Genomic DNA, 94,754 nt, shown 5'->3' with positions numbered 1-94,754 from the left:
GGCGTTGCCCGCGCGCCCGTGCCTGTACGCCCGCAGTGGGTTGGTGCCGGTCAGACGGGGATGGTGGGGTGGTGGGTGCTGAGGAGGTGCCAGAAGCGGGGGGTGAGGGGTGGGGTGGGGGTGGTGGGGTGGGTGGTGGTGCCCCAGTGGGAGGGGATGTGGTGTTCCTGGTGGAGGACGGGGAGGACGGCGGCGAGGTCGGGTTCGGGGACGGGGACGAGGCGGGCGATCGGGCGGAGGTGGGGTTGCCAGCGGCCGGCCACGCACTGGCGGAGCAGGGCGTCGAGGGCCTCGCGGCGGCCGGTGGCCTCGACGAGTTCGGTGAGGCGCAGGCCGAGGACCTGGGCGAGGGCGTGGGTCTGGTCCGGGTCGCCGTCCCAGTCGCCGGTCAGTTCGGCCTGGCGGTAGGTGGGCAGGGGGATGCCGACCCGTTCGGCGACGGTTTCCGGGGGGAGTTCCCGGGCGAGGCGGTGGTCGCGCAGGCTGACGGGGTGGCCGGGCATCAGGGCGGCGGCCGGGCACCAGAGGGCGCGGGCCAGGGCGATGAACTCGGTCTCGCCGGGGCGCAGCACGCCGTCCTCCCAGGCGAGGACGTGGCCGGGCAGCAGTCGGACGCCGTGTGCGGCCATGCCCTCGGCGACCTGCTCGGGGGTCAGCCCGAGGCCGGTTCGGTGGGCCCGGGCGGCCTCCGGCGAGAACGGCACCGGGGCGGGGGCGGCGACGGGGGGCTTTCTGCGGCGCATGGCCGAACCGTAGGCGTGGCCTGCGGCGCGGCCCCAGCCGCCGAACGCACGAAGCGGGGGCGCCGGGCTCTTGGTGGTACTGGGCGATCGCACAGGGCGGGGGCGGGTGCGTCGTGTGACCAACCCCTCCGTGACCTCGGTTGACTCCCGGTTCGGGCGCGTGATGGGATCCTGGGGCCAAACGGAGGCATGGAGAGGAAGCCGGTGCGAGTCCGGCGCGGTCCCGCCACTGTCACCGGGGAGCACGCTCGGAAAGTGCCACGGCGGACCGTCAGGGGCCGTTGGAAGGCCCGGGGGTGCGTCGGACCCGGAAGCCAGGAGACTCTCGCCCCCGGTACGTCGATCCAGGGCGCGGACCCTGAGTGAGGACACCCACGCGATGCAGGCTGCCCCGCCCGGTTGGATCCCCGGCTTTTCGATGTTGTGCGCCCGCTGACCCGGGCCGCGGCCTTCGCGGTGGGCGCCGTCGTGGGCTACGCCGCCGACGCCCGGTACGCCGACCCGCGCCGCGGCCACCCCGTCGCCCTGTTCGGCACGGCCGCGGGGCGGCTGGAGCGGCGGCTGTGGCGCGACGACCGGGCGGCCGGTGCCGGGTACACCGCGGTGTGCGTGGGTGCGGTCGCGGTCGGCGCGCTCGCCCTGGACCGTACGGTCGGGCGCCGTCCGCTGGGCCGGGCCGCGTTGGCGGCGGCGGCGACCTGGACGGTGCTCGGCGGCACCTCGCTGACCCGGGAGGCCCGCACCGTCGGACGCTCGCTGGCCGCGGGCGACCTGACGGCGGCCCGGGAGCGGCTGCCGCACCTGTGCGGGCGGGATCCGAGTGCCCTGGACGGGCAGCAGATCGCCCGGGCGGTGGTCGAGTCGGTGGCCGAGAACACGGCGGATGCCGTGGTGAACGCACTGGCCTGGGGTGCCCTGGCGGGCACGCCGGGGCTGCTGGCGTTCCGCGCGGTGAACACCCTGGACGCCATGGTGGGCCACCGCTCGCCCCGCTACGCCCGCTTCGGCTGGGCCTCGGCCCGGCTGGACGACGTGGCGGGCTGGCCGGGCGCCCGGCTGACGGCCCTGCTGACGGTGGCCGCCGCGCCCGAGCCCCGGACCGCCTGGCGGGTCTGGCGCCGGGACGGCTCCGCGCACCCGAGCCCGAACGCGGGCCAGGCCGAGTCGGCCTTCGCGGGGGCGGTCGGGGTCCGGCTGGGCGGGACGTTGCGGTACGGGGAGCGGGTGGAGCACCGGCCCGTCCTGGGTGCGGAGTTGCGGCCGGTGACGGTGGACGACATCGAGCGGGCCTGCACGCTGTCCCGGCGGGTGGGCGCGCTGGCGCTGGGTACGACGGTCGCGGGGCACGTCCTGCTGCGCATGCTGATGAGGAAGAGGGGTGGGGCATGACCAACGCACTGCTGGTCGCGGGGACGACCTCGGACGCGGGCAAGAGCGTGGTGACGGCCGGGATCTGCCGGTGGCTGGCCCGCCAGGGCGTGCGGGTGGCGCCGTTCAAGGCGCAGAACATGTCGCTGAACTCCTTCGTCACCGCCGACGGGGCCGAGATCGGCCGCGCCCAGGCGATGCAGGCGCAGGCCGCCCGGGTGGAGCCGGAGGCGGCGATGAACCCGGTGCTGCTCAAGCCGGGCGCGGACGGCCGCAGCCAGGTGGTGCTGCTGGGCAGGCCGGTGGCCGAGGTGGGCGCGCTGGACTACCGGGAGCGCAAGCCCGTCCTGCTGGAGCGCGCGCTGGAGTGCCTGGCCGATCTGCGCGCCCGCTACGACGTGGTGGTGTGCGAGGGCGCCGGCTCCCCCGCCGAGATCAACCTGCGCGACCGGGACATCGCCAACATGGGCCTGGCCACGGCCGCCGCGCTGCCGGTGGTGGTGGTCGGGGACATCGACCGCGGCGGGGTGTTCGCGGCGATGTACGGGACGCTGGCGCTGCTGTCGGCGGAGGACCAGCGGCACGTGGCCGGCTGGTTCGTCAACAAGTTCCGCGGTGACGCCCGGCTGCTGGCGCCCGGGCTGGAGATGCTGCACGAGCTGACCGGCCGTCCGGTGCTGGGCACGCTGCCGATGCTGCCGGGCCTGTGGCTGGACGCCGAGGACTCGCTGGACCTGTCCACCGTGGTGGACCGGGTGGACGGGCGCGGGCCGCTGGGGGCGGACGTGCTGCGGGTCGCCGTGGTGCGCTTCCCGCGCTTGTCGAACTTCACCGACCTGGACGCGCTGGCCCAGGAGCCGGGCGTGCTGGTGCGCTGGGCGACCCGGCCGGAGGAGCTGGCCGACGCCGACCTGGTGGTGCTGCCCGGCACCCGGGCGACCGTGGCGGACCTCGCCTGGCTGCGCGAGCGCGGCCTGGAGCCGGCGTTGAAGGCGCGGGCGGCGGCCGGGCGGCCGGTGCTCGGGGTGTGCGGCGGCTACCAGATGCTGGCGCACTCGATCGAGGACGAGGTCGAGTCGAAGGCCGGTGTGGTCGACGGACTCGGGCTGCTGCCGACCCGGGTGCGCTTCGGCGTCGAGAAGGTGCTGGCGCGGCCGGTCGGCGAGGCGTACGGGCAGCGGGTGGAGGGGTACGAGATCCACCACGGGGTGGTGGCCGTCGAGGGGGGCGTTCCCTTCCTGGACGGTTGCCGGGTCGGCTCGGTCTGGGGCACCACCTGGCACGGCGCGCTGGAGAACGACGGCTTCCGCCGTGAACTCCTGCGCGAGGTCGCCGACTTGGCGGGCCGGGCGTTCGTACCGGCGCCGGACACCTCGTTCGCCGTGGCGCGCGAGTCCCGGTTGGACCGGCTGGGCGACCTGATCGAGGAGCACGCGGACACCGACGCGTTGTGGAAGCTGATCGAGGGCGGGGTGCCGGCGGCCGGATCGCTGCCGTTCCTCCTGCCCGGAGCACCTGGGAGTGACGCATGAGTGAGGTCCGCTATCCGTTCACCGCGATCGTCGGGATGGCCGACCTGCGGCTCGGGCTGCTGCTGAACGCGGTCTCCCCGGCCGTGGGCGGCGTGCTGGTGCGCGGCGAGAAGGGCACCGCCAAGTCGACCATGGTGCGCGCGCTGGCCGGGCTGCTGCCCGCCATCGCCGTCGTGGACGGCTGCCGGTTCGCCTGCGACCCGGCCGGGCCGGACCCGCAGTGCCCGGACGGCCCGCACGCCACCTTCGGGAGCCACCAACGGCCTTCCCAGCTGGTCGAGTTGCCGGTCGGCGTGGCCGAGGACCGGATCGTCGGCTCGCTCGACCTGGAGCGCGCGCTGGCCGAGGGCGTCAAGGCGTACGAGCCCGGCCTGCTCGCCAAGGCGCACCGCGGCGTGCTGTACATCGACGAGGTGAACCTGCTCCAGGACCACGTGGTGGACCTGCTGCTGGACGCCGCCGCGATGGGCCGCTCCTACGTCGAGCGCGAGGGCGTGTCGGTACGGCACGCGGCGCGGTTCCTGCTGGTCGGCACCATGAACCCGGAGGAGGGCGAGCTGCGGCCGCAGCTGCTCGACCGCTTCGGCCTGACCGTCGAGATCGCCGCCACCCGGGAGCCGGCCGAGCGCGCCGAGGTGGTCCGGCGCCGGCTCGCCTACGACGCCGATCCGGCCGGGTTCGCCGACCGGTTCGCGGCGGAGGAGCGGGAGCTGGCCGAACACATCACCGCGGCCCGGGAGTTGCTCCCGAAGGTCGAGCTGACGGATGTGGCGCTGCGTCAGATCACGGCGGTGTGCGCGGCGTTCGAGGTGGACGGGCTGCGCGCGGACATCGTGATGGCCCGCACCGCGGTCGCGCTGGCCGCCTGGGCCGGGCGGACGGAGGTGCTGGAGGAGGACGTCCGCAAGGCCGCCCAGCTGGCCCTGCCGCACCGGCGCCGCCGCAACCCCTTCGACGCCCCGGGGTTGGACGAGGAGCAGCTGGACCGCACGCTGGAGGAGCACGCCCAGCCGGAGGAGCCGGAGGTCGAGCCGGATCCGGAGCCGGAGGGTGACGGGCCGGAGCCCGACGGGGACGGTCCGGACGGGGGCGGTGACGGCGGCCCGGGTGACGGCGGCCCCGACGGCGGCGGCGCGCCCGAGCCGGCCGACGGCGCGGCCCCGGAGCCCGCGGCCACGGACACCGAGGCGCCCGAGCCGCAGCCCGTACCGGCCCAGCACCCCTCCCCCGCCCGGGAGTCGGCACCGGTCGCGGCCGGGGACCCGTACCGGACGCGGCTGTTCACCGTGCAGGGCACCGGCCACGGCGCCCAGGGCCGGCGCTCCCCCGCCGAGACCACCGGCGGGCACACCGTCCGGGCCCGCCGCCCGCAGGGTGCGCTCAGCCGGCTGCACCTGACCGCGACCCTCCAGGCCGCCGCGCCGCACCAGGTGGCGCGTGGGCGGGCCGGCCGGGCGCTGGTGCTGCACAAGGACGACTTCCGCGAGCAGGTGCGCCAGGGACGGGAGTCCAACCTGGTGCTGTTCGTGGTGGACGCCTCCGGCTCGATGGCCGCCCGGCAGCGGATGACCGCCGTCAAGGGCGCGGTGCTGTCGCTGCTGATGGACGCCTACCAGCGCCGGGACAAGATCGGCATGATCACCTTCCGCGGCGCGGACGCCGAACTGGCGCTGCCGCCCACCTCCTCGGTGGAGGTCGGCGCCGCCCGGCTGGAGACCCTGCCCACCGGCGGGCGCACCCCGCTGGCGGCCGGCCTGCTGCGCGCCCACGAGGTGCTGCGGGTCGAGCGGCTGCGCGACCCGAACCGGCGCCCGCTGCTGGTCGTGGTGACCGACGGCCGGGCCACCGGCGGGCGGGACGCGCTGGCCCGCTCCCAGCGGGCGGCCACCCTGTTCGCCGCCCAGGGCACCGCGAGCGTGGTGCTGGACTGCGAGTCCGGGCCGGTCCGGCTGGGCCTGGCCCGCACCCTGGCCGGGCTGCTCGGCGGCAGCGCCGTCAGCCTGGACGAGCTGCGCGCGGAGGGCGTGGCCTCGCTCGTCCGCGCCAACCGACCCGTCTCCACCCCGATCCGAAAGGCGGCCTGAGCCGACATGCCCAAGGGTGTCCCCGAGAGCGTTCCCGACGACGGCCTGACGACCCGTCAGCGCCGTACCCAGCCGATCACCGCCGTGCACACCGGCCCCGGGAAGGGCAAGTCCACGGCCGCCTTCGGCATGGCGCTGCGGGCCTGGAACCAGGGCTGGTCGGTCGGGGTGTTCCAGTTCGTGAAGTCCGCCAAGTGGAAGGTCGGCGAGGAGAACGCGCTGCGCGTGCTCGGCGCCTCCGGCGAGGGCGGCACCGTCGACTGGCACAAGATGGGCTCCGGCTGGTCCTGGATCCAGCGCTCCGCCGAGCAGGAGATGACCAGCGAGGAGGCGGCCAAGGAGGGCTGGGAGCAGGTCAAGCGCGACTTCGCCGCCGAGACCTACCGCTTCTACGTGCTGGACGAGTTCACCTACCCGATGCACTGGGGGTGGATCGACCCGGAGGAGGTCGTCGCGGTGCTCCAGGACCGCCCCGGCAGCCAGCACGTCGTCATCACCGGCCGGTACGCGCCCGAGGCGCTGACCGGGGTCGCCGACCTGGTCACCGAGATGACCAAGGTCAAGCACCCCATGGACGCCGGCCGCAAGGGCCAGCGCGGTATCGAGTGGTGACCTCTTGAACAACGTCCCCCGCCTCGTCGTCGCGGCGCCCTCCTCGGGCGCCGGCAAGACCACCGTCGCCACCGGCCTGATCGCGGCGCTCGCCGCGCGCGGGCTGGCGGTGTCGCCGCACAAGGTCGGCCCCGACTACATCGACCCGGGCTACCACGCGCTCGCCGCCGGGCGCCCGGGCCGCAACCTGGACGCCTTCATGTGCGGGCCGGAGCGGATCGCGCCGCTGTTCCTGCACGGCGCGGCGGGGGCGGACGTCGCCGTGGTCGAGGGCGTCATGGGCCTGTTCGACGGGGCCTCCGGGCGCGGGGAGCTGGCCTCCACCGCGCACGTCGCCAAGCTGCTGCGGGCCCCCGTGGTGCTGGTGGTGGACGGCTCCTCGCAGTCCCGCTCGGTGGCCGCGCTGGTGCACGGCTTCGCCTCCTGGGACCCGCAGGTGCGGCTCGCCGGGGTGATCCTCAACCGGGTCGCCTCCGACCGGCACGAGCACCTGCTGCGCGAGGCCCTGGAGGAGGGCTCCGGGGTGCCCGTGCTGGGCGCCCTGCGCCGCTCGGCGGCCGTGGCCACGCCGTCCCGGCACCTCGGGCTGATCCCGGCGGTGGAGCGCTCGGCGGAGGCCTTGCAGGCCGTTGCCGACATGGGCTCCCTGGTGGCGGCTTCGGTCGATCTGGACGCCGTACTGGAACTCGCCCGTACCGCACCGGAGTTGGACGCCGAAGCGTGGGATGCCTCGGCGGAGGTCACGCCGGTCGGCGGGCGGCCGCGGATCGCGGTGGCCGGCGGTGCGGCCTTCTCGTTCTCGTACGCCGAGAACGCCGAGCTGCTCGGCGCGGCGGGCGCCGAGGTCGTCCCCTTCGACCCGCTGCACGCCTCGATGCTGCCCGAGGGCACCGCCGGACTGGTCATCGGCGGCGGCTTCCCCGAGCTGTACGTCCGGGAGTTGAGCCGGAACGCCGAACTGCGGCGGGCCATCGCCGACTTCGCGGCGGCGGGCGGCCCGATCGCCGCCGAGTGCGCCGGACTGCTCTACCTGGGGCGGGAGTTGGACGGCCTGCCGATGTGCGGGGTGCTGGACACCGACGCCCGGATGACCGAGCGGCTCACCCTCGGCTACCGGGAGGCCGTCGCCCTGCACGACTCCCCGCTCGCCCCGGCGGGCACCCGGCTGCGCGGGCACGAGTTCCACCGGACGGTCTGCGAACCGGGCGCCGGCGAACACCCCGCCTGGGGCTGGCGCCTGCCGACCGGGCCGCGGACGGAGGGGTTCGCGGGCGGCAACGTCCACGCCTCGTACCTGCACCTGCACTGGGCCGGGGCCCCCGGGGTGGCGGAGTCGTTCGCGGGAGCGGCGGCGGTGTTCAATTCGCGGGCGTCCTGAGGGCTTTCCTCCCTAGGGCGTGTCAGACGCGCCCTAGGATGCGCGCATGGATGTGATCGTTCTCAACGGCGGCTCCAGTTCCGGGAAGTCGAGCATCGCCCGGCGCTTGCAGGAGCTGCTCCCGGAGCCGTGGCTGCACCTCGGCGCGGACACCATGGTGGAGGCGCTGCCGCCGTGGCTGCTCGGCGGCGAGGAGGGCATCGGCGGCCTGACGGACGGGGACGGCACGGTCGAGGTCGGGCCGGCCTTCGCCCGGCTGGACGCCGCCTGGACGCTCGGCGTGGCCGCGACGGCCCGGGCCGGGGCCCCGGTCCTGGTCGACGAGGTGTTCCTCGGCGGCGCCGCCTCCCAGCAGCGGTGGCGCGCGGCGCTGGACGGCCTGGAGGTGCTCTGGGTCGGCGTGCGCTGTGACCCGGCGGTGGCCGCGGCCCGCGAGGCCGCGCGGGGCGACCGCGTCGCCGGGATGGCCGCCGCCCAGGCGTCGGCGGTGCACGAGGGCGTCACGTACGACCTGGTGGTCGACAGTTCGCGGGCCTCGGTGGAGGACTGCGCCGGGCTGATCGTCGAGCGCGTCCTGGCGGGCGGCTGACGCCCGCACACGACGCACCCCCCGGCCCCGGAGTGGGGTCGAGGGGTGCGAGGCGCGGTCCGGGCGGTCAGCTGAAGGAGACGTCGTAGACCCCGACGGAACGCGGGGTGAAGCGGGCGACGCCGGTGATGCCCTCGTACTTGAGGGTGCCGCCGGTGACGATGACGTCGAAGTCCTTGGGCTCGGCCCCCGAACGTGGGACCGGGATCACCCCGTCGGCGGCGATCTGGGCTCCGTCGCTGAACTTGAAGACGCTCGTGCACAGCACCTCGTCCGCGGTCGTACCGGTCGCGTCCTTGGTGCAGTTGGCGTAGGCGGTGCCGATGATCCCGCCGTCGACGTCCTTCATCGCGGCCCGGCCGCCGAAGGCCTTGCCGAGCCCCTGCGGGGCGCTGCCGAGGTCGGCGGTGCCCGTGCTGTCGAAGGTCATGTCCGGCACCTGCGCCGCCCTGGTCGAGCGGTGGCTTCCGGTCTGGGGCTGGGTGTCGGCCACGGCCGGCATGCTCAGCGCGGTGACCACGCCGACGGTGAGCGCTGCGGAGGCGAGGGCGAGGGAGCGCTTGACGGTGATGGGTCGCTGCAACGGAGTCTCCGAGGTCGGTTCCGGGGTGGCCTCCTGGCCGGGGCGCATCCCATCACGCCGACGGGCGGATGGCGACGATCCGTGATCGCGCGTGTCGATCCTCGTGAAACCGCCTGCTTCCCTGGTGGGGCACGGGGAAGTCGTTCGTGAGCGGATGTTCTGTGCCGCCCGACCGGTCGAACGGCCACCCGGACGGGCGACCGGAGGTCACCCGGTCGGCGGCGTCGACCGGGCACGCATGGCCCATGGCCCGGCGACGTCCGCCGCATGGGAGGCCGCGCGCGGGCGGCCCGTTGCGGTTGACTGTCCGGGGACACCCCCTTCCCACGGAGGCACCCCCATGGCCAGGCAGTACGAGTACAGCGCCGAGCTTCACTGGACCGGCAACCGGGGCACCGGCACCAGCGACTACCGGGCCTACTCCCGCGACGTCGAGGTCTCGGTCGAGGGCCTGCCGGGCATCCTCGGCTCCGCCGACCCCGCCTTCCACGGCGACCCTGCCCGTTGGAACCCGGAGCAACTGCTGCTGGTCTCGCTCGCCCAGTGCCACCTGCTGTCGTACCTGCACCAGTGCGCGGTGAACGGGGTCGTGGTGACCTCGTACGCGGACCGGCCGGCGGGCACCATGACCGTGACCCAGGAGGGCGTGCGCTTCACCTCGGTGGTGCTGCACCCGCGGGTCGAGGTCGCCGAGCCGGGGATGGTGGAGCGGGCCCTCGGTCTGCACGGGGCGGCGAACCGGGGCTGCTTCATCGCCAACTCGGTGAACTTCCCGGTGCGGCACGAGGCTGAGGTGACGGTGGGGGTCCCGGGCTAGCCGCGGGTCAGAGCGTGAGGGTCTGCCAGCCGCGGGTGATCTGCTCGTGGACGGCCGCCTGGTCCGGCGTGGTCGACCGGGCCACCGCGAGCGCCGCCAGCAGCGCCGTGCCGTCCGCCGGGCGGGCGGCCGGGTCGATGGCCAGGGCACGGGCGACGACGGCCGCGAGCCTCGGGTCGAGGGCCTGGACCGCTGCCAGGGCGGCGGGCTCGGGCCCGCTCTCCACGATCCGGCGGATCACCGCGCCCGTGTTGGTCGCCGCGAACGGGCTGACGCCGTACGCGGCGCAGACCACGCAGCACGCCCAGGCCCACACGTCGGCCGCCGGGCCGGGCCGCTCGTCGCCGAACTGCTCCGGCGCCATGTACGTCAGGGTGCCCGGGCCGCCGCCGGTGGCGGTCAGCCGGGTGCCGTCCACGATCGCCGCGATGCCGAAGTCCAGCAGGCGCGGGCCGGCCGTGGTCAGCATGATGTTGGCGGGCTTGAGGTCCCGGTGCACCAGGCCGAGCCGGTGCACCCCGGAGAGCGCCACGGCCAGCGCCAGGGCCAGGGCGTTCAGCGCCTCGGCGGAGCGGATCGGGCCCTGTTCGCGCAGATGGGCGTCGAGCGGGCGCCCGTCCAGCAACTCCATGGCCAGGTACGGGCGACCGGCGTCGACACCGGTGTCGAGCACCCGGGCGGTGTAGGCGCCGGGGACCATCGCCAGCACCTCGGCCTCGCGCTGGAAGCGGCGCAACAGGTCGCCCTCGGCGAGGAGTTCGGGGTTGATGGTCTTGAGCGCGACCTGGGTCGCGGAGCCCTGGCGCTGGGCGAGGTAAACCGTGCCCATGCCGCCGGAGCCGATCCGGCCGAGCAGCTGGTAGCCGCCGATCGTCCGGGGCTCGTGCGCGCCCAGCGGACTGCCGACGGGCGGGGCGGACGCCACCGGCGGCACCACGGGCGGCATCGGCGGGGCCGGCGGGGCCGGCGGGGTGAACTGCGGGGGGACGTAGGGGCCCTGCGGCGGCTGGGCGGTGGGCGCGTACGGGTTCTGCGCGTCCAGGTACGCCTGGAACGCCTGGGCGGCACCGGCCTCCGGGGCACTCCCCGGCTGCGCACCGACCGCCTTGGGCCGGCCGCTCACGAAGAAGGCGACGAGCTGGAACACCAGGGCCGGGAGGACCAGACCGGCCGGCAGGACGAACACCGCGAGCGCCGCGCGGAGGACCAGCAGGCCGACGACCCGGGCCTGGGTCGCGCCCGCCGACCAGATCTGCGGAGGCAGGTCCGCGGTCAGCAGCCTGCGCTGGGTCAGGTAGCACAGCAGCAGGCAGAGCAGCAGGCAGACAACGAACACGGCGATGTACACGGTCTGCGCCGTGTCGAAGTGCAGACCCACCGAGTAGCCGAGGTACCTCGAGTTGACGGGGTCGAACGGCTCGCCCAGCCCGATGTGCGTCATGTTGCCCACGACGTTGTAGGACAGCAACACCACCACCCCGGCGATGCCCAGCAGGCCCAGCACCAGCTCGCCGACGGTCGCGCCGATCCCGCCCGGCGCACCCCCGCCCGCGTCCGCGCCGGTGGCGGCCAACGCCCTTCGGCGCGCGGCCGTTTGGGCACGCACCAGCACCGGCAGCGTCGCCAGCCGTAGCAGCAGCGCCGCACCGATCATGAGCAGTGCGACGACTTCGAGCACACTCAGCATGCTTCCCCCTGGCTGATCGAGCACACGGAGTATAGGGCCGATGCGGCCCGCAGGCGGAGCTACCGGTCCAGCAGGGCGGTGAGGTAGCGGTCGATCTCCGCGCGCAGCTCCTCCGGCATCGGCACGTGCCAGTGCCCGCTGCCCGCGGTCGCGTTGAACAGCACTCCGTCGCACCAGCGGATCAGCCGGCGGGCGTCGCCCTCGGGGTCGGTGGAGCCGGCGGCGGCGAGCAGGACGGCGCCGAGTTCGGCGAAGCGGGCGCCCAACCGGTCGTAGACGACGCGCAGTTCGGGCCGGCGGGTGGCCTCCAGGGCGAGTTCCAGGCGGGCCAGGGTGAGCCTGCGGCCGCTGGTGAGCGCCTGGAACAGCACCTCGGCGCCGACCTCGGCCAGCATCGCGCGGGCCGGTGCGGCCGCTCGGGGGCGCTCGCCCTCGGTGAAGACCGGGTGGTCGACGGTCTCCCGCTCGACGATCCGGGTGAGCACGAGTTCCAGCAGGGCGGCCCTGGTCCGGGCGAGGTTGGAGGTCGAGCCGGCGGGCAGGCCGGCGGCGTCGTCCACGGCGCGGTGGGTGAGTCCGCGCAGGCCGGCCTCGGCGATCAGGTCGATGGCGGCGTCGGCGATCAGGGTCGGGCGCGGGGGCGTCATGGGTCCGATCATGGCCTTTCCTCGGGGGCTACCCAACTCACTACAGCCGTAGTTTACGGCCCACTACATGTGTAGTACGGTGCCGAGCAGTGGCCACTACAGCTGTAGTGGCCGAGAGCGTGGGAGAACAGGAGCCCCCATGGGCCAGCACCAGGCGATCGTCATCGGCGGCGGCATCGGCGGCCTCACCGCCGCCCTCGCCCTCCACCGGCAGGGCGTCCCCGTCACCGTCCACGAACGCGCCGCGAACCTGGAACCCGTCGGCGCCGGACTCGCCCTCGCCCCCAACGCCCTGCGCGCCCTCGACCTCCTCGGCGTCGGCCCCCGGCTGCGCGCCCGCGCCACCGACCACCCCGCCGTCGGCATCCGCCACCCCTCCGGCCGCTGGCTCGTCCGCACCACCGGCGCCGCCGTCCGGGCCCGCTTCGGCGACTCCGTCGCCGCCGTCGCCCGTGCCGAGGTCATCGCCGCCCTGGTCGACGCGCTGCCCGAAGGCACCGTCCGCACCGACTCCCCCGCCACCGTCACCGACCCCGGCGACCACCACCGGCCCGCCGTCGTCCGCACCCGCGAGGGCGACCGGGCGGCCGCCCTGGTCGTCGCCGCCGACGGCATCCACTCCGCCACCCGCAGCCTGCTCTTCCCCCACCACCCCGGCCCGCGCTACAGCGGCTTCACCACCTGGCGCGCCGTCGTCACGCCCGGGGCCCGTCTTCGACCGGCCGCCGCCGGCGAGGTCTGGGGCCCCGGCCGCCTCGCCGGGATCGTCCCGCTCGCCGAGGACCGGGTCTACGTCTACGGCGCCGCCCTCGCCCCGGCCGGCGCCCGCGCCGCCGACGAAGCGGCCGAACTCCGGCGGCTCTTCGGCGACTGGTGCGCCCCCGCCCCCCAGCTGTTCGCCCTCGCCGAACCGGACCGGCTGCTCCGCAACGACGTCCGGGAACTCGCCGACCCCCTGCCCGCCCACCACCACGGCCGGGTCGCCCTCCTCGGCGACGCCGCCCACGCGATGTGCCCCTTCCTCGGCCAGGGCGCCTGCCAGGCCATCGAGGACGCCGTCGTCCTCGCCTCGCTGCTCACCCCCGTCGGCGACCCCGCCACCGCCCTCCCCGCCTACACCGCCGCACGCCTCCCCCGCACCACCGCCGTCGTCACCGCCTCCCGCCGCACCGGCAGCCTGGTCGCCCTCCGCACCCCCGCCGCCACCCTCCTGCGCACCACCGCCCTCACCCTGGCCGGCCTCCTCCCCACCCGCACCCTCCTCGGCCGCACCGGCACCCTCTACGACTGGCAGCCCCCCGCCCTCCACCCGGCGGCCTGAGGGTCGGAGCCCGAGTTCACCCGACCACCGGCAGTCGCCCTCGTACTCCCACTGCGGCAACCCGACACCTTTTAGCCGAAGCGCACCCGCCACTCGTCGCCGACCGGCGGCGGCGCGACCTCATCGCCACGCTCGGGGCTCACGGGGCGACCACCTCACCGTGATCGTCGCCGGGCAGCGGCCTCGTCAGCTCCGCGGTCAACTCCGGGTCGGCGAGGATTCTGGCGGTGGCACGCCATTCCGCTGTCACGCGGTGCAGGTTGGCGTGTACGTCGAGCTCCACGACATCACGCGTCGCCTCGACGAGGTCGACGACGAACTCCCGCACCTCCTCGGCGGAGAGGTGCCTGACCCAGGGGAACACGGCGGGAAGCGCCAGCAGTACGGCGCGCGCCCTCGTCGCTGCCGATCAGCGCCGTGAAGAGGCGCGCGGTGACATCGGCGGTGTCCTCTCGCTGTCGGTCATGGCGCTCCGTCGTCAGGTAGAGGTCCTCGCCGTCCCGCCGCGTGACGTGCACCCGCTGGGCGCGCTCCACGGTGTCCGCGACGCGCTTGGAGTTCTTCGACAGGTCGGAGAAGGACACGGTGGGAGTCGACATGCTTCGACGCTAGTTCGGAATACGTTCCGACCGTCAATCGCGATCGCCCCATCCGGATGGACGGCCGGGCCCGGCGACGCCCGGCCGGGGTGTCGGTGAGAGCCGGGAGGATGGGCGGCATGACGGACTCAGGGCAATCCATCGCCGACTACTGGGACGCGGCCGCGGCGGCCTTCGACGAGGAGCCGGACCACGGGTTGCGGGCGCCGGTGGTGCGGGAGGCGTGGGCGCGACGGGTGCGGGGGTGGTTGCCGGGCGGGGCGGTGGAGGTGCTGGATGTCGGGTGCGGGACGGGGTCGTTGGCCGAGTTGGTGGCGGCGGACGGGCACCGGGTGACGGGGGTGGACCTGGCGCCGCGGATGGTCGCGCGGGCCCGGGCGAAGCTGGCGGCGGCCGGGCTGGCCGGGCGCTTCCTGGTGGGGGACGCGGGCGCGCCGCCGCTGCGGGAGGGCGGCTTCGACGTGCTGCTGTCGCGGCACCTGGTCTGGACCCTGCCCGACCCGGAACGGGCGCTGCGCGCCTGGGTGCGGCTGCTGCGCCCGGGCGGGCGGCTGGTGCTGGTCGAGGGGCGCTGGCGCGAGGCGGGCGAGCAGGCGGCCCCGTACGTCGCCGGGGCGGAGCGGCTGCCCTGGGGCGGCGGCGTGGGCGCCGGCGAACTGGCTGCGGCGGTCCGCCCGTTGGTCGCGGAGCTGCGTGTCGAGCCGCTCGGCGGGGACGCGGCCCTGTGGGGCGGTCCGGTGCACGACGAGCGCTACGCACTGGTCGCAACCACCTGACGGATCTTCACCAGCCGCTCCCGAAGGTCCCGTTGATCGGGTCGCTGCGGTGGCAGGCGGGGCAGCGGAGGCGGGTGTAGATCGCCACCGTGCCCATGCAGACGTCCTCGCGGCCGTCGAGCGGGGAGGCCGACCGGGCCGGCTCGCCGCAGTCCGCGCAGCGGCGGTGGGGGCGGGCGGTGATCGAGCAGGCACGGCAGACCAGGTGGGTGGGGTGCTCGGCGTGGACGACGACGGGCTGCGGGCCGCCGTGCAGCAGGTGGTCGCACCAGGTGCAGGACTCGTCCTCCTGCGCGGCGAGCATCCGCTCCCTGGTCTCCCGCTGCCACTTGGCCGCGTTCTGCAGCGGCACCTGCACCGGCGGCCCCCACCCGGCGGCGGCGAGCCACTGGGCGCCCTCCGCCCCGGCGGCCCGCAGCTGGTCGTCGACGGCGATGTCCCTGGGGGTCCTGTGCTTCATCGGGTCTCTCCTCCGGCGCGTCGTCCCGATGGGTTAACGCGGCCGGGAGGTGGTGGTCACGCGAACGACCCGGCGGTCAGCCCAGCGGCTCGGTGTCGCCGTGGGCGACGAGGAGCTTGCGGAGCAGGGTGTCGAGCTGGGCGCGCTCGTCGGCGTCGAGGGCGGTGAGGAGGCTCTCCTCGTTGCTGATGTGGCCGGGGAGGGCGGCGTCGATGAGGTCCTTGCCGGCCGGGGTGAGGCGGACCAGGACGGCGCGGCGGTCGGTGGGGCAGGGGTTGCGCTCGACCAGGCCCTTGGCGGAGAGCTTGTCGACCCGGTTGGTGATGGCGCCGGAGGTGACCATGGCGGACTTGAGCAGGGCGCGGGCGTTGAGTTCGTAGGGCTCGCCGGAGCGGCGGAGGGTGGCGAGGACGTCGAACTCGGAGGGGTCCAGCCCGCAGGTGAGGAAGTACTCGCGCAGGGCGTTGTCGACCCGGACGTTGAGCCGCCGCAGCCGGCCGATCAGGGCCATCGCCTCCAGCGGCAGGTCGGGGCGGTTCCTGGCCCACTGCTCGGCGATGTCGTCGACGGTGTCGCGCTGCTGCATGCTCTGTCATCTCCCTCGGACGGCCGGGCTGCTGCCGGTGCAGATATCTTAACATTCACATACTTGACGTTCGCCGATCCCGGGCGTAGAAATATCTCAACGTTCAGATAGTCAACGTTGAGGGGATTGGGAACCGCCATGGACCGCAAGCGCGCAGGGATCGCCGTCACCGCCGCACTCGCCCCGGCCGCCTGGGGGACCACCTACCTGGTCACCACCCAGCTGCTGCCCGAGGGCCGCCCGCTGCTGCTCGCCGCGCTGCGGGCGCTGCCCGCCGGGCTGCTCCTGCTGCTGATCGGCCGCAAGCTGCCCAAGGGGCGTTGGTGGGGGCGCGCGGCGGTGCTCGGGATGCTCAACATCGGACTGTTCTTCCCGCTCACCTTCGTCGGCGCCTACCGCCTGCCCGGCGGCGTGGCGGCCACCATCGGGGCGATCCAGCCGCTGCTGGTCGCCGGGCTCTCGGTCGGGGTGCTCCGGGTCCGGCCCGGGCGGCGGGCGCTGCTCGCCGGACTGGTCGGGGTCGCCGGGGTGGCGCTGCTGGTGCTCAAGAGCGGCGCGAAGCTGGACGGCATCGGCATCGCCGCGATGGTCACCGCGATCGGCCTGATGGCCACGGGCACCGTGCTGACCCGCCGCTGGGGCCGCCCGGAGGGCGCCACCATGATCGACCTCACCGCCTGGCAGCTGCTGGCCGGCTCGGTCTTCCTCGTCCCGCTGGCGGCCCTGGTCGAGGGCGCGCCGCCGGCCCTGAGCACCGCCAACCTGGCGGGCTTCGCCTACCTCGGGCTGCTCAGCACCGCGCTCGGCTACGTGCTGTGGTTCCGCGGCATCGAGCGGCTCGGCGCCGGTCCGGTGTCCTTCCTGGGGCTGGTCAACCCGGTGGTGGCCACCGTCGGCGGCCTGGTGGTGCTCGGCCAGACGCTCACCCCGTGGCAGGTGCTGGGGCTGGTGCTGGCGCTCGGCGCGATGCTGATCGGCCAGGCCCCGGCCCGGCGGGCCACACCGGTCACCGCGCCGGCCCCCACCTCGGCCCCTGCCACCGCCACCGCCACCGCCACCGCCACCGCCACCGAGCGCCGGGCACCGGCGGTCGCCCGCTGAGGGCCCGCACCCTGCGCTCCCGTCCCCGCCCCGTCGGCCACCGGCCGGCGGGGCACGGACGTACCCGGGCTCAGCCCGTGGCGCGGATGTAGATGTCGGCGGCGCCCGGCAGCCCGCCCGGGACGGCGGCCACGTAGATCCGGCGGGCCGACGGGGCCCGGGTGGGGACGGCGGACGGGCTGGTGGTGGGCGTCCAGGTCGGGGTGGGGACCGGGTCGGGGGTGCTGTCCTCGGGGACGTGCGCGGTACCGCCCGCGCCGCCGGTGCCTCCGGAGCCGTCCGGGTCGGGATCGGCCGGGGCGGGATCCGCCGCGACGGCCATCGGCGCGACGCCCGCCCCGGGGGCCACCACGGCAGCGGGGGCGGAGGCCGACGCGGACCCCGACGGCACGGGCGAGGGCGCTCCCGACTCCCCCAGCGACCCCGCCACCCCCACCGACCCCGCCGACTCCGCCGACTCCGCCGCAGGCTCCGGCAGCTCCGGCGCCTCGGACGGCTCGTCGCCCCCGAGGGCGGCCGCGAGGTCCGGCGGCAGCGGGGCGGCGGGTCCGGGCGCCGGGAGGTCGTAGGCGCGCAGGAAGTCGCCGAGCCCGGGCTCCTTGCCGCCGCCGAGGCGGTAGTGGAGGTAGGCGACGGGCGCGCCGTCCGAGGTGCGGGTGTAGACGGCCCCGACCGGGACGTAGTAGCGGCCCGCGCCTGGGTGCTGGGAGGGGTGGAGGCCCGCCAGCCGTTCGGCGCGGTCCCGGTCGGTCTCCCGCCCGACCCGGCCGACGGTGAGCGCGTTGACGCCGCGCACCATCAGGGCGGCGCCGGCGGACACGCACAGCACGAGTCCGACGGCGACGGTGCGCCGCAGGACCGGTCGGCCGTGCAGGGCGGGCCAGGAGTCGGTGACCACGCGCTCGGGTGGGATGCCGTCCACGGTTGCTCGTTCCCCCGCTTCGATCAGGACGTCCGACCGGCACCTCGGGTCGGGACGTCGCACTCTGCTCGACGTGGGACGCTAGCGGAGAGTTCCTCAGCCCAGGTAGGCGGGGGCGACGGCGGCCTTGGTGACCAGCAGCGGAGCGCCGGAGCCGTCGGCCGGGACGGTCCACAGGTCGGCGCCGTAGTCGCCGGGCAGGGCGTACACCAGCGTCCCGGTGTCGGACCAGAGCGCCTGGTCGTCGATGTTGCGCTGCTCGGCGGTGGCGGTCTCGGTGCCGGTCGCGAGGTCGAGGACGTACAGCCGCCAGGGGGCGTCGGGCGACAGGCCGGGGACGCGCTTCTTGTACGCGATGCGGGTGCCGTCCGGGGAGAGCGAGGGGCACTCGACGTTGTCGTGCAGGGTGGTGAGGGTGCGGGCGGCGAGGTCGCCGCGGACGAGGTGGGTCTGCCCGGAGCTGGCGAGGGTGGCGTAGAAGGTGTTGTCGTCGGCGAAGGTGACGCCCCAGATGTTGACGTCGTGCGCCTGGTACGGGTGGCCGTCCTTGACGACGGCGAAGTCCTCCAGGTTCTCCCGCAGGTTCCAGTCCCGCACGTCGACGATCGAGGTGCGGGTGGAGAAGTCCGAGCCCGCGTAGGAGTCCCCGCTGACGAAGACGGTCCAGGCGGCGAGGTGTCCGGACGGCGAGACCCGGGAGCGGGTGGGGATGCCGGCGGCGGGGAATGAGCGCCGCTCGTGCAGGTGGTCGTCCAGGACGACGGCGCGGTAGGTGTCGTCGAGCGCGCCGTGCTGGGCCTGGAGGCAGATGCCGGTGCCGGCGGCGGCGTGGAAGCGCAGGCACTGGGTGCCGGAGGCGGTGCGCGGGCCGTCGGGGTGGTCGGCGGGGACGCTGGTGATCTCGTCCCGGTGCGGCCCCCAGGCCATGTTGCGGAAGAGCAACTGTCTTCCGCTGGTCGGAACTCGGAGCGAGACCGGGCCGGGTTCGACGGCCGGCCCGCCGGCCTGGGCGCGGTCCCGTTCGGAGCTGCGGTCGGCGGCGTAGAGGACGGCGCCGGTGCCGACCGCACCGAGCACCAGGACGGCGATCAGCAGCACGAGCACCCGGCTGCGGTTGTTCCAGGGGTTCACGTTCTGCGGGTTCACGTTCTGCGGGGTCACGTTCTGCGGGGTCACGGACTCTCCTCCACGCTCTGCTCCACGACGACGGGTTCCGAACGGCGCAGCACCACCGCCGCGCCGGCCACGCACAGCGCCAGGGCGCCCGCGGACCAGGCGAGGGCGGTCGACCCGCCCACCGCGCTCCACAGCGCGCCGAACAGCAGCGAGCAGGCGAACCGGGCCAGCGCCTGCCCGGTGCCGACCAGGGCGAGCCCGGCGCCGCGCTGTTCGGCGGGGACGGCGTCGGCCGCGGCGGCGGCGAGCACGCCGTCGGTGGCCGCGTAGAAGGAGCCGTGCAGCAGCAGCACGCAGAGCACGGCGGGCAGTCCGCGCAGCGGCGAGAGCAGCAGCCCGTACCCGAGCAGCAGGACCCCGTGGCCGAGCAGGAAGAGGCGGCGGCGCCCGATCCGGTCGGCGAGCGCGCCGAACGGGACGGCGAGCAGCAGGAAGGCGGCCGCGGTGCCCAGCGGCAGCAGCGGGAACAGCGTGACGGACAGGCCGAGCCGGCGCTGGATCAGCAGGTAGAGGAAGGAGTCGCTGACCGTGGTGAGCCCGAGCAGGACGGCGCACAGGGTGAGCCGGCGCAGTCCGGGCAGGCGCAGCAGGGTGAGGCTACTGCGCAGCGAGGGGGTGGCGGTCGACGGCGCCTCGCCGGTCTGCCGGTTCGGCACGAACAGCAGCAGGATCAGCACGCCGAGCGCCGCGACGCAGGCGCTGACCGTGAACACCGCGTCGTAGCCGTGCCGTTCGCCGCCGTCGGCGAGCAGCGGGCTGCCGGCCAGCCGCAGCACCAGGAAGGCGGTGAGCGGGCCGAGCAGGGCGCCCGCGGTGTCCATCGCCCGGTGCACGCCGAACGCCCGGCCGCGGTGGGCGGGTTCGGTGGCCAGCGAGATCATCGCGTCCCGGGGGGCGGTGCGCAAGCCCTTGCCGGTGCGGTCGACGGCGATGACGGCGCCGATCAGCGGCACGGTGTGGACGAACAACAGCAGGGGCCGGCACACCGCGGAGAGCCCGTAGCCGACGGCCGCGACGGCCTTGTGCCGGGCGGCCCCGTCGCGGCCGCGGCGGTCGGCGAGGTGGCCGCCGACCAAACGGACCAGGGCGCTGAACCCGTTCTGGATGCCGTCGAGCAGGCCGAAGCCGAGCGGGGAGAGGCCGAGTCCGGTGAGCAGGTAGAGCGGCAGCACGGCGTTGACCATCTCCGAGGAGACGTCGGTGACCATGCTGACCGCGCCGAGGGCGAGGACCGCCCCCGGCACCGAGCGCAGGGCGGCGCCCCGCCGCACCTGGCCGGTGGCCGGTGCGACGGGGGCCTTCGAGCTGCGGGAGTCCGCGACGTACACGGGCGTCAGTTCCAGATGCCGGTGATGTCGGAGGCCCCGGCGGAGTTGCCGGCGTGGGCGTTGACGCCGGCCAGGTCCTCCAGGGTGTGCAGCACGTCGTAGTGGTTGTACCGGGTGGAGGTGGAGCTGCCGGGGGCGACGTGGGCGCCGTAGACGAGGGTCGGGATGCGGTTGCCCGACAGCTTGTTGTCCTCGTCGAAGGTCACCACCAGCAGGCTGTTGTTGCTCTTGGCCCACTGGGCGTAGGCGTCGAGGTTGTTCTGCAGCCAGGTGTCGCCGGTGCCGACCGAACAGTCGTGCATGTCGTCGCAGAGGTCCGGGGTGACGAAGGAGACCTTCGGCAGGGTGGTGAAGTCGGTCGGGAAGGCGTCCATGCCGTAGGCGGTGGAGGTGGGCACGTTGCCGAAGCCGAACCACGGGTTGTGCTTCTGGGCGTAGTTGTCGACCCGGCAGTCGGTGGCGCCGACCGAGGGCAGGCCCTCGTTGTAGCTGGCCCAGGTCTGGTTGGCGGCGAGCAGCTCGGAGGCGAGGTTGGGCTGCTGCATCGCGCCGACGTCCACGCAGCTGTCGTCCGTGACGCCCTGGGCGCTGCCGGAGAACAGCATGTAGTAGTTGGGCTGGCTGGGGTGGGTGAGCGCGTAGGACTGGGTCAGCGTCGCGCCGCCGGCCGCCAGGGTGTTGTTGAAGTACGGCGCGTTGGAGCTGCCGATCACCTGCGAGTAGGCGTGGTTCTCCATCATCACGACCACGATGTGGTCGGGCGAGGGCAGGGCGGCGGCGGTGTCGGCGGCCGCGTCGCCGCTCGCGGCCCACAGGCCGAGCGAGCCGGCGACCAGGCCGAGGCCGGTGGCGAGGGCGGTGATCGGGCGGAGCCTGCGGCGACGGGCGGGGCGCGGGCCGGCCGTGGGGGTGCCGGGGGTGCGGGGTCGTGCGAAGGCCATGGGGTCCTCCGGGGGTCGGGGCTTCCGGGGCGGGAGCGCCGAGAACAGTAGGATCGCGGCGTGTCGTGTACCGCACAAGAGAAGTGAAGAACAGACGAACAGCTGCGAGGCGGTCCCGGTACGGAGCAACCGGACGCCGGACCACACCGTGCAGGGCAGCTGCCGGGAACCACGGCGCAGGTCACACCCGCCGCGATTGACCCCCCTCCACCGCCCGTGGTGGGATCACGGGGGCCCGCGAGCACCGGGCCGGGGACGGCAAGGAGTGCGGTACGTGATCGGACTGGTCGCCATCTACGGGCCGGGCCGCCCGCTGACCGACGAGCTGCAGGAGCTCTGGCCGGAGAGCAGCCACGCCTACCGGGCCTCGCGCGGCAACTGCTTCCAGGGGCCGGAGGCGATGCAGTTCGCCCTCGACCGCCACCGCCAGGTGATCGCCGTCGGATCGCTCGCCGCCGTCGTCGGCCTGCTGACCGACCCCCGCGTCGACGTCCCGCGCGGCGCCGAGGTGCTCTGCGTGGACCCTGGCCGGCGCTGGGTGATCCCGCTGACCCACTCCGACTCCGCGCTGGAGCTGGCCGAGGAGGTGGCCGGCGCCCTCGGCGTCACCCCGGTGTTCACCGGCCCGCAGCCCGACCCCGGGAACCCGCCCGGCCCCGGGAGCCCGGCCGACGCCGGGAACCCCCTCGACGTGCTGACCCCGCACGCCGTCCGGTACCGCCGGGCCGGTGCCGGCGAGGCCGCGGAGGCGGCGGCGGACGGTCGGCCGGTCCGGCTGGTCACCGAGGTGGCGTACCCGCTGCCCGCACTGCCCCCGAACGTACGGCCGGACGCGCCCGAGGACGCCCCCGTCCTGCGGGTCACCGACCGCGAGGACCCGGACGGCGAGGACCTCCTGGTCGTCCCGCGCACCCTGGTCGTCGGCATCGGCGCGGGCAGCGGCACCGGATCGGCCGACGCCATGCGCCTGCTGACGGACGTGCTCAAGGAGACCGGCTACCTGCGCTCGGCGATCGCCCGGATCGCCACCGTGACCGGCAAGGCCGACCACCCGGCGGTGCGATGGGCCGCGCGCTGCCTGAACGTGCCGGTCGACGAGCACCCGGCCGAGGCCCTGGCCCGGCTCACCGTGCCGAACCCGTCCGCGGCGGTCGGCACGGCCGTCGGCACCGCGAGCGTCGCCGAGGCGGCGGCCCTGGCCGGCGCCGACGGCGGCGAACTCGTCGTCCCCAAGCGGAAGTCGGCCACGGCCACGATCGCGATCGCCCGGGCGGCGGTGCGCGGCCGGCTGGCGCTGATCGGCCTCGGGCCGGGCGCCCACGACCTGCTGGTGCCGCGCGCGCTGGCCGAGCTGCGCCGCGCCTCGGTGGTGGTGGGCCGGCCGGCGGACGTCGAGGCGGTGGCCGCGCTGCTCCGGCCGGGGACGCGACAGGTCGTACTGCCGGAGCCCGGGACGGTGCGGAACGCCCGGGGCGCGGTACTGGACCGGGCCGGGGTGGCGACCGACCGGGCCGGCCGGGCGGTCGACCCGGCCGGGGCGGCCGCCACCCTCGCCGCGCACGGGCACGCCGTCGCGCTGGTCGCCCTGGGCGACGGCGCCGGGCTCACCGTGCCCGCCGGGGCGTACGAGCTCCTACGGGTGCCCGGCCTTCCCGGCGCGCCCGGCCTGCCCGCCGACACGGACGGGGTCCCCGCATGACCGCCACCGACCCGACCACCACCGCCACCGCCACCGCCACCGACCCGGCCGCCGCCGAACCCGACCTGCGCCACCACGGCGACGCCGAGGTGCGCGCCGACGGGAGCGGCCTGGTCGACCTCGCCGTCAACGTCCGCACCGGCACGCCGCCCGCCTGGCTGCGCGAGCACCTGGCCGCCACCCTCGGCACCCTCGCCGCCTACCCCGACCAGGGCGCCGCCCGCGCGGCGGTGGCCGCCCGGCACGGGCGCCCGGTCGAGGAGGTGCTGCTCACCTCGGGGGCCGCGGAGGCCTTCGTGCTGCTCGCCCGAGTTCTGACGGCACGTCACATCGTCGTGGTGCACCCCCAGTTCACCGAGCCGGAGGCCGCACTGCGGGACGCCGGGCACCGGGTGCACCGGGTGCTGCTCTCCCCCGGGGACGGGTTCCGACTGGGCGCCGTCCCCGAGCAGGCGGACCTGGTCGTCCTCGGCAACCCGACCAACCCGACCTCCGTCCTGCACCCCGCCGAAGCTGTCGCCGCGCTCGCCCGCCCGGGGCGCACCCTGGTGGTGGACGAGGCGTTCATGGACACCGTGCCCGGGGAGCGCGAGTCCCTCGCCGCCGCCCGGGACCTCCCCGGCCGGGTCGTCGTCCTGCGCAGCCTCACCAAGACCTGGGGCCTGGCCGGACTGCGGATCGGCTACGCGCTCGGACCGGCGCCGCTGATCGCCGCCCTCGGCGCCGCCCAGCCGCTCTGGCCGGTCTCCACCCCGGCACTGGCCGCCGCCGAGGCGTGCAGCGGCCCGGCGGCGCTCGCCGAGGCGGACCGGGCGGCCGCCGAACTCACCCTGTGGCGCGACTACTTGGTGAAGGGCCTGGCCGCCTTCCCGACCGTACGGCTGCACGGCGAGCCGGCCGCCTCCTTCGTCCTGGTCCGGCTGCCGGGCGCGGCGGCGGTCCGGGCGCGGCTGCGCGAGCTCGGCTTCGCCGTCCGGCGCGGGGACACCTTCCCCGGCCTGGGCGAGGACTGGCTGCGGATCGCCGTCCGGGACGAGGAGACCACCGACCGCTTCCTCAGCGCCCTGGAGGCGGCGCTGCGTCCAGCCTGACCGGGTCGCCGGTGCGGATCGCCCCCGGCGCCAGCACCTGGGCGTACACCCCCGCGCAGGGCAGCGCCGGCATGCCCGCCAGCGGGACCAGCCGGTTGCGTGCGGCCGGGCCCCGCAGCGCCTCCGTCCGGCGCGGCAGCGGGCCGTGCCGCAGGGTGGGGACGGCGCAGCGCGGGGTGGGTGCCACGATGCGCAGCCGCAGGCTCTCCCCGACGGTCAACTCCCGCCCCACCCAGGCGTTCTCGACGAATCCCTCGCCCTCGGTGCGGAGCACCAGGTTCGGCCGGTAGCGCTCCGCCTCGACGCCGAAGGCGAGCAGTGTGGAGCTGGTGATCAGGTGCAGCGGGGCGAAGTCGAAGAACCCGCCGTCCGGTGCGGCCCGCCCCAACTCGTTGACGGTCACCGGCACTTCCGCCTCGATCCCGCGCGCCAGCACCTCCTCCGGGACGGCCCGCTCGACCTCCGCGCCGGGCGGGCGCTCGGCGATCAGGGCGAGCTTGCGGCCGAAGGCCTCGGACAGCTCCGCCTCGCCCGCGGCGCGCCCGTCCGGGCCGGTCACCGCCACCCGGCCGTCCGCCGTGGCCGTCGCCGAGTAGTCGAGCAGCCCGGCCCAGCGGTGGGGGTTCTTGGCGCTGGCCACCCGCCCGGTCTCCAGGTCGAGCAGGGCGCGCGCCCGGTCCCCGGCCAGGCCCCTCGTGGACACCTCGGCCGCCGGGAGGTCCTCCCCCAGCAGCGACTTGACCGGGTAGCGCCGCAGCCGCTCGACCCGGCCGACCAGCTCGCCCGCGGATCCGCCGCTCAGCACTCCGCGTCCTCCGCCCACTCCCGCAGGGCCGCGAAGTGCAGCTCCCGCAGCCCCGCCCGGGGGTCGACCCAGAGCGGCAGCGCCTCGGCCGGGTGGTGCGCCGCGATCCACTCGATGTCCTGCGGCCCGAGTTCGTCGTCCAGCCAGACGAACGGCCGCCCGGCGGCCCAGGCCACCAGGTCCCTGGTCTTCCAGTGCAGCCCGTCCGGGTCCTCCCCGCCCTCGCCGAACAGGTTGGTCCAGCGGACGTACGGGAGCTCGGGCAGCCCGAGGCGCGGGCCGATGAAGGTGTTCGCCTCGTCCATCCAGGTGGTCGCCCAGACCAACTCGTACGGCAGCGAGAGCAGTTCCGGCCCGTGCGCCGGATTCAGCCACACTCGCAGCGGCTCGACCTGCTCCCGCGGCTGCGGAGCGTGCCGGGCGACCCAGGACTCGGGCAGCAGCCGGTGGGTGCCGTAGCCCTCGGGGCAGCGGGAGTCCGGTGCGGCGTAGGGGTTGAGCGGCCCGTCCACGTCGATCAGGAGCAACGGCGACCCGGTCATGCGGCGGCCGCCCAGTCCCGCAGGGTCGCGAAGTCGCCGGCGAGCATGCCGACCCGGGGGTTGACGTGCAGGGTGAGCGCCGGGCCCGGGTGGTGCGCCGCGATCCACTCGGCGTCCTGCGGCCCGAGTTCGTCGTCGACCCAGACGAACGGCCGCCCGGCGGCCCAGGCCACCACGTCCTTCGTCTTCCAGTGCAGCCCGTCCGGGTCCTCGCCGAACAGCTCCGTCCAGCGGACGTAGGGGAGTTCGGGCAGCCCGAGGCGCGGGCCGATCAGGGCGTTCGCCTCGTCCATCCAGGTCGTCGCCCACACCAACTCGTACGGCAGCGCCAGCAGTTCCGGCCCGTGCGCCGGGTTCAGCCACACCCGCAACGGCTTCGCCTCGCCGTCGGCGGAGCGCCTGGTCTGCCGATCGGCCCACCAGGTGGGCATCAGCTCGTGCGTCCGGTAGCCGTCCGGCCGCCGCAGCCTCGGCGCGGCGTAGGGGTTGAGGGGTCCGTCCACGTCGAGGAGGAGCAGCGGCTGTCGAGTCATGCCGTGAATTCTCCGGCGGGCGACCGGGATTGACCAGTGGTTTACCCCGCCTGCGGTCGGCGCCACAGGCCGCGGGCGGCCAGCAGCGGCAGGACCCCCTCGCCGAACCAGTAGGCCTCCTCCAGGTGCGGCATGCCCGACAGCACGAACTCGTCGATCCCCAGCTCGTGGTACTCGGCGACCAGGTCGGCGACCTCCCGGTGGCTGCCCACCAGCGCGGTGCCCGCCCCGCCGCGGAGCAGCCCGATGCCGGCCCACAGCCCCGGGTGCACCTCCAGCCGCTGCGCCGAGCCGCCGTGCAGCGCGAGCATCCGCCGCTGCCCCTCCGACTCGCTCTCGGCGAGGGCCCGTTGGGTCTCCCGGACCCGCCCCGGGTCCATGCCGGCGAGCAGCCGTTCGGTCTCCGCCCAGGCCTGCGCGGAGCTGTCCCGGGTGATCACGTGCAGGCGGATCCCGAACCGCACCGTCCTGCCCCGGGCGGCGGCCAGCTCACGGATCCACCCGATCTTCTCCCGCACCTGGGCGGGCGGTTCGCCCCAGGTCAGGTAGACGTCGGCGGAGCGGGCCGCGACCTCGCCGGCCGCCGGGGAGGAGCCGCCGAAGTACACCGGCGGCACCGGGTCGGGCAGCCGGGTCAGGCGCGCCCGCTCGACCCGCAGATGGGGGCCGTCGTGGTCGACGGTCTCCCCCGCCCAGAGCCGCCGGGTGATGTCCAGGAACTCCCCGGTGCGGGCGTAGCGGGCGTCCTTGTCCAGGAAGTCCCCGTAGGCCCGCTGTTCGGCGGACTCGCCGCCGGTCACCACGTTGAGCAGCAGCCGCCCGCCGGACTGCCGCTGGTAGGTCGCGGCCATCTGCGCCGCCAGCGTGGGGCTGAGCTGCCCGGGCCGGAACGCCACCAGGTACTTCAACCGCTCGGTCACCTGGGTCAGCATCGCGGTGGTCAGCCAGGCGTCCTCGCACCAGGCACCGGTCGGCGTGAGCGCCCCCTCGAAGCCCAACTGCTCGGCGCTGCGGGCGATCTGGCCCAGGTAGCCGATGCTCGGCGGCCGGTCGGAGCCGGCCGTCCCGGGCGTCGAGCCGTGCCCGCCGCCGACGATCTGCCGGCTGTCGCCGTTGGTGGGGAGGAACCAGTGGAAGGTGAGAACCATGGAACGGACACACTCCTGCGGCCGGTGCGGTCTGGGGTCGGTCGGTCCTGCTTCGGTCCTGCTGCTGAGAACTCACCGACAACGACGACAGCCGGCCGCCCACACCCGCGCCAGGTCCACGTGCAGTCGGCGCACGAGGAGGCGGGGGCGGGGAGCGGTCATGCGCTCGATTATGCCCGACCCGGCGAACACCGGGCAGGGCAGAGCCCGTAGGCCCTCCCCCGGGCGGGGAAGGGCCTACGGACGGTGCACGCCAGGGGCGGGGATCAGACCTGGCCGGCCTTCTCCAGGGCCGCGCAGCAGGTGTTGATCAGCAGGCGGGTGACGACGTACGGGTCGACGTTGGCGTTCGGGCGACGGTCCTCGATGTAGCCCTTCTGCTCCACCTCGACCTGCCACGGGATGCGGACGGACGCGCCGCGGTTGGAGACGCCGTAGCTGTAGACGTTCCACGGGGCGGTCTCGTGCTTGCCGGTCAGGCGGGACTCGATGTCGGCGCCGTACTGGGTGACGTGGTCCATCACGATCTCCTGGGAGGCGCCGAGCGACTCGCAGGCGGTGATGATGGCGTCGTAGCCCTCGCGCATCGCCTTGGTGGAGAAGTTGGTGTGGGCGCCCGCGCCGTTCCAGTCGCCCCGGGCCGGCTTGGCGTCCAGGGTGGCGTCGATGCCGAACTCCTCGGCGGTGCGGTAGAGCAGGTAGCGGGCGATCCACAGGTCGTCCGAGACGGTCAGGGCGTCGACCGGGCCGATCTGGAACTCCCACTGGCCGGGCATGACCTCGGCGTTGATGCCGCAGATCGCCAGGCCGGCGTCCATGCAGCGGTCCAGGTGCAGCTCGACGATCTCGCGGCCGAAGACCTCCTCGGCGCCGACGCCGCAGTAGTAGCCGCCCTGCGGGGCCGGGAAGCCGCCCTCGGGGAAGCCCAGCGGGCGGGAGCCCTTGAAGAAGGTGTACTCCTGCTCGATGCCGAAGATCGACTCCTGCACGGTGTACTTCTCCTCGACCTCGCGCAGCAGGGCGCGGGTGTTGGACTCGTGCGGGGTGCCGTCCGTCTCCAGGACCTCGCACAGGACGAGGATGTTGTCGCCACCGCGGATCGGGTCCTTGGTGACCTTCACCGGGTCCAGCACGCGGTCCGAGGCGTGGCCCTCGGCCTGGTTGGTCGAGGAACCGTCGAAGCCCCAGGTCGGGATCTTGTCGGCGTTGGGCAGGACGCGAGTCTTGGAACGGAGCTTCGCGGTCGGCTTGGTGCCGTCGATCCAGATGTACTCGGCCTTGATTGCCACGGCGTGTCCCTCGATTGCTGGGTGGTGGATGCCCGCGTAGCGTCGCAAGCCGCCGTTTCCCGGTTGTTCCTCTCGTGTAACGCGCATGTGAACCAACCGTCCGCATCGGCACGGTCACGGTGCGGGAGTGCCGGGCGTGGCACCCCGCACCGCTGCGGGTGCTCAGCCGCGACGGGCGTGCGCGGCCCGGCGGCGCCGGGTGGCCCACAGCGCGGCCGCACCGCCCGCGACCAGGGCGGCGGCCCCGGCGGCCAGCGGGCCGGTGGCGCTGCTGCCGCCGGTGGTGGCGAGCCGCTCGGGCTTCTCCACCGCCGCCTGCGGCACGGCGGCGCGCGAGGTGCCGGCGTCCGCGACCGGCTGGGCGGCGGGCGCGGACGTCGGCACGGCGCTCGGGGTGCCCGGCGTGCTCGGAGTGCCGGTGGCGGCGGGGCCGGACGGCTTCTCGCAGCTGACCGAGGCGACGGTGATCTTCCCGGTGACCTTGGCGACGTTCAGGTTGAGCGGGTTCACCTCCACCTGCACCTCCAGGGCCGAGGCGGCGGCGGTGGTCGTGGTGGTGCTCTTCTTGGAGAACTCCACCGACACGCTGCCGACCAGCGGCACGTCCACCTTGGTCGGGCCGTACAGCCCGACGGTGACGGGCTTGCCCAGCACGGTCAGCTTGGCGGGGGCGACCACGTTCGCGGTCGGCTGCCCGTCGACCGGGCAGGTGGCCTCGGCGCTCATCGCCTCCAGGCCGAGCAGCGCGGTGGCGGGCAGGCCGGGGGCGTGCACGTCGGCGTTGACCAGCTTGACGGAGGCGGTGGCGCCCTTGGCGTCGACCCGGGTGACGGACGTGCCGATGTCCGCCTTGACCAGCTCGACCGGGCCGTTCTGGTCGACGCCCGCGACCTTGGCGGTCAGCACCGAGCCGTCCCTCTGCTCGGGCGTCTCCACCTTGTTGAGCGCGATGTCCACCGGGACGTCGACCGCCTTGTTCAGGAAGCTGACGTCCAGGGCGACCTCGGCGGTGACGGCTCGGGCCTTGCCCGACGAGGGCGCGGTCGTGGCCGGCGCGGAGGCGGTCGACCCGGTCGTGGCCGGCGCGGCCTGGACGGGCCCGGCGGTGAGCAGCGTGCTCACCGCCACGGCGGCGGATGCGGAAACGATTCGGCGAGACGGCCGGGACAGCTGGGAAGACCGGAAGGACCGGGAAGACATGGCGAGACCCCCACACAGGTGAAACGATGAGCCGCCAGTCTTCTCAAACGATCCGTCACATGAGCCTCACGGAACGTCATTTCACTCGTTGGGGTGAGATTGACGTCCGGCACTGACCGGGATCTGCTACGGGAGCAACTCCCTTACGGCAGCCGCCAGTCCACCGGCTGCGCCCCCTGCCGCACCAGCAGCTCGTTGGCCCGGCTGAACGGCCGCGAGCCGAAGAAGCCGCGGTCGGCCGACATCGGGCTCGGGTGCACCGACTCCACCGTCGGGATGGTGCCCAGCAGCGGCCGCAGGTTGCGGGCGTCGCTGCCCCACAGGATCGCCACCATCGGACCGCCGCGCGCCACCAGCGCCCGGATCGCCTGCTCGGTGACCGCCTCCCAGCCCTTGCCCTTGTGGGCCCGGGGGTTGCGCGGCTGGGTGGTCAGCGCCCGGTTCAGCAGCAGGACGCCCTGCTGCGTCCAGGGCGTGAGGTCGCCGTTGGACGGCTGCGGCAGGCCGAGGTCGGTGCCGTACTCCCGGAAGATGTTGATCAGGCTCGGCGGGATCGGCCGGACGTCCGGTGCCACCGAGAAGCTCAGGCCGACGGCGTGGCCGGGCGTCGGGTACGGGTCCTGCCCGACGATCAGTACCCGGACGTCGGCGATCGGCTGCTGGAACGCCCGCAGCACGTTCGGTCCGGACGGCAGGTAGGTGCGGCCCGCCGCGATCTCGGCGCGGAGGAAGTCGCCCATCGCGGCGATCTGCCCGGCGACGGGTTCAAGTGCGGTGGCCCAGCCGGGCTCGACGATCTCATTCAGTGGACGCGGTGCCATGGTCGTCACCCTATCGGCCGATACCGACAGGGCGTCACCACGGAGGGTCACCGCGAACGATCACCGGGAGCAGCCACCGGGCCGCCCACCGCCTCGCCGACCGCCGCGCCCGGTCACCCCACCGGCCGCCCCCGCAGCACCACCGTGCGCGGGTCCGCGAGCACCCGGACGTCCGCCCGTGGGTCCTCCTCGTAGACCACGAAGTCCGCCGGAGCGCCCTCCTCCAGCCCCGGCCGCCCGAGCCACTCCCGTGCGCCCCAGCTCGCCGCCGACAGCGCCTCGGCCGGGCTCAGCCCCGCCTTCACCAGCTCCGCCACCTCGTCCGCGACCAGCCCGTGGGCGAGCGAACCGCCCGCGTCGGTGCCGACGAACACCGGGATGCCCGCGTCGTGCGCGGCGCCCACGGTGTCGTAGCGGCGCTCGTGCAGCCGCCGCATGTGCGCCGACCAGGCCGGGAACTTGGCCTCCCCGCCCGCCGCCAGCTGCGGGAAGGTGGCGATGTTGACCAGGGTCGGCACGATGGCCACCCCGCGCTCGGCGAAGGCCGGGATCAGCTCCTCGGTCAGCCCGGTGGCGTGCTCGACGCAGTCGATCCCGGCCGCCAGCAGGTCCGGCAGCGACTCCGCCGCGAAGCAGTGCGCGGTGACCCGCGCGCCCTCCTCGTGCGCCGCCGCGATCGCCTCGGCGAGCGCGTCGCCCGGCCAGCAGGCGGCGAGGTCGCCGCGCTCGCGGTCGATCCAGTCGCCGACCAGCTTCACCCAGCCGTCGCCCCGCCGGGCCTCGGCCCGCACGTAGGCGGCGAGGTCCCCGGGCTCGATCTCGTGGGCGTAGTTGCGGATGTAGCGGCGGGTGCGGGCGATGTGCCGGCCGGCCCGGATGATCCGGGGCAGGTCCTCGCGCCCGTCGATCCAGCGGGTGTCGGCGGCCGAGCCGGCGTCGCGGATCAGCAGGGTGCCCGCGTCACGGTCGGTGAGCGCCTGCTTCTCGCTGGTCTCGGCGTCCACGGCGCCGTGCGCGTCCAGGCCGACGTGGCAGTGCGCGTCCACCAGGCCGGGCAGCACCCAGCCCGTCACCGTCCGGACGTCCCCGGCGGTCGGCGGTCGGGTGAAGCTCACCCGGCCGTCCACCACCCAGAGTTCGTCCCGGACCTCCTCCGGACCGACCAGCACCCGGCCCCGGACGTGCAGCACCGCACCTTCAGTCATGGCCGCACTCTACCGACGGGCGCGTTCCCTGCCACCGGCACGCATGCGGCAGACTCGTTGCCGCACCCACCACCCGCCCCGTGAAAGGCCGTGAAGCCGTGAGAGAGCGCAGCGAGCGAACCGTCAAGAGGAGCGCGTGGGCGAACGCCCTCGCCGAGCGAAGCGAGGCGGGCGCGTGAGTTCCTTCCTCGACCTCCCCCCGCTCAGCGCCGCCGGGTTCGCGGCGATCGAGGACCAGGTTGCCGCGCTGCTGCACACCGGGGCCGACGTCATCGTCACCCAGGGCGAGGCCCTGCTGCCGCTGGAGGCCGCGATCCGCGGCGCCGCGCACCCCGGCTCCACCGCGCTCAACATCGTCACCGGCCCGTACGGCCAGACCTTCGGCAACTGGTTGCGCTCCTGCGGGACGACGGTGGTCGACCTCGCGGTGCCCTTCGACAGCGCGGTGAGCCCCGAGCAGGTCGGCGAGGCGCTGGAGAGCCACCCGGAGATCGACTTCGTCTCCCTGGTGCACGCCGAGGCCGCCACCGGCAACACCAACCCGGTCGCCGGGATCGCCTCCGTGGTCCGTGCGCACGGCGCCCTGCTGATGCTCGACGCGGTCGCCTCGGTCGCCGCCGAGCCGCTGCTCACCGACGAGTGGGGCATCGACCTGTGCGTGATCGGCGGCCAGAAGGCGATGGGCGGCCCGGCCGGGGTCTCCGCCGTCTCCGTCTCCGAGCGCGCCTGGGAGCGGATCGCCGCCAACCCGGCCGCCCCGCGCCGCTCCTACCTGTCCCTGCTGGACTGGAAGGAGCGCTGGACGGACGCCGGCCGCACCGTACTGCCGCACGCCCCGGCCCAGTTGGAGATGCTCGCGCTCGGCGCCTGCCTGGACCGGATCGCCGCCGACGGCCTGCCCACCGTGATCGCCCGGCACCGCGCCGCCTCGGCCGCCACCCGGGCCGGCGCCCGCGCCCTCGGCACGCTCAGCCCGTACGTCCACCAGGACGCCGCCGCGGCTCCGGTCGCCACCACCCTGCGCACCCCGGCCGGGGTGCACGCCGCCGAGCTCGCCGCCGCCCTCGACCCGGCGCTGCCCGTCCAGCCCGGCGGCGGGGCGCTGGCGGCCTCCATGCTCCGCGTCAACCACTACGGCACGGCGGCCTCGCTGGACACCGTCCGGGCCTGCCTGACCGCCCTCGCCACGGCCACCGGGGGCGACGCCGACGCGGCGCTGGAGGCGGCCGGGGCGGCGTGGAAGGCCGCCGCCTAGGAAACGCCGAACGGCCCCCGGATCGCTTCGGGGGCCGTTCTCCCGGCTGCGCTCAGTGCCCGCCCGCGTCCACCACCTCGACGCCCCGGATGTTCCGCTCGATCTCCTCCGCCGGCAGCGCGACGGACAGCGCCCAGTAGTAGATGAGCAGCGAGAACACCACCACGACCCCGATGTCCCACCACAGCGGCAGGTTCCCCTGGGCGCCCACGCCGAAGGTGCCCTGCCAGGAGACGATCCCCATCCCGACCAGGTAGACCGGCAGCCACTGCCCGGCCTTGAAGTCCATCCGCGGCGCGTTCGGCACCCCCTTCGAGGCGGCGTACGCCGAGTACCCGCCGAGCAGCGCGTACCCGATCAGGATCGCCAGCCCGAGGCGCCACAGGGTGTCCCAGCCGGACCAGTAGATGACCAGGCTCGCCACCGCGAAGGCGATCGGCGAGATGACCGTGCCGGCCGGCAGGTGGTACGAGCGCTCCATCCCGGGCAGCCGCTTGCGCAGCACCCCGAAGGCCAGCGGCGCGCCCGCGTACATCAGCACCACCGCCGAGGTGATGAAGCCGACCAGCTTCTGCCAGCTCGGGAACGGCAGGAAGCAGACCACCCCGGCGACCCAGGCGATCAGCAGCCCGAGCCAGGGCACCGAGTTGCGGTCGGTGTACTGCAGGGCCTGCGGCGCGTAGCCGTTGCGGCTGAGGCCGTAGGTGACCCGGGAGCTGGAGGTGATGTAGACCAGCCCGGTGCCCGCGGGCGAGATCACCGCGTCGATGAACAGGATCGTCGCCAGCCAGCCGAGGCCGATCAGCGTGGCGAGGCCCGCGAACGGGCCGCTGATCCCCGGGTAGTCGAGCTTGGCCCAGCCCCCGGCGAAGGTCTCCGGCGGCAGGGCGCCGATGAACACCACCTGGAGCAGCACGTAGATGATCGTGCCGATCACCACCGACCCGAGGACGGCCCGGGGGATGTCCCGGCGGGGGTTGCGGCTCTCCCCCGCCCACTGGATGGCCTGCTCGAAGCCGAGCAGCGCGAAGATCACGCCGCTGGTGCTGATCGCGGCGAGCACGCCCTTGGCGCCGTCCGGGGCGAAGCCGTGCACGGTGAAGTTGGAGCCGTGGAAGTCCTGGATGCCGAGGGCGAAGATCGCCAGGATCGGGATCGCGACCTTCCACACGGTGGCCACGCTGTTGGTGTGGGCGAGGAGCCGGACGCCGAGGAAGTTGATCGCGACGAACACGCCCATCAGCACGGCCGCGACCAGGAAGCCCGTCCCGGTCAGCGTCAGGTCCTTGTTGAGGAAGCCGTCCGCCCAGGTCCAGTGCCGGGCGTAGTTGATCATCGCCTGGACCTCGATCGGCGCGATGGTCGCGGCCTGGAGCCAGGTGAACCAGCCGAAGGACATCCCGGCGAAGCCGCCGAAGGCGTAGTGGGGGTAGCGGGCCGTGCCGCCGGCGACCGGGAACAGTCCGCCCAGCTCGGCATGGATCAGCGCCAGCAGGACGATCGCCACCGCGCCGATGCCCCAGGACAGCAGCGCGGCGGGCCCGGCCGCCACCGCCGCCTTCTGCGCCCCGAACAGCCAGCCGGAGCCGATGATCGCGCCGACCGAGGCGAAGAGCAGCCCGGCGACGCCGACCTCGCGCTTCAGCCCGCCGTGCCCCGTGGGGGGCGATGCCGTCGTATTGGAATGGGCCATGGCGCCACGCCTCTCACCTCGGGGAATCCCCCCGACAGTGCCGCAGCGGCATCCGCACCCACCGAGAAACGCGCCGCGCCCCACGCCCCCTCACCCGAACGGCCGGAGCGGACGGCACCTGGCCGCCGGTCGGCGCGGCACCATCCGCCCGGCCCGGCCCCGCCCCAACGGTTTTCGGTCACTCCCCCCGACACAGTTCCCCGGGCGTTCATCCGACCGGCACGCGGAACTCACCGGGGACCGGCAGGCTCCGCCCAGAGCCGAAGTTGGCTAGACAACTTACCGCCGAGGAGGAGACCGTGACCGAGCTGCCGCCGTACTGGCTGCGCGACAACTGCCCCTGCGCCGACTGCCGGGACCCGCGCAACGGCCAGAAGCTGTTCCAGATCGACGACCTCCCGCCGGACCTCGCGATCGCCGCGAGCACGGAGGCCGACGGCCACCTGGAGGTGCTCTGGTCCGACAGCCACCGCTCCCGCTACCCGCTCGCCTGGCTGGCCGAGCCGGCGGGCGGCGACGGCCGCACCGAGCAGGACAAGCGGCTCTGGACGGCCGCCGACTTCGCCCGCGGCATCCCCGAGGCCGACTGGGAGGCCTACCTCACCGACCCCGCCGAGCAGGCCGCCGTCCTCGCCGCCGTCCGGCGCAGCGGCTTCGCGGTGCTGCGCGGGGTGCCCACCGTGGAGCGGCAGGTGCTGCGGGTGGCCGAGAGCTTCGGCTACGTGCGGGTCACCAACTACGGCGAGCTGTTCGACGTCCGGGTCGAGCCGGACCCCAACAACCTCGCGTTCACGAACAGGACGATCGCCCCGCACACCGACAACCCGTACCGCGACCCGGTGCCGACCCTCCAGCTGCTGCACTGCCTGGAGAACTCGGCGACCGGCGGCGACTCCGGCCTGGTGGACGGCTTCCAGGCAGCCGCGATCCTCCGGGACGAGGCCCCCGAGCACTTCGCGACGCTCACCCGCACGCCCGTCCCCTTCGTCTTCCGCGACCGCCGCACCGAACTGCGCGCCGACCGCCCGCTGATCGACGTGGACCCACTGGGCCGGATCCGCGAGGTCCGGTTCAACAACCGCTCGATCGGCACCCTCCGCGGCGACGACCGGGAAGCCTTCTACGCCGCCTACCGCCGCTTCGCCGCGATCACCCTGCGCCCCGAGCTCCAGCTGACCTTCCGGCTCGGCCCGGGCGACTGCCTGGTCTTCGACAACACCCGCCTGCTGCACGCCCGTACGGCCTTCCAGCAGGACGGCCACCGGCACCTCCAGGGCTGCTACGCGGACCTGGACTCCCTGCACAGCACCCTCGCCGTGCTGCACCGCCGCACCGCCGCCCTGGACGAACTGGCCGGGCTGTTCGCGGGCGAGGGCGCCGGGGAGTACCTGGGCGAGGCCGTCACCATGGCCGAGCACATGCTCCAGGCCGCGGCCGCCGCCGAGGCCGCCGGGGCCCCCGGCCACCTGGTCGCCGCGGCCCTGCTGCACGACGTCGGACACTTCTTTGATGAGCACGGCCACGGCCCGCTGCACGGACGGGATCTGATGGAAGGTCAGGACAACCGGCACAGCCACACCGGCGCCGACCGGTTGGCCGCCTGGTTCGGCCCGGAGGTCACCGAGCCGGTCCGGCTGCACGTGGCCGCCAAGCGCTACCTGTGCGCGGTCGAGCCCGGCTACCGCGCCCGGCTCTCCGAGGCCTCCGAGTACACCCTCACCGTCCAGGGCGGCCCGATGGACGCCGAGGAGGCCGCCGCCTTCGCCGAACTCCCGGGCGCCGTCCACGCGGTGGCCGTGCGCCGGTGGGACGAGCAGGCGAAGGAGCCGGGCCTGCGGACGCCGGACTTCGAGCACTACCGCCCGCTGCTCGCCTCGCTCATGCGGTAGGACGCGCAGGACGCGCAGGACACGTAGGACGCGCAGGAACCCCGAACGACGCCCGGGAGCTCAGTCCAGCTCCCGGGCGTGCCGCGAAAGCGCCGACGTGGCCAGCGAGTTGTGCACGCTGAACGCCACCGTGCCGGGCAGGTAGCGGTCCTGGGACCACTCCACCGGCGTGCCGGTCGGGTCGGTGGTGCGCCGCCGCTCGCGCAGCAGCGGGCCGCCCCGGCGGCAGCCGAGCAGTCGGGCGTCCTCGGCGTTGGCCGCGACGATGTCGATGGTGTGGTCGGCGTCGGTGAACAGGATGCCGTGCTCGCGCAGCACCTCGGTGTGCGAGACGACGTCCGGCGGCAGCTCGGCGACGATCTCGCCGACCCGCGGCGGGTAGATCGTCCGCTCGACCATCACCGGGGTGCCGGACAGCGTCCGCAGCCGGACCGTGACGTACACCTCGGCGCCGGGCTCCAGCCGCAGTTGCTCGCGCTCGGCCGCGTCGGCCGGTCGGCGCACCAGGGAGTCCAGGATGCCGCCGGGCTCCTCGCCCATCGAGTACGCCCAGTGCGTGAAGCTGAGCAGTTCCGAGAAGCTCTGCACCCGGGCGCCGCCGAGCACCACCCGTCGGGTGCCGCGGCGGGAGGTGACCAGCCCGTCGGAGCGCAGCACGGCGAGCGCCTGGCGGACGGTGCCGCGGGAGACCCCGTACTGCTCGGCCAGCGCGCCCTCGGCGGGCAGCCGGCCGGCCTCGCCGTACGCGCCGGTGGTGATGGCCTCGCGCAGATCTGCGGCCACCTTGCGGTACAGGGCTCCGGCCGTGCGCTCGACTGGGCGCCCGGGCTCTACTGCCACGTCACTCAATTGACCCTCCAGGGGCGGTGTCCAGCGCAGCCGTACCGGCACGGACAGCCCGACCTTATCCCGCTGCGCCGTTCGAGCATCGCACCGAACGGATCACGCACCGATGGCCGGATTCCACCGTTCCCGCAGCCGACCCCGGTTCTGGGCCGTCCGTTCACCTTCCCGTCACCGAACTTCGGGTTACTTACCTCCGTCAGCGAAGTTGGCTAGTCAACTCGGACGGTTCCGAACGGATACCGGACGAACGCGGCAAGGAACCCCGACGGATCTCCCGACGGGCCACCGACGGATCCGCGCCCCGGCCACTCGCACGATCGATCCCCCGATCAGATCGGACACCACTCCCGTGCAGCACCCCCTTCGCAGTACACCCGATCAGGAGACTGACCCGTGTCCGTGCACCGTGCCCGCTCCGCCGCCTTCGCGGCCGTCCTGACCGCCGCCGCGCTGTCCCTCACCGCCTGCGGTTCCGCCGGCTCCTCCACCGCGAAGTCCGGCAGCGACGCCGCGGGCGGCAAGAGCGCCAAGACCGCCACCTCGGCCGCCGACTTCGGCGGCATGGACGCCCTGGTCGCCGCCGCCAAGAAGGAAGGCAAGCTGCACGTCATCACGCTGCCGCGCGACTGGGCGAACTACGGCAAGCTGATGGACGGCTTCAAGGCGAAGTACGGCATCGACATCGAGGACGAGAACCCGGACGGCTCCAGCCAGGACGAGATCAACGCGATCACGTCCCGTAAGGGCCAGGACCGCGCCCCCGACGTGGTCGACCTGGGCGCCGCGTTCGCCACCTCCGGCGGCAAGCAGGGCCTGTTCGCCCCCTACAAGGTCGCCGACTTCGACAAGATCCCGGCCTCCATGAAGGACGCCAACGGTCTGAGCTACAACGACTACGGCGGCTACGTCTCGATCGCCTGCGACGCCAAGAAGGTGTCGGCCTGCCCGAAGACCTTCGCCGACCTGCTCAAGCCCGAGTACAAGGGCATGGTCGCGCTCAACGGCAACCCGACCAAGGCGAACGCCGCGTACAGCGCCGTCATGGCCGCCGCCCTGGCCAACGGCGGTTCGCTGGACAACATCCAGCCCGGCATCGACTTCTTCGGCAAGCTCAAGCAGGCCGGGAACTTCAACCCGGTCGAGGTCACCCCGGCGACCATCGAGAAGGGCGAGACCCCGATCAGCGTCGACTGGTCCTACCTGAACGCCGGCTACACCGACAAGTTCAAGGACAAGGGCATCGACTGGCAGGTCAGCATCCCGTCCGACGGCATCTACGCCGGCTTCTACAACCAGGCCATCAACAAGGACGCGCCGCACCCGGCCGCCGCCCGCCTGTGGGAGGAGTACCTCTACAGCGCGGAGGGCCAGAACGGCTACCTGGGCGGCTACGCCACCCCGGCCCTGTTCGACGCCATGAAGGCCGCGGGCACCCTGGACGCGGCCGCCGCCGCCAAGCTCCCGGCCATCGAGAAGCCCTTCACCACCTTCCCGACCGACGACCAGACCACCGCGGCCAAGAAGGTCGTGACGGAGAACTGGGCCAAGGCGATCTCGGGCTGATCTGACTGATGACTACGGCTCCCACCCCGGTGCCGGCCAGCGCCTCCGCCGCCCAGAGCGGCGGGGGCGCCCCCGGCCCCGTCTCCCCCGCCCCGGCCCCGGTCACCGCCACCACGGTGCACACCGAGGCCCCCCGCCCGGCCGCGCGCCGGGCCCGCGGCAGCCGCGCCTGGCTCGCCGCCCTCCCCCTGATCCTCTTCTTCGCGATCGGCTTCGGCCTGCCCGCCGTCGCGATCGTCATCGGCGCCTTCACCACCTCCTCGGACGCCCCCGACGGCGGCGGCGCCTTCACCCTCGACAACCTCACCGGCTCGCTCCAGGGCGCCTACTGGACGGCCCTGTGGGGCAGCGTGAAGCTCTCCCTGCTGACCGCGCTGATCGCCACCGTGGTCGGCCTGCCGCTGGCCCAGGCCGTGGCGACCTCCCGGTTCCGCGCCTTCCGCGAGGCCGTGATGTCCGCCTCCGGCGTGCTCGCCAACTTCGGCGGCGTCCCGCTGGCCTTCATGTTCGTCGCCACCCTCGGCAACTCCGGCGAGGTCACCAGGAAGCTCGGCCTGACCGCGCACGGCTGGAACCTCTACACCTTCTCCGGCCTGTCCGTGGTCTACCTGTACTTCCTGGTGCCGCTGATGGTCATCACCATCACCCCGGCTCTGGAGGGCCTCAAGGTCCAGTGGCGCGAGGCCGCGTACAACAACGGCGCCACCGGCCTGCAGTACTGGCGGCACGTGGCGCTGCCCGTCCTGCTGCCCTCGCTGCTCGGCGGCTTCGTGCTGCTGTTCGGCGCCTCCTTCGCCGCGTACGCCACCGCCGAGGCCATGGTGGGCAGTTCGGTGCCGCTGATCTCGATGCAGATCGGCGACGCGCTGTCCGGCAACGTCCTGGTCGGCCAGGGCAACCTCGCCCTCGCCCTCGGCCTCGACATGATCGTGGTCGCCTGCCTGGTGATGGCCGTGTACCTGCCCCTTCAGCGCCGGAGTGCCAAGTGGCTCGCCTGATCAATCGCATCCGTTTCGGCCGCGGCCTGGTCCTGCTGCTCTGCGGGATCTACTTCGCGGTGCCGCTGGTCTCGTCGGTGGTCTTCAGCGTCGACGACCACAAGAACGGCACCACCTTCCGCGCCTACACCGAGCTGCTGAACGCCCCCGGCTTCACCGACAGCCTGGTGCTCAGCCTCGAACTGGCCGTCGTCACCGTGGCGGTGCTGCTGCTCCTGCTCGTCCCCGCGGTGCTCGCCGCCCGGCTCGGCGCGCCGAAGCTGCGCCCGGTCATCGAGGTCATGTGCTCGATGCCGCTGGTCGTCCCGGTGGTGGCCCTCACCACCGGCATCATCGGCGTGCTGCGCTGGGGCCCGGACTACCTCCAGGACACCCCGTTCTTCCAGACCATGGTGGCCATCCAGAACCCGGACTTCCCGATCGTCCTGGTCATCGCCTACGTGCTGATGGCCCTGCCGTTCGCCTACCGGGCCATCGACGCCGGACTGCGCGGCGTGGATGTGGTCACCCTGGTCGAGGCCGCCCGCAACTGCGGCGCCGGCTGGCTGCGCGCGGTGTTCACCGTCGTCCTGCCGAACCTGCGCAGCGCGCTGCTGAACGGCGCCGTGCTCACCGTCGCCCTGGTGCTCGGCGAGTTCACCACCGCCTCCATCCTCGGCTTCGGCCCCTTCTCGGTGTGGATCAACTCCAACGGCAAGAGCGACGGCCAGATGTCCGTCGCGGTGTCGATGCTCAGCCTGCTGATCGTCTGGCTCGTCCTGCTGCTGATGTCCGCCGTCGGCCGCGGCCGCAAGGCCGCCCGGTCCTGAACCACCCCCCGTTCTCCAGGAGTTACCAGCCATGACCACGGCCACCGCCACCGCCTCCCGGGCCGCGACCGCCGCCGGCGGCGCCACCGTCGAGTTCCGCTCGCTGCGCCGCGCGTTCGGCGCCACCACCGCCCTCGACGGTCTGGACCTGACCGTCCGGCCCGGTGAACTGCTCGCCCTGCTCGGCCCGTCCGGCTGCGGCAAGACCACCGCGCTGCGCATCCTGGCCGGCTTCGAGCAGCACGACTCCGGCGAGGTGCTGGTCGACGGACAGGACATCACCTCGATCCCCGCCCACAAGCGCGACGCGGGCATGGTGTTCCAGTCGTACAGCCTCTTCCCGCACCTGACCGCGCTGGACAACGTCGCCTTCGGGCTGCGGATGCGCGGCACCGGCAAGGCCGAGCGCCGCAAGCGCGCCCAGGAGCTGCTGGAACTGGTCGGCCTGCCGCACCGCGCCGAGCACTACCCGCACCAGATGTCCGGCGGCCAGCAGCAGCGCATCGCGCTCGCCCGCGCCCTCGCCCTCCAGCCGCGCGTGCTGCTGCTGGACGAGCCGCTGTCCGCGCTGGACGCCAAGGTCCGCCTCCAGCTGCGCGAGGAGATCCGCCGCCTCCAGCAGGAGCTGGGCATCACCACCCTGTTCGTCACCCACGACCAGGAGGAGGCGCTGTCCATGGCCGACCGGGTCGCCGTGCTGCGGGCCGGGAAGCTGGAGCAGTGCGCCACCCCGTCCGAGCTGTACGGCCGGCCGGCCACCCCCTTCGTCGCCGAGTTCGTCGGCACCATGAGCCGCATCCCGTGCACCCGCACCCCGGACGGCGTCGAGGTGCTCGGCCGCCGGCACGCGGTCGACGGCACGGCGCCCGCCGACGGCGAACTCCAGGTGCTGGTCCGCCCGGAGAACGTCGTCCTCACCCCGTCCGCGACCGGCCCGGCCCAGGTGGTCACCGCGTCCTTCCTGGGCGCCGTCACCCGGCTCACCGTCCGCCTCGACGACGGCACCGAGGTCAAGGCCGACCTGCCCACCGAGGCCGCCGCCGCCCTCCCGGCCGGCGCGCGCGCCGAGCTCACCCTGCCGGAGCGCCCGGTACTGGTGGACCGCCGCACCGCCTGAGCGGCCCGTCTGGGATCCTCGTTACCGCCTCTGCACCCTCAGAAGAACCACCGAAGGTACCGCCATGCCTGAAACCGTCCCGCCCGTTCCCACTCCCTCCGCCCCCGTCCCCCTCCCCGCCGCCGTCCTCTTCGACATGGACGGCACCCTGGTCGACACCGAGCAGCTGTGGTGGAAGGCCGCCGCCGAACTCGCCGAGGAGCTGGACCACCCGCTCACCGACCAGGACGCCCCCGAGGTGCTCGGCCAGGCCGTCGAGCACACTGCCGCCCACCTGCACAGGGTCAGCGGCACCAGCCGTCCCGAGGCCGAGCTCGCCACGGTGCTCGGCGAGTCCTTCGCCGCCAAGGTCGCCGCCGAGACGGTGCCCCGCCCCGGCGCGCTCGCCCTGCTGGCGGCCCTGCGCGACGCACAGGTGCCCACCGCGCTGGTCTCCGCCTCCCCGCGCCTGGTGGTGGACCTCGTCCTGTCCTCCATCGGCCGCGACTGGTTCGCCGTCACCATGGCCGCCGAGGACACCCCCCGCACCAAGCCCGCGCCGGACCCGTACCTGGCCGCCGCCGAGCGGCTCGGCCTCGACCCGGCCACCTGCGTCGCCGTCGAGGACACCCCCACCGGGGTCACCTCCGCCGCCGCGGCCGGCTGCGCGGTGCTCGCCGTCCCCTCCAGCGCCGTCCCGATGCCCGACGGCCGGCGGATCACCCTGCTGGACAGCCTGGAGCGCGCCGACCTGGCCCTGCTGGGGAAGCTCTCCACCGCCCCGGCCGTTTGACAGCGACATGCCCTACGTCCTGCTCGCCCTCGCCATCCTGAGCGAGGTCTGCGCCACCAGCTGCCTCAAACTCACCGAGGGCTTCACCCGCCTCTGGCCCAGCCTCGGCGTCGGGGTCGGCTACGCGCTGTCCTTCTACCTCCTCGGCCGCGCCCTCAAGCACATCCCGGTCTCCGTCGCCTACGCCGTCTGGTCGGGCGCCGGAACGGCCGCGGTCGCCGGAATCGGCGTGGTCGCCTTCGGCGAATCACTGGGCAAGGTGCAGATCCTCGGCATCGCCCTGATCATCGTCGGAGTCGTCGTCCTCAACCTCAAGGGCGGCCACTGACCACCCCCCGGCCCGGGCCGTCCGCCACTGCCGGGGGACCGCGCGGTCAAGTGACCCACCTCACGCCGCCTCACTGAAACCCCGTCGGCCGTCCCCTCCGTCCTGTCCTTCGCGCTTTTCTGACGAACGGACAGTACGGGGGACGATGCCGTGGGTGATGACGCAGCGAAGGCCGGCGGGCCGGAGTTCAAGATCCGGCCGGGGCAGTTGAAGGACGCCGCGCCGACCTTCGAGAACCAGAGCAAGGCACTCAAGGACGCGCTCGACAAGCTCAAGCGCAGCCTCGCCGACGCGGGCAGCCCGTGGGGCGGCGACAAGCAGGGCAACGAGTTCGCGGCGGCCTACAACACCCCGCACGACCACGTACTCGCCGCGCTCGACGTCCTGGTCAAGGGCCTGACCAGCATCGGCGAGGGACTGAACGCCCACGCCGACAACCACACCGACGCCGACAACCACGTCAAGAAGGGCCTGACCCCGTGACCGGCCGCCGCCCCCGGGCGGGGCGGGCGCATGGGTGAGTCCACGGCGGCCAAGGCCGTCCGCAAGCTCACCGGGATGTGGTGGCCCGACGCCGACGCCGACAAGCTGCGCAAGGTCGCCGACGCCTGGGAGGCGATGGCCACCGTCCTCGACAACGTCACCGTCCCCACCAGCCAGGCCGCCGCCGCGATCGTCGCCAATAACCACGGCCCCGCCATCGACGCCTTCGGCACGTTCTGGGGCCGGTACTACGGCGGCAAGGACAGCGCCGGCAAGGGCAAGGGCTTCATGCCCGAGACCGCCGAGGCCTGCCGCAGCCTGGCCAAGGCGCTGCGCGAGTTCGCCGACGCGGTCGACAAGGCGATCAAGAAGCTGGAGGAGGAGGCCGCGATCGTCGGCGGCACGCTGGTCGCCGGCACCGCGCTGGCCTTCTTCACCCTGGGCATCTCCGAGGGCGCCGCCCTCGCCGCCAGCGCGGGCATCGTCGCCGCGGCCTCGGCCCTGGGCGTGACCGTCTCCGAGACCATCGCCATGATCGCCGCCACCGTCCTGGTCGGCGCCGCCTTCGGCGCCGTCGAGGCCATCACCGTCGACCTCGCCGTCGCCCAGCCCATCCGGGTCGAGTTCTTCGACGACGGCGGCTACAGCGGGCAGGAGGCCGTCGACGCCGGCAAGACCGGCTTGATCATGGGTGGCGCCGGCTCCGGCCTCGGTGCCGGCGCCCGTGTGGTCTCCACGGCCGCCGAGGTCTCCGACAACGCATCCGTCGCCCTCGCTGCTGTCGCGAAGGTCGGCAACGCCGCAGATACCGTACCCGGCCGCATGGTCACCGGCGCTGCCCTCACCGCGGGCTATGACTACACCTTCCAGACCGGCCCGGTCATGCCCCTCGACATCGTGCTCGGCGCCGTCAGCAGCGGAGCCGGCCCCAGTGGCAAGGGAGTCGACACCGCCAAGCGCATCGGCGACCTCAGCGGCGAGGGCCACGCCCCCGGCCGCCACGTCAGGGCAGACGACACCGCCCTCCAGACGCGGCTGGGCACCACGATCACCAACCCCGACGGGTCGCCCAAGGTGTACACCCAGGCCTCGAGCAACGCGGGCCACGTCAAGTCCAAAGACCACATCGACCCGCTGACCGGCACCACGATGGACGGCGAGAACGGGGGGGTGCACAAGTGCGGGCCTTACGCCACCCGGTACGACGATCCCGCGGATCTGGTCGCGGTCGACAAGTACATGCGGAAGTACATCAGGGAGAACGGACGCCCACTCAACAGTCCGATCCCGATCGAAGATATCCTCGGGCCCGACGGCCACAAACGCTTCACCGGTTTCTACAAGGATCCGCAGGATCCGAGCCGCTACCTGCCAGTGGACTTCGAAGGCGGGGAAATCGCCACCTTCTACGAACCCGATGCACATGGAAAGTGGCATCTGGTCACCTCCTACGCCAACCCGGCAGCGGGAAAGCATCCGTAAGGACGTCATGGAACCTGAACTCGCCGGATTCATGCGGCAGTACCTCAATGTCGAGATGGCCTTCTCCTACATGGATCGCTTGAAGAGAACCATCAGCATGTCGAACCCCGTATGGGGAGAAGAACTCCAGAAGTGGTTCACTCAACTCTTCGCCGAGCGGGATCTCACCCGAGGTGAGTACTGCGAACTCACCTGGGTCGAGTTCGAAACCGACGAGGAGATGTACGCGTATCTCGAGAAGGTTCGCGCGTACCTCCTCCTCGGCTCCGAGGAAGTCCCCATCCCACCTGACTGAGGAAGCCGCGGATCCCGATCTGACCGGCTTCCCCGCGGCTTCCCTCGATCCCGCCACTCTGGACGCCCTGGACAACAAGGAAGGCCGCTGAGGCGGAGACGTATGCCCTTCTGGCGAAATTCCACGCATGCCCCGTCCTCGACAGCGAGGACCGCCCGTTCCCGCTCGGCCGAGGAACCCCGGGAGCACGACCTGGCCGGCTTCATGCAGGTGTATCTCAACGTCGAAACGGCCGACCCGCACTACCTGGCCATGACCCGGCACACGATCCGCGGCTTCCGTTCGTACGACGCCCTCCGGCTGAGCTTCGAGCGGCTGCTCGCCGAGCGAAGCATGACGCCCGGCGAGTTCTGCTTGAACACCTGGCTCGACTTCGAGACCGAGGAGGAGATGTACGACTACCTGGCGAAGGTCCACGCCTACCTCTTCCTCGACGCCGAGGAAGCCCCGGTCCCACCCGGTTGAGGTTCGTCGTCGCAGGCGGCTCCGGCCCCGGCCGGAGCCGCCCCCGCTCTGGACCGGCCGAGCTCGCCGAGTGGCAGATCGCCACGCCGGGGGCGCCCCTCGTCCTGGCCGAAGTCATCGAGGTGAAGGGCGACTTGGCCACCCGCTCTTACCGGGGCGTCCTCCGCGGCCGCCTGTCGGTGCCGACGATGATGACCGGGAAGTCGGACCGGCCGACTTCCTACTCCCATCGGGAGCACGCGACGGCGTCATCGACGAGCCTGAGCCCCCGCCCGAGGGGCGGAAGGATCCGGGCGTAGCGTTCCACCCCGGCGCATCGAGGAGCGGGGGCAGCAGTGGCGGGGACGGGAACCAGGCGCGGGACGGTCGCGCTGGCGGGTGCGCTGGTGGCGGCGGTGCCGGTCGGGACGTTCGGGCTGGTGGCGGTGAGCACGTACATCGGTTTCGGTACGGCGTCGCTGCTCGGGTTGGTGGTCGGGGTGGCCTGGGTCGTGGGCGTGGTCCGGCTGCTCGGGGCGGCGTTGGGCTGCTGGATGGCGGCGTTCGGCGCGGTCCTGTGGCTCCTCGCGCTGGGGTCGGTGGCGTCGGCCCGGGATTCGGTGATCCTGAGCACGTCCGGGGTGACCGCCACCGCCCGTGTCACGGCGGTGCACGACCGCCCGCAGGGCAAGCAGCCGAGCTCGTCGTACGAGGTCGCCGACGAGAACGGCGTACCGATCCCGAACGGCATGGTGTCCGCGGGCCTGCACTCGCACGCGGTCGGCGACCGGCTCACCGTCCGCTACGACCCCAGGGGTGTCGCGGAGGCACGCCTCCCGGAGAACGTCGACTTCCTCAGGGACGGGGCCGTCGCCCTCGGCCTCAACGCCGTCCTGCTGGCGGGCACGGCCGGTCTCGGGGTGTCGGTGGTCCGCAACGGGCGCCCGCGCCGGGTGCCGTACCGGCGCGGCCTCGTCATCGGCGGCAGCCCGCGGGACGGGCGGTGAGCTACTCCCGCACCACCCGGGCCCGCAGGTAGTTGCGCCGTCCGAAGTTGGGCTCGTCGACCGCCGTGAGGTCCTCGACCTGGAACCGGTACAGCGCCGCCGCGCCGCCCCCGGTGAGGTACTGCCGCCGGACCTCCTCGTCCTGGGCGAAGGCCGGGTACCGCCCCTGGTAGGCCGCCAGGGCGGCTTCCGCCTGGTGCCCCCAGGCCTCGCCCGCGCTGCCGGTCAGCTGGAGTCCGCGCAGTTGCTCGCCGAAGGCGGGCGGCGGCAGGAAGACGGTGGCGGCGGCCCGGGCCTCCTCGGCGAGGTGGTGGCTGTGCCGGGTGGAGCGCTCGCTGACGAAGTAGAGGACGAGGTCCTCGTCGTAGGCGAAGAAGGCGAGGTTGGCGTGCGGTCCGTGCTCGTGGCCGGCGGTGGCGAGGGTGAGCACCATGGCCTCGGCGAGCAGTCCTTCGACGCCCTTGTGCAGCAGGTCGCCCGGCCAGTCCCCCTGCGTGACGTCGAGTCGGTACGGCATTCGGCACTCCCTCCGCTGGCGCCCGGTGCCTTCGCGCCCCGAGCACGACTGAGCCGGGCGGGCGCCCCCGTCAGGGGCCGCACGCCCGGCTCACATGCTCCACCCGCCGTCCGAAACCGGACAAGGGGCGGGCCGCTCACGAAATGGGTTCTACGGGTTCTACTGCGCGCGGTGCGAGGCGTACCCGCGGGTCACCACCGGCACCGTGCCGGGGCCGAGGAGGGGGCGCAGCGCGCCCGACCGCATCCTGTCGACGAGCGGTCCGCAGCGTCCGGCCAGCGGGGCCAGCACCAGCGCGACCAGGGTGCCGACGAGGGCGCCGACCGCCACGTCGTGGGGGTAGTGCACGCCGACCCAGACCCGGGAGGCGGCCATCAGGGCCGCGAAGACGGTGGCGACGACGCCGAGCCGGCGGCTGACGAACCAGAGCGAGATCGCGGCGGCGAAGGCGATCACCGAGTGGTTGCTGGGGAAGGACCAGTCCCCGGCGGCGGGGCAGGTCTCCAGCGAGACGCTGCCCTTGATCTGCGCGCACGGCCGGAGTTCCTCGACCATGCCCTTGAGCACGGAGTTGAGGCCGTACGCGACGACCACGATCACCGGGGAGGCGAGCACCTTGGCCATCACCGCGGAGTCGGCGCCGCGCGCACGCCACCAGGCGTACAGCATGAACAGGGCGAACAGGCCGAGGCCGATCGCGGACCAGACCTTGATCACGTCGTCCAGCCAGGTCGGGGCGGACTGCGCCCACTTGTTCACCTGGGTGTAGAGGCCGCCGTCGATGCCACTGCCGTCGTACACGGCGAGAGCCCGAGAGGACATCACACGTCACCTCCGTGACGGCGCGCCTTACGGGCGCGGAACAGTTCGAGAACAATGGGGAGCACGGAGACAACTACTACCAGACCGATGATCGGCAGCAGATACTGGTCGATCCCGGGAATCGAGGACCCGAGCCCGTACCCGGCCAGCACCACGCCGACGGTCCAGACCGCACCGCCCGCGACCTGCCAGAAGGTGAACGAGCGGACCGGCACTTCGAGTACGCCGCAGAGCGGATTCAGCACCGTACGGACCACCGGGATGAACCGGGCCAGCACGATCGCCTTGCCGTGGCCGTACTTGGCCAGCAGTTCCTCGGCCCGCGCCGCGCCCTCCAGCAGGCTCTTGCGCTTGGTGCGGCTCAGCAGTGCCCGGCCGCCGCGCCGGCCGATCAGGTAGCCGACCTGGGCCCCGGCCAGCGCCCCGATCAGGGCGGCGGGGAGCACCTGCCACAGGTGCAGCTGCGGGCCCTTGGTGGCGCCGGGCACGCAGAGCAGGCCCGCGGTGAACAGCAGCGAGTCGCCGGGCAGGAAGAAGCCCACCAGCAGGCCGGTCTCGGCGAACAGCACCACGGCGATGCCGAACGCCCCGAAGGCGGCGAGCAGCGAGGAGGCGTCCAGCGGGTTCACGGCGAGGTGGGTGCCCATCGCGAGGTGAACGGCCGGATCGGCGGGGAACTGGAGCAAGGCTGGCGGACCTCCCGTACGTTGGGGGGCGGTCGCCGCGACGCGCGGCGGACCCGCCCGGGACCGTCTACAGTGACGTAGACGGTCTACATGACTGTAGACGAAAGCTGGAGGAAGCGCCGCCATGTCCGACGTACCGTCCGCCCGCCGGCCCGCCGGGGAGCTGGAGTCCGAGGTGCTGGCCGCCCTGTGGTCGGCCCGGCAGCCGATGACCCCGCAGGACGTCCAGACGGCGCTCGGCGGGGACCTCGCCCGCACCACCATCGCGACGATCCTGGCCCGGCTGCACGACAAGGGGACGGTCGAACGCACCCGGGCCGGCCGCGCCTACGCCTACACCCCGACCGTCCAGGACACGGCGGGCCTCGCCGCCCGCCGGATGCACACCGAGCTCGGCCGCGAGGCCGACCGCTCCACCGTGCTCGCCCGCTTCGTCTCCGACCTCTCCGCCGAGGACGAGCAGCTGCTGCGCGCCCTGCTCGGCGACGGCAGCGACGGCAGCGACGGCAGCGATGTCGGGGTCGAGGACGGCAGACCCGGACCGGCGAGCGGCCCCCGACCGACGGGCGGCCCCGGATCGGCGGGCGCCCCGTGATGATCGCCGTCTGGGCGCCGCTGCTGCTGCCCTTCCTGACCGTCCCGCTGGCCCGCCGGCTCGCCGAGTCGCTGCCGCCCCGGGCCGCCGCCTGGCTGCTGGCCGGCACCGCCACCGTCCTGGCCGGCGGCACCCTCTGCTCACTCGGACTGCTCGCCACCGCCGGCCTGCTCCAGCTGCCCCCGGTCGCCGCCCTCGGCCACCTCTCGCTGCCCTGGCTCACCGCCGCCGCGCCCAGCGCCCCGCTCGCCGCAGCGGTGGCCGGCCTCGCCCTGGCCGCGCTCGGCGCCCTCGCCGTACGGACGACCCGCCGCCGGTGCCTGGAACTGCGCACCGCCCGGGCCGCACTGCCCGCCCCGGGCGCCGCCTGCGCCCCCGGGCCGGGCGACGAGGCAGACGCCGCATCGCACACCGCGACGCGCGCTGAGACGGACGCCGACCAGCATCCGGACACGCGCCCCCGGCAAGCCCCGATGCGCTGGGCGCGCGCCCAGCGCGGACCCCAGGACCCCGCCCTGCACCCCGCCGGACGCCCCTCCCCGCGCCTCGCACGCCGCCCCGCCGGACGCCCCGCCCTGGCGGCCTGGCGGCAGGCCCTGGCCCGGCTCCGGCACCCCGCCGACCACCCGCTCACCGTGCTGGACGACGAGCGCGCCGACGCCTTCGCCCTCCCCGGCCGCCTGCGCCGCCCCGGCCGGACCGGCGAACCCGGCCGGATCGTGGTCACCTCCGGAATGCTGCGCGCCCTCAGCGGGCCCGAGCGCTCCGCCCTGCTCGCCCACGAGCGCGCCCACCTGACCGGCCGGCACCACGTCTTCCTCGCCCTCGCCGAGCACGCCGCCGACGTCCACCCGGCGCTCCGCCCACTGCGCGCGCCCCTCGGGTACCACCTGGAGCGCTGGGCCGACGAGGTGGCCGCCGCCCGGATCGGCGACCGTGCCGTGACCGCCCGCGCGGTCGGCCGGGCCGCCCTCGCCGCGAGCCGCTCGCCCTGGCCGGCCCGGCCCCGGCTGGTCGCCGCCGCCCACTCCGGCCCGGTCCCGCGACGGGTCGCGGCCCTCCTCCAGCCCCGCCCTTCCACCGCCCCGGCCACCCGGCTGCGGGCCGTCGCACTGGCGCTGGCCGCCTGCCTGGCCCTGACCACCGGCGCCACCCTGGAGGCCACCGCCGACCTCCACCACACCGTCGAGGCCGCCCAGCACGAACCCGGTACGGAGCGCTAGCCGCCCCCGGACGGGCGCTGCCGGCCGACCTCGAAAAGGCGCCGGACGGGCGCCGGAAGCGCTCCGAACGATCGCCGAACGGGCGCCGAACCATCGCCCGACCATCGCCGAACGGGCGCCGGACGATCGCCGAAAGGACACCGCAAGAGCACGGGAAGGGCGCCGAACGAACGCCCGCCGGGCGCCCCCCGCCGTTTCCGTACCGCCCGGTATGCGGACTTGGTGGACCCCGTCCCCACGCGCCCGTCGCACCCGTACTCTTTCGTCAGCGCGTCGACCCCGGCGCGTCCTCGAACGGCGGCGAGGAGCAACCCGAGTGCGGCAGACCGGACGGCAGTCCCGACGACCAGAGCGCCGCACCCCGCCGACCGCGGCGGAGCTGGCCAGGGTCCACGAACGCACCCTCGCCGACGCCGCCGCCCGCGAACTCGTCCTCCCCGAGAGCCCCGGGCCCGGTACGCCCGGCCGGCTCGAACCCCGCCCCGAGATCGGCGACTCCTGGGCGAGGCTGCGCCGCCTCGGCCTCGACCCCGACACCGGTGCCTCCACCGTCCTGCTCGGCCCCGCCGAGCTGGAGCAGCGCCGCCGGTCCAGCGGCCTCGACAACGTCATGCCGGTGCTGCGCGAGACCCTGTTGGAGCCGGTGGGCCAGGCACCGCTGATCCTCGCCATCGCCGACGCCGAGGGCCACGTGCTCTGGCAGGAGGGCGAACGCGGCCTGCGCCGCAGCGCCGACCGGATCGGCTTCGTCACCGGTGCCCGCTGGATCGAGGAGACCGTCGGCACCAACGGCATCGGAGTCGCGCTGCGCGCCCAGCGCCCGATGCACGTCCACTCCGCCGAGCACTACCTGCGCAGCCACCACACCTGGACCTGCGTGGCCGCCCCCGTGCACGACCCGACCACCGGCCGGCTGGTCGGCGCCATCAACCTCAGCGGCCCGGCCCACAACGTCCGCCCGTACCTGCTCCAGCTCACCGCCACCGCCGCCCGGCTCGCCGAGACCGAGCTGCGCGCCCACCGCCTGGAGGCGCTGAACCGGCTGCGCACCCTGGCCGCCCCGCTGCTCGCCCGGGTCGGCGGACCGGCCCTGGTGGTGGACGCGGCCGGCTGGACCGCCGCCTCGGCCGGGCTGCCGCCGCAGAGCCGGCTGCGCATCCCCAGCGAGGGCTGGGTCCCGGCCGCCGTGCACTGGGTGCCGGGGCTGGGCGAGTGCGTACTGGAACCGCTCGCGGACGGCTGGCTGGTGCGGCCCGTCCGCCCGACCGGGGCGGACGGCTCCGGCACGGTGACCGCCGAGCGCGCCGAGGGCGCCCGGCTCCGGCTCGACCTGCGCCGACCGGACCGCCCCGAGCTGTCCGTCCGGGGCGCGGCCGACAGCTGGTCGCACCCGGTCAGCCCGCGCCATGCCGAGCTCCTGCTGCTGCTCGCCACCGCCCGCGAGGGCAGTACGGCGGCCCAGCTGGCCGAGGCGCTGTTCGGCGACGCGGGGCGGACGGTGACGGTCCGCGCCGAACTGTCCCGGCTGCGCCGCTACCTGGGCGGCCTGCTGGCCCACCGGCCGTACCGCTTCGCCGACTCGGTGCTGGTCACGGTGGAGGGGCCGGCCGATCCGCTCGACCTGCTGCCCTCCTCCACGGCCCCCGCGGTACGGCGGCTGCGGGCGGAGCTGGTGGCGGGCCTGGTCCGGCTGCCCGGGGCCGCGGCACCCGTGCCGTCACCGCGCCACGGCGCGCGCCCGCCGGGCCCGGACGACGACCCGGGCGACGACCCCGACGCGCCGTACCCACCGACGGACAGCACCCCCACGAACCACCCGTCCACCGGCAGCGCCGTCACCAACACCCCACCCGCAAGCGGCAGTTGCGCCCCTCAGCCGCCCGCGAGCAGCGCGGCCAACTGGGCGTCGGTGGGCCCGCAGTCGCGCTCGGCCTCGGCCGAGACCAGCGCGTAGGTACGGTCCAGCCAGGCCTGCACCCGGGGCCTGGAGGCCTCCAGCAGGGCGCTGCCGTGCGGGGATTCGAGCGCCAGGTGCAGGGTCGAGCCGTGGCAGGGGCAGTACGCCGGCCACAGCTTGACGTCGCCCTGGCCGCTGATCCCCTGGAGGCCGTCGCGCAGCAGGTCGCGGGAGAACACCCAGTCCGCCTCGTCCGGACGCCCCAGGTGAAAGGTCAGCAGCACCTCGTAGGGCCGTACGGCGTCGAAGCGGAACCGGGTGCACACCTCGCCGACCACTTCGTCGCCCAGTGAGATCCGCAGCGTCAGCACCTCCTCCACCGACACCGGAGCGGCGGTGGAGCCACCCCCATCGCCGCCCGTGGGGGTGGCGGCGAGGGGGGCGCTGGAGGCTGCGGACAGCGGGTCGGGCGGCATGACGGTCTCTCCGGGAACGGCGCGGGATGCCATCAGCCTGCGTCACCCGCGACCGGGCGGGCAAGGGTTGCAAGGGGGTTGCAATAACCCCCGCCCGGGCCCGCCGACCCTTACCAGGAATATCAGACGGACCGTCAACTTCCGCTCATCGAACGGATGTCCGGAAAATGGAGGGATACTGTCCGTCGTCCGGCCACCCGCTGGTACGCTCTCCCCCTCCCGGCGCGGGCCCGCCCGCGAGGCCGGCCCGGAACGGCCGGACCGCTGCCCGGCGTGGTGCGTGGGAGAATACGGCGACGCGACGGCGGCTTCGGGGAGGGAGGGGTCCGGTGGCTGTGCGTGGGGAGACCACGCGGGACGTGCAGCACGAACCCGCACGGCAGGGTCGACACGGTCGGCCCCGCCCGTTCGGCGGCCGCTTCCGGCTGCCCACCCTGCGCTTCTCCGGTGCCGCGATGGCGATGTCCACCGTCGTCGGCATCAGCATCGCCACCACCCTCCTGCTGAACGAGCAGCAGGGCATCGGCCGTCGGGCCGGCGTCGCCCGGGTCGGCACCACCCCGCCGCCCAGCCCGAGCGGTACGGACCAGGCCGAGGCCGCCTCCGAGCGGACCACGGACACCCCTCCCCCGCCCTCCGGCCACCCGCACGCCCCGAAGCCCTCCGGCCACCCGTCGACGCACCCGTCCGGCCCGGCCAACGCCGCCGCCACGCCGCCGTCAGGGCTGCGGGCCGGAACGGCCGCCCCGGTCGCACCGCCGGCCGGCGGGCAGGCCTCCGCCGGGCACGACCCGCGCCCCTCGGCCGACACCCCGGCCGACGGCTCCTCCCCCTCCGCCCAGCCGCCCACGGCCGCCGACCCGTCCGCCCCGGCCCCCGGGCAGCCGGGCACCGGGCAGACGGCCCCCGGGCAGCCGGGCACCGGACGACCGGACGTCGGCGCAGCCGGTACGGGCGAGTCCCCGCACCCGCCCGCGCTCCAGCCGGCCAAGCCCGGCCGCCCGCTCCCGCCGCCGGCCGCCGTCGTCCCCGGAAACGCCGCCGGCACCGACGGCACTGGCGCCGCCGACGGCAGCACCGACGGCACCGCCCCGGACACCGACCAGGCCCTGACCGGCACCGGGCTGACCACCGCCCTCGGCCGCGACGGCCTCCGGCACGCGCTCGACCTCACCGTGACCGAAACGGTCACCGCACTGCAGGCCGAATTCCGGCTCGCCGCAGGCGAGTTGGCCCCCGGTACCGGAACCGTCTGGACGGACCTGCCGGGCGCCGTGGTGACCACCCAGCAGGAACGCGGCACCCTGGTCTACCGCTTCACCACCCCGCCCGGCACCGACGTCGAGCCCGGCCGCTACAGCTTCGTCGTACGCGGCACCCGCCCGGCCGTCCAGGCCGGTCCGGTGCGCAAGTCGGGCCCGCAGGAGGGCTGGAACGCCGCTGCCTTCGGCATCGACCGCCCCCGGGCGGTCGCCGCGCTCGGCGGCTTCGGCCCCTCGGCGCCGCAGGCCGACCAGCGGGCCGCCCAGCAGCCCACCCGGCAGCCCGCGCCGCAGGACGCCCAGCAGCCGGTGGGCCAGGTCCGCTGACCTCCCCCCCGGCTGATCCACTGACCTCCCCTCGGCCGATCCGATCGTCCGACGATCGGCCAGCTCACCGGGCTCTTCCCCGCACCCCCGTTCGTTACTGTGTGCAGCACCCGGCCCGACGCCCCCAGCGGCCCCGGCCCGGGCCGTCGTTCCGCACCCGAGGAGGAGTCCTTGTCCACCGTCCTGACTCAAGGCGGCAACGCACCGCTGACCGCCGCGCGGGTGACCGTCGAGGTCACCGCGCCCAAGGCGCTGGACGTCTCCGGCCTGCTGCTGACCGACGCCGGCAAGGTCCGCTCGGACGCCGACTTCGTCTTCTTCAACGCCCCGCACGGCCCGGGCGTGAGCCTGCGCCCGGCCGCCGCCGGAGCACCGGACGCGATCACCGTCGACACCCCGGCCGTCCCGGCCGACATTAGCAAGGTCGTGGTCACCGCCAGCCCGGCCGACCAGTCCGCCACCTTCGCCGGGATCGAGCCCACCGCCACCGTCCGGGACGCCGACACCGGTGCCGTCCTGGCCACCTTCACCCCGCCCCGGCTGGGCCTGGAGACCGCGCTCATCGTGGTCGAGATCTACCGGCGCAACGGGGTCTGGAAGGTGCGCGCGGTCGGTCAGGGGTACGCGGACGGGCTGGCGGGCATCGCCACCGACTTCGGCGTCACCGTCGACGACTCCCCGGCACCGGCACCGCAGGCGGCACCGACCCCGGCACCGCAGCCTGCGCCGACCCCCGCCCCGCAGCCGAGCGCGCCGACCCTCCAGATGCACTCCCCGGCCGACCTTCCGCTGCCGCCCGTCCCGCCCGTCCCGCCGGTGCCCCCGGCCCCGCCCGTGCCCCCGGCGCCGCCGGCTCCCTCGGTCGACCCCCGGATCGCCCTGGCCACCCTCCCGTCCATGCCCGCCGCACCCCCGGAGCCCCCGGCCCAGGCCCCGGCCCCGGCCCCGGCAGCGACGCCCGCCCCCGACCCCACCGAGCGCCCCAAGGTCACCCTCGACAAGGGCCGGGTCAACCTGGTCAAGGGCAGCTCCGTCTCCCTGGTGAAGAACGGCCGCCCCTTCCTCTCCTCGGTCCGGATGGCTCTCGGCTGGGAGTCCGCCGCCCGCGGCCGTGACATCGACCTGGACGCCTCCTGCCTGGCCTTCGACGCGAAGCACCGGCGCCTGGAGACGGCCTGGTTCATGAAGCTGAGCATCTTCAACGGCGCGATCGCCCACTCCGGCGACAACCTGGTCGGCGGTGACGGCGGCGACGACGAGGCGATCACCGTCCACCTGGAGGGCCTGTCGGCCGAGGTCCACGCGCTGGTGTTCGTGGTCAACTCCTTCTCCGGCCAGAAGTTCACCGAGCTGCGGAACGCCTACTGCCGCCTGGTGGACGTCCGCACCGAGGAGGAACTGGTCCGCTTCGACCTGACCCACTCCGAGCCGCGTACCGGCGTGGTGATGTGCAAGCTGGTCCGCCGCCCCACCGGCGAGTGGGAGATGACGGCGCTCGGCGAGTTCGTCGACGGCAAGACCGCCCGGGCGATGATCGAACCCTCCGCCGCCCTCCTCTGATCCCGACCGCATCGCTCAACGTCAAAGCCACGCCAGCGATTTCACCCCCCTGGGGCATCAAGTCGTCCACGGATCGACTCGATTGACTCTCCGGGGGGTGATTCGCGCTCTCCCCCGTGACCGCGCACCCGCACCACCCGCGCACCCGTGGAGGAGAGACCGTGCCCCGCTTCCCGTCCCGCCTCGCCGTCGCCGGCGCCGCCGTCGCCCTCACCGCCGGCCTGATCACCCCCGGCGCGGCTCACGCCGGGACCAAGCCCGCCACCCGGACCGGCCCGCTCAAGTGGGCCGCCCTCGGCGACTCCTACACCGCGGGCGTCATCGAGGCCACCGGCGACCTCACCGCGCCCCAGGACGGCTGCGCCCGCACCACCGGCTCCTACCCCGAGCTGATCCGCCGCGACCTCGGCGCACTGGTCGACCTCCACAACGCCAGCTGCAGCGGCGCCACCAGCCCGGACGTCTCCACGAACAAGCAGAGCCCGCTCGGCCGCCCGCTCCCGCCCTTCGGCAGCGACCCCGACGCGCCGTACCCGCCCGTCCCGCCGCAGATCGACGTCGTCGACCCGGCCAGCGACGTGATCACCGTGAGCACCGGCGGCAACGACCTCGGCTTCGGGCAGATCCTCAAGGACTGCATCGAACTCGGCGCCACCCACCTCGGCCTGGGCACGCCCTGCAAGGACAAGTACGACGCCCAGATCCCCGGCCGGCTCGACCAGCTGCGCACCGACTACACCGCCATGCTCACCGCCCTCCGGACGAAGGCCCCGTCCGCCCGGGTCGTCACCGTCGGCTACCCGCACCTGATCCCCGAGGACGCCGCCCGCTGCCAGTACGGCAGCCTGCTGCAGTTCGGCACCTTCACCCCCGGCGACCTCGGCTGGGCCCGCGACAGCATCCTCAAGCCGCTCAACCTGGCCATCCAGCAGACGAGTTCGGCCCAGCAGGACACCTACGTCGACCTCTACTCCGGCTCCGCCGGACACAGCGTCTGCGACCCCGACCACTGGCTGGACGGCGTGCTGACCAGCATCATCCCGCTCAAGTACGCGCTGGTGCACCCCAACGCCAAGGGCCAGAAGTTCGCCGCCGCCCAGGTCGAGTCCACCCTTCTCGGCAACTGACCGGCGCCGGGCGGGAAAACCAGTGGCACGGCCCACCACCGGGGATCATCCTGGTCGGATGATCATCCGCGAAGCCACCCCCGAGGACTGGTCGGCCATCTGGCCGTTCTTCCGCACCATCGTCGCCGCCGGCGAGACCTTCCCCTACCCCCTGGACATGCCCTCCGAGCTGGGTCGGGAGTGGTGGATGAAAACCGCCCCCGACCGCACCGTGGTCGCCGTCGACGAGGACGGCACGGTCCTCGGCACCGCCACCATGAACCGCAACCGCCCCGGCAACGGCGGGCACGTGGCCAGCGCCAGCTACATGGTCGACCCGGCGCACCACGGCAAGGGCATCGGGCGGGCCCTGGTCGAGTACACCCTCGACTGGGCCCGCAGGGCGGGCTTCCGCGCCATGCAGTTCAACGCGGTGGTCGCCAACAACGACCACGCCGTCAAGCTGTACCGCTCGCTGGGCTTCGAGGTGGTCGGCACCGTCCCCGAGGCCTTCCACCACCCGGTCGACGGCTACGTCGGCCTGCACGTCATGTACCGCCCGCTGTAACCACGGGGGCCCTACTCCTCGATCGCCCCGCCGACCCGCCGCAGGTGCTGCCGGAAGCTGTACGACGGGTCGGCGGCCCGCCGCTCCAGGAACTCCTCGAAGCGGGTCTGCCTCCGCAGGGTGTCCCCGGCCGTGATCCGCCCGGCCTGCGCCCGTTCGGTGGCGGCGATCCCGGCGGCCGTCTCCAGCACCTCCCCGGCCCGGTCGGCCGGCACGAACAGCACCCCGTCCGCGTCCGCGAACACCACGTCCCCGGCGGTCACCAGGTGCGGCCCGAACCGCGCCGACTCCAGCGCCTCCGGCTCCCGGCCGTCCAGCCGCAGCGGGCCCACCGGCAGCGCGCCGTAGCTGAACACCGGCAGCCCGATCTCCACCAGCTCGGGCGTGTCCCGGTGCAGCCCCCACACCACGATCCCGGCCACCCCGGCGGCCCGCGCCTCCAGCACCGCGAGGTCCCCGATGCAGGCCTCGTCGGTCCGCCCGCCGTTGTCGATCACCAGCACGTCCCCGTCCAGCGCGCCCCCGTACGCCTCCAGGAACACGTCCACGCTCCCGTAGTGCCGCACCGGCAGCACCCGCCCCGCCACCCGCGCCCCGGCCACCACCGCCCCCACCCCCACCGGCGCGGCCCGCACCCCCACCCCGAGCCGCACACACGCATCCGCCACCAACGGCGTCGACAACCCCTCGAACTCCTCGAACCCCTTGGACATCCCCAACTCCTCCCGCTGAACGCCAAGTTGACCAGTACCGGAATCCTATGCCGGACCTCAAACTCACACCATCGAGTGAAAGTCCGCCGTGTACTGCATAACCCGACCGAAGGGCGAATAGCGTGACGCCCATCCGAAGGAGGGGCATCATGAGTGCTGTGGCGCATGAGCAACCGATCACGAACTCCCCGTCGCAGGCCGACATCCTGCTGGAGAGCTTCCTGAGCCTGCACTCCCCCGAAGGCTTCCGGGCTGAGCTCATCGAGGGGGAGATCATCGTGGCACCACCGCCGGACGGCAGGCACGAGTACTACTTCGACCTGCTGATCGACGAGGTGAAGGCGAAGTCAGCAGTCCGTATGCAAGGTTCCGGCAACAAGGGGCTTCGATTGGCCAGGGGTGGTCTCTGCCCCAAGAACTACGTCATCCCGGACCTGACCTTCGCTCCGAGGGAACTCGACATCTTTTGGGACGCCCCGCCCTGGATGGACCCGGACGGGCTCGCGATGGTCGCCGAGATCACCTCCAGCAAGCCGGACCAGGACCGCATCGCCAAGCGCCACTGCTACGCCCGGGCCGGCATCCCGCTGTACCTCCTCATCGACCGCGAGAAATCGCAGGTCAGCCTCTTCGGCAAGCCCCACCGGGACGAGTACACCGAAGTCCACCTGGCCGCCTTCGGTGAGCCGCTCGCCCTCCCCGCCCCGTTCGACTTCGAGCTGGACACCAAGTACTTCCTCCGCCCATAGCCAAACGGAACGGCCCGCACCCCCCGTCAGGGGTGCGGGCCGTTCCCACCTGCCGCCAGGGTCAGCTACGGGTGGCCATGGCGCGCAGGAAGAAGGTGAGGTTGGCCGGGCGCTCGGCGAGGCGGCGCATGAAGTAGCCGTACCACTCCTGGCCGTACGGGAGGTAGACCCGCATGGTGTTGCCCTCCTCCGCGAGGCGCAGCTGCTCCTCGGGGCGGATGCCGAACAGCATCTGGTACTCGAAGGAGTCCCGGGTGCGGTTGTTCCACTGGGCCAGCTGGCCGGCGATCTTGATCATGTTGGGGTCGTGCGAGGCGATCATCGGGTAGCCCTCGCCGGCCATCAGGATCTTGAGCGCGCGGACGTACGCGAGGTCGACCTCGTGCTTGCCCTGGAAGGCGACCGACTCGGGCTCCTTGTAGGCGCCCTTGCACAGGCGCACCCGGGAGCCGGGGCCGGAGAACTCGCGGCAGTCGGCCTCGGTGCGGCGCAGGTAGGCCTGGAGGACGACGCCCAGCCAGGGGAAGTCCGCCCGCAGCTCGCGCGCGATGGCGAGGGTGGAGTCGGTGGTGGTGTGGTCCTCCATGTCGAGGGTCACCGTGGTGCCCGCGTCGGCGGCGGCCTCGCAGATGCGGCGGGCGTTCTCCAGCGCGATCTTCTCGCCGTCCACCGGCAGGAACTGGCCGACGGCCGACAGCTTGACGGACACCTCGGCACCGGCCGCGAGGCCGGTCTCCTTGAGGGCCTTGAGCAGGTGCTCGTACGCCTCGGCGGTGCCGGCGGCCTGGGCGGCGTCCTTGGTGTCCTCGCCGAGGTGGTCGAGGGTGACCTTGCGGCCGGTCGCGACCAGGTCGTCGGTCGCGGTCACGGCGTCGTCGAGGACGTCACCGGCGACGAAGCGCTCGACTATCGCGTGGGTCGGGGGGAACTTCTCGACCACGGTGCGGACCTGGGGGGACCGCGAGGCCGCGAGAAGGGCGGAACGGAGCATCGTGACTCCTGGAGCTGATGTTTCCAAGGGTGGCAGAAAGAGCCGGGGCGGCGGTACGGGGGTGAGCCGCCGCCCCGGCGGGGCGGCGCCCGGCTGCGGGGCCGGGCGTCGCGGGTGACCGTTGGCTACGGGGCGCAGAGCGGTCGGGGTGGGCTGGTCAGCCCATGTGCGGGTAGCGGTAGTCGGTCGGCGGGACGAAGGTCTCCTTGACCGAGCGGGTCGACGTCCAGCGGGCCAGGTTCTGCTTGGCGCCGGCCTTGTCGTTGGTGCCGGAGGCGCGGCCGCCGCCGAAGGGCTGCTGGCCGACGACGGCGCCGGTGGGCTTGTCGTTGATGTAGAAGTTGCCGGCGGCGAAGCGCAGCTTGTGCATCGCGTCCTGGGCCGCGGCGCGGTCCTGGGCGATGATGGCGCCGGTCAGGCCGTAGGCGGAGACGGACTCCATCTGGGCCAGCATCTCCTCGTACTTCTCGTCCTCGTAGACGTACACGGCGAGGATCGGGCCGAAGTACTCCTCGCGGAAGTACTCCGCGGCCGGGTCCTGGCAGACCAGGACGGTCGGGCGGACGAAGTAGCCGACCGAGTCGTCGTAGCTGCCGCCGGCGAGGACCTCGACGGAGGCGTCGGCGTGGGCGCGGTCGATGGCGGCCTTGTTCTTGGCGAAGGCGCGCTCGTCGATGACGGCCGACATGAAGTTGGACAGGTCGCTGACGTCGCCCATGGTGAGGCCGTCGACCTCGGCGGCGAACTCGTCCTTGAGGCCGGCCCAGATCGAGGCCGGGACGTAGGCGCGGGAGAGCGCCGAGCACTTCTGGCCCTGGAACTCGAAGGCGCCGCGGGTCATCGCGGTCTTCAGCACGGCCGGGTCGGCGGACGGGTGGGCGACCAGGAAGTCCTTGCCGCCGGTCTCGCCGACGATCCGCGGGTAGGTGCGGTAGCCGGCGATGTTCTCGCCGACGGAACGCCACAGGTGCTGGAAGGTGGCGGTGGAGCCGGTGAAGTGGATGCCGGCCAGCGCGGGGTGCTTGAGCGCGACGGCGGAGACGTCCAGGCCGTCGCCGGTCACCATGTTGATGACGCCCTTGGGCAGGCCGGCCTCCTCCAGCAGCTGCATCAGCAGGTGCGCGGAGTACTGCTGGGTGGGGGACGGCTTCCACAGCACCACGTTGCCCATCAACGCGGGCGCGGTCGGCAGGTTGCCGGCGATCGCGGTGAAGTTGAACGGGGTGATCGCGTAGACGAAGCCCTCCAGCGGGCGGTGGTCGCTGCGGTTCCACACGCCGTCCGAGGAGACCGGCTGCTCCGCCATGATCTGGCGGGCGAAGTGCACGTTGAAGCGCAGGAAGTCGACCAGCTCGCAGGGGGTGTCGATCTCGGCCTGCTGGGCGGTCTTGGACTGGCCGAGCATGGTGGCGGCGGCCAGGGTCTCGCGCCAGGGGCCGGCCAGCAGGTCGGCGGCCTTGAGGAAGATCGCGGCGCGCGAGTCGAAGGAGAGCGCCTGCCAGGCCGGGGCAGCGGCCAGGGCAGTGTCGATGGCTTCCTGCGCGTCGGCCTGGGTGGCGTTGCGCAGGGTGCCGAGCCGAGCCGCGTGGTTGTGCGGCTGGACGACGTGGATCTCGGTGCCGCCGCCCATCCGGCGCTCACCGTTGATCGTCATGGTCAGCTGGACCGGCTCCTGGCCGCCCAGCTCCTTCAGCTTGGCCTCCAGGCGAGCCCGTTCGGGGCTGCCGGGGGCGTAGCTGTGGACCGGCTCGTTCACCGGCGCGGGGACCTGGGTCACAGCGTCCATGAGGCGCACGCTCTCCTTCGTTGCAATGCGGGGGAAGGCCTGCGCGGGTCACGCACGGGCCACAGCACGAACGCTATTCCTGGCTGCCCGGCCACTTGATTGGCCGGGCGGCTAAATTCCCCCGTACGGCGTTGTCCGGACCGACGAAAGCGATCACACAACGGTCACGACAGCCCCATCCGCCCTACCCACCCCACCGGCACCACCCTCAGGACCACTCTCGGCACCACCCTCGGGACCACGCCCGACACCACCCCCGGCCGGAACCGTTGGACGGTCCCGGCGCTGTCCAACCGGCTAAAATCGACCGCACACCGTTGTCCGAGCGGATGAAGGAGGCCCGGCGTGACCACCCCCGGGCTCCCGCTCCGCCAGCTGCTGATGTCCCTGGGCGAACCCCTGGTCGAACTCCAGGCCGCCCCCCAGGGCCTGGACGTCCCCGTCCGCGACGTCGCGATCCTCGACCCGGAGGACCCGCCGACCGCCTCCCCCGGCGAACTCGTGCTCGCGATCGGCGCCCGCGGCCGTGCCGCCCTCCCCGCCCTGCGCGCGGCCGGCCGGGCCAGCGCCGCCGCCGTCGCGGTCAAGCTGGACGCCCCCGGCCAGGCCGACGCCCTGCGCGAGGCCGCCACCGACGCGGGCGTCGCCCTGCTGTCGGTGCGCCGGGAGACCCGCTGGGAGCACCTGGACTCGCTGGCCCGGGCGATCATCGCCGGTCCCGACGCCCCGGCCTCCCCCGGCGCCCCCGAACCCAACGCGGGCGACCTCTTCTCCCTCGCCCAGACCGTCGCCGTGCTCACCGACGGCATCGTCTCGATCGAGGACACCTCCAGCCGGGTCCTCGCCTACTCCCGCTCCTCCGACTCCGACGAGGTCGACGACCTGCGCCGGCTCTCCATCCTCGGCTGGCAGGGCCCCGAGCCGTACCTCTCCAAGCTCCGCGAGTGGGGCATCTTCCAGCACCTGCGCAGCTCGGACACCCCGATCGCGGTCGAACCGCACCCCGAACTCGGCCTGCGCCGCCGCCTGGCGGTCGGCATCCGGGCCGGCGCGCAGCCGCTCGGCACCATCTGGGTACAGGAGGGCGCCCAGCCGCTGGCCGCCCACGCCGAACAGGCCCTGGTCGGCGCCGCCCGGGTCGCGGCCGCCCAACTGGTGCGCCGCCGACGCGAGTTGTCCGCCGACGTCCGGCTCACCCAGACCCTGCTGACCGGACTGCTGGAGGGCTCCACCGGCCCCCAGTCGCTGGCCACCCACCTCGGCCTGGACCTGCGCCGCCCGGCCACCGTGCTCGCGTACGGGGCCCGCACCACCGAGGCGCTGCACCGCTCCGACGTCACCGGCCTGATCTCGGTGCACACCGCCGCCCGGCACCGCGGCGCGCTGCTCGCCCCGATCGAGTCCCGGGTCTACGTGCTGCTGCCCGAGCTCCCGCCCGGCCTGCCGATGACCACCGTGCGCGACTGGGCGGCCGAGGTGGTCACCGCCGCCCGGGAGCACCTCGGCGTCCCGCTGCGCGCCGCGATCGGCTCGACCGTCGACGGCCTGTCCCAGGTGCCGGACTCCCGCGCCCAGGCCGACCGCATCCTGGACGCGATGGGCCGCGGCGGGGTCGACCTCGACGTCGCGGCGCTGATCGACGTCCAGGCCGAGGTGCTGGTCAGCGAGGTGCTCGCACTGCTCCAGGACCGCACCGGCCTGCGCGACCCGCGGCTCACCGCGCTCACCGCGTACGACCGCCGCCACCACACCCGGCTCGCCGAGTCGGTGCTCGCCTGGCTGGACGCGCTCGGCGAGGTCCGGGTCGCCGCCGACGCCCTGCACATCCACCCCAACACCCTGCGCTACCGGGTGCGCCGCGCCGAGCAGTTGACCGGCATCGACCTCGCCCAGCCGCAGCAGCGGCTGCTGGCGATGCTGCAACTGCGGCTGCCCGCGGACGAGTAGTCCGCGGGCAGCCGCCTGACTGATGATCCGTCAGGCTCCGTACCCCTGGCCGCGCTTGTGCTCGTTCAGCCGGCGCCACGGCCCGCTGATCGCCAGCTGGATGCCCGGCTCCTGGATGTTGGCGAAGAGGGTCCGGCCGTCGTCCGAGAAGGTCACCCCGGTGAACTCGCTGAACTCGGGCTTGGCCGCGCTGCCGATGTTCAGCTCGTTGCGGGCGATCGGGTAGACCAGCCCGTCCTCGGTGGCGCCGAACAGGTGCGAGATCCCGTTGCCGTCCTCGGCGATCACGATGCCGCCGTACGGCGAGACGGTGATGTTGTCCGGGCCGTCGTAGTTGTCGTGGTCGCCCAGGACGTCGTCGTTGACGCCCAGCAGCACCTTGAGGGTGATGGTGCGACGCGCCGGGTTGTAGAACCACACCTGGCCGTCGTGCTGCAGCGGGCTCTCCGAACGGGCGTAGCTGGAGACGAAGTAGAAGCCGCCGTCACCCCACCACATGCCCTCCAGCTTGCGGGCCCGGGTGACCTCGCCCTCCTTGAACTGCTTGCGCACCGAGACGGTCCGGGCGTCGCGGTCCTGCACCTTGACCCAGTCGGCGCCGTAGACGGTGCCGACCTTGGTGGCCCGGGAGAGGTCGTCGACGAACCTGCCCTGGGCGTCGAAGACCTTGAAGGCCTCCAGCACGCCGGCGTCGGCGGCGAGCTTGCGCAGCTGGTACCGGCCGTGCCGGAAGCCGGCCGGCGGGGTCCAGCGGAACAGCAGGCCGTTCGGGTTGGAGGCGTCCTCGGTGAGGTACACGTGACCGCGCTTGGGGTCCACGACCACGGCCTCGTGGGCGTACCGGCCGAAGGCCTTCACCGGCTGCGGGTCGCGGTTGTAGTCGTCGTCGAAGGGGTCGACCTCGAAGACGTAGCCGTGGTCCTTGGTGAAGCCGTTCTTGCCGGCCTTGTCCTCGGTCTCCTCGCCGGACAGCCAGGTACCCCACGGGGTCACCCCGCCCGCGCAGTTGGTGGCGGTGCCGGCGATGCCGACCCACTGCTCGACCGAGCCGTCCCGCTTGGCGTGCACGATCGTGCAGCCGCCAGCCGCGCCCGGGTCGTAGACGTGCCCCTCGGTCAGCGGCACCGGGTGCGGCCAGTTGGCCCGGGCGCCGGACAGCTCGTGGTTGACCACCATCAGGTTGCCGCCGCGCTCGTCCTCGAAGGCGGACGTGCCGTCGTGGTTGCTCGGGGTGAACTCGCCGGTGCGCAGCCGGGTCTGCCCGGCCCGGTTGAGCACCTTGTACGAGAAGCCCGCGGGCAGCGAGAGCAGCCCGGCCGGGTCCGGCACCAGCGGGCCGTAGCCGATCGCGGCGCCGCCCGCCGCGTTGGTCCCGGCGGCACCGGCCGCGGCGGCGACCGGGGCCTCGCCGCCGACCGGCGCGGCGATCGCACCGGGGGCGCTGGCCAGCGCCTCGGCACCGCCGGCGATCAGCACGCCGGCCCCGACGAGGGTGGAACGGTTGACGAAGTCCCGACGGGACAGCGACATGGCAGCAACTCCTGGGGGGGTGTACGGGCGTCGAGGCAGGTCGTCGACGCCCAGCAGACTCCGCCGCAGGGGTGAACCCGGCATGACGCCCACCGCACGACGAGGCGACCATTTGCCAACCGATGACCTACACATGACCCGCGCTTTACCGAACGCGGGTCAGCCGTGTCCGGATCGGTCGAGCGCGAGCCGGTCGAAGGCGGGTCAGCCCCGCCCGGTCCGCCACTGCTCCCAGGCCGCCAGCCACAGCTGCTCCACCAGCCGGTGCTCCTCCGGGGTGCCCGACCCGGCCGTCCCCGGACGCTCCCGCCACAGCTGCTCCCAGGCCCGCTGCGCCGGCATACTCGCCACCTCGCTGGCGAACACGGTGTACCGGACCACCTCCTCGACCGCCGCCTCGCCCTGCGGCGTGCCGATCAGCCAGTGCGTCTGCTGGGACAGCCGGTTGAGGTGGTTGACCATCGAGGTCACCGCCGCCGCGGCCTCCTCCCGGGTCTCCGTGGCGAGCCGCATCTGCTGGCGCACCGCCGCCTCCCAGCGCACCGCGCAGACGTCCCCGCGCAGCCCGCGCGGCAGCCGCGGCGTCCGCCCGACCCGCACCTGCGCCTCGATCGCGGCGGCCTCCGCGATGCTCTGGGCGATCAGTTCCCGGTGCGCCTCCAGCCCCGCGACGGCTGGCAGTTCACGCTCCTCGACCGGGACGTAGCGGGCCCGCCGGGAGGCCAGGTCGCGCAGCAGCTCGGTGCGCCCGCGCAGGTAGCAGTCGAAGTCCCCGATCCCGGCGAGCTCCACCCCGCCGGGGGGCAGCCCGCGCCCGCACACCGTGACGGCCTGCCCGTCGACCCGCAACCGGACGGCCCACACCGGCCCGGCGACCTCCGGCCCGCCCGAGGCCGCGCCGGCTGCCGCACCGCCCGGGGCCCCGCCGACCACCGCCCCGCCGGGCACCGGCCGGTCCTCGTGCACCTCCACCGCGCAGGGCTCACCGTCCACGGTGATCCACTCCCGCAGCGTCCGCACCCGGCCCGGCCCGTCGCCCTCGTCCACGCCCAACTGCTCGTAGACGCGGTCCCGTTCGTCCTCGACCACGTCCTCCAGCTCGGGCAGCACCTCACAGCCGTCGGCCCCCGGCCGGTACGTCCGCACGGTCACGTACGGCCCGGCCGCGGTGGTCCAGTCACCGCACTGCACCTCGACCCAGCGCAGTTCACCGCCGCAGGTCTCGAAGGCCGCGAGCGCCTCGCCCCGGCCGGGCGGCCCGGCCACGCCGTACACCGGGAAGTCCACCGTGGCGAGGGTCCGGCGGGAGAAGTCCTCCTGGCCGGCGAAGCGCTCCGGCCCGCCCGACCGCTCCGGCCCCGACCGCTCGACGTTCCACTCCTGGGGCCTTCCGCCGCTCTCCCGCACCATCCTCTGCCGCACCCCCGAGTCCTCGCGCCCGCACCGCTGACGCCACTTTACGTGCCGGGAGCTGCCGGGTCATCAGCTCCGCTGCCGTACGGGGGCGGTGGCCGTGTCCGTCGGCCACGATGTCAGCAGCCCTCCCTACGCTGGCGGCATGACAGCACAGAACGACGCAGCCCAGCCCGCCTTCCCCGCCCGGATCAGCATCGTCACCCTCGGCGTCTCCGACCTCGACCGCAGCGCCCGGTTCTACCAGGACCTCGGCTGGCGGCGCTCCGCCGCCTCCAGCCCGGAGATCGTCTGGTTCCGCACCTCCGACTCGGTGCTGGGCCTCTTCCCCTCCGAGGAGCTGGCCGCCGACGCGGGCGTACCCGCGACCGGCGAACCCTCCTTCCGCGGCGTCACCCTGGCGGTGAACCTGGAGTCCCCCGCCCTGGTGGACGCCGCGCTGCGCACCGCGGTCGAGGCCGGCGCCGTGGTGGTCAAGCCGCCGGTCCCGACCAGCTGGGGCGGCTACTCCGGCTACTTCGAGGACCCGGACGGGCACCTGTGGGAGCTGGCCCACAACCCGTTCTTCCCCTTCACCGAGGACGGCTCGCTGGACCTCCCGTAGCCCGTCGTCCGCCCCTCCGCCGTCCTCGCCCGCCCCTCCTCAGCCCTTCCTCAGCGCCTCGTCAGCCCTTCGACCGGGCCTTGAAGGCCGCCTTGCGCGCCTCCTTGGCCAGCGCCCGGTCCGTGTGCAGCTCGCCGATCGCCTCCAGGACGTCCGCCGTGTACGGGTGGTCGACCCGCCACAGCTCACCGAACCACGACGCCGGGTCGCCCTTCACCGGCAGGTCGGTGATCAGCTCGCGCAGCAGCGCCGCGTCGCCGCCGCTGTCCAGCAGCTGGGCGGCGAAGGTGTCGACCACCGTCCACAGCGCCATCGTCCGCTCCGGCACCGGCACGTCCGTCGCGCCCAGCGCGGACAGCCAGGCCCGCACCGCACCGCCGAGCTCCGGGTCGTCCAGCACCTCCCGGGCGGCGGGCTCGGCGCCCGCCCCCAGCAGGTTCAGCGCCGAGACGCACAGCATCCGGCGCAGCGGACCGTACGCGTCGTCGCCGCGCGCCGCCGCCAGCAGCTCGCGCGCCGCCGGCTCCGGCTCCCGGCCGGCCACCCAAGCCCGCAGCTCCTCCTCCGGCAGCACGTTGGCCGCCTCGCACACCCCGCGCAGCAGCTCGGCGGCGTCCCCCTGGGCCAGCTCGCCGACCAGCGGGGCGTCGTAACCGTCCTCCAGCAGCCACTGCCGGATGCCGTACTGGCCGAGCGGGGTGAGCCGGACCAGCCCGAAGCGGGCCGACTCCTCCTCGTCCAGCGGCGCCTCCCCGACGAGGGCGGGCTCCTCGCCCTCCTCCTCGTCGAACAGCTCCGGGTCGATCGGCCGGTACTCCAGCAGGCCCAGCTCGGCGAGGTCGCCCAGCATCGGGTCCAGCGCGACCATCACGTCGGTGATGTCGCCGAGCAGTTCCTCGCTCGGCTCCTCGCCCTCCGGCACCACCAGCAGCGCGGCGAGCACGCCCAGCGGCACCGTCTCGTTGCCCGGGTCGGCGAAGGCGGTGGTCTCGTACAGCACCTGGAGCGCCTCGTCGAGCAGCTCGGCGGCGGCGTCCCGGGCCTCCTCGACCTCGCTCAGGCCGTCCTCGTCGTCCTCGTCCGCGTCGTCCCGGTCCGCCTGGTCCGCCTGGTCCGCCGACGCTTCCGCCGCCTCGTCCTGCTCCGGCAGCGAGTCCGCCTCCACCGCCAGTTCCCGGACGATCCCGGCGGCGGTCAGCCACAGCTCCAGGACGGTCTCCGCGTCCCCGCGCTCAGCGGGCTCCAGGTCCGGGCCCGGGACGGCGACGTGCTCGCCCTCCTTGGTCGTGCCCAGCTCCACCAGGTCCAGGTCGCAGGCCAGCGACCAGGCCCGCAGCGCCTCGACCTCGGCCTCCTCCGGCACCTCGCCCTCGGCCGGGGCTAGCCCGAGCAGCCGGGCGACCGGCGCCCGGTCCTCCTGGACGAGGTCCCCGAACTCGTCCACCACCCGGTGCGGGGACGCCCAGCGGGCCAGCGCCAGCGCGTAGCCGAACATCGGCACGGCCTTCGCCTGCTCGGCCAGCTCCTGCTCCGCGGGCAGCTTCACCGGCGGCACCAGGATCGCCGCGTCGTCCAGGTCCTCGTCGTCCAGACCGTGCGCGGCGAACGCCCCGTAGAGGTCCTGGAGCTCCAGGTCCGCGGGCAGGACCGCCTCGGCCGCGCCCTCTCCGGCCGAAGCCCCCGCCCCCGTGTTCTTCCGACGTCGTCCGGCCATCGTCGTGTGCTCTCCCTCAGCCAGCGGTCAGCTCGAACAGCTCCGCGTGTCGATCTACCACCTCAGCGTATAGGCCGGGCACCCCCGATGCCCGGCCTCACAGGGCGCGCAAAGGGGCGCGCGCCGCTTCCACGCGCCCACCCCTTATCCTTCGCTTTGGCACCGCGCACAACCCCGCGCGGGCCACCGGGCAACGAAGCCCCTTCTCTCAGCTCACCCGCTCCACCAGGGAGCCCCGCACCGCGGCCACCACCACAGAGCCTCAGGACGGGCGCGCCGGCACACCCAGCCGACCCCGGTGGCGCCCGGCCACAGGAGACCCCTGCCATGGCGGACCTCTCCCCCGCCGGCTCCGTGCTGCGCACCGCGCAGCTCGACGGACGCCGACTGTCGGAGGCCCTGCTCCCCCTGGAGCTCGCGCCCCGCGCCCAGCTCCAGCTCGCCGCGATCAGCCGCTGGAACGCGCTGCGCGGCATACGCGTCGGCCTGGTCGCCGGCGCCCTGCTGCTGATGCTGATCGGTGCCAACCTGGCGACGCCGATCTACCCGCTCCTCCAGCAGCGCCTCGGCCTCGGACCGCTCGACACCACGATCCTCTTCACGATCTACGTGTTCGCGCTGCTCCCCGTACTGGCCGTGGTCGGCCACTGGTCCGACCACCTCGGCCGCCGCGCCCTGATCCTGCCCGCCGTCGCCCTGGCCGCCGCCGGCGACCTCGTCTTCGCCACCGCCGGCAGCTTCTGGCAGCTCGCGGTCGGCCGGGCCGTCCAGGGCATCGCCGTCGGCCTGTCCACCGGCGCAGCCGGGGCCGCCCTCGGCGACCTGCTGCCCGACCACCCGGCGCTGGCCCCCAAGCTCACCCTGGCCTGTTCCGCCGGAGGCGTCGCGCTCGGCCCGGTGGTCGGCGCCCTGCTCGCCGGCGGCTCGGACCCGCTGCTGACGCCCTTCCTGCTGCACGCCGTCGCCCTGCTGGCGCTCTGCGTGCCACTGGCCCTGGTCCACCCGCGGATGCCCGGCCGCAACCGCCCGCCGGCCTCCCCGCCCCGGATCACCACCCCGGCCCACCTGCGCCCGCAGCGCCTGCGGCTGCCGCGCACCGGCCGCCGCGAGTTCCTGCTCGCCGCCACCGCGGGCTTCATCTCGTACGGGGTCTTCGGCGTCTACCTGGCTCTCGCCCCTGCCTTCTCCGCCAAGCTGCTGCACACCCCCTCGCACCTGACCGGCGCGATCGTGGCCGCCCTGCTGCTCGGCTCCTCGGCCCTCGCCCAGCTGATCATCCCGCCGACCGCCGACCGTACGGTGATCGCCCTCGGCATGACCGGCCTGGCCGCCGGCCTGGGCCTGGTCGTCGCCGCCGGCTACACCGACACACCCGCGCTGCTCTTCATCGGCAGCGTCCTCGGCGGCGTCTGCCAGGGCGTCGCCTTCCGCTCCCTGTTCACCACCGCCGTCGCCGCGATGAACCCGGAACGCCGGGGCTCCGAACTGAGCTCCCTCTGGATCATCGTCTACCTCGGCAGCTCCGCCCCCGTCATCGCCGTCGGCGCCCTCGTCCAGACCTACGGCCTCCTCCCCGCCGTCAGCGGCTTCGCCACCCTCGCCGCCGTCCTCTGCGCCGCCCTCGCCCTCACCATCGCCCGCAAGCCCAAGACGGCCTGACCCCCGCCCACGCACAACCACGGCTGCCCGGGACTTCCCCTTCGGAAGTCCCGGGCAGCGGCGTTCCCGGCCCCGGGCGAACACCCGCGCATCATCCGCTCCGTGGATCAGCCCTACCACCGTTCCCCACCATCCACCCCCCACCCGCCTCCCGGCGGGTGCCCGCCCCTGGGCTTCACCGCGCCAGGCGGCATGTGGAGCTGATGCAGCACGGCTACGCACCTGTCAGGCAGTGAGCGCGATGTCCAGGTATGCCTGCACCGGCTCGAACAGCCCGTACGGCACGTACTCGGGGATCTCGGCAAGTGCCACCCACGCGAAAGCGTCCAGTTCGTCCAAATCCACCACCTCGGCGGTGCCGCCAACGACCTCGCAGGCCGCGTATGACATCAGCCGGCCCGACTTCGGGTGCACCCGCTCACCCAGGAAACCGACGACGGCCACACCCAGTCCGGTCTCCTCCGCCGTCTCGCGAACCGCCGCCTCCTCGGGCGACTCACCAGCCTCGATCTCACCGGCCGGGAACTGCCAAGACAGCTGGCCCTCACCGACCCGCCGCCTCACCATCAGGACGCGGCCTTCCTGGACCACGACCGCGGCGGCAATTCCCGAGCGTTCCTCCGCACTCTGCTGTGTCACGTCTGCTCCTCCAGGACAGCGTGGACGGGTGGGGAATCGTATCGGCGTCGATGAAGCAGGCCACCAAGTTTCGAAGAAACCACATCACGTCGATGTCCTCGACAGCGTCATTGTTGGCTGCCGCACGAACATTCCGAACAAGAGGTTTCGGCGTGGAGTGGCTCAGCGGATCGAGCGGATCACCGCACTCAGCCAGCGTCAGCTCGCCTTGAGGCGATCCATGAGGTCGTCGACGCCGTCGACCTGGCGGTAGGACTGGAACACCGGGGCGAGTTCGCGTACCAGGGTGACGCACCGTTCGGCACCGATCCGGGTGGCGAGGTCGAGGGACTGGTTCGTGACGGCGAGGGCCTGTTCGACCTCGCGTGCCTGTAGGAGGCTGCGGGCCTCGTATGCCAGGAAGATCCCGCGGGTCTTGTCGCGGGAGCGTGGCAACAGGCTCATGCCCTCGTCGATGCGGGCGTGCGCTTCGCCGGGACGGCGGAGGTCGAGCATGCACTGGCCGGAGTCGACGGCCAGGTCTGCCGCGCTCATCCACCGGCACCAGCCTGGGGCCGGGTCGGGGCTGTCGGTCAGCAAGGCCGCCTCGGCGGCGGTGAGGTCGCGGTGACAGTCGGAGGAAGCACCAAGGGCGGCGTGTGCGCGGGCCCGGCGGAGGTAGAGCAGGGACCGGGCGGTGGGGTGCCGGGTGTGGATGAGCGCCTGGCTGAGCGGTTCGACGGCGGCATCGGGCTGGGTGAGCCAGATCGACTGGTAGGCGAAGTCGGAGAGGATACCGGCGCCGAGGTCGCGGTCGCGGGCGGCGTGCGCGTTGGTGAGCGCAGCGTTCCAGAGCTTGCCCGCCGCGAAGTGATGCCCTTGGTCGAAGCGGTGCCAACCGCAGGTGCTGGCCAGGGAGGCGGCCAGCAGGTGAAGCCGCCGGCCGACGGGTTCGGTGTAGCGACCGTGTTCCAGCAGGTCGATCACGGTGTCGAGCTGAGCATCGATCAGCTTGGACGTGTGCTGGCGCTGTTCGGTGGGCAAGGCGGTCAACTTGGCACTGGTGTCTTCCAGCCAGTCGACCAGTTCGGCGTCGACGCGATTGCCGTTCAGAGCAGTGGTGAGCCGGTCGGGTTCGAGGACGGCCCACTGGGCCGAGAGCCCGGCCAGCGCAAGCGCGCTGAAGGTCATGAAGGTGCGGCGGCGATGGTCCATGGCGGCTCTCTGTGCGTCTCGAAGTGCGTGAACGGTGGATGCCGCCCCGAGCGGCACCGGTTGTTCCTGGCCGGGCAGCCAGTGGGGCCACTCGAAGGCTTCCAGGTCGGCGATCGGGACGTCGAAGGCTTCAGCGATCAGGAGCTGGGATTCGATGCTGGGCGTCTTGCGCCAGTTCTCCCACTTGCTGACGGCGGCCTTGTCGGTGCCGGAGCGAAGGCCTTCGGGCCTGCTCCTGGCGGCGTGGTGGATGCGGGCCGCGAGGTCGGTCTGGGACCAGCCGCGAAGCGCGCGGGCGTACGCGAGGGGGTGCCGGATCTGGTCGTCCACGAGACCAATCCCATCATCGACAGTGACCGCGAGCTTACTGCAAGCGATGCCGGGACCACCCCGGGACTACAGACAAAGCCTGGTTGGTGGCCGTGAGTTGGGCTCTACTCTTCGTGCACCGAAGAAGTTCCTTCATGAAGCGGAAGGAGTCTCCACGCCACCGCCTCGCCGCTGTTCCACCTCCGTGCAGTGCCGGTGCTGTGCGAGACCCGAGCGGACGGCGACATCGACCCGAACCGGATTGAGAAGCTGATCCCCCCCCCGCACTCGGGCGGTCATGGTCACCCACCTGTGGGACAAGCCCACCGGCATGGCTGGCCGCGAGGCTCGAATTCTGCCCCCTGCTCACGGGAAAGCGTGTCCGTCTCACGCTGGATGAGGCCAAGCGCCAGAGATAGGGCGCGGCACCACCACTTCGTATCACCGGGTGCCCCGCGCTCTCGCCTTGGCTGTCCGCGGCCCCCATTCATCGACGGCGTTTCTAGCCAGCGCCAGAGCAGTGGAACTGAGGAGGTACTCATGACCCAGACAGCTGATCCACCGCTCGAAGGCAGGACCAGCTCAGCACATGCCATAGGCCGGATTGCATGGTGCGCCTTCAACGACGCCACCACGAACTCGCTCGGTGAATTGGGAGCGTCGTTCCAACAGTTGGACGGCGCGGTCGGTACGAGCTCGGCGACCGGGCTATTGCTGCGCACCTGCCACCGCGTCGAGTGGTACGAGGCGGAACCTGCCATGGTGGCCACCGCGCCGCTCTCGATCCGGCTCAGCCGGAGGATCACTGGCCACGACGCCGCCGCCTCCCGACTGACCCAGATCGCCGCAGGCACGATGTCGCTGATCCTCGGGGAACAGCTCGTCTTCCAGCAGGTGCATGCGGCCTTCGACCGGCTGCCCACTGACCATCCGCTTCGGCCGGCGGGAGCAGAGGTGCTCCTGCTAGCCGACCAGGCGCGGCGCCGCTTCGGTCTCCGCGCTCGACTCGACTACCGCGACCTCGCCCGAACCCTGCTGGGAGTGTCGACAGCTCAGTCGAGCAACCTGGTCGTGGTCGGGGGCGGCATGCTCGCCCAAGCCGTCGCACATGAACTCGGCGATGATCGCCGCGTCTTCCTCCTGACCCGCAACCCCCAAAAGCTTCGTCGGCTCCTGCGGACCGGGTCCGCCGGGACGACTGTTCTACGGATCACGGACCTGCCCGACACCGTTCGGGACAGCGGCTTCGACCTGGTGCTCGCGACGTCCGGGCTCACACCGCAGTACCGCGACCACATCACTCGCCTCGTGGACGCCACCGGACGCCGGCTGGTCGTCGACCTGTGCGCGACGCCCGTCCTGCATGAGCGTCCGAACTACCAGCACCTGCATCACCCGGCCGTCACCGACCTCATCGAGGACGGCAACCGACCAACCATCGAGGCCGCTCGCGCGGCCTCCTCCTGGATCGAGAACCACTATGGAGGATGCAGTTGACCACGATCGTCGACACTCTGGTGATCGGCGCCGGCCCCGCTGGGCTGGTCGCCGCCGATCGCCTCGCTGAGAACGGAGCCAGGGTGCTGCTGGTCGACGCCGGCCGCCTCTACCAGCGTCGGACCTGCCCGGTGGACCTCATGCACTCCTGCAACGGGTGCAAGGGCATCTGCAACGTGATCTCCGGATTCGGCGGCTCCATCCACTACGGGGACGGGGTCAAGCTCTCGCAGTTCCCCAGCGGCAGGCGCCTCGCCGAACTCCTCGGCACCGAACGGGCCGCAGCCCTCGCCGACCGGGCCGTGCGGCGACTGTGCGGTGCGGAGCAGCCTGCCTTCCGCGGAGCACGCCCCACCGACGGCCCGTTCAAGGTCAAGGATTACCCGGTGGCCTCGCTCAGCGCGGAGCAGGTCCGCACGCTGATCGAACGGCTCCACCACCGCATCACAGCCGCCCCGGGCACCGAGTTGCGGATGCAGACACAGGTCACGTCCCTCCGTCCGCTAGGACATGGGTGGCAAGCCGAGACTGCGGGGCATGCCGGCACCAGCGAGACTGTGCACGCGAGTTCGGTGGTCGTCGCAGTTGGACGGCGCGGCCAGCGCTGGTGGCAGCAGGCTCTTCGGCGCCTCGAACTCTCCTACTCCGCGCCCGCTCCCTCCGTGGGAGTCCGCTTCGAGGCCCCGACGGCGCTCCTGCGTCGCGGGTCCGACATCCACGAGGACTTCAAGACCACCATCCTCACCAACGGCGTGAAGATCAAGACGTTCTGCTACTGCGCCGGACCGGGCGGCGGCCGAATCAAGTTCACGGACTACGGCGACCACACGCTCCTCGACGGCCATATCATCCCCGAGGCAAAGACGGGCAGCACCGCGAACTTCGCCCTGCTGGCACAGCTACGAGCCCCCGACGGTACTCCGCGCACCACAGCCTGGGTCGACGAGAACCTCCTCGCGCCGTACCGGAGGCTGAGGACCGACCGGCCGGGCAAGCCCGTCCTCCAGTGGTACCCCGACTTCCGTAGCCGCGCCCTCGACTGCACCAGCCTTGAGCAGTTCGCCGAACTCAGCGGCTTCCACCCCTCGCTTCGCGACTACCAGGTCACCGACCTCGCGGGCATCCTGCCCCGGGCCATCCACGCCGCTCTGTGTGACGCCTTCGAAGACCTGATGGCCTACTTCAACGGCAGCGCCCTGACCAGCCACGCCGCCGCCCAGATCGCCGTGATCGGCCTCGAACTGGAGAACCTCTGGGATGAGTTGAGCCTCACCGACAACCTCGAGACCACGGCCCCCGGTGTGTACGCAGCCGGCGACTGCACCGGGCTGGCCCAGGGCATCCTCCAGGCCGCCGTCGGCGGCCTCGCCGCGGCCGAGGCCATCGCCGACCGCTCCGGCGGCACTACCGGGCTGGCCGCATGACCGGCGCCCAGGCCGTCTCAACGGCCAGCCGAGCCGCCGTCGAGATCTTCGGCGACGACCTCCTGTGCTCCTTCGTCGGCGGCTCGTATGCACGCGGCAGCGACAAGACGACCAGCGACATCGACCTCTTCGTCGTCACCGCTCGCAGCGACCACGACCGGGAGCGGCTCCTCGCCGAACGTCTGCGCGACGTCCACCAGGCCGCCGGCCTCGACTTCGACCACTGCGGAGAGATCCTCACCCTCGACACCCTCAACACCCTGTTGGCCTTCACGGAACACTGCATCGCGGCAGTGCCCGCCGTTCAGCGGTCCGCGTGCTACCTCGCCGACTGTCCGCTGTCGGTGTTCCGCAAGGGCGACGTGGTCTTCAAGTTCCTCACCGACCCGAAGACCGCCGTCCACGACCCGGCGGGCCTGCTGCCGGCGCTCGAAGCCCGGGCCGCGACCTACTTCTCCGCTTGGCCGATGCCCCGGGTCCAGGAGCACAAGGGCCGGTTGCGCCTGCAATCCGGCAGCCCGCAACAGCGGCTCGCCGGCCTGTGGCAGGACAGAGACGCCACGGACTCCTGGACCGACACACCGGTCGGAATCGGGCTGGAGCGCTGGTTCGGTACCGAACTGGCCGCCCGATCCGCAGTCCTGTACCCCGGCAGCCCCGTCAACGTCGCGCCGCCGGACGGCGCCACCTGCCCGCTGTCTGTCGCGGCTCTGGCCTCGCCCTTGTCCGCCCAGTGCCTCGCCTTCCTCCACTCAGAACCGGAAGGACCAGCCCGATGACCAGCGTCTCCCTCGGCATGCCCACCCCGAGGCCGCCGATCTACCGCCAGACCCGCGAACGGTTCGTCTTCCTCTACCCGACCACCGCCTGCGGCCTGCGCTGCAAGACCTGCTACGTCGGCAACGACCGCCTCAACGCCGCCAACACCATGACCATCGAGACCGCCATCAAGATCATGGACTACTTCCGGATCACCGGAGGCCACGACAAGCTCTACCTCCTCGGCGGCGAGCCCACCATGCACCCCGAGCTGCCCACCATCGTCAGCGAGGGTCGCAAGCGCGGCTACCAGGTCACCATCAGCAGCAACGGCGACTTCGACGACGAGCTGTTCGGCAAGATCCCGCCGAGTGCCCTGAGCAGCTTCAACTTCTCCCTGGAGTCCGCCGACCCGCGCATCCACCGCAAGATCCGCGGCAACCCCACCAACTACGACAAGGTCGTCCGCCACATCTCCCAGGCGCGTGAACTCGGCTACCAGGTCCGCGTGATGTGCACCGTCTCGCAGACCAACCGCGAAGGAGCCCTCGACCTCATCCCCTTCCTCGCCGAACTCGGCGCCCACACCCTCAGCTTCCACAACCTCGGCAAGACGGGGAACGGCGCCCGATTCCTCCAGCCGCTCAACCCCACCGAGTGGATGGACTTCTGCGCCGAGATCGAAGCCTTCCCGCCGGAGCCGCGCCTGGCGGTCTACTACCCGCCCACCTTCGTCAAGGCCGGCGACCAGGCGGCATGGTTCGACCGTGGTTACCCCGGCTGTCCCGCCCGCACCCTCGACCGGCCGCACGTCTACCCGGACGGCACCGTCTTCGCGTGCCCCGTCTTCATGGACAACGGCCGGCACCACGCCACCTTCAACGGCGACCGGCTCGTCCTGAACCCCGACCCGAACAACGAGCTCAACGCCTACCTCACCACCGACCCGGTGTGCACCGGCTGCCCCAACACCGGCACCTGCGGCGGCGGCTGCCCCGCGTACTCCCAGATCCCCGCCTACCGGGATGAGGGTTTCTACTCCTGCGACCGCGACACCACGCCGCTGTGCATCCTGTGGACGGTCTCCGCCTGGGGTGCCCGCGAAGACGACTCGCTGCACGCCCTGCGCTGACAAGGGAGAGAAGGGAGACAAGCACCGTGACCGACACCCTCCAACACGCCGCCGCGCACGCCACTGCGGCCAAGGAACCGTTCCTGTTCCTCTACATCACCGAGAAGTGCCAACTGCGCTGCAAGCACTGCTACATGGGCGCCCGCCTCGATGCCGAGCGGCGCATGACCCCCGCTATGGTCGAGGACATCCTCTCCAGCCTCCGCGTCGCCTACGGCCAGTACAAGGTCTACCTGCTAGGCGGTGAGCCGACCACGCACCCCCAGTTCGGCGACATCCTCGACATCTGCAAGGCCCAGGGGTACAAGGCCGTCCTGACCTCCAACGGCCTCATCCCCCCGAAGACCTGGCCCCTGCTGCAGGGCCGCCTCGACTCCTTCTCCTTCTCCATGGACGGCGCCCACCAGGAGACGCACGAGCAGATGCGCGGCGAGAAGACCTGGCGCCCCCTGCTCACCGGCATGGAGCGCGCCGTCGCCGACGGCTTCCAGACCCGCGCCATCTTCACCGTCACCACCGCGAACCGGGCCGACGTGTTCGACGCCATCGACCTCGCCGACTCCATCGGCCTGGAGATGCTCTCCTTCCACTACTTCACCCCCACCGGCCTGGGCCTGGACAAGCCCCACTTCCAGATCCCCCCGGACGAATGGGTGCAGCTGTGCGGCCAGATCCGTGAAGCCGCCGCCGGCCGCCGCGTGCGCGTCTTCTACCCGCCCGCGTTCGCCACCGCAGACCAGCTTCCCGCCTTGCGGTCCGCCGGATACGGCGGCTGCACCGCCCGCAACCTCGAACGCCTCGCGATCTTCCCCGACGGCCGGGTGTACATCTGCTCGGCGTTCTTCGACACCGACCTTCACTACGGCGAGTTCCGCAACGGGGCGATCCACCCCCGTCTCCAGAACGGCATCAGCGAACTCACCCTCGTCAACACCATCTCCGTGAACTGCCGCACCTGCTCGCACAGCTCCACCTGCGGAGGCGGCTGTGCGGCGTACGACCACCTGCAGAAGACCCTGATCAGCAACGACTGCGATCGCACCACGATCCCGGTCTGCCCGCTGTGGTCGATGCCCGCAGAACCGGAGGGAACCGAACACCGCCTGGTCGACCTGCGCTGACCGGCCGGAGGACGAGCAGGGCCCGCACACCCACCAGGGCGTGCGGGCCGCATGCATCACGCCAACTCAGCCAGAGCCTTGTCCAGGCGCACCAGGGTCCGCTCGCGGCCGAGGACCTCCAAGGACTCGAACAGCGGCAGCCCCACCGTCCGGCCGGTCACCGCTACCCGGATCGGAGCCTGGGCCCTGCCCAGCTTCAACCCGAAGACGGCCGCCGTCTCCTCCAGCACCGCCTTGAGTGCGGCCGTCTCCCACACAGCCTCGGCCAGCCGCCGCCGAGCCTCCCGAAGCAGGTCCGCCGCCCCCTCCTTCATCGCCTTCGCCCACGACGCCTCGTCGCGCACCGGCTCATCCAGGAACAGGAAGTCGACGTACGCGGTGATCTCCGACAGCACCGAGATCCGCGTCTGTGCCAGGCCGGCCACGGCGGCGAACTGCACCGGATCGAACGCCTCCGCCACCCAGGGGGCCCGCGGGGAGGACAACCACGGTGCGCACGCCGCCTCGAACTCGTCCACCGGAAGCGCCCGAAGGTACTCGCCGTTGAACGAGGCCAGCTTCTTGACGTCGAAGAACGCAGAGGAGCCGTTCACGTCCTCCACGCGGAACAACTGCTCCAGCTCGGCGTACGGACGGATCTCGACGTCGTCCTTCGGGCCCCAGCCCAGCAGCATCAGGTAGTTGACCACCGCCTCCGGCAGGTAGCCCTCAGCCAGGTAGTCCTCCAGCGCCACCTTGTCGCGCCGCTTGGAGAGCTTCTGCCGCTTCTCGTTGACAATGACCGGCAGGTGCGCCCAGACCGGCGGCTCGGCGCCCAGGGCCGCCCACAGCAACTGCTGCTTGGGGGTGTTCGAGAGATGCTCCTCGCCACGGATCACCTGGGTGATCCCCTCATCGAGGTCGTCTACCACGTTCGCCAGTAGGAACACCGGACTGCCATCGCCCCGCGCGACCACGAAATCCTCGATGGCCGCGTTGGGAAACTCGGGGTTACCGCGGATCAGGTCCGCCACCACAGTGACCCCCTCGTCCGGGGTGCGGAACCGCAGGGCCCGGCCAGCCTCGAAGCCCAGGCCCCGCTCACGGCAGAACCCGTCGTAGCCAAGCTGCTGGGATCCAGTTCGCTCGGCGACCTGCTCGCGCGTGCAGTCGCAGTAGTACGCCCGGCCGGCCGCGTACAGCTCGGCGGCGGCCTCGCGGTGCCGGGTCTCGTTCTCCGACTGGAAGTAGGGGCCCTCGAACGCCGGGTCCGCCTTCGAGATGCCGATGGACGCGAGCGCGCTGATGATCCCCTCGGTCCACTCCTCGCGGTTGCGGGCCGCGTCGGTGTCCTCGATCCGAAGGATGAACTTGCCGCCGCACTGTCGTGCCGTCGCCCAGTTGTAGAGCGCCGAGCGGGCGCCACCGACGTGGAACATGCCCGTGGGGCTCGGAGCGAAGCGGACACGGACGGACGAAGGGGCGACAGTCATGCGAACACGGTAGCGGCGCTCATGGGTTCAAGTTGCCGTTCACCGCGATCGGTGTTGACCTGATGACGGATGGGAGCGGCGTCCTGGGTGTCCAGAGGCGTATCGCGCGTTCACCCGATCGAAGGATGAGCCGGTGTGGATGTACGGAGAGCAACAGGAGCAGACGCGCTGTCGATAGCCCGCCTCCGCGCGCAGATGATCAAGGCACCCCCGACCGGCCGGTGGTTCGAGGACCTCACCGCCTACCTGGTGGATGGCCTTGCCCGCGCTGAGGACATGGCCGGATTCGTCATCGACGGGCCCGCCGATTCTGTCGTCTCAGTCGCACTCGGAAGCATCTACGAAGCGCCACCCGGGCCGACTTACAGCGGCCGGGCCGGGTATGTGCACCTTGTCCAGACGACACCAGGCTGCCGCCGCCAAGGGAACGGCAGGGCGGTCACGACCAGACTCCTGGCCTGGTTCTGGGACCAGGACTGTGGGCTGGTCAGCCTCAACACAAGCGCAGACGGCGCACAGTTGTACCAGTCGCTCGGCTTCGAGAAGAACGAGCGCTCCATGAGGCTGTTCAGGCCTCAGTAGTGCGTGGATGCTCGCGGCGGCCACCGGGCCCGAGTTCAGCCAGGAAGGCCGGGGCGAATACCTCCTGGAGGAAATCCCCCTCCTCCCCGAACCCCGGCTGCGCCTGGGCGAGGCCGAAGCCGCCGAACTCGCGCCCCTCGTCGCACAGTGGCTGCAACGCGGCGCGGCCGACGCCGACCTCGCCCTGGCCCTGCTGCCAGGCCTGCCCATCCTGGTGCACTCGGCAATCGCCGTACTCCGCTACCGCCTGGAGCGCAAGATGCCGCCCGCCCGGCCCGTTGCACGGCCACCAGCCCGGTACGCCGAGTGCGCCACGTGCCACGACCCCGTGCCACGACCGGGCATCTGCCGCCCGTGCGCCGGCCTGACCACCCGAACCGCCATAGCCTGCAAGGACGCGGACGTGGCCACCATAGGTGCCCACCGAGTCCGAACTGCCCTGCGCTCCGCAATAACCGGCCGCCGGCCTACACACATCGCCGCCTGAGCCAGGTTCCATCAGCGCCGCGCGCCGCCTGGCTGGATGGGTGGGGGTGGATGGTAAGAAACGGCGCTGAACCTACCCACCGAAGCCGACCACCCACAGGTTCACTCAGCCCCGAGCAGCGGCGTTCCCCTGTCCAGGAACTCCAGGGCTTCCAGGCGTCGGTGACGATCTCGACATCGAACGGTTCCGGGAGTCGAACGGACTCCCCGAATTCCACTCACCCAAGGACTCGTACGGTCCGACCTTCGACAGAACAGAGCCTCCCATGGACGACATCACCTTCCGACGTGTCACCGTGACCCTGCCCCACCTGAACGAGCCCGGCCTGTACCTGTCCAACGTCACCACCCTGGACTCCGCCCGGGGCATCGTCCAGGACTTCCAGTACGGCGACGCCGACCTGCGAGCCCTGGACCTGGCCGAGACCCGCCTCGTCACCGGCCGCGTCTCCAACCTGCGGGCCGACCGCGTGCGGCTCGACCAAGTCCGCCTGGAATCCGTCGAGTTCGACACCTGCGACCTCGCTACCGCCCGCATCACCGACAGCAAGCTCTCCCGGGTCGTCTTCCGCAACTGCAGGATCATGGGCGCCGGGCTCATCGGCGTGACCCTGGACAACGTCCTCTTCGACAACTGCAAGCTCGACTACGCGACCTTCGAGCAGATCCGCGCCACCGGCGCGGTCGTCTTCTCCAAGTGCGGGCTCACCGAGGCGTCGTTCACCGGCTGCGACCTCAGCGGCGCGGTCCTCGACACCTGCACCCTGCGGCTGACCGAGTTCGGCCGGGGCAAGTACCAGGACCTTGACCTGCAGGGCAACGACCTGACCACACTGCGGGGCGTCGCCAACCTCGGCAAGGTCCTCATCGACCGCGCCCAGCAGGCCGAACTCGCCGAAGCCCTGGTCGCCGAGCTGGACGTGACCTTCGCCGACACCCTCGACGACCGGTGAACCACGGCCGGGAGGAACCCGCGTGACTCTCGCTATCGCCCACACAAGGTCGCCGGCACCTGTGCTTCAACCTCGGTCCCGGGGCCTGCAACCTCCTGCTCGGCCTCCGATCCATCTGCCACGATCTCCATACCCACCCCGAGCACCACTATCCGCACACCGACCACCTGCGGGCCTACATCGTTCACGGGCTGCCCCTGCGAATCCTCTGGCTGCGGCTCGACCTCGGCAAGGGCTGCATCACCCTGCTCCATCACCGTCGCGCGCCCGCCTGGCCCGGCGGCGCGCGGCGAGGGCCGGGGCGGGCACCCGCCGGCAGGCGGGTGGGGGGGGGGGATGGTGGGGAACGGCGGCAGAACCACTCAACTAAGCAGACCACGCGCGGGTGTTCACCCGGTGGCGGAAACGCCGCTGCCCGGGACTCCACGAAGGAGTCCCGGGCAGCGGTTGACGATCGACGATCGACGGACGACCTCAGACGTTGAAGCCGAGCGCGCGCAGCTGGTCGCGGCCGTCGTCGGTGATCTTGTCCGGGCCCCACGGCGGCATCCAGACCCAGTTGATCCGCAGGTCCTGGACCAGGCCGTCGGTGGCGGTCTTGGCCTGGTCCTCGATGACGTCGGTCAGCGGGCAGGCCGCCGAGGTGAGCGTCATGTCGATGGTGGCCACGTCGGACTCGTCGATGTGGATGCCGTAGATCAGGCCCAGGTTGACGACGTCGATGCCCAGTTCGGGGTCGACGACGTCCATCAGGGCCTCGGTCAGGTCCTCGACCGAGACGGTCCCGGCGGTGGTGCCGACGATGATGACGCCGTTCGGCTGCTCCTCCGCGGCGGTGTCCGCAGCGGAGGCCGTGGCATCGGCGGTGGCGGCGGCGGTGGTGCTCTCGTCACTCATGGTCTTGTCCTCCCTCTGCAGGTTCAGTCGTTCACAACGGGGTGCTTGGCGAGCGCCTGGGCGGTGGCGTCCTTCCAGGCCATCCAGCTGAGCAGCGCGCACTTGACCCGGGCCGGGTACTTGGAGACGCCGGCGAACGCGACCGCGTCCTCCAGCACCTCCTCGTCGCCCTCGCCCTGGCCCTTGCTCTGCATCAGCTCCAGGAAGGCCTCCTGGACGGCCTGGGCCTCGCCGACGGTCTTGCCGACGACCAGCTCGTTCAGCACCGAGGCGCTGGCCTGGCTGATCGAGCAGCCCTGGGACTCGTACGAGACGTCGGCGACGGTCGCGCCGTCGAGCTTCACCCGCAGGGTGATCTCGTCGCCGCACGTCGGGTTGACGTGGTGCACCTCGGCGTCGCCGTCCCGCAGCCCCTTGCCCTTCGGGTTGCGGTAGTGGTCCAGGATGATGTCCTGGTACATCGAGTCGAGCTTCATGATCGTCCTGCCCTGTCCCGTCAGCCGAAGAAGTTCCGGACGTGGTGCAGGCCGTCGATCAGTGCGTCGACCTCGCCCGGCGTCGAGTACAGGTAGAACGACGCCCGCGTGGTCGCCGGAATTCCGTACCGGAGGCAGACCGGACGCGCGCAGTGGTGTCCGACGCGCACGGCGATGCCCTGCTCGTCCAGCACCTGGCCCACGTCGTGCGGGTGGATGTCGCCGAGGGTGAAGGAGATCGCGGCACCGCGGTCCACGGCCGTGCGCGGACCGATGATCCGCAGGTCGGGGACCTCCAGCAGGCGCTCCACCGCGTACTCGGTGATCGCGTGCTCGTGCGCGGCGATCTTGTCCATGCCGATGGCCGACAGGTAGTCGATGGCCGCGCCGAGCCCGACCGCCTGGGCGATCGGCGGGGTGCCGGCCTCGAACTTGTGCGGCGCCGGGGCGTAGGTGGACGAGCCCATGGTGACGGTCTCGATCATCTCGCCGCCGCCGAGGAACGGCGGGAGGTCCTCCAGCAGCTCCTGGCGGCCCCAGAGCACGCCGATGCCGGTCGGGCCGAGCATCTTGTGGCCGGTGAAGGCGACGAAGTCGGCCTCCAGCGCCTGGACGTCGAGCACCATGTGCGGCGCGGCCTGCGAGGCGTCGATGACGACCAGCGCGCCGACCGACTGGGCCTTGCGGACGATCGTCTCGACCGGGTTGACGGTGCCGAGCAGGTTGGAGACCAGGGTGAAGGAGACCACCTTGGTCTTCTCGGTGATCAGCTCGTCGATGTCGGACAGGTCGAGCCGGCCCTCGTCGGTGAGCCCGAACCACTTGAGCTTCGCACCGGTGCGCTGCGAGAGCAGCTGCCACGGGACGATGTTGGAGTGGTGCTCCATCTCCGTGATCACGATCTCGGAGTCGGCGTCGACCTTGTACGGCTCGTCGGCCCAACCGAGCATGTTGGCAACGAGGTTGAGCGACTCGGAGGCGTTCTTGGTGAAGATCACCTCGTTGCGGCTCGGCGCGTTGACGAAGGCCGCGACCTTGTCGCGGGCGCCCTCGTACAGCGCCGTGGCCTCCTCGGCGAGCACGTGCACGCCGCGGTGGACGTTGGCGTTGTGCCGCTCGTAGTAACCGTTCAGCGCCTCCAGCACCTGGCGCGGCTTCTGCGAGGTCGCCGCGTTGTCCAGGTAGACCAGCGGCTTGTCCTCGTGGAGCAGACGCTGCAGGACCGGGAAGTCCTTGCGGATCGCGTCGGTGTCCAGCAGTCCCGTAAAAGCGTGGGTCACTCGGAAGCGCCCCCCTTCACATACGCCTCGTAGCCCTCGTTCTCCAGCTTGTCGGCCAGCTCGGCGCCGCCGGACTCGACGATGCGGCCGCCCGCGAAGACGTGGACGTGGTCGGGCTTGATGTACCGCAGGATGCGGGTGTAGTGGGTCACCAGCAGGGTGCCGACCTCGCCGGTGGAGCGGACCCGGTTGATGCCCTCGGATACGATGCGCAGCGCGTCGACGTCCAGGCCGGAGTCGGTCTCGTCGAGGATCGCGATCTTCGGCTTGAGGAGCTCCAGCTGGAGGATCTCGTGGCGCTTCTTCTCACCGCCGGAGAAGCCCTCGTTGACGTTGCGCTCGGCGAACGCCGGGTCCATCTGCAGGGCGGCCATCGCCTCCTTGACCTCCTTGACCCACAGCCGCAGCTTGGGGGCCTCGCCGCGGACGGCGGTGGCGGCGGTGCGCAGGAAGTTGGAGACCGAGACGCCGGGGACCTCGACCGGGTACTGCATGGCCAGGAAGACGCCGGCCTTGGCGCGCTCGTCGACGGACATCTCCAGGACGTCCTCGCCGTCCAGCAGCACGGTGCCGCCGGTGACGGTGTACTTCGGGTGGCCGGCCAGCGAGTAGGCCAGGGTGGACTTGCCGGAGCCGTTCGGACCCATGATGGCGTGGGTCTCGCCCTGCTTCACGGTCAGGTCGACGCCCTTCAGGATCTCGCGCGGGCCGTTCTCGGCGTCGACGGAGACGTGCAGGTCGCGGATTTCAAGGGTTGCCATGTGTACTCAGGACTCCTGGTTGACGGAGACGAGCACATCGTCCCCTTCGATCTTTACGGGGTAGACAGCGACCGGCTTGGTGGCGGGCAGGCCGGAGGGCTTGCCGGTGCGCAGGTCGAAGCTGGAGCCGTGCAGCCAGCACTCGATCATGCAGTTCTCGACCTCGCCCTCCGAGAGCGAGACGTTCGCGTGCGAGCAGGTGTCGTTGATCGCGAACACCCCCTCGTCGGTGCGGACGACCGAGACCGGCACGCCGTTGAGGTCCACGCGCTTGGGCACGTCCTCCTGGAGGTCGCTCAGCGCGCAGGCACGCAGGAAGCTCATCGGGATCAGACCGCCGCTTCCAGCTCTGCGTCGATCTTCACCAGGAGCTGCTCCTGGACCTCGGCGACCCCGATCTGCTGGAGCAGCTCGGCGAAGAAGCCGCGGACCACCAGACGGCGGGCCTCGTCGGCCGGGATGCCGCGGGCCATCAGGTAGAACAGCTGCTCGTCGTCGAAGCGGCCGGTCGCCGAGGCGTGGCCGGCGCCGACGATCTCGCCGGTCTCGATCTCCAGGTTCGGGATCGAGTCGACCCGGGCGCCGTCGGTGAGCACCAGGTTCCGGTTGAGCTCGTAGGTGTCGGTGCCGAGCGCGGCGGCGCGGATCAGCACGTCGCCGACCCAGACCGCGTGGGCGTCCTGGCCCTGCAGCGCGCCCTTGTACGCCACGTTCGACCGGCAGTGCGGCGTGTCGTGGTCGATGACCAGGCGGTGCTCCAGGTGCTGGCCGGCGTCGGCGAAGTACAGGCCGAACAGCTCGGCCTCGCCGCCGGGGGCCGCGTAGTTGACCCGCGGGTGGAGGCGCACCAGGTCGCCGCCGAAGGTGACGACCACGGACTTGAACGAGGCGTCCCGGCCGACCAGCGCGCTCTGCTGGGCGACGTGGACGGCGTCCCGGTCCCAGTCCTGGACGGAGACGAAGGTGAGCTTGGCGCCGTCGCCGACCAGCAGCTCGACGTTGGCGGCCCGGGTGCCGGTGCCCTCGTGGTTGAGCACCACGACGGCCTCGGCGAACGGCTTGACGTCGATCACCACGTGGGCGAAGCGGACCCCGCCCTCGGCGCGCACGTCGATCCTGACCGGCTCGGTCAGCACCGCGTCCTTGGGGACGGTGACCACCAGGGCCTGCTCGAACGCGCTGAACGCCTGCGCGGCGACCCGGTCGACCGGCGTGCCGGCCTTGCCCAGCCGGGCGTCGTCGCGGCCGACGGTCTCGGCGGTGACGCCGTCCGGCAGCGCGAACTCGACCTTGTCCGCGCCCCGCTCACCGGCGGCGGCGGTGCCGTCGTGCAGGCCGGCGAGGCGGTGCAGCGGGGTGAACCGCCAGTCCTCCTCGCGGCCGGTGGGCACCGGGAAGTCGTTCACGTCGAAGGACGGCTTGACCGCGACGCGCGCGTCGATCGGCTGGTGGACGCTGGTCCGGCCGGTGCCGGGGCCGGCGAGCTGCTCGCCCGCGCCGGCGGTACCGACCTCGATCGAACCGGCGGTGGTGGAGCCGGTGGTGTTCTGAACGTCAGCCATGGCTGTTCGTAGTGCTCTCTTCCTCAGGAAATCCGGATGGATGGCGGCGGTTCGGCCGGTCGTCAGCCGACCGCGCCCTCCATCTGCAGCTCGATCAGCCGGTTGAGCTCCAGCGCGTACTCCATCGGCAGCTCGCGCGCGATCGGCTCGACGAAGCCGCGGACGATCATCGCCATCGCCTCGAACTCGGTCATGCCCCGGCTCATCAGGTAGAACAGCTGGTCCTCGCTGACCTTGGAGACGGTCGCCTCGTGGCCCATGGACACGTCGTCCTCGCGGACGTCCACGTACGGGTAGGTGTCCGAGCGGGAGATGGTGTCGACCAGCAGCGCGTCGCACAGCACGTTGGACTTGGCGCCCTTGGAGCCCTCACCGATCTCGATCAGACCGCGGTAGGAGGTCCGGCCGCCGCCGCGCGCCACCGACTTGGAGACGATGTTGGAGGAGGTGTTCGGCGCCATGTGCACCATCTTGGCGCCGGCGTCCTGGTGCTGGCCCTCGCCCGCGAAGGCGATCGACAGGGTCTCGCCCTTGGCGTGCTCGCCCATCAGGTAGACGGCCGGGTACTTCATGGTGACCTTGGAGCCGATGTTGCCGTCGACCCACTCCATGGTCGCGCCCTCGTACGCCACGGCGCGCTTGGTGACCAGGTTGTAGACGTTGTTCGACCAGTTCTGGATGGTCGTGTAGCGGCAGCGGCCGCCCTTCTTGACGATGATCTCGACGACCGCCGAGTGCAGCGAGTCGGAGGAGTAGATCGGCGCGGTGCAGCCCTCGACGTAGTGGACGTAGGCGTCCTCGTCGACGATGATCAGCGTCCGCTCGAACTGGCCCATGTTCTCGGTGTTGATCCGGAAGTAGGCCTGGAGCGGGATGTCCACGTGCACGCCCTTCGGCACGTAGATGAACGAGCCGCCGGACCACACCGCCGTGTTCAGCGCGGCGAACTTGTTGTCGCCGGCCGGGATGACGGTGCCGAAGTACTCCTTGAAGATCTCCGGGTGCTCGCGCAGCGCGGTGTCGGTGTCCAGGAAGAGGACGCCCTGCTCCTCCAGGTCCTCGCGGATCTGGTGGTAGACGACCTCGGACTCGTACTGGGCGGCGACACCGGCGACCAGGCGCTGCTTCTCCGCCTCCGGGATGCCCAGCCGGTCGTAGGTGGCCTTGATGTCCGCGGGCAGGTCCTCCCAGGACTCGGCCTGCTTCTCGGTGGAGCGCACGAAGTACTTGATGTTGTCGAAGTCGATGCCGGTGAGGTCGGAGCCCCAGGTCGGCATGGGCTTCTTGCCGAACAGCTTGAGGCCCTTGAGCCGCAGGTTCAGCATCCACTCGGACTCGTTCTTCTTCGCCGAGATGTCGCGGACGACCTCCTCGCTGAGCCCGCGCTTGGCCGCGGCGCCGGCGGCGTCCGGGTCGGCCCAGCCGTACTCGTAATTGCCGAGGCCTTCGAGCTCGGGGTGCGAAACGGTGTCAGTCATGCGAGCTTCCTAACGCGCGGACGCTGAATCTTCGGTGGACGCGGAGTTTTCATGTGCTGGCAGTCGGCACTGCATCGGAACCGCGGCCCGCCGGGGGCTGGGCAGGCGACGATGCGGCACCGGGTGCCGGCACATAGGTGGTGCAGACCCCGTCGCCGTGGGCGATGGTGGCCAGCCGTTGCACATGGGTGCCCAGGAGCTGGGAGAAGACCTCGGTCTCCGCCTCGCAGAGCTGCGGGAACTGCTCGGCGATGTGCGCGACCGGGCAGTGGTGCTGGCAGAGCTGGGCGCCCGCCGGGGCCTTGGCCACGGCCGACGGGACACGCCGCACCGTGGCAGCGTACCCGTCCGCGCTCAGCGCCTGGGCGAGGGCCTCCGGACGCTCCTGCGCCTCGGCCCCCAGCAGTGTCTCCCGGTACTTCTCGCCCTGCTTGCCGAACCGGGCGCGGGCGAAGGCGGCGACCGCCTCCTCGCCCGCCTTGCCGCCGCCCACCGCGTCGGAGATCCAGCGCAGCGCGTCGGCGGCGAGCTGGTCGTACGCCTGGTAGAAGGCGTCCCGGCCGGCGTCGGTGAGGGCGAAGACCTTGGCGGGGCGGCCCCGGCCCCGGCTGCCGTAGACCCGCTGTTCGCGGGACTCGACCAGACGGGCGGCGGCCAGGCCGTCCAGGTGGCGGCGGACGGCGGCGGCGGTGAGGCCGAGCCGGGTCGCCAGGTCGGCGGCGGAGGAGGGGCCGTGGTCCAGGATCGACCGGGCGACCCGGTCCCTGGTGGCCCGGTGGCCCTCCAGCAGCACCTCGGCGGCCGTCACGGGCACGTCGCAGCCGGGGGCCGACTCGGCCTCCTGCTGCGGGGTGTGCTCGCGCATGTTTTTCACAACACCAGTGTTGCGTAATTACTTCCGGCAGGACAAGCCGTGATGCAGGCCTCACTCGTGTCATCTGTCACGCAGGTAAGCCTTACCTGACCTGCATCGATGATCACCAAGGCCGGTCTCCGGACCGGGCGTTCGGCCCGGGTGTTCGGTCCTCTTAGACTCGCCGGTATGCATTCCGAACCCGCGGTCCAGGTCTCCGGGCTGGTCAAACGCTACGGCGACAAGGTCGCGGTGGACGGCCTCGACCTGACCATCGCGACCGGCGCGATCACCGCCGTCCTCGGCCCCAACGGCGCCGGGAAGACCACCACCATCGAGACCTGCGAGGGCTACCGCCGCCCCGACGCCGGCACCGTCCGCGTCCTCGGCCTCGACCCGGTCGCCCAGAGCGCCGCCCTGCGGCCCCGGATCGGCGTCATGCTCCAGTCCGGGGGCGTGTACGCGGGCGCGCGCGCCGTCGAAATGCTCCGGCACACCGCCAAGCTGCACGCCCACCCGCTGGACGTGGACGCCCTGGTCGAGCGCCTCGGCCTCGGCTCCTGCGGCCGCACCACCTACCGCCGGCTCTCCGGCGGCCAGCAGCAGCGGCTCGCCCTCGCGATGGCCGTGGTCGGCCGCCCCGAACTGGTCTTCCTGGACGAGCCCACCGCCGGCCTCGACCCCCAGGCCCGCCGCGCCACCTGGGACCTGGTCCGCGACCTGCGCCGGGACGGCGTCACCGTGGTCGTCACCACCCACCACATGGACGAGGCCGAACAGCTCGCCGACCGCGTCGCCGTCGTCGACCGCGGCAAGGTCATCGCCGACGGCACCGTGACCGAGCTGTGCCGCGGCGGCGCCGAGGACGCCCTGCGCTTCGACGGCCCGCCCGGCCTCGACCTCGGCCCGCTGCTCAAGGAGCTGCCCGCCGGCGCCACCGCCACCGAGACCGCCCCCGGCAGCTACCGCGTCGAGGCACCCCTCGACCCCAGCCGGCTGCTGGCCACCGTCACCGGCTGGTGCGCGGCCTCCGGCATCCTGCCCGAGCGGCTGGCCGTACAGCGCCGCAGCCTCGAAGACGTCTTCCTCGACCTGACCGGACGGGAGCTCCGCTCGTGACCACCACGACCGACTACGCGCCGAGGCCCGGTGCCGCACCCGTCGGCCGGATGCTGCTCGCCCAGACCGCCTTCGAGACGAAGATGCTGCTGCGCAACGGTGAGCAGCTGCTGCTCACCGTGGTCATCCCGACCGTGCTGCTGGTGCTGTTCTCCGCCGTGGACGTCGTCACCGTGGAGGGCCCCGGCAAGCGGGTCGACTTCCTGGCGCCCGGCCTGCTCGCCCTGGCCGTGATGTCCACCGCCTTCACCGGGCAGGCCATCGCCACCGGCTTCGAGCGCCGCTACGGCGTGCTCAAGCGGCTCGGCGCCAGCCCGCTGCCGCGCTGGACGCTGCTGACCGCCAAGACCGGCTGCGTCCTGGTGACGGAGGTCCTCCAGGTCGCCCTGCTGTCGGTGATCGCCCTGGCCCTCGGCTGGTCCCCGCACGGCAACCCGTTGGCCGTCGCCGCCCTGCTGGTCCTCGGCACCGCCGCCTTCTCCGGGCTCGGCCTGCTGATGGCCGGCACCCTCAAGGCCGAGGCCACCCTGGCCGCCGCCAACCTGGTGTTCATCCTGCTGCTGCTGGCCGGCGGGGTGATCGTGCCGCTGAGCAGGTTCCCGGACGCCGTGCGGTCGGCGCTGGAGCTGCTGCCGATCTCGGCGCTCTCGGACGGGCTGCGCTCGGTGCTCCAGCACGGCGCCGGGGTGCCCTGGTCGGACCTCGGGATCCTGGCCGGCTGGGCCGTCCTGGGGCTGGCCGCGGCCGCCCGGTTCTTCCGCTGGGAGTAGCCGCCCGGAGCAGCCACCCGGAGCAGCAGCCAGGAGTGGCCACCGGGAGTGGCCGCCTCCCCGTCAACGCCTGACGCCCCCGACCTGTCGAGGTCGGGGGCGTCAGGTGTTCTAGCCGGTCACCGGGGGTCAGCCCTGGGTGCCGCCGCGACGCTTGCGGGCGAGCAGCACGAGCGCGCCGCCGACCAGCAGCACGCCGCCGCCGGCCGCCGCGATCATCGGGGTGGCGTCATTGCCACCGGTCTGGGCCAGCGCCGGGGCGCTGGTGCTGGGCGCCGGGGCCGGGGCGGCCGGGGTCGTCCGGCTGGGGGTGGGGGTCGGGGTGGCCGACGGGGTCCCGCTCGGGGTGGGCGTCGTCGACGGGGTGCCGGTCGGCGTCTGCGTCGGGGTCGGCGTGGGGGTGGGCGTCTTGGTGGGGGTCGGGGTGGGCGTCGGGGTCGGGGTGTGGCACGGCGCGATGGTCTTGGTCTCGTCGATGTTCCACCCCTTCTCCGCCGGGGTCTCGGTGGTCTTGACCACCAGGTGGGCGACGATCGGGGCGTCGTGGTCCTTCACCGGGTACTTGCCGTGGAACTCCGCCGGGAACCCCTGGGCGTCCACGACCTTCTCGTCACCGATGGTGAGGCTGACGGTGTTCTTCACGTCGGCCTTGGGGCTGTAGTTGATCAGGTCGACCACGACCTTGTCGCAGGTCACCGACCAGGTCGGCACGTGCGCCGAGGCGTTGGTGGCCAGTGCCAGCGGCAGGAGAATTCCGGCCGCCGCCGTACCGGCGAGTGCCGCCGCGCCCATCCGAATGTGCCGCTGCTGTCGCGCCATTACCCTGTTCCCCTCCGAACGGTCGTACGCAGCAGGCGGGTTGAAGTGGTTCGCAGTGGCCCACTACGACATGTCCGGGGGACTCTACCGGCACTTCCGCACCTCGCCACACCCCGCCGTACGACCGGATTTCGTCTGTCCGTGCGTTCTTGGATGTGCTCGACCAGCCCATCACAGCCGCCACCTCGCAGAACGCGAATTCGGCACACTTGAATGAACTTGGTCACTTTCAGAACAACGGCGCCCCCGGTGATCAGGTTCAATCACCGGGGGCGCCCTGTCGACACGTCGACGAACGGTCGGAGCACTCAGGCCTTTCAGGCCCCTCAAGGCCCCTCAAGGCCCCTCGGACCCCTCAGGTCCCTCAGGCCCGCTTCGCGGCCTTGCGCCGGGCCGCGACCACGATCCCGCCACCGGCCGCCAGGACGACGGCGCCGCCGATGGCCAGCGGCAGAACCGGGCCGGAGCCGGTGTGCGCCAGGTTGCCGCCCTCGTTCGCGGACGCGGACGGGCTGGCCGAAACACCGCCCGGCACGGCCGCCGAGGAGGAGGCGGACGGACTGGCCGAGCCGCTCGGGCTCGGCCTGCCGGTCACCGGGGTGCTCGGGGAGCCGGACGGGCCGGTCGAGGCGCTCGGCGTCACCGGAGTGGTCGGCGTGCCGGACGGCGTCACCGGCGGGGTGACCGTCGGCGTGGCCGGGGTGGTCGGCACGGTGGTGCCGGGCAGGCAGCCGGTGAAGGGGAAGTGGTGGGTCTCCGCGCCGGAGGTACCGGTCAGCGAGGCCGCGATCACCGAGCCGTTGATCGGCGCACCGCCGGACGGCGGCTGGCCGTTGACACCCGGGGTGTTCAGCGAGACGGCCGCGTTCGGCGCCAGCACGGAGCCGGCCCAGGCGGCGTCGCCCTTCTTGGTCACCTTGGTCGCGGTCGGGAAGTTCCAGAGCAGCTTGGAGCGGACGGCCCCGTTCGACGCGCTCTGCAGCTTGTCGTCCAGCACGAAGTCCGACTTCCCGGCGTCCCAGAGGAAGAAGCCACTGGTCCCGGCCGCGGCCATGTCGTACGAGCCGCCGGTCACGTTGATGACGGCCACCGCGCCGACCGGGACCTTCACGTAGACGCCCTTGGCGCCCTGGAGCTTCCCGGCGTCGACGGTGAAGCTGTTGTACGTGGCGTCGCCGCCGGTGAAGGTCAGCTTGCCGCCGTCGGCCTGGACGGTCGCCCCGGCGGTCTGCGGCACGGCGGCCAGCGCGGTGGAGGCGGCGCGCAGCTTGGCGAACTCGGCCTTGAAGTCGATCGGCGAGGCGCCCTGGGTGATCTTGCCCTGGTGGGCCTCGACCACGGCGCCGTCGGCCTTGGAGCCGTAGACGCCGTTGCCCTTCATCACCTGGGTGTTGTGGCCGGTGATCCTGCCCGCGACGACCAGTGCGTTCTTGCCGGGCAGGGCGTCGACCTCGGCGGCGGTGAGCTCCTGGCCGACGGAGAAGCCGCCGGTGAAGTTCGCGTTGCCGCCGACGGCGACGGCGCCCTCGGCGTCGGGGGTGTGGGTGTCGTCGCCCTCGATGAACTCACCGTAGAGGTTGGCGACCCCGAGGCTGCGGCACTGCTCATCGGTGCCGGTGGTGCCGACGGCCTGGGCAGCTGGGGCGATCAGGCTCGCGAGTGCGAGCGAGCCGCCGACCGCGAGCGCGGCGGCGGAGGTGGATATGCGCATGTGCGGGTCTCCGCTTGTGCGGGAGGAGTGGGAGAGGCCCGAAAAAGGTATGGACCAATCCGCACTCTTTCGGCCAAACGGTTGAATGGTCAAGACCACTGACCGCCTTGTCCGAACAGTCCGGTTTGATCACCGGCGGCCGCACCCCGCGCCCCGCCCCAAGATCGCCCGTAAGGCCGCCTACGATGGAGCGCGTGCTGAACCCCTTCTCCCTGCTCGCCGAGCGCTGGCAGCCCTCCGCCGCGATGGTCCGGCGCGCCACGTTCGCCGCGCTGGTGATGAGCGTGGTGATCGTCGTCACCGGCGGCGCCGTCCGGCTCACCGCCTCCGGCCTCGGCTGTACGACGTGGCCCCGCTGCACCGCCGAGAGCCTGACGCCCACCGCGGAGATGGGCTTCCACGGCATCGTCGAGTTCACCAACCGGATGCTGACGTACGTGCTGAGCGCGGCCGTCGGCTGGGCGATCCTCGCCGCGCGCTGCCACCGCCCCTGGCGGCGCAGCATGACCAAGCTCGGCTGGGCCCAGTTCTGGATCGTGATGAGCAACGCGGTCCTCGGCGGCATCACGGTGCTGACGGGCCTCAACCCGTACACCGTGGCGCTCCACATGATCGCCGCGATGGCGCTCGTCTGGGTCGCCCTCCTGATGTGGGAGCGGTCGAAGGAAGGCGACGGCCCGGCCCGACTGTCGGTCGCCCGCCCCATCCACCAGCTCTCCTACGTGCTGGTCACCGTGGTCGGCCTCCTGGT

At 72.9% G+C, this 94,754-nt stretch carries 91 protein-coding genes and 1 riboswitch (1 of these 92 only partly in view); of the genes, 46 read left to right on the top strand and 45 right to left on the bottom strand.

All coding sequences use genetic code 11. From position 1 onward, the window contains the following. Nucleotides 1-50: 50 nt before the first annotated feature. The gene (locus ACFXPX_RS03215; RefSeq protein ID WP_375894609.1) at nt 51-743 is read right to left on the bottom strand and encodes a transcriptional regulator; all 693 of its coding nucleotides are present in this window, start codon (nt 741-743) and stop codon (nt 51-53) included. Between the two features lie 193 nt (nt 744-936). Then, a riboswitch (cobalamin riboswitch) is annotated at nt 937-1,068 on the top strand. 98 nt (nt 1,069-1,166) lie between these two features. Here ACFXPX_RS03215 and ACFXPX_RS03210 point away from each other — a divergent pair. Genes ACFXPX_RS03210 through ACFXPX_RS03185 form a run of 6 tightly spaced genes read left to right on the top strand, consistent with a single transcriptional unit; the run spans nt 1,167 to nt 8,306 of the window. After that, nucleotides 1,167-2,132, top strand: coding sequence for a cobalamin biosynthesis protein (locus ACFXPX_RS03210; RefSeq protein ID WP_380639421.1), 966 nt, complete (start codon nt 1,167-1,169; stop codon nt 2,130-2,132). After that, nucleotides 2,129-3,643, top strand: a complete 1,515-nt coding sequence (locus tag ACFXPX_RS03205) for a cobyric acid synthase (RefSeq protein WP_380525164.1) — start codon at nt 2,129-2,131, stop codon at nt 3,641-3,643. The genes ACFXPX_RS03210 and ACFXPX_RS03205 overlap by 4 nt, the downstream gene beginning before the upstream one ends. Beyond that, nucleotides 3,640-5,727, top strand: a complete 2,088-nt coding sequence (locus ACFXPX_RS03200) for a putative cobaltochelatase (RefSeq protein ID WP_380639419.1) — start codon at nt 3,640-3,642, stop codon at nt 5,725-5,727. The genes ACFXPX_RS03205 and ACFXPX_RS03200 overlap by 4 nt, the downstream gene beginning before the upstream one ends. Before the next feature lie 6 nt (nt 5,728-5,733). Then, nucleotides 5,734-6,339: a cob(I)yrinic acid a,c-diamide adenosyltransferase gene (gene cobO, locus ACFXPX_RS03195; protein WP_380639417.1), complete on the top strand. Its 606-nt coding sequence runs from the start codon at nt 5,734-5,736 to the stop codon at nt 6,337-6,339. Between the two features lie 4 nt (nt 6,340-6,343). Then, nucleotides 6,344-7,717: a cobyrinate a,c-diamide synthase gene (locus ACFXPX_RS03190; protein ID WP_380639415.1), complete on the top strand. Its 1,374-nt coding sequence runs from the start codon at nt 6,344-6,346 to the stop codon at nt 7,715-7,717. 46 nt (nt 7,718-7,763) lie between these two features. Continuing rightward, nucleotides 7,764-8,306 (top strand): AAA family ATPase, encoded by a 543-nt coding sequence (locus ACFXPX_RS03185; RefSeq protein WP_380639413.1) that lies wholly within the window; start codon nt 7,764-7,766, stop codon nt 8,304-8,306. A gap of 67 nt (nt 8,307-8,373) precedes the next feature. On the opposite strand, the gene ACFXPX_RS03180 is transcribed toward ACFXPX_RS03185, so the two are convergent. Beyond that, a complete protein-coding gene (locus tag ACFXPX_RS03180; protein ID WP_380639411.1) occupies nt 8,374-8,889 on the bottom strand; it encodes a hypothetical protein in 516 nt (171 codons plus the stop codon). A gap of 340 nt (nt 8,890-9,229) precedes the next feature. Here ACFXPX_RS03180 and ACFXPX_RS03175 point away from each other — a divergent pair, with 340 nt between their 5' ends. Next, nucleotides 9,230-9,706: an OsmC family protein gene (locus tag ACFXPX_RS03175; protein WP_380525168.1), complete on the top strand. Its 477-nt coding sequence runs from the start codon at nt 9,230-9,232 to the stop codon at nt 9,704-9,706. Between the two features lie 7 nt (nt 9,707-9,713). Here ACFXPX_RS03175 and ACFXPX_RS03170 read toward each other — a convergent pair whose 3' ends face one another. Together ACFXPX_RS03170 and ACFXPX_RS03165 are read right to left on the bottom strand one after the other, a co-directional pair. Next, nucleotides 9,714-11,393, bottom strand: coding sequence for a serine/threonine-protein kinase (locus ACFXPX_RS03170; protein ID WP_380639409.1), 1,680 nt, complete (start codon nt 11,391-11,393; stop codon nt 9,714-9,716). Nucleotides 11,394-11,452: 59 nt separating this feature from the next. Next, nucleotides 11,453-12,040 (bottom strand): TetR/AcrR family transcriptional regulator, encoded by a 588-nt coding sequence (locus ACFXPX_RS03165; protein ID WP_380639407.1) that lies wholly within the window; start codon nt 12,038-12,040, stop codon nt 11,453-11,455. 139 nt (nt 12,041-12,179) lie between these two features. Between ACFXPX_RS03165 and ACFXPX_RS03160 the strand changes: the two genes are divergently transcribed. Further along, the gene (locus ACFXPX_RS03160) at nt 12,180-13,361 is read left to right on the top strand and encodes an FAD-dependent monooxygenase (RefSeq protein ID WP_380639405.1); all 1,182 of its coding nucleotides are present in this window, start codon (nt 12,180-12,182) and stop codon (nt 13,359-13,361) included. A 139-nt stretch (nt 13,362-13,500) separates the two neighbouring features. Here the strand turns inward: ACFXPX_RS03160 and ACFXPX_RS03155 are convergent, their stop codons facing one another. After that, nucleotides 13,501-13,725 (bottom strand): hypothetical protein, encoded by a 225-nt coding sequence (locus ACFXPX_RS03155; protein ID WP_380639403.1) that lies wholly within the window; start codon nt 13,723-13,725, stop codon nt 13,501-13,503. A gap of 354 nt (nt 13,726-14,079) precedes the next feature. Here ACFXPX_RS03155 and ACFXPX_RS03150 point away from each other — a divergent pair, with 354 nt between their 5' ends. Then, nucleotides 14,080-14,736 (top strand): class I SAM-dependent methyltransferase, encoded by a 657-nt coding sequence (locus tag ACFXPX_RS03150; protein WP_380639401.1) that lies wholly within the window; start codon nt 14,080-14,082, stop codon nt 14,734-14,736. 7 nt (nt 14,737-14,743) lie between these two features. Here ACFXPX_RS03150 and ACFXPX_RS03145 read toward each other — a convergent pair whose 3' ends face one another. Further along, the gene (locus ACFXPX_RS03145) at nt 14,744-15,196 is read right to left on the bottom strand and encodes a hypothetical protein (protein WP_375894577.1); all 453 of its coding nucleotides are present in this window, start codon (nt 15,194-15,196) and stop codon (nt 14,744-14,746) included. A 76-nt stretch (nt 15,197-15,272) separates the two neighbouring features. Then, complete coding sequence (locus ACFXPX_RS03140) at nt 15,273-15,782, bottom strand: MarR family winged helix-turn-helix transcriptional regulator (protein WP_375894574.1); 510 nt, start codon at nt 15,780-15,782, stop codon at nt 15,273-15,275. Nucleotides 15,783-15,920: 138 nt separating this feature from the next. On the opposite strand from ACFXPX_RS03140, the gene ACFXPX_RS03135 reads away from it, so the two are divergent. Further along, nucleotides 15,921-16,883 carry an EamA family transporter gene (locus ACFXPX_RS03135; RefSeq protein WP_380639400.1) on the top strand — a complete coding sequence of 321 codons (963 nt, stop codon included), beginning with the start codon at nt 15,921-15,923 and terminating at the stop codon, nt 16,881-16,883. A gap of 70 nt (nt 16,884-16,953) precedes the next feature. On the opposite strand, the gene ACFXPX_RS03130 is transcribed toward ACFXPX_RS03135, so the two are convergent. The 4 genes from ACFXPX_RS03130 to ACFXPX_RS03115 form a co-directional block, all read right to left on the bottom strand. Then, nucleotides 16,954-17,805, bottom strand: coding sequence for a hypothetical protein (locus ACFXPX_RS03130; RefSeq protein ID WP_380639398.1), 852 nt, complete (start codon nt 17,803-17,805; stop codon nt 16,954-16,956). A gap of 96 nt (nt 17,806-17,901) precedes the next feature. Further along, a complete protein-coding gene (locus ACFXPX_RS03125) occupies nt 17,902-18,936 on the bottom strand; it encodes a TolB family protein (RefSeq protein WP_380639435.1) in 1,035 nt (344 codons plus the stop codon). 41 nt (nt 18,937-18,977) lie between these two features. Next, complete coding sequence (locus ACFXPX_RS03120) at nt 18,978-20,309, bottom strand: MFS transporter (protein WP_380525178.1); 1,332 nt, start codon at nt 20,307-20,309, stop codon at nt 18,978-18,980. Between the two features lie 5 nt (nt 20,310-20,314). Then, nucleotides 20,315-21,250, bottom strand: coding sequence for an alkaline phosphatase family protein (locus ACFXPX_RS03115; RefSeq protein ID WP_380593392.1), 936 nt, complete (start codon nt 21,248-21,250; stop codon nt 20,315-20,317). 274 nt (nt 21,251-21,524) lie between these two features. Here ACFXPX_RS03115 and ACFXPX_RS03110 point away from each other — a divergent pair, with 274 nt between their 5' ends. Together ACFXPX_RS03110 and cobC are read left to right on the top strand one after the other, a co-directional pair. Further along, nucleotides 21,525-22,949, top strand: coding sequence for a cobalamin biosynthesis protein (locus ACFXPX_RS03110; RefSeq protein WP_380639396.1), 1,425 nt, complete (start codon nt 21,525-21,527; stop codon nt 22,947-22,949). After that, entirely contained in the window at nt 22,946-24,040 is a 1,095-nt protein-coding gene (cobC, locus tag ACFXPX_RS03105) for an Rv2231c family pyridoxal phosphate-dependent protein CobC (RefSeq protein WP_380639394.1), read from the top strand. The genes ACFXPX_RS03110 and cobC overlap by 4 nt, the downstream gene beginning before the upstream one ends. Here the strand turns inward: cobC and ACFXPX_RS03100 are convergent. From ACFXPX_RS03100 to ACFXPX_RS03065, 8 genes are all read right to left on the bottom strand, one after another. After that, nucleotides 24,006-24,845, bottom strand: coding sequence for an MOSC domain-containing protein (locus ACFXPX_RS03100; protein ID WP_380639392.1), 840 nt, complete (start codon nt 24,843-24,845; stop codon nt 24,006-24,008). The genes cobC and ACFXPX_RS03100 overlap by 35 nt on opposite strands. After that, a complete protein-coding gene (locus ACFXPX_RS03095; RefSeq protein ID WP_380639390.1) occupies nt 24,839-25,387 on the bottom strand; it encodes a hypothetical protein in 549 nt (182 codons plus the stop codon). The genes ACFXPX_RS03100 and ACFXPX_RS03095 overlap by 7 nt, the downstream gene beginning before the upstream one ends. Then, the gene (locus ACFXPX_RS03090) at nt 25,384-25,920 is read right to left on the bottom strand and encodes a hypothetical protein (protein ID WP_375894546.1); all 537 of its coding nucleotides are present in this window, start codon (nt 25,918-25,920) and stop codon (nt 25,384-25,386) included. Before ACFXPX_RS03090 ends, ACFXPX_RS03095 begins: the two co-directional genes overlap by 4 nt. 41 nt (nt 25,921-25,961) lie before the next feature. Then, complete coding sequence (locus ACFXPX_RS03085) at nt 25,962-27,068, bottom strand: LLM class flavin-dependent oxidoreductase (RefSeq protein ID WP_380639388.1); 1,107 nt, start codon at nt 27,066-27,068, stop codon at nt 25,962-25,964. Between the two features lie 266 nt (nt 27,069-27,334). Further along, nucleotides 27,335-28,357 carry a glutamine synthetase GlnII gene (glnII, locus tag ACFXPX_RS03080; protein ID WP_375894540.1) on the bottom strand — a complete coding sequence of 341 codons (1,023 nt, stop codon included), beginning with the start codon at nt 28,355-28,357 and terminating at the stop codon, nt 27,335-27,337. 162 nt (nt 28,358-28,519) lie between these two features. Continuing rightward, nucleotides 28,520-29,485, bottom strand: a complete 966-nt coding sequence (locus ACFXPX_RS03075; RefSeq protein WP_375894537.1) for an SCO1860 family LAETG-anchored protein — start codon at nt 29,483-29,485, stop codon at nt 28,520-28,522. Nucleotides 29,486-29,700: 215 nt separating this feature from the next. Then, nucleotides 29,701-30,378, bottom strand: a complete 678-nt coding sequence (locus ACFXPX_RS03070) for a uracil-DNA glycosylase (RefSeq protein ID WP_380525186.1) — start codon at nt 30,376-30,378, stop codon at nt 29,701-29,703. Nucleotides 30,379-30,491: 113 nt separating this feature from the next. Beyond that, complete coding sequence (locus ACFXPX_RS03065) at nt 30,492-31,583, bottom strand: amidohydrolase family protein (RefSeq protein WP_380525187.1); 1,092 nt, start codon at nt 31,581-31,583, stop codon at nt 30,492-30,494. Nucleotides 31,584-31,758: 175 nt separating this feature from the next. Between ACFXPX_RS03065 and ACFXPX_RS03060 the strand changes: the two genes are divergently transcribed. Then, a complete protein-coding gene (locus ACFXPX_RS03060) occupies nt 31,759-32,838 on the top strand; it encodes a pyridoxal-phosphate-dependent aminotransferase family protein (RefSeq protein WP_380525188.1) in 1,080 nt (359 codons plus the stop codon). Between the two features lie 52 nt (nt 32,839-32,890). Here ACFXPX_RS03060 and ACFXPX_RS03055 read toward each other — a convergent pair whose 3' ends face one another. Then, nucleotides 32,891-34,531: an APC family permease gene (locus ACFXPX_RS03055; RefSeq protein ID WP_375894528.1), complete on the bottom strand. Its 1,641-nt coding sequence runs from the start codon at nt 34,529-34,531 to the stop codon at nt 32,891-32,893. A gap of 299 nt (nt 34,532-34,830) precedes the next feature. Here ACFXPX_RS03055 and ACFXPX_RS03050 point away from each other — a divergent pair, with 299 nt between their 5' ends. Further along, nucleotides 34,831-36,420 (top strand): TauD/TfdA family dioxygenase, encoded by a 1,590-nt coding sequence (locus tag ACFXPX_RS03050; RefSeq protein ID WP_380639385.1) that lies wholly within the window; start codon nt 34,831-34,833, stop codon nt 36,418-36,420. A gap of 60 nt (nt 36,421-36,480) precedes the next feature. Here ACFXPX_RS03050 and ACFXPX_RS03045 read toward each other — a convergent pair whose 3' ends face one another. Next, nucleotides 36,481-37,260 carry a GntR family transcriptional regulator gene (locus ACFXPX_RS03045; protein WP_375894522.1) on the bottom strand — a complete coding sequence of 260 codons (780 nt, stop codon included), beginning with the start codon at nt 37,258-37,260 and terminating at the stop codon, nt 36,481-36,483. A 399-nt stretch (nt 37,261-37,659) separates the two neighbouring features. On the opposite strand from ACFXPX_RS03045, the gene ACFXPX_RS03040 reads away from it, so the two are divergent. The 11 genes from ACFXPX_RS03040 (at nt 37,660) to ACFXPX_RS02990 (ending at nt 46,564) form a co-directional block, all read left to right on the top strand. Continuing rightward, nucleotides 37,660-38,829, top strand: a complete 1,170-nt coding sequence (locus tag ACFXPX_RS03040; protein ID WP_375894520.1) for an ABC transporter substrate-binding protein — start codon at nt 37,660-37,662, stop codon at nt 38,827-38,829. Nucleotides 38,830-38,837: 8 nt separating this feature from the next. After that, entirely contained in the window at nt 38,838-39,827 is a 990-nt protein-coding gene (locus tag ACFXPX_RS03035; RefSeq protein WP_380525191.1) for an ABC transporter permease, read from the top strand. Continuing rightward, the gene (locus ACFXPX_RS03030) at nt 39,827-40,636 is read left to right on the top strand and encodes an ABC transporter permease (RefSeq protein ID WP_375894617.1); all 810 of its coding nucleotides are present in this window, start codon (nt 39,827-39,829) and stop codon (nt 40,634-40,636) included. The genes ACFXPX_RS03035 and ACFXPX_RS03030 overlap by 1 nt, the downstream gene beginning before the upstream one ends. Nucleotides 40,637-40,667: 31 nt before the next feature. Then, on the top strand, nt 40,668-41,753 hold the full coding sequence (locus ACFXPX_RS03025; protein WP_375894514.1) for an ABC transporter ATP-binding protein: 1,086 nt from the start codon (nt 40,668-40,670) through the stop codon (nt 41,751-41,753). A 64-nt stretch (nt 41,754-41,817) separates the two neighbouring features. After that, complete coding sequence (locus ACFXPX_RS03020) at nt 41,818-42,525, top strand: HAD family hydrolase (RefSeq protein WP_380525192.1); 708 nt, start codon at nt 41,818-41,820, stop codon at nt 42,523-42,525. Nucleotides 42,526-42,532: 7 nt separating this feature from the next. Then, nucleotides 42,533-42,853, top strand: coding sequence for a DMT family transporter (locus ACFXPX_RS03015; protein ID WP_375894509.1), 321 nt, complete (start codon nt 42,533-42,535; stop codon nt 42,851-42,853). 150 nt (nt 42,854-43,003) lie between these two features. After that, complete coding sequence (locus tag ACFXPX_RS03010) at nt 43,004-43,336, top strand: WXG100 family type VII secretion target (protein ID WP_380639383.1); 333 nt, start codon at nt 43,004-43,006, stop codon at nt 43,334-43,336. 30 nt (nt 43,337-43,366) lie between these two features. After that, nucleotides 43,367-44,818 carry a hypothetical protein gene (locus tag ACFXPX_RS03005; RefSeq protein ID WP_380639381.1) on the top strand — a complete coding sequence of 484 codons (1,452 nt, stop codon included), beginning with the start codon at nt 43,367-43,369 and terminating at the stop codon, nt 44,816-44,818. 7 nt (nt 44,819-44,825) lie between these two features. Beyond that, on the top strand, nt 44,826-45,113 hold the full coding sequence (locus ACFXPX_RS03000; protein ID WP_380396239.1) for a hypothetical protein: 288 nt from the start codon (nt 44,826-44,828) through the stop codon (nt 45,111-45,113). Nucleotides 45,114-45,215: 102 nt separating this feature from the next. Next, entirely contained in the window at nt 45,216-45,578 is a 363-nt protein-coding gene (locus ACFXPX_RS02995; protein ID WP_380639379.1) for a hypothetical protein, read from the top strand. Between the two features lie 335 nt (nt 45,579-45,913). Then, nucleotides 45,914-46,564: a DUF3592 domain-containing protein gene (locus ACFXPX_RS02990; RefSeq protein ID WP_375894501.1), complete on the top strand. Its 651-nt coding sequence runs from the start codon at nt 45,914-45,916 to the stop codon at nt 46,562-46,564. A 1-nt stretch (nt 46,565) separates the two neighbouring features. Here ACFXPX_RS02990 and ACFXPX_RS02985 read toward each other — a convergent pair whose 3' ends face one another. The 3 genes from ACFXPX_RS02985 to ACFXPX_RS02975 form a co-directional block, all read right to left on the bottom strand. Beyond that, entirely contained in the window at nt 46,566-47,081 is a 516-nt protein-coding gene (locus tag ACFXPX_RS02985; RefSeq protein ID WP_375894499.1) for a pyridoxamine 5'-phosphate oxidase family protein, read from the bottom strand. A gap of 159 nt (nt 47,082-47,240) precedes the next feature. After that, on the bottom strand, nt 47,241-47,903 hold the full coding sequence (locus ACFXPX_RS02980) for a phosphatase PAP2 family protein (protein ID WP_375894497.1): 663 nt from the start codon (nt 47,901-47,903) through the stop codon (nt 47,241-47,243). Then, nucleotides 47,903-48,550 (bottom strand): DedA family protein, encoded by a 648-nt coding sequence (locus ACFXPX_RS02975; protein ID WP_375894613.1) that lies wholly within the window; start codon nt 48,548-48,550, stop codon nt 47,903-47,905. The genes ACFXPX_RS02980 and ACFXPX_RS02975 overlap by 1 nt, the downstream gene beginning before the upstream one ends. Before the next feature lie 163 nt (nt 48,551-48,713). Between ACFXPX_RS02975 and ACFXPX_RS02970 the strand changes: the two genes are divergently transcribed. From ACFXPX_RS02970 to ACFXPX_RS02960, 3 genes are all read left to right on the top strand, one after another. Further along, on the top strand, nt 48,714-49,184 hold the full coding sequence (locus ACFXPX_RS02970) for a BlaI/MecI/CopY family transcriptional regulator (protein ID WP_380639376.1): 471 nt from the start codon (nt 48,714-48,716) through the stop codon (nt 49,182-49,184). Then, entirely contained in the window at nt 49,184-50,407 is a 1,224-nt protein-coding gene (locus tag ACFXPX_RS02965; protein WP_380525196.1) for a M48 family metalloprotease, read from the top strand. Before ACFXPX_RS02970 ends, ACFXPX_RS02965 begins: the two co-directional genes overlap by 1 nt. Nucleotides 50,408-50,723: 316 nt before the next feature. Continuing rightward, entirely contained in the window at nt 50,724-52,361 is a 1,638-nt protein-coding gene (locus ACFXPX_RS02960; protein WP_380525197.1) for a GAF domain-containing protein, read from the top strand. On the opposite strand, the gene ACFXPX_RS02955 is transcribed toward ACFXPX_RS02960, so the two are convergent. Further along, nucleotides 52,280-52,780 (bottom strand): SsgA family sporulation/cell division regulator, encoded by a 501-nt coding sequence (locus ACFXPX_RS02955; protein ID WP_375894490.1) that lies wholly within the window; start codon nt 52,778-52,780, stop codon nt 52,280-52,282. The two genes, ACFXPX_RS02960 and ACFXPX_RS02955, sit on opposite strands and share 82 nt — an antisense overlap. A gap of 329 nt (nt 52,781-53,109) precedes the next feature. On the opposite strand from ACFXPX_RS02955, the gene ACFXPX_RS02950 reads away from it, so the two are divergent. The 4 genes from ACFXPX_RS02950 to ACFXPX_RS02935 all read left to right on the top strand — a co-directional run bounded on the left by ACFXPX_RS02950 (nt 53,110) and on the right by ACFXPX_RS02935 (nt 57,603). Beyond that, entirely contained in the window at nt 53,110-54,369 is a 1,260-nt protein-coding gene (locus ACFXPX_RS02950) for a hypothetical protein (protein WP_380639374.1), read from the top strand. Between the two features lie 183 nt (nt 54,370-54,552). Beyond that, nucleotides 54,553-55,929 carry a TerD family protein gene (locus ACFXPX_RS02945; RefSeq protein WP_380639433.1) on the top strand — a complete coding sequence of 459 codons (1,377 nt, stop codon included), beginning with the start codon at nt 54,553-54,555 and terminating at the stop codon, nt 55,927-55,929. A 161-nt stretch (nt 55,930-56,090) separates the two neighbouring features. Continuing rightward, on the top strand, nt 56,091-57,056 hold the full coding sequence (locus ACFXPX_RS02940; RefSeq protein ID WP_380639372.1) for an SGNH/GDSL hydrolase family protein: 966 nt from the start codon (nt 56,091-56,093) through the stop codon (nt 57,054-57,056). Between the two features lie 58 nt (nt 57,057-57,114). Continuing rightward, nucleotides 57,115-57,603 (top strand): GNAT family N-acetyltransferase, encoded by a 489-nt coding sequence (locus tag ACFXPX_RS02935; RefSeq protein ID WP_380639370.1) that lies wholly within the window; start codon nt 57,115-57,117, stop codon nt 57,601-57,603. 11 nt (nt 57,604-57,614) lie between these two features. Here ACFXPX_RS02935 and ACFXPX_RS02930 read toward each other — a convergent pair whose 3' ends face one another. Further along, a complete protein-coding gene (locus ACFXPX_RS02930; protein ID WP_375894479.1) occupies nt 57,615-58,316 on the bottom strand; it encodes an RraA family protein in 702 nt (233 codons plus the stop codon). A 149-nt stretch (nt 58,317-58,465) separates the two neighbouring features. Between ACFXPX_RS02930 and ACFXPX_RS02925 the strand changes: the two genes are divergently transcribed. Beyond that, entirely contained in the window at nt 58,466-59,065 is a 600-nt protein-coding gene (locus ACFXPX_RS02925) for a Uma2 family endonuclease (protein ID WP_380594188.1), read from the top strand. A gap of 61 nt (nt 59,066-59,126) precedes the next feature. Here ACFXPX_RS02925 and ACFXPX_RS02920 read toward each other — a convergent pair whose 3' ends face one another. Beyond that, nucleotides 59,127-60,056 (bottom strand): proline dehydrogenase family protein, encoded by a 930-nt coding sequence (locus ACFXPX_RS02920; RefSeq protein WP_375894476.1) that lies wholly within the window; start codon nt 60,054-60,056, stop codon nt 59,127-59,129. A gap of 157 nt (nt 60,057-60,213) precedes the next feature. Then, a complete protein-coding gene (gene pruA / locus ACFXPX_RS02915; protein ID WP_375894473.1) occupies nt 60,214-61,842 on the bottom strand; it encodes an L-glutamate gamma-semialdehyde dehydrogenase in 1,629 nt (542 codons plus the stop codon). Between the two features lie 345 nt (nt 61,843-62,187). On the opposite strand from pruA, the gene ACFXPX_RS02910 reads away from it, so the two are divergent. Then, nucleotides 62,188-63,789: a PucR family transcriptional regulator gene (locus ACFXPX_RS02910; RefSeq protein ID WP_380639368.1), complete on the top strand. Its 1,602-nt coding sequence runs from the start codon at nt 62,188-62,190 to the stop codon at nt 63,787-63,789. Nucleotides 63,790-63,819: 30 nt separating this feature from the next. Here ACFXPX_RS02910 and ACFXPX_RS02905 read toward each other — a convergent pair whose 3' ends face one another. Next, entirely contained in the window at nt 63,820-65,319 is a 1,500-nt protein-coding gene (locus tag ACFXPX_RS02905) for an alkaline phosphatase PhoX (protein WP_375894467.1), read from the bottom strand. A 204-nt stretch (nt 65,320-65,523) separates the two neighbouring features. After that, complete coding sequence (locus ACFXPX_RS02900; RefSeq protein ID WP_380639366.1) at nt 65,524-66,741, bottom strand: hypothetical protein; 1,218 nt, start codon at nt 66,739-66,741, stop codon at nt 65,524-65,526. Between the two features lie 136 nt (nt 66,742-66,877). On the opposite strand from ACFXPX_RS02900, the gene ACFXPX_RS02895 reads away from it, so the two are divergent. Then, entirely contained in the window at nt 66,878-67,336 is a 459-nt protein-coding gene (locus tag ACFXPX_RS02895; protein WP_375894462.1) for a VOC family protein, read from the top strand. 61 nt (nt 67,337-67,397) lie between these two features. Here the strand turns inward: ACFXPX_RS02895 and ACFXPX_RS02890 are convergent, their stop codons facing one another. Beyond that, nucleotides 67,398-69,050 (bottom strand): hypothetical protein, encoded by a 1,653-nt coding sequence (locus tag ACFXPX_RS02890; protein WP_380639364.1) that lies wholly within the window; start codon nt 69,048-69,050, stop codon nt 67,398-67,400. Nucleotides 69,051-69,377: 327 nt separating this feature from the next. Here ACFXPX_RS02890 and ACFXPX_RS02885 point away from each other — a divergent pair, with 327 nt between their 5' ends. Beyond that, nucleotides 69,378-70,709 (top strand): MFS transporter, encoded by a 1,332-nt coding sequence (locus ACFXPX_RS02885; RefSeq protein ID WP_380525205.1) that lies wholly within the window; start codon nt 69,378-69,380, stop codon nt 70,707-70,709. 225 nt (nt 70,710-70,934) lie between these two features. On the opposite strand, the gene ACFXPX_RS02880 is transcribed toward ACFXPX_RS02885, so the two are convergent. After that, entirely contained in the window at nt 70,935-71,348 is a 414-nt protein-coding gene (locus tag ACFXPX_RS02880; protein ID WP_380639362.1) for an NUDIX hydrolase, read from the bottom strand. 198 nt (nt 71,349-71,546) lie between these two features. After that, nucleotides 71,547-72,872, bottom strand: coding sequence for a helix-turn-helix transcriptional regulator (locus tag ACFXPX_RS02875; RefSeq protein ID WP_380639360.1), 1,326 nt, complete (start codon nt 72,870-72,872; stop codon nt 71,547-71,549). 519 nt (nt 72,873-73,391) lie between these two features. Between ACFXPX_RS02875 and ACFXPX_RS02870 the strand changes: the two genes are divergently transcribed. Genes ACFXPX_RS02870 through ACFXPX_RS02850 form a run of 5 tightly spaced genes read left to right on the top strand, consistent with a single transcriptional unit; the run spans nt 73,392 to nt 78,784 of the window. Next, nucleotides 73,392-74,348: a hypothetical protein gene (locus ACFXPX_RS02870; protein WP_380639358.1), complete on the top strand. Its 957-nt coding sequence runs from the start codon at nt 73,392-73,394 to the stop codon at nt 74,346-74,348. Next, nucleotides 74,345-75,772, top strand: coding sequence for an FAD-dependent oxidoreductase (locus ACFXPX_RS02865; protein ID WP_380639356.1), 1,428 nt, complete (start codon nt 74,345-74,347; stop codon nt 75,770-75,772). The genes ACFXPX_RS02870 and ACFXPX_RS02865 overlap by 4 nt, the downstream gene beginning before the upstream one ends. Further along, a complete protein-coding gene (locus ACFXPX_RS02860) occupies nt 75,769-76,551 on the top strand; it encodes a nucleotidyltransferase domain-containing protein (RefSeq protein ID WP_380639354.1) in 783 nt (260 codons plus the stop codon). Before ACFXPX_RS02865 ends, ACFXPX_RS02860 begins: the two co-directional genes overlap by 4 nt. Further along, nucleotides 76,548-77,663, top strand: coding sequence for a radical SAM protein (locus tag ACFXPX_RS02855; RefSeq protein ID WP_380639352.1), 1,116 nt, complete (start codon nt 76,548-76,550; stop codon nt 77,661-77,663). Before ACFXPX_RS02860 ends, ACFXPX_RS02855 begins: the two co-directional genes overlap by 4 nt. A gap of 26 nt (nt 77,664-77,689) precedes the next feature. Beyond that, the gene (locus tag ACFXPX_RS02850) at nt 77,690-78,784 is read left to right on the top strand and encodes a radical SAM protein (RefSeq protein WP_380639350.1); all 1,095 of its coding nucleotides are present in this window, start codon (nt 77,690-77,692) and stop codon (nt 78,782-78,784) included. Nucleotides 78,785-78,840: 56 nt separating this feature from the next. On the opposite strand, the gene gltX is transcribed toward ACFXPX_RS02850, so the two are convergent. Then, nucleotides 78,841-80,202, bottom strand: coding sequence for a glutamate--tRNA ligase (gltX, locus tag ACFXPX_RS02845; RefSeq protein ID WP_380639431.1), 1,362 nt, complete (start codon nt 80,200-80,202; stop codon nt 78,841-78,843). Nucleotides 80,203-80,451: 249 nt separating this feature from the next. Here gltX and ACFXPX_RS02840 point away from each other — a divergent pair, with 249 nt between their 5' ends. Next, nucleotides 80,452-80,838, top strand: a complete 387-nt coding sequence (locus ACFXPX_RS02840; protein WP_380639348.1) for a GNAT family N-acetyltransferase — start codon at nt 80,452-80,454, stop codon at nt 80,836-80,838. Here ACFXPX_RS02840 and ACFXPX_RS02835 read toward each other — a convergent pair. After that, the gene (locus tag ACFXPX_RS02835) at nt 80,825-81,058 is read right to left on the bottom strand and encodes a hypothetical protein (protein ID WP_380639346.1); all 234 of its coding nucleotides are present in this window, start codon (nt 81,056-81,058) and stop codon (nt 80,825-80,827) included. The genes ACFXPX_RS02840 and ACFXPX_RS02835 overlap by 14 nt on opposite strands. Nucleotides 81,059-81,590: 532 nt before the next feature. Between ACFXPX_RS02835 and ACFXPX_RS02830 the strand changes: the two genes are divergently transcribed. Beyond that, the gene (locus tag ACFXPX_RS02830; protein ID WP_380639344.1) at nt 81,591-82,277 is read left to right on the top strand and encodes a pentapeptide repeat-containing protein; all 687 of its coding nucleotides are present in this window, start codon (nt 81,591-81,593) and stop codon (nt 82,275-82,277) included. Nucleotides 82,278-82,751: 474 nt separating this feature from the next. On the opposite strand, the gene ACFXPX_RS02825 is transcribed toward ACFXPX_RS02830, so the two are convergent. The 8 genes from ACFXPX_RS02825 to ACFXPX_RS02790 all read right to left on the bottom strand — a co-directional run bounded on the left by ACFXPX_RS02825 (nt 82,752) and on the right by ACFXPX_RS02790 (nt 89,596). After that, nucleotides 82,752-83,084, bottom strand: coding sequence for a metal-sulfur cluster assembly factor (locus tag ACFXPX_RS02825; RefSeq protein WP_078860786.1), 333 nt, complete (start codon nt 83,082-83,084; stop codon nt 82,752-82,754). 113 nt (nt 83,085-83,197) lie between these two features. Continuing rightward, entirely contained in the window at nt 83,198-83,650 is a 453-nt protein-coding gene (gene sufU / locus ACFXPX_RS02820; RefSeq protein ID WP_375888443.1) for a Fe-S cluster assembly sulfur transfer protein SufU, read from the bottom strand. A 20-nt stretch (nt 83,651-83,670) separates the two neighbouring features. After that, the gene (locus tag ACFXPX_RS02815) at nt 83,671-84,930 is read right to left on the bottom strand and encodes a cysteine desulfurase (protein ID WP_375888440.1); all 1,260 of its coding nucleotides are present in this window, start codon (nt 84,928-84,930) and stop codon (nt 83,671-83,673) included. Further along, entirely contained in the window at nt 84,927-85,691 is a 765-nt protein-coding gene (gene sufC, locus ACFXPX_RS02810; protein ID WP_375888437.1) for a Fe-S cluster assembly ATPase SufC, read from the bottom strand. Before sufC ends, ACFXPX_RS02815 begins: the two co-directional genes overlap by 4 nt. 6 nt (nt 85,692-85,697) lie before the next feature. Then, nucleotides 85,698-86,015: a bifunctional 3-phenylpropionate/cinnamic acid dioxygenase ferredoxin subunit gene (locus ACFXPX_RS02805; RefSeq protein ID WP_375888434.1), complete on the bottom strand. Its 318-nt coding sequence runs from the start codon at nt 86,013-86,015 to the stop codon at nt 85,698-85,700. Nucleotides 86,016-86,020: 5 nt separating this feature from the next. After that, complete coding sequence (gene sufD / locus ACFXPX_RS02800; protein WP_375888431.1) at nt 86,021-87,253, bottom strand: Fe-S cluster assembly protein SufD; 1,233 nt, start codon at nt 87,251-87,253, stop codon at nt 86,021-86,023. 62 nt (nt 87,254-87,315) lie between these two features. After that, on the bottom strand, nt 87,316-88,731 hold the full coding sequence (gene sufB, locus ACFXPX_RS02795) for a Fe-S cluster assembly protein SufB (RefSeq protein ID WP_375888428.1): 1,416 nt from the start codon (nt 88,729-88,731) through the stop codon (nt 87,316-87,318). 49 nt (nt 88,732-88,780) lie between these two features. Then, entirely contained in the window at nt 88,781-89,596 is an 816-nt protein-coding gene (locus ACFXPX_RS02790) for a helix-turn-helix transcriptional regulator (protein WP_375888425.1), read from the bottom strand. Nucleotides 89,597-89,773: 177 nt separating this feature from the next. Here ACFXPX_RS02790 and ACFXPX_RS02785 point away from each other — a divergent pair, with 177 nt between their 5' ends. Further along, complete coding sequence (locus ACFXPX_RS02785; RefSeq protein ID WP_375888422.1) at nt 89,774-90,703, top strand: ABC transporter ATP-binding protein; 930 nt, start codon at nt 89,774-89,776, stop codon at nt 90,701-90,703. Between the two features lie 50 nt (nt 90,704-90,753). Beyond that, the gene (locus ACFXPX_RS02780) at nt 90,754-91,473 is read left to right on the top strand and encodes an ABC transporter permease (protein ID WP_380594797.1); all 720 of its coding nucleotides are present in this window, start codon (nt 90,754-90,756) and stop codon (nt 91,471-91,473) included. Nucleotides 91,474-91,602: 129 nt separating this feature from the next. On the opposite strand, the gene ACFXPX_RS02775 is transcribed toward ACFXPX_RS02780, so the two are convergent. Together ACFXPX_RS02775 and ACFXPX_RS02770 are read right to left on the bottom strand one after the other, a co-directional pair. Beyond that, nucleotides 91,603-92,292, bottom strand: a complete 690-nt coding sequence (locus ACFXPX_RS02775; RefSeq protein ID WP_375888420.1) for an LAETG motif-containing sortase-dependent surface protein — start codon at nt 92,290-92,292, stop codon at nt 91,603-91,605. A 364-nt stretch (nt 92,293-92,656) separates the two neighbouring features. After that, nucleotides 92,657-94,003 (bottom strand): choice-of-anchor A family protein, encoded by a 1,347-nt coding sequence (locus ACFXPX_RS02770; RefSeq protein WP_380639342.1) that lies wholly within the window; start codon nt 94,001-94,003, stop codon nt 92,657-92,659. A 185-nt stretch (nt 94,004-94,188) separates the two neighbouring features. Here ACFXPX_RS02770 and ACFXPX_RS02765 point away from each other — a divergent pair, with 185 nt between their 5' ends. Next, a protein-coding gene (locus ACFXPX_RS02765) for a heme A synthase (protein ID WP_380594787.1) crosses the window boundary here: on the top strand, nt 94,189-94,754 show its 5' portion. The gene runs 415 nt beyond the window's last position; 566 of the gene's 981 nt are visible here — the first part of the coding sequence; its start codon is at nt 94,189-94,191; its stop codon lies off the right edge, out of view.

The organism is Kitasatospora sp. NPDC059146 (assembly GCF_042786665.1).
Classification (GTDB): domain Bacteria; phylum Actinomycetota; class Actinomycetes; order Streptomycetales; family Streptomycetaceae; genus Kitasatospora.
Note: the sequence above shows the minus strand (reverse complement) of the source record. Positions and strands in the feature narration are given on the sequence as shown.

Coding starts and splice junctions, on each gene's coding strand:
- ACFXPX_RS03215 (WP_375894609.1), bottom strand. CDS start 743: ATGCGCCGCAGAAAGCCCCCCGTCGCCGCCCCCGCCCCGGTGCCGTTC.
- ACFXPX_RS03205 (WP_380525164.1), top strand. CDS start 2,129: ATGACCAACGCACTGCTGGTCGCGGGGACGACCTCGGACGCGGGCAAG.
- ACFXPX_RS03200 (WP_380639419.1), top strand. CDS start 3,640: ATGAGTGAGGTCCGCTATCCGTTCACCGCGATCGTCGGGATGGCCGAC.
- cobO (WP_380639417.1), top strand. CDS start 5,734: ATGCCCAAGGGTGTCCCCGAGAGCGTTCCCGACGACGGCCTGACGACC.
- ACFXPX_RS03185 (WP_380639413.1), top strand. CDS start 7,764: ATGGATGTGATCGTTCTCAACGGCGGCTCCAGTTCCGGGAAGTCGAGC.
- ACFXPX_RS03175 (WP_380525168.1), top strand. CDS start 9,230: ATGGCCAGGCAGTACGAGTACAGCGCCGAGCTTCACTGGACCGGCAAC.
- ACFXPX_RS03170 (WP_380639409.1), bottom strand. CDS start 11,393: ATGCTGAGTGTGCTCGAAGTCGTCGCACTGCTCATGATCGGTGCGGCG.
- ACFXPX_RS03165 (WP_380639407.1), bottom strand. CDS start 12,040: ATGACGCCCCCGCGCCCGACCCTGATCGCCGACGCCGCCATCGACCTG.
- ACFXPX_RS03160 (WP_380639405.1), top strand. CDS start 12,180: ATGGGCCAGCACCAGGCGATCGTCATCGGCGGCGGCATCGGCGGCCTC.
- ACFXPX_RS03150 (WP_380639401.1), top strand. CDS start 14,080: ATGACGGACTCAGGGCAATCCATCGCCGACTACTGGGACGCGGCCGCG.
- ACFXPX_RS03145 (WP_375894577.1), bottom strand. CDS start 15,196: ATGAAGCACAGGACCCCCAGGGACATCGCCGTCGACGACCAGCTGCGG.
- ACFXPX_RS03140 (WP_375894574.1), bottom strand. CDS start 15,782: ATGCAGCAGCGCGACACCGTCGACGACATCGCCGAGCAGTGGGCCAGG.
- ACFXPX_RS03135 (WP_380639400.1), top strand. CDS start 15,921: ATGGACCGCAAGCGCGCAGGGATCGCCGTCACCGCCGCACTCGCCCCG.
- ACFXPX_RS03115 (WP_380593392.1), bottom strand. CDS start 21,250: ATGGCCTTCGCACGACCCCGCACCCCCGGCACCCCCACGGCCGGCCCG.
- cobC (WP_380639394.1), top strand. CDS start 22,946: ATGACCGCCACCGACCCGACCACCACCGCCACCGCCACCGCCACCGAC.
- ACFXPX_RS03095 (WP_380639390.1), bottom strand. CDS start 25,387: ATGACCGGGTCGCCGTTGCTCCTGATCGACGTGGACGGGCCGCTCAAC.
- ACFXPX_RS03090 (WP_375894546.1), bottom strand. CDS start 25,920: ATGACTCGACAGCCGCTGCTCCTCCTCGACGTGGACGGACCCCTCAAC.
- ACFXPX_RS03085 (WP_380639388.1), bottom strand. CDS start 27,068: ATGGTTCTCACCTTCCACTGGTTCCTCCCCACCAACGGCGACAGCCGG.
- ACFXPX_RS03070 (WP_380525186.1), bottom strand. CDS start 30,378: ATGGCACCGCGTCCACTGAATGAGATCGTCGAGCCCGGCTGGGCCACC.
- ACFXPX_RS03065 (WP_380525187.1), bottom strand. CDS start 31,583: ATGACTGAAGGTGCGGTGCTGCACGTCCGGGGCCGGGTGCTGGTCGGT.
- ACFXPX_RS03055 (WP_375894528.1), bottom strand. CDS start 34,531: ATGGCCCATTCCAATACGACGGCATCGCCCCCCACGGGGCACGGCGGG.
- ACFXPX_RS03035 (WP_380525191.1), top strand. CDS start 38,838: ATGACTACGGCTCCCACCCCGGTGCCGGCCAGCGCCTCCGCCGCCCAG.
- ACFXPX_RS03025 (WP_375894514.1), top strand. CDS start 40,668: ATGACCACGGCCACCGCCACCGCCTCCCGGGCCGCGACCGCCGCCGGC.
- ACFXPX_RS03020 (WP_380525192.1), top strand. CDS start 41,818: ATGCCTGAAACCGTCCCGCCCGTTCCCACTCCCTCCGCCCCCGTCCCC.
- ACFXPX_RS03015 (WP_375894509.1), top strand. CDS start 42,533: ATGCCCTACGTCCTGCTCGCCCTCGCCATCCTGAGCGAGGTCTGCGCC.
- ACFXPX_RS03005 (WP_380639381.1), top strand. CDS start 43,367: ATGGGTGAGTCCACGGCGGCCAAGGCCGTCCGCAAGCTCACCGGGATG.
- ACFXPX_RS03000 (WP_380396239.1), top strand. CDS start 44,826: ATGGAACCTGAACTCGCCGGATTCATGCGGCAGTACCTCAATGTCGAG.
- ACFXPX_RS02995 (WP_380639379.1), top strand. CDS start 45,216: ATGCCCTTCTGGCGAAATTCCACGCATGCCCCGTCCTCGACAGCGAGG.
- ACFXPX_RS02985 (WP_375894499.1), bottom strand. CDS start 47,081: ATGCCGTACCGACTCGACGTCACGCAGGGGGACTGGCCGGGCGACCTG.
- ACFXPX_RS02980 (WP_375894497.1), bottom strand. CDS start 47,903: ATGTCCTCTCGGGCTCTCGCCGTGTACGACGGCAGTGGCATCGACGGC.
- ACFXPX_RS02975 (WP_375894613.1), bottom strand. CDS start 48,550: ATGGGCACCCACCTCGCCGTGAACCCGCTGGACGCCTCCTCGCTGCTC.
- ACFXPX_RS02970 (WP_380639376.1), top strand. CDS start 48,714: ATGTCCGACGTACCGTCCGCCCGCCGGCCCGCCGGGGAGCTGGAGTCC.
- ACFXPX_RS02965 (WP_380525196.1), top strand. CDS start 49,184: ATGATCGCCGTCTGGGCGCCGCTGCTGCTGCCCTTCCTGACCGTCCCG.
- ACFXPX_RS02955 (WP_375894490.1), bottom strand. CDS start 52,780: ATGCCGCCCGACCCGCTGTCCGCAGCCTCCAGCGCCCCCCTCGCCGCC.
- ACFXPX_RS02935 (WP_380639370.1), top strand. CDS start 57,115: ATGATCATCCGCGAAGCCACCCCCGAGGACTGGTCGGCCATCTGGCCG.
- ACFXPX_RS02930 (WP_375894479.1), bottom strand. CDS start 58,316: ATGTCCAAGGGGTTCGAGGAGTTCGAGGGGTTGTCGACGCCGTTGGTG.
- ACFXPX_RS02925 (WP_380594188.1), top strand. CDS start 58,466: ATGAGTGCTGTGGCGCATGAGCAACCGATCACGAACTCCCCGTCGCAG.
- ACFXPX_RS02920 (WP_375894476.1), bottom strand. CDS start 60,056: ATGCTCCGTTCCGCCCTTCTCGCGGCCTCGCGGTCCCCCCAGGTCCGC.
- pruA (WP_375894473.1), bottom strand. CDS start 61,842: ATGGACGCTGTGACCCAGGTCCCCGCGCCGGTGAACGAGCCGGTCCAC.
- ACFXPX_RS02905 (WP_375894467.1), bottom strand. CDS start 65,319: ATGTCGCTGTCCCGTCGGGACTTCGTCAACCGTTCCACCCTCGTCGGG.
- ACFXPX_RS02895 (WP_375894462.1), top strand. CDS start 66,878: ATGACAGCACAGAACGACGCAGCCCAGCCCGCCTTCCCCGCCCGGATC.
- ACFXPX_RS02890 (WP_380639364.1), bottom strand. CDS start 69,050: ATGGCCGGACGACGTCGGAAGAACACGGGGGCGGGGGCTTCGGCCGGA.
- ACFXPX_RS02885 (WP_380525205.1), top strand. CDS start 69,378: ATGGCGGACCTCTCCCCCGCCGGCTCCGTGCTGCGCACCGCGCAGCTC.
- ACFXPX_RS02870 (WP_380639358.1), top strand. CDS start 73,392: ATGACCCAGACAGCTGATCCACCGCTCGAAGGCAGGACCAGCTCAGCA.
- ACFXPX_RS02860 (WP_380639354.1), top strand. CDS start 75,769: ATGACCGGCGCCCAGGCCGTCTCAACGGCCAGCCGAGCCGCCGTCGAG.
- ACFXPX_RS02855 (WP_380639352.1), top strand. CDS start 76,548: ATGACCAGCGTCTCCCTCGGCATGCCCACCCCGAGGCCGCCGATCTAC.
- gltX (WP_380639431.1), bottom strand. CDS start 80,202: ATGTTCCACGTCGGTGGCGCCCGCTCGGCGCTCTACAACTGGGCGACG.
- ACFXPX_RS02840 (WP_380639348.1), top strand. CDS start 80,452: ATGATCAAGGCACCCCCGACCGGCCGGTGGTTCGAGGACCTCACCGCC.
- ACFXPX_RS02830 (WP_380639344.1), top strand. CDS start 81,591: ATGGACGACATCACCTTCCGACGTGTCACCGTGACCCTGCCCCACCTG.
- sufU (WP_375888443.1), bottom strand. CDS start 83,650: ATGAAGCTCGACTCGATGTACCAGGACATCATCCTGGACCACTACCGC.
- sufC (WP_375888437.1), bottom strand. CDS start 85,691: ATGGCAACCCTTGAAATCCGCGACCTGCACGTCTCCGTCGACGCCGAG.
- ACFXPX_RS02805 (WP_375888434.1), bottom strand. CDS start 86,015: ATGAGCTTCCTGCGTGCCTGCGCGCTGAGCGACCTCCAGGAGGACGTG.
- sufD (WP_375888431.1), bottom strand. CDS start 87,253: ATGGCTGACGTTCAGAACACCACCGGCTCCACCACCGCCGGTTCGATC.
- sufB (WP_375888428.1), bottom strand. CDS start 88,731: ATGACTGACACCGTTTCGCACCCCGAGCTCGAAGGCCTCGGCAATTAC.
- ACFXPX_RS02790 (WP_375888425.1), bottom strand. CDS start 89,596: ATGCGCGAGCACACCCCGCAGCAGGAGGCCGAGTCGGCCCCCGGCTGC.
- ACFXPX_RS02785 (WP_375888422.1), top strand. CDS start 89,774: ATGCATTCCGAACCCGCGGTCCAGGTCTCCGGGCTGGTCAAACGCTAC.
- ACFXPX_RS02780 (WP_380594797.1), top strand. CDS start 90,754: ATGCTGCTCGCCCAGACCGCCTTCGAGACGAAGATGCTGCTGCGCAAC.
- ACFXPX_RS02775 (WP_375888420.1), bottom strand. CDS start 92,292: ATGGCGCGACAGCAGCGGCACATTCGGATGGGCGCGGCGGCACTCGCC.
- ACFXPX_RS02770 (WP_380639342.1), bottom strand. CDS start 94,003: ATGCGCATATCCACCTCCGCCGCCGCGCTCGCGGTCGGCGGCTCGCTC.